Source organism: Bacillus sp. AY18-3, from assembly GCF_008042305.1.
GTDB lineage: Bacteria > Bacillota > Bacilli > Bacillales > Bacillaceae_G > Bacillus_A > Bacillus_A wiedmannii.
In genome coordinates this window covers 1-115,343 of the sequence record NZ_QKQR01000030.1, presented here as the reverse complement: position 1 = coordinate 115,343, position 115,343 = coordinate 1, and the positions used below count along the sequence as shown (strand labels likewise).

General features: G+C 33.7%; 123 protein-coding genes and 4 pseudogenes (1 of these 127 running past the window's edge). 95 read left to right on the top strand and 32 right to left on the bottom strand.

Annotated elements, in window-relative coordinates:
• Nucleotides 1-478, top strand: the 3' portion of a protein-coding gene (locus tag DM800_RS23250) for a DinB family protein (RefSeq protein WP_073515359.1). 20 nt of this gene lie to the left of the window's left edge; only the last 478 of its 498 coding nucleotides appear in the window; its start codon lies off the left edge, out of view; the stop codon is at nucleotides 476-478.
• 45 nt (nucleotides 479-523) lie between these two features.
• Here the strand turns inward: DM800_RS23250 and DM800_RS23245 are convergent, their stop codons facing one another.
• On the bottom strand, nucleotides 524-940 hold the full coding sequence (locus DM800_RS23245; RefSeq protein ID WP_046954155.1) for a hypothetical protein: 417 nt from the start codon (nucleotides 938-940) through the stop codon (nucleotides 524-526).
• 121 nt (nucleotides 941-1,061) lie between these two features.
• Between DM800_RS23245 and DM800_RS23240 the strand changes: the two genes are divergently transcribed.
• From DM800_RS23240 to DM800_RS23230, 3 genes are all read left to right on the top strand, one after another.
• Complete coding sequence (locus tag DM800_RS23240) at nucleotides 1,062-1,709, top strand: response regulator transcription factor (protein ID WP_046959692.1); 648 nt, start codon at nucleotides 1,062-1,064, stop codon at nucleotides 1,707-1,709.
• Nucleotides 1,702-3,078 (top strand): sensor histidine kinase, encoded by a 1,377-nt coding sequence (locus DM800_RS23235; protein ID WP_147787678.1) that lies wholly within the window; start codon nucleotides 1,702-1,704, stop codon nucleotides 3,076-3,078. Before DM800_RS23240 ends, DM800_RS23235 begins: the two co-directional genes overlap by 8 nt.
• 200 nt (nucleotides 3,079-3,278) lie before the next feature.
• Nucleotides 3,279-5,075, top strand: a complete 1,797-nt coding sequence (locus DM800_RS23230; RefSeq protein ID WP_147787677.1) for a Xaa-Pro dipeptidyl-peptidase — start codon at nucleotides 3,279-3,281, stop codon at nucleotides 5,073-5,075.
• 59 nt (nucleotides 5,076-5,134) lie between these two features.
• Here DM800_RS23230 and DM800_RS23225 read toward each other — a convergent pair.
• Nucleotides 5,135-5,400: pseudogene (locus tag DM800_RS23225) on the bottom strand (hypothetical protein).
• Nucleotides 5,401-5,597: 197 nt separating this feature from the next.
• Here DM800_RS23225 and DM800_RS23220 point away from each other — a divergent pair.
• From DM800_RS23220 to DM800_RS23210, 3 genes are all read left to right on the top strand, one after another.
• Nucleotides 5,598-6,362 (top strand): class I SAM-dependent methyltransferase, encoded by a 765-nt coding sequence (locus tag DM800_RS23220; RefSeq protein ID WP_087983824.1) that lies wholly within the window; start codon nucleotides 5,598-5,600, stop codon nucleotides 6,360-6,362.
• A gap of 201 nt (nucleotides 6,363-6,563) precedes the next feature.
• The gene (locus DM800_RS23215; protein WP_000432423.1) at nucleotides 6,564-6,827 is read left to right on the top strand and encodes a hypothetical protein; all 264 of its coding nucleotides are present in this window, start codon (nucleotides 6,564-6,566) and stop codon (nucleotides 6,825-6,827) included.
• A gap of 372 nt (nucleotides 6,828-7,199) precedes the next feature.
• On the top strand, nucleotides 7,200-7,430 hold the full coding sequence (locus DM800_RS23210) for a hypothetical protein (protein ID WP_000789031.1): 231 nt from the start codon (nucleotides 7,200-7,202) through the stop codon (nucleotides 7,428-7,430).
• A gap of 262 nt (nucleotides 7,431-7,692) precedes the next feature.
• Here the strand turns inward: DM800_RS23210 and DM800_RS23205 are convergent, their stop codons facing one another.
• Nucleotides 7,693-8,124 (bottom strand): cytidine deaminase, encoded by a 432-nt coding sequence (locus DM800_RS23205; RefSeq protein WP_087983825.1) that lies wholly within the window; start codon nucleotides 8,122-8,124, stop codon nucleotides 7,693-7,695.
• Between the two features lie 173 nt (nucleotides 8,125-8,297).
• Between DM800_RS23205 and DM800_RS23200 the strand changes: the two are divergent.
• Nucleotides 8,298-8,381 (top strand): annotated as a pseudogene (locus DM800_RS23200) (ankyrin repeat domain-containing protein); the annotation flags it as partial.
• Nucleotides 8,378-8,974, top strand: coding sequence for a DJ-1/PfpI family protein (locus DM800_RS23195; protein ID WP_087983826.1), 597 nt, complete (start codon nucleotides 8,378-8,380; stop codon nucleotides 8,972-8,974). The pseudogene DM800_RS23200 and the gene DM800_RS23195, both read left to right, overlap by 4 nt.
• Nucleotides 8,975-8,994: 20 nt before the next feature.
• On the opposite strand, the gene DM800_RS23190 is transcribed toward DM800_RS23195, so the two are convergent.
• Nucleotides 8,995-9,921, bottom strand: a complete 927-nt coding sequence (locus DM800_RS23190; RefSeq protein WP_048547451.1) for an aldo/keto reductase — start codon at nucleotides 9,919-9,921, stop codon at nucleotides 8,995-8,997.
• 287 nt (nucleotides 9,922-10,208) lie between these two features.
• On the opposite strand from DM800_RS23190, the gene DM800_RS23185 reads away from it, so the two are divergent.
• From DM800_RS23185 to dltD, 6 genes are all read left to right on the top strand, one after another.
• Nucleotides 10,209-10,565 carry an FtsB family cell division protein gene (locus tag DM800_RS23185; RefSeq protein ID WP_001228712.1) on the top strand — a complete coding sequence of 119 codons (357 nt, stop codon included), beginning with the start codon at nucleotides 10,209-10,211 and terminating at the stop codon, nucleotides 10,563-10,565.
• A 259-nt stretch (nucleotides 10,566-10,824) separates the two neighbouring features.
• A complete protein-coding gene (locus DM800_RS23180) occupies nucleotides 10,825-11,151 on the top strand; it encodes a DUF3870 domain-containing protein (protein ID WP_048547447.1) in 327 nt (108 codons plus the stop codon).
• A gap of 154 nt (nucleotides 11,152-11,305) precedes the next feature.
• Entirely contained in the window at nucleotides 11,306-12,367 is a 1,062-nt protein-coding gene (locus DM800_RS23175) for a dipeptide epimerase (RefSeq protein ID WP_141555007.1), read from the top strand.
• A gap of 39 nt (nucleotides 12,368-12,406) precedes the next feature.
• Nucleotides 12,407-13,408, top strand: a complete 1,002-nt coding sequence (locus DM800_RS23170; RefSeq protein WP_088122360.1) for a C40 family peptidase — start codon at nucleotides 12,407-12,409, stop codon at nucleotides 13,406-13,408.
• 20 nt (nucleotides 13,409-13,428) lie between these two features.
• Nucleotides 13,429-15,051 carry a peptide ABC transporter substrate-binding protein gene (locus DM800_RS23165; RefSeq protein ID WP_147787676.1) on the top strand — a complete coding sequence of 541 codons (1,623 nt, stop codon included), beginning with the start codon at nucleotides 13,429-13,431 and terminating at the stop codon, nucleotides 15,049-15,051.
• Nucleotides 15,052-15,384: 333 nt separating this feature from the next.
• On the top strand, nucleotides 15,385-16,566 hold the full coding sequence (dltD, locus tag DM800_RS23160; protein ID WP_147787675.1) for a D-alanyl-lipoteichoic acid biosynthesis protein DltD: 1,182 nt from the start codon (nucleotides 15,385-15,387) through the stop codon (nucleotides 16,564-16,566).
• A gap of 38 nt (nucleotides 16,567-16,604) precedes the next feature.
• Here the strand turns inward: dltD and DM800_RS23155 are convergent, their stop codons facing one another.
• A complete protein-coding gene (locus DM800_RS23155; RefSeq protein ID WP_000558704.1) occupies nucleotides 16,605-16,829 on the bottom strand; it encodes a hypothetical protein in 225 nt (74 codons plus the stop codon).
• 171 nt (nucleotides 16,830-17,000) lie between these two features.
• Entirely contained in the window at nucleotides 17,001-17,606 is a 606-nt protein-coding gene (gene uptA / locus DM800_RS23150; protein WP_064475528.1) for an undecaprenyl phosphate transporter UptA, read from the bottom strand.
• Between the two features lie 277 nt (nucleotides 17,607-17,883).
• Here uptA and DM800_RS23145 point away from each other — a divergent pair, with 277 nt between their 5' ends.
• On the top strand, nucleotides 17,884-19,284 hold the full coding sequence (locus tag DM800_RS23145) for an HD domain-containing protein (RefSeq protein WP_147787674.1): 1,401 nt from the start codon (nucleotides 17,884-17,886) through the stop codon (nucleotides 19,282-19,284).
• A 194-nt stretch (nucleotides 19,285-19,478) separates the two neighbouring features.
• On the opposite strand, the gene DM800_RS23140 is transcribed toward DM800_RS23145, so the two are convergent.
• Complete coding sequence (locus DM800_RS23140) at nucleotides 19,479-20,243, bottom strand: DUF1836 domain-containing protein (RefSeq protein WP_000447225.1); 765 nt, start codon at nucleotides 20,241-20,243, stop codon at nucleotides 19,479-19,481.
• Between the two features lie 259 nt (nucleotides 20,244-20,502).
• Here DM800_RS23140 and DM800_RS23135 point away from each other — a divergent pair, with 259 nt between their 5' ends.
• Together DM800_RS23135 and DM800_RS23130 are read left to right on the top strand one after the other, a co-directional pair.
• Nucleotides 20,503-20,952 (top strand): hypothetical protein, encoded by a 450-nt coding sequence (locus DM800_RS23135; protein WP_000914471.1) that lies wholly within the window; start codon nucleotides 20,503-20,505, stop codon nucleotides 20,950-20,952.
• Complete coding sequence (locus tag DM800_RS23130) at nucleotides 20,940-21,248, top strand: YxcD family protein (RefSeq protein WP_000447759.1); 309 nt, start codon at nucleotides 20,940-20,942, stop codon at nucleotides 21,246-21,248. Before DM800_RS23135 ends, DM800_RS23130 begins: the two co-directional genes overlap by 13 nt.
• Nucleotides 21,249-21,272: 24 nt before the next feature.
• On the opposite strand, the gene DM800_RS23125 is transcribed toward DM800_RS23130, so the two are convergent.
• From DM800_RS23125 to DM800_RS23110, 4 genes are all read right to left on the bottom strand, one after another.
• Nucleotides 21,273-22,508, bottom strand: a complete 1,236-nt coding sequence (locus DM800_RS23125) for an NAD(P)/FAD-dependent oxidoreductase (RefSeq protein ID WP_147787673.1) — start codon at nucleotides 22,506-22,508, stop codon at nucleotides 21,273-21,275.
• Nucleotides 22,505-22,837: a (2Fe-2S)-binding protein gene (locus DM800_RS23120; RefSeq protein ID WP_088063715.1), complete on the bottom strand. Its 333-nt coding sequence runs from the start codon at nucleotides 22,835-22,837 to the stop codon at nucleotides 22,505-22,507. Before DM800_RS23120 ends, DM800_RS23125 begins: the two co-directional genes overlap by 4 nt.
• Nucleotides 22,834-23,106, bottom strand: coding sequence for a (2Fe-2S)-binding protein (locus tag DM800_RS23115; protein ID WP_088063714.1), 273 nt, complete (start codon nucleotides 23,104-23,106; stop codon nucleotides 22,834-22,836). The genes DM800_RS23120 and DM800_RS23115 overlap by 4 nt, the downstream gene beginning before the upstream one ends.
• A gap of 75 nt (nucleotides 23,107-23,181) precedes the next feature.
• The gene (locus tag DM800_RS23110) at nucleotides 23,182-24,843 is read right to left on the bottom strand and encodes a sigma-54 interaction domain-containing protein (RefSeq protein ID WP_147787672.1); all 1,662 of its coding nucleotides are present in this window, start codon (nucleotides 24,841-24,843) and stop codon (nucleotides 23,182-23,184) included.
• Nucleotides 24,844-25,024: 181 nt separating this feature from the next.
• On the opposite strand from DM800_RS23110, the gene DM800_RS23105 reads away from it, so the two are divergent.
• From DM800_RS23105 to DM800_RS23075, 7 genes are all read left to right on the top strand, one after another.
• Nucleotides 25,025-26,200 (top strand): NAD(P)/FAD-dependent oxidoreductase, encoded by a 1,176-nt coding sequence (locus DM800_RS23105; RefSeq protein ID WP_088063712.1) that lies wholly within the window; start codon nucleotides 25,025-25,027, stop codon nucleotides 26,198-26,200.
• Nucleotides 26,197-27,234 carry a proline racemase family protein gene (locus tag DM800_RS23100; protein WP_060487075.1) on the top strand — a complete coding sequence of 346 codons (1,038 nt, stop codon included), beginning with the start codon at nucleotides 26,197-26,199 and terminating at the stop codon, nucleotides 27,232-27,234. Before DM800_RS23105 ends, DM800_RS23100 begins: the two co-directional genes overlap by 4 nt.
• Nucleotides 27,231-28,172 (top strand): proline racemase family protein, encoded by a 942-nt coding sequence (locus tag DM800_RS23095; RefSeq protein ID WP_147787671.1) that lies wholly within the window; start codon nucleotides 27,231-27,233, stop codon nucleotides 28,170-28,172. The genes DM800_RS23100 and DM800_RS23095 overlap by 4 nt, the downstream gene beginning before the upstream one ends.
• Nucleotides 28,173-28,189: 17 nt before the next feature.
• Nucleotides 28,190-29,086, top strand: coding sequence for a 4-hydroxy-tetrahydrodipicolinate synthase (gene dapA / locus DM800_RS23090; RefSeq protein ID WP_075307423.1), 897 nt, complete (start codon nucleotides 28,190-28,192; stop codon nucleotides 29,084-29,086).
• Nucleotides 29,087-29,104: 18 nt separating this feature from the next.
• A complete protein-coding gene (locus tag DM800_RS23085; protein WP_147787670.1) occupies nucleotides 29,105-30,589 on the top strand; it encodes an aldehyde dehydrogenase family protein in 1,485 nt (494 codons plus the stop codon).
• A gap of 130 nt (nucleotides 30,590-30,719) precedes the next feature.
• Nucleotides 30,720-32,210, top strand: coding sequence for an alanine/glycine:cation symporter family protein (locus DM800_RS23080; protein ID WP_147787669.1), 1,491 nt, complete (start codon nucleotides 30,720-30,722; stop codon nucleotides 32,208-32,210).
• Nucleotides 32,211-32,240: 30 nt separating this feature from the next.
• On the top strand, nucleotides 32,241-32,678 hold the full coding sequence (locus tag DM800_RS23075) for a carboxymuconolactone decarboxylase (protein ID WP_147787668.1): 438 nt from the start codon (nucleotides 32,241-32,243) through the stop codon (nucleotides 32,676-32,678).
• Nucleotides 32,679-32,824: 146 nt separating this feature from the next.
• On the opposite strand, the gene DM800_RS23070 is transcribed toward DM800_RS23075, so the two are convergent.
• Complete coding sequence (locus DM800_RS23070; protein WP_088063706.1) at nucleotides 32,825-33,121, bottom strand: hypothetical protein; 297 nt, start codon at nucleotides 33,119-33,121, stop codon at nucleotides 32,825-32,827.
• A 107-nt stretch (nucleotides 33,122-33,228) separates the two neighbouring features.
• Here DM800_RS23070 and DM800_RS23065 point away from each other — a divergent pair, with 107 nt between their 5' ends.
• The 5 genes from DM800_RS23065 to DM800_RS23040 all read left to right on the top strand — a co-directional run bounded on the left by DM800_RS23065 (nucleotide 33,229) and on the right by DM800_RS23040 (nucleotide 38,263).
• Nucleotides 33,229-33,732, top strand: a complete 504-nt coding sequence (locus DM800_RS23065; RefSeq protein WP_147787667.1) for a GNAT family N-acetyltransferase — start codon at nucleotides 33,229-33,231, stop codon at nucleotides 33,730-33,732.
• Between the two features lie 255 nt (nucleotides 33,733-33,987).
• Nucleotides 33,988-34,503 (top strand): DinB family protein, encoded by a 516-nt coding sequence (locus tag DM800_RS23060; protein ID WP_147787666.1) that lies wholly within the window; start codon nucleotides 33,988-33,990, stop codon nucleotides 34,501-34,503.
• A gap of 247 nt (nucleotides 34,504-34,750) precedes the next feature.
• Nucleotides 34,751-35,416 (top strand): lytic polysaccharide monooxygenase, encoded by a 666-nt coding sequence (locus tag DM800_RS23055; protein WP_048547409.1) that lies wholly within the window; start codon nucleotides 34,751-34,753, stop codon nucleotides 35,414-35,416.
• 162 nt (nucleotides 35,417-35,578) lie between these two features.
• Nucleotides 35,579-36,508 carry a manganese-dependent inorganic pyrophosphatase gene (gene ppaC, locus DM800_RS23050; RefSeq protein ID WP_000416840.1) on the top strand — a complete coding sequence of 310 codons (930 nt, stop codon included), beginning with the start codon at nucleotides 35,579-35,581 and terminating at the stop codon, nucleotides 36,506-36,508.
• 108 nt (nucleotides 36,509-36,616) lie between these two features.
• Entirely contained in the window at nucleotides 36,617-38,263 is a 1,647-nt protein-coding gene (locus tag DM800_RS23040) for a M3 family oligoendopeptidase (RefSeq protein ID WP_147787665.1), read from the top strand.
• Between the two features lie 18 nt (nucleotides 38,264-38,281).
• Here DM800_RS23040 and DM800_RS23035 read toward each other — a convergent pair whose 3' ends face one another.
• Entirely contained in the window at nucleotides 38,282-38,479 is a 198-nt protein-coding gene (locus DM800_RS23035) for a DUF4017 family protein (RefSeq protein ID WP_087983846.1), read from the bottom strand.
• Nucleotides 38,480-38,640: 161 nt separating this feature from the next.
• On the opposite strand from DM800_RS23035, the gene DM800_RS23030 reads away from it, so the two are divergent.
• Nucleotides 38,641-39,846, top strand: coding sequence for a peptide ABC transporter permease (locus tag DM800_RS23030; protein ID WP_147787664.1), 1,206 nt, complete (start codon nucleotides 38,641-38,643; stop codon nucleotides 39,844-39,846).
• A gap of 20 nt (nucleotides 39,847-39,866) precedes the next feature.
• Nucleotides 39,867-40,316, top strand: coding sequence for a DUF6884 domain-containing protein (locus DM800_RS23025; protein ID WP_147787663.1), 450 nt, complete (start codon nucleotides 39,867-39,869; stop codon nucleotides 40,314-40,316).
• 67 nt (nucleotides 40,317-40,383) lie between these two features.
• Here DM800_RS23025 and DM800_RS23020 read toward each other — a convergent pair whose 3' ends face one another.
• A complete protein-coding gene (locus DM800_RS23020; RefSeq protein WP_147787662.1) occupies nucleotides 40,384-41,214 on the bottom strand; it encodes a DUF4352 domain-containing protein in 831 nt (276 codons plus the stop codon).
• A 479-nt stretch (nucleotides 41,215-41,693) separates the two neighbouring features.
• Here DM800_RS23020 and DM800_RS23015 point away from each other — a divergent pair, with 479 nt between their 5' ends.
• A complete protein-coding gene (locus DM800_RS23015) occupies nucleotides 41,694-42,806 on the top strand; it encodes an RNA-guided endonuclease TnpB family protein (RefSeq protein ID WP_147787661.1) in 1,113 nt (370 codons plus the stop codon).
• A 79-nt stretch (nucleotides 42,807-42,885) separates the two neighbouring features.
• Complete coding sequence (locus DM800_RS23010) at nucleotides 42,886-43,158, top strand: hypothetical protein (RefSeq protein ID WP_227557878.1); 273 nt, start codon at nucleotides 42,886-42,888, stop codon at nucleotides 43,156-43,158.
• A 2-nt stretch (nucleotides 43,159-43,160) separates the two neighbouring features.
• On the opposite strand, the gene DM800_RS23005 is transcribed toward DM800_RS23010, so the two are convergent.
• From DM800_RS23005 to DM800_RS29370, 4 genes are all read right to left on the bottom strand, one after another.
• Entirely contained in the window at nucleotides 43,161-43,613 is a 453-nt protein-coding gene (locus DM800_RS23005) for a hypothetical protein (protein WP_000877594.1), read from the bottom strand.
• Nucleotides 43,614-43,751: 138 nt separating this feature from the next.
• A complete protein-coding gene (locus DM800_RS23000; protein ID WP_000606238.1) occupies nucleotides 43,752-44,108 on the bottom strand; it encodes a hypothetical protein in 357 nt (118 codons plus the stop codon).
• Between the two features lie 129 nt (nucleotides 44,109-44,237).
• A complete protein-coding gene (locus DM800_RS22995; RefSeq protein ID WP_048547385.1) occupies nucleotides 44,238-44,861 on the bottom strand; it encodes a hypothetical protein in 624 nt (207 codons plus the stop codon).
• 682 nt (nucleotides 44,862-45,543) lie between these two features.
• Nucleotides 45,544-45,705 (bottom strand): hypothetical protein, encoded by a 162-nt coding sequence (locus DM800_RS29370; RefSeq protein ID WP_000813318.1) that lies wholly within the window; start codon nucleotides 45,703-45,705, stop codon nucleotides 45,544-45,546.
• Nucleotides 45,706-45,989: 284 nt separating this feature from the next.
• On the opposite strand from DM800_RS29370, the gene recQ reads away from it, so the two are divergent.
• The 20 genes from recQ (at nucleotide 45,990) to DM800_RS22890 (ending at nucleotide 63,372) form a co-directional block, all read left to right on the top strand.
• On the top strand, nucleotides 45,990-48,107 hold the full coding sequence (gene recQ / locus DM800_RS22990; protein WP_147787660.1) for a DNA helicase RecQ: 2,118 nt from the start codon (nucleotides 45,990-45,992) through the stop codon (nucleotides 48,105-48,107).
• 26 nt (nucleotides 48,108-48,133) lie between these two features.
• Nucleotides 48,134-48,517, top strand: coding sequence for a gamma-glutamylcyclotransferase family protein (locus DM800_RS22985; protein ID WP_075307402.1), 384 nt, complete (start codon nucleotides 48,134-48,136; stop codon nucleotides 48,515-48,517).
• Between the two features lie 179 nt (nucleotides 48,518-48,696).
• The gene (locus DM800_RS22980; protein ID WP_147787659.1) at nucleotides 48,697-49,440 is read left to right on the top strand and encodes a class I SAM-dependent methyltransferase; all 744 of its coding nucleotides are present in this window, start codon (nucleotides 48,697-48,699) and stop codon (nucleotides 49,438-49,440) included.
• Between the two features lie 116 nt (nucleotides 49,441-49,556).
• Nucleotides 49,557-51,632, top strand: a complete 2,076-nt coding sequence (locus tag DM800_RS22975) for a HelD family protein (protein ID WP_147787658.1) — start codon at nucleotides 49,557-49,559, stop codon at nucleotides 51,630-51,632.
• Between the two features lie 82 nt (nucleotides 51,633-51,714).
• The gene (locus tag DM800_RS22970) at nucleotides 51,715-52,047 is read left to right on the top strand and encodes a DUF952 domain-containing protein (protein ID WP_147787657.1); all 333 of its coding nucleotides are present in this window, start codon (nucleotides 51,715-51,717) and stop codon (nucleotides 52,045-52,047) included.
• A 169-nt stretch (nucleotides 52,048-52,216) separates the two neighbouring features.
• Complete coding sequence (locus DM800_RS22965) at nucleotides 52,217-52,564, top strand: PadR family transcriptional regulator (RefSeq protein ID WP_048547374.1); 348 nt, start codon at nucleotides 52,217-52,219, stop codon at nucleotides 52,562-52,564.
• Entirely contained in the window at nucleotides 52,551-53,552 is a 1,002-nt protein-coding gene (locus tag DM800_RS22960) for an HAAS signaling domain-containing protein (RefSeq protein ID WP_147787656.1), read from the top strand. Before DM800_RS22965 ends, DM800_RS22960 begins: the two co-directional genes overlap by 14 nt.
• A gap of 29 nt (nucleotides 53,553-53,581) precedes the next feature.
• Nucleotides 53,582-54,094, top strand: coding sequence for a GNAT family N-acetyltransferase (locus tag DM800_RS22955; protein WP_147787655.1), 513 nt, complete (start codon nucleotides 53,582-53,584; stop codon nucleotides 54,092-54,094).
• A gap of 162 nt (nucleotides 54,095-54,256) precedes the next feature.
• The gene (locus tag DM800_RS22950; protein ID WP_147787654.1) at nucleotides 54,257-55,024 is read left to right on the top strand and encodes a serine hydrolase; all 768 of its coding nucleotides are present in this window, start codon (nucleotides 54,257-54,259) and stop codon (nucleotides 55,022-55,024) included.
• Nucleotides 55,025-55,402: a hypothetical protein gene (locus DM800_RS22945; RefSeq protein WP_147787653.1), complete on the top strand. Its 378-nt coding sequence runs from the start codon at nucleotides 55,025-55,027 to the stop codon at nucleotides 55,400-55,402. It begins immediately after the preceding gene.
• A 26-nt stretch (nucleotides 55,403-55,428) separates the two neighbouring features.
• Nucleotides 55,429-55,845 carry a GNAT family N-acetyltransferase gene (locus DM800_RS22940; RefSeq protein ID WP_147787652.1) on the top strand — a complete coding sequence of 139 codons (417 nt, stop codon included), beginning with the start codon at nucleotides 55,429-55,431 and terminating at the stop codon, nucleotides 55,843-55,845.
• Nucleotides 55,846-56,130: 285 nt separating this feature from the next.
• Nucleotides 56,131-56,937, top strand: a complete 807-nt coding sequence (locus DM800_RS22930; RefSeq protein ID WP_147787651.1) for a GH25 family lysozyme — start codon at nucleotides 56,131-56,133, stop codon at nucleotides 56,935-56,937.
• Between the two features lie 242 nt (nucleotides 56,938-57,179).
• A complete protein-coding gene (locus DM800_RS22925; RefSeq protein ID WP_147787650.1) occupies nucleotides 57,180-57,584 on the top strand; it encodes a GNAT family N-acetyltransferase in 405 nt (134 codons plus the stop codon).
• Nucleotides 57,585-57,599: 15 nt separating this feature from the next.
• The gene (locus DM800_RS22920) at nucleotides 57,600-57,953 is read left to right on the top strand and encodes an MmcQ/YjbR family DNA-binding protein (RefSeq protein WP_088063687.1); all 354 of its coding nucleotides are present in this window, start codon (nucleotides 57,600-57,602) and stop codon (nucleotides 57,951-57,953) included.
• 21 nt (nucleotides 57,954-57,974) lie between these two features.
• Complete coding sequence (locus tag DM800_RS22915) at nucleotides 57,975-58,682, top strand: class I SAM-dependent methyltransferase (RefSeq protein ID WP_137015553.1); 708 nt, start codon at nucleotides 57,975-57,977, stop codon at nucleotides 58,680-58,682.
• Between the two features lie 65 nt (nucleotides 58,683-58,747).
• Nucleotides 58,748-59,134 carry a ribosomal maturation YjgA family protein gene (locus DM800_RS22910; protein WP_147787649.1) on the top strand — a complete coding sequence of 129 codons (387 nt, stop codon included), beginning with the start codon at nucleotides 58,748-58,750 and terminating at the stop codon, nucleotides 59,132-59,134.
• 21 nt (nucleotides 59,135-59,155) lie between these two features.
• Complete coding sequence (locus tag DM800_RS22905; protein WP_147787648.1) at nucleotides 59,156-59,674, top strand: DNA topology modulation protein; 519 nt, start codon at nucleotides 59,156-59,158, stop codon at nucleotides 59,672-59,674.
• A gap of 65 nt (nucleotides 59,675-59,739) precedes the next feature.
• Nucleotides 59,740-60,384 carry a formylglycine-generating enzyme family protein gene (locus tag DM800_RS22900; protein WP_147787800.1) on the top strand — a complete coding sequence of 215 codons (645 nt, stop codon included), beginning with the start codon at nucleotides 59,740-59,742 and terminating at the stop codon, nucleotides 60,382-60,384.
• A 69-nt stretch (nucleotides 60,385-60,453) separates the two neighbouring features.
• On the top strand, nucleotides 60,454-61,647 hold the full coding sequence (locus tag DM800_RS22895) for a macrolide family glycosyltransferase (RefSeq protein ID WP_147787647.1): 1,194 nt from the start codon (nucleotides 60,454-60,456) through the stop codon (nucleotides 61,645-61,647).
• Between the two features lie 357 nt (nucleotides 61,648-62,004).
• The gene (locus tag DM800_RS22890) at nucleotides 62,005-63,372 is read left to right on the top strand and encodes a lytic polysaccharide monooxygenase (RefSeq protein WP_088063682.1); all 1,368 of its coding nucleotides are present in this window, start codon (nucleotides 62,005-62,007) and stop codon (nucleotides 63,370-63,372) included.
• Nucleotides 63,373-63,489: 117 nt separating this feature from the next.
• On the opposite strand, the gene DM800_RS22885 is transcribed toward DM800_RS22890, so the two are convergent.
• From DM800_RS22885 to DM800_RS22875, 3 genes are all read right to left on the bottom strand, one after another.
• A complete protein-coding gene (locus DM800_RS22885; RefSeq protein ID WP_060486723.1) occupies nucleotides 63,490-63,924 on the bottom strand; it encodes a GNAT family N-acetyltransferase in 435 nt (144 codons plus the stop codon).
• Between the two features lie 514 nt (nucleotides 63,925-64,438).
• Nucleotides 64,439-65,101, bottom strand: a complete 663-nt coding sequence (rpiA, locus tag DM800_RS22880; protein ID WP_088063930.1) for a ribose-5-phosphate isomerase RpiA — start codon at nucleotides 65,099-65,101, stop codon at nucleotides 64,439-64,441.
• A 4-nt stretch (nucleotides 65,102-65,105) separates the two neighbouring features.
• Nucleotides 65,106-65,426: a 2Fe-2S iron-sulfur cluster-binding protein gene (locus DM800_RS22875; protein ID WP_001125375.1), complete on the bottom strand. Its 321-nt coding sequence runs from the start codon at nucleotides 65,424-65,426 to the stop codon at nucleotides 65,106-65,108.
• A 143-nt stretch (nucleotides 65,427-65,569) separates the two neighbouring features.
• On the opposite strand from DM800_RS22875, the gene DM800_RS22870 reads away from it, so the two are divergent.
• Entirely contained in the window at nucleotides 65,570-66,256 is a 687-nt protein-coding gene (locus DM800_RS22870) for an RNA polymerase subunit sigma-70 (RefSeq protein WP_147787646.1), read from the top strand.
• A 21-nt stretch (nucleotides 66,257-66,277) separates the two neighbouring features.
• Nucleotides 66,278-66,859, top strand: coding sequence for an ATP-dependent Clp endopeptidase proteolytic subunit ClpP (gene clpP / locus DM800_RS22865; protein WP_000991621.1), 582 nt, complete (start codon nucleotides 66,278-66,280; stop codon nucleotides 66,857-66,859).
• Between the two features lie 44 nt (nucleotides 66,860-66,903).
• Here clpP and DM800_RS22860 read toward each other — a convergent pair whose 3' ends face one another.
• Nucleotides 66,904-67,761 carry a glycine betaine ABC transporter substrate-binding protein gene (locus DM800_RS22860; protein WP_048547352.1) on the bottom strand — a complete coding sequence of 286 codons (858 nt, stop codon included), beginning with the start codon at nucleotides 67,759-67,761 and terminating at the stop codon, nucleotides 66,904-66,906.
• A gap of 171 nt (nucleotides 67,762-67,932) precedes the next feature.
• Here DM800_RS22860 and DM800_RS22855 point away from each other — a divergent pair, with 171 nt between their 5' ends.
• Nucleotides 67,933-69,138 (top strand): quaternary amine ABC transporter ATP-binding protein, encoded by a 1,206-nt coding sequence (locus tag DM800_RS22855; protein WP_147787645.1) that lies wholly within the window; start codon nucleotides 67,933-67,935, stop codon nucleotides 69,136-69,138.
• Complete coding sequence (locus DM800_RS22850; RefSeq protein ID WP_000095064.1) at nucleotides 69,131-69,967, top strand: ABC transporter permease; 837 nt, start codon at nucleotides 69,131-69,133, stop codon at nucleotides 69,965-69,967. Before DM800_RS22855 ends, DM800_RS22850 begins: the two co-directional genes overlap by 8 nt.
• 48 nt (nucleotides 69,968-70,015) lie before the next feature.
• On the opposite strand, the gene DM800_RS22845 is transcribed toward DM800_RS22850, so the two are convergent.
• Nucleotides 70,016-70,252 (bottom strand): hypothetical protein, encoded by a 237-nt coding sequence (locus tag DM800_RS22845; protein WP_147787644.1) that lies wholly within the window; start codon nucleotides 70,250-70,252, stop codon nucleotides 70,016-70,018.
• 216 nt (nucleotides 70,253-70,468) lie between these two features.
• Between DM800_RS22845 and DM800_RS22840 the strand changes: the two genes are divergently transcribed.
• The 6 genes from DM800_RS22840 to DM800_RS22815 all read left to right on the top strand — a co-directional run bounded on the left by DM800_RS22840 (nucleotide 70,469) and on the right by DM800_RS22815 (nucleotide 73,334).
• Nucleotides 70,469-70,636, top strand: coding sequence for a glycine zipper domain-containing protein (locus DM800_RS22840; protein WP_048547350.1), 168 nt, complete (start codon nucleotides 70,469-70,471; stop codon nucleotides 70,634-70,636).
• Between the two features lie 40 nt (nucleotides 70,637-70,676).
• On the top strand, nucleotides 70,677-71,228 hold the full coding sequence (locus DM800_RS22835; protein ID WP_147787799.1) for an HIT family protein: 552 nt from the start codon (nucleotides 70,677-70,679) through the stop codon (nucleotides 71,226-71,228).
• Nucleotides 71,206-72,048: a PP2C family serine/threonine-protein phosphatase gene (locus DM800_RS22830; RefSeq protein ID WP_137035753.1), complete on the top strand. Its 843-nt coding sequence runs from the start codon at nucleotides 71,206-71,208 to the stop codon at nucleotides 72,046-72,048. The genes DM800_RS22835 and DM800_RS22830 overlap by 23 nt, the downstream gene beginning before the upstream one ends.
• A gap of 17 nt (nucleotides 72,049-72,065) precedes the next feature.
• The gene (locus DM800_RS22825) at nucleotides 72,066-72,428 is read left to right on the top strand and encodes a DUF4181 domain-containing protein (protein ID WP_000558206.1); all 363 of its coding nucleotides are present in this window, start codon (nucleotides 72,066-72,068) and stop codon (nucleotides 72,426-72,428) included.
• 61 nt (nucleotides 72,429-72,489) lie between these two features.
• Entirely contained in the window at nucleotides 72,490-72,930 is a 441-nt protein-coding gene (locus DM800_RS22820; RefSeq protein WP_147787643.1) for an NUDIX domain-containing protein, read from the top strand.
• Nucleotides 72,931-72,953: 23 nt separating this feature from the next.
• Nucleotides 72,954-73,334: a DUF4181 domain-containing protein gene (locus tag DM800_RS22815; protein ID WP_060486726.1), complete on the top strand. Its 381-nt coding sequence runs from the start codon at nucleotides 72,954-72,956 to the stop codon at nucleotides 73,332-73,334.
• 72 nt (nucleotides 73,335-73,406) lie between these two features.
• Here DM800_RS22815 and DM800_RS22810 read toward each other — a convergent pair whose 3' ends face one another.
• The gene (locus DM800_RS22810; protein WP_147787642.1) at nucleotides 73,407-73,925 is read right to left on the bottom strand and encodes a GrpB family protein; all 519 of its coding nucleotides are present in this window, start codon (nucleotides 73,923-73,925) and stop codon (nucleotides 73,407-73,409) included.
• A gap of 41 nt (nucleotides 73,926-73,966) precedes the next feature.
• The gene (locus DM800_RS22805) at nucleotides 73,967-74,812 is read right to left on the bottom strand and encodes an oxidoreductase (protein WP_218943203.1); all 846 of its coding nucleotides are present in this window, start codon (nucleotides 74,810-74,812) and stop codon (nucleotides 73,967-73,969) included.
• Between the two features lie 187 nt (nucleotides 74,813-74,999).
• On the opposite strand from DM800_RS22805, the gene DM800_RS22800 reads away from it, so the two are divergent.
• From DM800_RS22800 to lpdA, 5 genes are all read left to right on the top strand, one after another.
• Nucleotides 75,000-75,479: a DinB family protein gene (locus DM800_RS22800; protein ID WP_060486729.1), complete on the top strand. Its 480-nt coding sequence runs from the start codon at nucleotides 75,000-75,002 to the stop codon at nucleotides 75,477-75,479.
• 169 nt (nucleotides 75,480-75,648) lie between these two features.
• Complete coding sequence (gene acoA / locus DM800_RS22795; RefSeq protein WP_147787640.1) at nucleotides 75,649-76,647, top strand: acetoin:2,6-dichlorophenolindophenol oxidoreductase subunit alpha; 999 nt, start codon at nucleotides 75,649-75,651, stop codon at nucleotides 76,645-76,647.
• Between the two features lie 17 nt (nucleotides 76,648-76,664).
• Nucleotides 76,665-77,699 carry an acetoin:2,6-dichlorophenolindophenol oxidoreductase subunit beta gene (gene acoB / locus DM800_RS22790; RefSeq protein WP_147787639.1) on the top strand — a complete coding sequence of 345 codons (1,035 nt, stop codon included), beginning with the start codon at nucleotides 76,665-76,667 and terminating at the stop codon, nucleotides 77,697-77,699.
• A 27-nt stretch (nucleotides 77,700-77,726) separates the two neighbouring features.
• A complete protein-coding gene (locus DM800_RS22785; protein WP_147787638.1) occupies nucleotides 77,727-78,926 on the top strand; it encodes a dihydrolipoamide acetyltransferase family protein in 1,200 nt (399 codons plus the stop codon).
• Between the two features lie 15 nt (nucleotides 78,927-78,941).
• Nucleotides 78,942-80,321 carry a dihydrolipoyl dehydrogenase gene (gene lpdA, locus DM800_RS22780; RefSeq protein WP_147787637.1) on the top strand — a complete coding sequence of 460 codons (1,380 nt, stop codon included), beginning with the start codon at nucleotides 78,942-78,944 and terminating at the stop codon, nucleotides 80,319-80,321.
• Between the two features lie 82 nt (nucleotides 80,322-80,403).
• Here lpdA and DM800_RS22775 read toward each other — a convergent pair whose 3' ends face one another.
• Complete coding sequence (locus tag DM800_RS22775) at nucleotides 80,404-81,000, bottom strand: hypothetical protein (protein WP_088063671.1); 597 nt, start codon at nucleotides 80,998-81,000, stop codon at nucleotides 80,404-80,406.
• Nucleotides 81,001-81,220: 220 nt separating this feature from the next.
• On the opposite strand from DM800_RS22775, the pseudogene DM800_RS22770 reads away from it, so the two are divergent.
• From DM800_RS22770 to DM800_RS22740, 7 genes and pseudogenes are all read left to right on the top strand, one after another.
• Nucleotides 81,221-81,842 (top strand): annotated as a pseudogene (locus tag DM800_RS22770) (DUF4085 family protein).
• A gap of 292 nt (nucleotides 81,843-82,134) precedes the next feature.
• Entirely contained in the window at nucleotides 82,135-82,905 is a 771-nt protein-coding gene (locus DM800_RS22765) for a DeoR/GlpR family DNA-binding transcription regulator (RefSeq protein ID WP_147787636.1), read from the top strand.
• 12 nt (nucleotides 82,906-82,917) lie between these two features.
• Nucleotides 82,918-83,469, top strand: coding sequence for a GNAT family N-acetyltransferase (locus DM800_RS22760; protein ID WP_088063670.1), 552 nt, complete (start codon nucleotides 82,918-82,920; stop codon nucleotides 83,467-83,469).
• A gap of 4 nt (nucleotides 83,470-83,473) precedes the next feature.
• A complete protein-coding gene (locus DM800_RS22755) occupies nucleotides 83,474-83,812 on the top strand; it encodes an NIPSNAP family protein (RefSeq protein ID WP_088063669.1) in 339 nt (112 codons plus the stop codon).
• Nucleotides 83,813-84,126: 314 nt separating this feature from the next.
• Nucleotides 84,127-85,977, top strand: a complete 1,851-nt coding sequence (locus tag DM800_RS22750; protein ID WP_147787635.1) for a sigma-54-dependent Fis family transcriptional regulator — start codon at nucleotides 84,127-84,129, stop codon at nucleotides 85,975-85,977.
• Between the two features lie 112 nt (nucleotides 85,978-86,089).
• A complete protein-coding gene (locus DM800_RS22745; protein ID WP_087983891.1) occupies nucleotides 86,090-86,335 on the top strand; it encodes a DUF3977 family protein in 246 nt (81 codons plus the stop codon).
• Nucleotides 86,336-86,356: 21 nt separating this feature from the next.
• Entirely contained in the window at nucleotides 86,357-86,596 is a 240-nt protein-coding gene (locus tag DM800_RS22740; protein ID WP_073515272.1) for a DUF3953 domain-containing protein, read from the top strand.
• Between the two features lie 271 nt (nucleotides 86,597-86,867).
• On the opposite strand, the gene DM800_RS22735 is transcribed toward DM800_RS22740, so the two are convergent.
• Entirely contained in the window at nucleotides 86,868-87,479 is a 612-nt protein-coding gene (locus DM800_RS22735) for a TetR/AcrR family transcriptional regulator (RefSeq protein WP_147787634.1), read from the bottom strand.
• Nucleotides 87,480-87,638: 159 nt separating this feature from the next.
• On the opposite strand from DM800_RS22735, the gene kynU reads away from it, so the two are divergent.
• The 4 genes from kynU to DM800_RS22715 all read left to right on the top strand — a co-directional run bounded on the left by kynU (nucleotide 87,639) and on the right by DM800_RS22715 (nucleotide 91,464).
• Entirely contained in the window at nucleotides 87,639-88,925 is a 1,287-nt protein-coding gene (kynU, locus tag DM800_RS22730; protein WP_147787633.1) for a kynureninase, read from the top strand.
• A gap of 2 nt (nucleotides 88,926-88,927) precedes the next feature.
• A complete protein-coding gene (kynB, locus tag DM800_RS22725) occupies nucleotides 88,928-89,557 on the top strand; it encodes an arylformamidase (RefSeq protein WP_087983894.1) in 630 nt (209 codons plus the stop codon).
• A gap of 32 nt (nucleotides 89,558-89,589) precedes the next feature.
• Nucleotides 89,590-90,429: a tryptophan 2,3-dioxygenase gene (kynA, locus tag DM800_RS22720; RefSeq protein WP_087983895.1), complete on the top strand. Its 840-nt coding sequence runs from the start codon at nucleotides 89,590-89,592 to the stop codon at nucleotides 90,427-90,429.
• Between the two features lie 117 nt (nucleotides 90,430-90,546).
• A complete protein-coding gene (locus DM800_RS22715) occupies nucleotides 90,547-91,464 on the top strand; it encodes a serine hydrolase domain-containing protein (RefSeq protein ID WP_097890129.1) in 918 nt (305 codons plus the stop codon).
• Between the two features lie 85 nt (nucleotides 91,465-91,549).
• On the opposite strand, the gene DM800_RS22710 is transcribed toward DM800_RS22715, so the two are convergent.
• Nucleotides 91,550-91,882, bottom strand: coding sequence for a DUF3889 domain-containing protein (locus DM800_RS22710; RefSeq protein ID WP_048547304.1), 333 nt, complete (start codon nucleotides 91,880-91,882; stop codon nucleotides 91,550-91,552).
• 144 nt (nucleotides 91,883-92,026) lie between these two features.
• Between DM800_RS22710 and sleB the strand changes: the two genes are divergently transcribed.
• The 7 genes and pseudogenes from sleB to DM800_RS22675 all read left to right on the top strand — a co-directional run bounded on the left by sleB (nucleotide 92,027) and on the right by DM800_RS22675 (nucleotide 97,502).
• Nucleotides 92,027-92,806, top strand: a complete 780-nt coding sequence (gene sleB / locus DM800_RS22705; RefSeq protein ID WP_048547302.1) for a spore cortex-lytic enzyme — start codon at nucleotides 92,027-92,029, stop codon at nucleotides 92,804-92,806.
• 15 nt (nucleotides 92,807-92,821) lie between these two features.
• Nucleotides 92,822-94,162 carry a germination protein YpeB gene (gene ypeB, locus DM800_RS22700; RefSeq protein ID WP_147787632.1) on the top strand — a complete coding sequence of 447 codons (1,341 nt, stop codon included), beginning with the start codon at nucleotides 92,822-92,824 and terminating at the stop codon, nucleotides 94,160-94,162.
• Nucleotides 94,163-94,188: 26 nt separating this feature from the next.
• Complete coding sequence (locus DM800_RS22695; RefSeq protein ID WP_048547299.1) at nucleotides 94,189-94,785, top strand: YhcN/YlaJ family sporulation lipoprotein; 597 nt, start codon at nucleotides 94,189-94,191, stop codon at nucleotides 94,783-94,785.
• 107 nt (nucleotides 94,786-94,892) lie between these two features.
• Nucleotides 94,893-95,249: a hypothetical protein gene (locus DM800_RS22690; RefSeq protein ID WP_087983898.1), complete on the top strand. Its 357-nt coding sequence runs from the start codon at nucleotides 94,893-94,895 to the stop codon at nucleotides 95,247-95,249.
• Between the two features lie 26 nt (nucleotides 95,250-95,275).
• On the top strand, nucleotides 95,276-95,773 hold the full coding sequence (locus tag DM800_RS22685) for a GNAT family N-acetyltransferase (RefSeq protein ID WP_087983899.1): 498 nt from the start codon (nucleotides 95,276-95,278) through the stop codon (nucleotides 95,771-95,773).
• A 109-nt stretch (nucleotides 95,774-95,882) separates the two neighbouring features.
• Nucleotides 95,883-96,964 (top strand): annotated as a pseudogene (locus DM800_RS22680) (aromatic acid exporter family protein).
• A gap of 1 nt (nucleotide 96,965) precedes the next feature.
• Entirely contained in the window at nucleotides 96,966-97,502 is a 537-nt protein-coding gene (locus tag DM800_RS22675; protein WP_087983901.1) for a DUF1697 domain-containing protein, read from the top strand.
• A 44-nt stretch (nucleotides 97,503-97,546) separates the two neighbouring features.
• Here the strand turns inward: DM800_RS22675 and DM800_RS22670 are convergent, their stop codons facing one another.
• Nucleotides 97,547-97,948, bottom strand: coding sequence for a DUF2178 domain-containing protein (locus DM800_RS22670; RefSeq protein ID WP_097890132.1), 402 nt, complete (start codon nucleotides 97,946-97,948; stop codon nucleotides 97,547-97,549).
• A gap of 210 nt (nucleotides 97,949-98,158) precedes the next feature.
• Here DM800_RS22670 and DM800_RS22665 point away from each other — a divergent pair, with 210 nt between their 5' ends.
• Together DM800_RS22665 and DM800_RS22660 are read left to right on the top strand one after the other, a co-directional pair.
• Nucleotides 98,159-99,328, top strand: a complete 1,170-nt coding sequence (locus DM800_RS22665) for a ParM/StbA family protein (protein ID WP_000025617.1) — start codon at nucleotides 98,159-98,161, stop codon at nucleotides 99,326-99,328.
• A gap of 11 nt (nucleotides 99,329-99,339) precedes the next feature.
• Nucleotides 99,340-99,675 (top strand): hypothetical protein, encoded by a 336-nt coding sequence (locus DM800_RS22660; protein ID WP_147787630.1) that lies wholly within the window; start codon nucleotides 99,340-99,342, stop codon nucleotides 99,673-99,675.
• Nucleotides 99,676-99,793: 118 nt separating this feature from the next.
• Here the strand turns inward: DM800_RS22660 and mle are convergent, their stop codons facing one another.
• The gene (gene mle, locus DM800_RS22655) at nucleotides 99,794-100,648 is read right to left on the bottom strand and encodes a BCA family alpha/beta fold macrolide esterase (RefSeq protein ID WP_147787629.1); all 855 of its coding nucleotides are present in this window, start codon (nucleotides 100,646-100,648) and stop codon (nucleotides 99,794-99,796) included.
• Nucleotides 100,649-100,843: 195 nt separating this feature from the next.
• Here mle and DM800_RS22650 point away from each other — a divergent pair, with 195 nt between their 5' ends.
• Nucleotides 100,844-101,773, top strand: coding sequence for an NADP-dependent oxidoreductase (locus DM800_RS22650; protein ID WP_048547280.1), 930 nt, complete (start codon nucleotides 100,844-100,846; stop codon nucleotides 101,771-101,773).
• Between the two features lie 121 nt (nucleotides 101,774-101,894).
• Here the strand turns inward: DM800_RS22650 and pdxR are convergent, their stop codons facing one another.
• Nucleotides 101,895-103,328: a MocR-like pyridoxine biosynthesis transcription factor PdxR gene (gene pdxR, locus DM800_RS22640; protein ID WP_147787628.1), complete on the bottom strand. Its 1,434-nt coding sequence runs from the start codon at nucleotides 103,326-103,328 to the stop codon at nucleotides 101,895-101,897.
• 146 nt (nucleotides 103,329-103,474) lie between these two features.
• On the opposite strand from pdxR, the gene DM800_RS22635 reads away from it, so the two are divergent.
• The gene (locus DM800_RS22635; RefSeq protein WP_147787627.1) at nucleotides 103,475-104,392 is read left to right on the top strand and encodes a DMT family transporter; all 918 of its coding nucleotides are present in this window, start codon (nucleotides 103,475-103,477) and stop codon (nucleotides 104,390-104,392) included.
• A 46-nt stretch (nucleotides 104,393-104,438) separates the two neighbouring features.
• On the opposite strand, the gene secY is transcribed toward DM800_RS22635, so the two are convergent.
• Nucleotides 104,439-105,743, bottom strand: a complete 1,305-nt coding sequence (secY, locus tag DM800_RS22630; RefSeq protein WP_087983907.1) for a preprotein translocase subunit SecY — start codon at nucleotides 105,741-105,743, stop codon at nucleotides 104,439-104,441.
• Between the two features lie 505 nt (nucleotides 105,744-106,248).
• Here secY and DM800_RS22625 point away from each other — a divergent pair.
• From DM800_RS22625 to pulA, 4 genes are all read left to right on the top strand, one after another.
• Entirely contained in the window at nucleotides 106,249-106,764 is a 516-nt protein-coding gene (locus DM800_RS22625; protein ID WP_087983908.1) for a DinB family protein, read from the top strand.
• Nucleotides 106,765-107,316: 552 nt separating this feature from the next.
• Nucleotides 107,317-109,263, top strand: a complete 1,947-nt coding sequence (locus tag DM800_RS22620) for a bifunctional metallophosphatase/5'-nucleotidase (protein ID WP_147787626.1) — start codon at nucleotides 107,317-107,319, stop codon at nucleotides 109,261-109,263.
• Nucleotides 109,264-110,156: 893 nt separating this feature from the next.
• A complete protein-coding gene (locus DM800_RS22615) occupies nucleotides 110,157-111,860 on the top strand; it encodes a M4 family metallopeptidase (protein ID WP_147787625.1) in 1,704 nt (567 codons plus the stop codon).
• Between the two features lie 485 nt (nucleotides 111,861-112,345).
• Nucleotides 112,346-114,910: a type I pullulanase gene (gene pulA, locus DM800_RS22610; RefSeq protein WP_147787624.1), complete on the top strand. Its 2,565-nt coding sequence runs from the start codon at nucleotides 112,346-112,348 to the stop codon at nucleotides 114,908-114,910.
• Nucleotides 114,911-115,343: the final 433 nt, after the last annotated feature.

Here is a 115,343-nt window from a genome sequence, read left to right as displayed (position 1 = left end):
TAATGATTTTAATGAATATTCAATTTGGTTAAATACATTGAAAGGTATGAAAGAGGAATTGTGGGTGGCTCCAATATCAGAGGGGAAATGGACTATTAGCGAGATCATATCACATATTATGAACTGGGATGACTATCTTTTATGTGAGACATTATCATCAGTGAGAAACGGACAGGGAATGGAGTTCCCTGATTTTGATACATATAATAAACTAGCATCTAATTATGCTAAATCAGGTATATCTAAGGTGAAACTTCTTGAAGAAGCAAAAGCTAAAAGAGAATTACTCGTAAAAGAACTTAGATTACTGCCTGATGAAAATCTAAAGACACCTTTAACAGCCAATGGGGTATCACACTGTCCTCATACTGGAACGCCGTATTCTCTTATATATATTATTAAAGAATTTATAGATCATGATAATCATCATAAAAGACAGGTTATTCATTTTTTAAATGAAAATGTAGTTGCTAACTGATAAATAAAAGATCCCGCAAATGATATTTGTGGGATCTTTCTTACATTATAATTTAACATTCATTTGTTTCAATAATCCCTTCGGATCACCTTTCACATAATAAAAATGCGGATTGTTTTCATCATCGTAAAGCATAATATAAGGTTTTTGATTAAGCGGGAGGAGAATAAGTACTTCATCAATTGTTGTATGTAACCATTGATTTGTAATAGAAATTGGTTTAGATAATGGGATTTTTATCATGTGACCATCTTTTGGAACGACGTTTAAGTTTTTGAACGGGCCAGTAATGGATTTAGCGTATTGAACAGCTTCTTTTTGAATAGCTGGATCTAAAGATTGTTTTTGAACGACCATTTCTTTTTGACAATCAAACACTTCAATTTGTTGATTTGTATTTGCGAACACATTTGTTGATAATAAGAAACAAAGAAGAGTAATAACCCCGATTTTTTTAATCATAATACAACACCTCGTTTTTACTATACCCTTAAAACGTTCAAATATTTTTCTGTCACATTGATGTAACAAAGAAGTTGTATAATACAATTGGTTTTTGTTTAATAGCAATGGAGGATAATGTATGAGAGTATTAATAGCAGATGATGAACAAGATATGTTAAGGATTTTAAAGGCTTATTTCGAGAAAGAAGGCTTCGAAGTTTTATTAGCAAAAGATGGAGAAGAAGCACTTCAAATATTTTATGATGAAAAAGTTGATTTAGCTGTTTTAGATTGGATGATGCCGAAACATAGTGGTATTACTGTCTGTCAGGAAATAAAAAAGAATTCAAGCGTAAAAGTGTTAATGCTTACAGCGAAAAGTGAAAGTGAAGATGAATTAGCAGCACTTCAAAGTGGCGCAGATGAATATGTAAAAAAACCATTTCATCCAGGCGTATTAATAACTAGAGCGAAAAAACTTATACAGCATGATGATGTCATTCAAGTTCAAGATTTGAAAATAGATTTCACTAAAAATAAAGTTTATAAAAATGACAAAGAGTTAGATATTACAAAAACAGAGTTAGAATTGATAAAATGTTTTTTAAATCATAAAGGTATGATTTTAACTCGAAAAAAATTGTTAGATATCGTATGGGGATTTGACTATTTCGGAGAAGAGCGAACTGTTGATACACATGTAAGAAGATTACGTAAAAAAGTAGGAGAAAATATTATAAAGACGCATCGTGGTTTAGGATATAGTTTGGAGGAGCAGAGTGAATAAACTTGGAAAAAAGCTATTTCTCAGCATTTCTTTAACTGTTATTCTTATTTTTACAATCTCTTTATTATTAATTAACTATCTTTTACCGAAATATAATATTTACAAAACGCGAGAAAGTTTAGAAGGTATTACAGCACAAATACAGTCCATACCGAGCATACAACTGGATGAAGCAATTACTAGCATTGAAAATAAAGGAAATGTTACGATTGCGTATACATCAATTAACAATTCGGAAGATCGAATTAATGATGAGTTACGTATGCAACTTACAAGGAAAAGAGTTGCCCTTAATAAACTTTGGATTACAAAAGAAGAAGTAATGAAAGTAAAGAACTTCGGGCAAGCGAATAAAATATATGATCAAGAAAAGATTAAATCTAGTTTTTTTGTGAAATACATTGCGAAAGACGATATGTTAATTTTAGTAGGAGTTTCGATCGCACATTCTAATGAAATAATAAAAGCGTTAAATTCATTTTATTTTTACATTTTTGGCATTACGATTTTTCTCATTATCGTACTTGTATGGATACTTTCAACGACAATCACCAGACCATTGAAAGAATTAAGTAATGTTGCAGAAGATATTTCAAATTTGAAATTTGAACGAGCGAAAGTGAAAACAAATGATGAAATAGGGGACTTAGCTAATAGTATTAATATCATGAGTGAAAAACTAAATGAAGCGCATGAAGATTTAACAGATCGAAATGAACATTTAAAACGATTTATGGGTGATGTGACGCATGAATTAAAGACTCCAATCGCATTAGTGAAAGCATATTCTATGGGAATAAAAGATGGTTTAGATGATGGTACATACATAGATACAATCATTAAACAAACTGATCACATTTCAAACCTAATTGAAGAGTTATTACGATTTTCTAAACTAGAAAGAGATGTTTTACAAAAAGAAGAATTCGATATTAAATCACTAGTCCAAAGTATATTAGATAAGCATAAGATTGAACTGGAATCGAAAGAAATCAATTTGCAAGTGAACTATAATGTTAGCGATGCAGTTGTTAATGCTGATGTAAATAAAATGAAAATGGTCTTTCAAAATTTAATATCTAATGCGATAAAATATACAGCAAATCAAAATATAAAAATTACTTTAGAAGATCGAAATGAAAATATATATTTTCAAATTCAAAATGGGATGAATGCTGAACAAATGAAAGATATCGATAAAATTTGGGAACCTTTTTACGTCTTAGAATCTTCTCGTAGTAAAGACCATTCTGGTACAGGACTAGGTTTAGCGATAGTGAAAAGTATTTTAGAAAGACATGGTTTTGATTATGGAGTCTCTACAATAGAGGGAGATATAAGATTTTATATTAATATGAAGAATGACTAATTCGAAACTATAAAAAGCATCGTCTATTATTAGGCGATGTTTTTTTTGATTATATGAGAGTAGTAAATCAGAATGTATAACCTCGAAAGCTCGTTTGAAGAGTGTTCTACAAATTTTTCAAGTTGTTGCATGAAATATAAACTGAATTTTCTGTTATTTCGTTGTATAGTAAAAGGAGACATATATGGGGAGGAAAAAGTATGGGGAAAAAGAAAATAGCAATTACATTATCAACAATCTTATCTTTATCAGTCACATCAGGAGTTTCTAGTATGACTGCGTATGCAGACAAGAAAGAAACAAACTACATAAATGAGAATGGCGTGAAGTTAAATGGGAAAGGTGCAGAAGGACTACAATCAAATACGAAGATTGAATTAGAAAATGGGATGACAAAGCCGATCTACTCGCTTGATGAAGCAATTATCGAAAATTTATTTGTAGAGACGGAAGTTGATAGTGATCGAGATGGAAAAAAGGATCGTGTATCAGTAAAAGTTATGCGTCCAAAAACTGATTCAAATGTGAAAGTTCCCGTTATATATGAAATGAGTCCATATCGATCTGGCTTAAAAGATGTTCCTGTATATAATGTAGATGAAGAATTGTATGCGTATGAAGGGAAACCGTATGGAGCTGTTAATCTTGGTTCATACGGAAATTATTATGTGCCAAGAGGCTATGCAGTCATTTTAGGTGAAAGTATAGGAACTGGAAAATCAGACGGATGTCCAACTACTGGGGATGAGCAAGAAATATTAGGGACGAAATCTGTCATTGATTGGGTAAATGGGCGAGCGAAAGCATATACAGAAAATGGTGAGGAAGTTAGGGCTGATTGGTCAACAGGAAATGTAGGTATGACAGGCGTTTCTTATAATGGTACGTTACCAAATGCAGTTGCGACGACTGGCGTGGAAGGGTTAAAAACAATTATTCCAATCGCAGCGATTAGTAGTTGGTATGATTATTATCGTGCAAACGGTGCAGTCATTGCGCCTGGTGGATACCAAGGAGAAGATACAGATAACATGGCAGAAGCAGTTCTAACAAGAGAAAATCCTGAAGTTTGCGGACAAGTAATAAAAGAGCTAACAGCTGGACAGGACCGGAAAACTGGTAATTATAATGATTTTTGGGATAAACGTAATTATGTAAAAGATGCTAAAAACGTAAAAGCGAGTGTATTTGTTGTTCATGGTTTAAATGATTGGAATGTAAAGACGAAGCAGTTTGCGCAGTGGTGGGAAGCACTTGGAGAAAATGATGTCCCTCGTAAAATGTGGTTACATCAAGGTGGACACGGTGGAACATCAACAAATGATTGGCAAAGAACACAAAATAAATGGTTCGATTACTGGTTGTATGGAATTGAAAATGGGATTATGAATGAACCGATGGTGGATGTACAACGTGAAAATAAAACTTGGGATAAAATAAAAAATTGGCCGGATCCAGCAGCTGTACCGTCAAAAGTTCGTATGTATTTAAGTAACAAAGCAGTTAATTTGCCATTAAGTATGGGCTCAGCAAATAAAGTTTTCTCATTCGTGGATGATGCAAAAATGAAATCAAATCAATTAATAGCAAACCCAGAATTAGAAGTAGCCAATCGATTAGTGTATACAATGCCTGTACTTCAAAAAGATACGCGTATAAGCGGTACACCAAAGATTTCAATTACAGGAAATATTGATCGATCTGTATCAAATTTAACTGCTTTACTTGTTGATTATGGTGGAGCAAAGCCGGAAATTGTAACGAGAGGCTGGATGGATCCACAAAACTTAAAGAGTATAGAAAATTCAACAGCGATTCAACCGGGCAAAGATTATACATTCACATGGGATATGCAGCCTGATGATTATGTATTTAAAGCGGGGCATCAAATAGGGGTCATTTTAATCGCTAGTGACTATGATTATACGATTAGACCGAAAGCAGGCACGAAGCTTACAGTAAAATTAAGTGAAGTAATATTGCCGATTGTGAAATAAATAGTTATGAATAAAGAGCTTACTGCATAGTAAGCTCTTTAAACTTTGAAATGGGGAGTTTAATGTGAATGTTTATTAGTAGATACAAAAATGCTTACAACAAATAAAAAAATTGCATTCACGATCAATAGACCACTAAAGGTAAGCCCAGCAAAACCTCCAGCGAATCCATCTCCTACTTTTTCACCAATTACGTGCAAGGTGGCGAAGAAAGTATGAAAATACCACTGGCTATTTTCCATATTCGTTGATATTTCTTTGCTATAAAGAAAATGAGTGTATTAAAAGTGATAAGAAGAAAAATAAATCCAATTAATGAATTCATCATATCCTCCTTTCAATATAATTCTGAATTTTCATATGTTCATTTTGAATGGAATATTATACAATATAATTATATTGTATGGAAAGCGAGTGATATATTATGACAGTCAGCTCTTTCGAATTTTTATTAAAAATAAAGGTACAGGAAGATTAATTGAATGAAAATCTTCCGTACGTATAAAACGGAGGAGAAAATAAATGTTTAGTTTTTATAGTACACTTTGCACGGAACTTTATGATTTCACTAAGCCTGTCGGTTATTCTTTAAATGGTGATATTGAGTATTACGAAGAACGTTTAAAAAATGGTAGAGGAAGAATTCTTGAAGCGGCAGTAGGATCAGGGCGTGTTATCATCCCACTTCTTGAAGCTGGTTTTAAAGTGGATGGGATTGACTATTCACCTGAAATGCTAGAATCGTGCCGCGTGCGATGTAAAGAGAGAAACTTACATCCTAATTTATATCAAGGAAGCTTACAACAATTTTCACTGCCACATAAATACGAGGCAATAATCATTCCAACTGGATCTTTTTGTTTAATTGAAAATCGTACAGATTCTATAAACGCATTGAAATGTTTTTATGAACATCTTAATCCAGGCGGGCGATTAATCGTAGATATTATGCTTCCGCATGACTGGAAAACAGGAGAGATTCATACATCGACTTTTTCTTTGCCGAGTGGAGACGGAATTACATTAGAAAATAAATCAATTGAAATAGATTGGCTGAACCAAGTTACTCTATCATATTTAAAATATGAAAAATGGAGTAAAGGGCAGTTAGTACAAACAGAACTACAACGCTTTGCGATACGCTGGTATGGAATAGAAGAGTTTAAACTTCTGCTAGAAAGTATAGGTTTCTCTAACATTACTTACTCCGCTGACTATGTTTATGAAAAAGAACCGTCAAATGCAAGTCAAATGTTTACTTTTGAAGCTGTGCGAAACGAAAAATAAAGAACTATGTATGAAAATAAGGCAATCGATATAATATCGGCTGCCTTATTTCAATTGTATATTACTTACACGGTATTACGTTCCGGTTGTCCAAGCATTCTTCTACTAACTACATATACTACTTATATTAAAGGCAGTTACTATTTCAAATAGAAATGTTATTTTTCTATAAATGATATTTTAGAGAAGTAGGGGATAAATTTGGAAAACGTAGAACAAGACAGAATTGAAAATCAAGTGTATTCCAATCGTGTAGTAAGATCAGAATTTGATGCGAATTGGGAAACATGTATATCAAAAAGTGGCTATGTAATTTATGTAGCAACAAGTAATAATGCTGAAGTAATAGTACTTCTTGCAGATGGTTCAAGTAAACTATTAATTTTTGAAAAAGGCGGTAAAGTAGTAGTAGGCGGTGGTGGTACAAGTCATTACAGTAAGCCGCATATTGCAAGAAATATTTAAGGTAGTACATGTATTTGAGTAGAAGCTGGAAAACGGTTATTCATTTATGTTTAGAGTATGATAGACTAACCGTTTTTATTTGTTTATATTATTTTAGAAGAACTCGATTGATTACAAATACATCGGTATGACCAGCAAAAATTAGGAGGAAATTGTACGGATAAGAATTCGAAATATAATGTAAGTTTGGAAGAAACATATAAGCGATTTTAAAAAGTATTTCCTATTTCGGGAAATGCTTTTTCTATGTTATAGTATAATAGTGTTTCGAAACGATGTTATTTTAATATACTTCAAATCTTGTTGTGTATTATTTTTATATTAAATTAGTTGTGCAAGTATTTTTTTATATAAGGAGTAACAATTAGAGAAATGAAAAATATAGACTTTATACTAGAAAGTGATGAGGCATTAAAACCGTCGGAACGATTAGTACTATTATTATTAGAGAAGCATAGAATGTTATATACGAACGATCTATTAGCATTATCTAATTTATCATATAAAACATTAACAGATTCATTAACAGCGCTTGTTTTAAAATCATATGTGTTAAAGGAAACAGGTAAGGGAAGAAGACAGAATTGTTATAGATTGGTATGATAAGGTTGCTGATTTTAGAGAGTTCACATTAATGTTTTTCAAATGTAAGGAGAAATTTTATTTTTGTTTTCAAATGAAAAAACGAATCACAATGCGTACTTAAATATTTGGATTTCATTTTTGTTAATGCTGATTTTATAATTATTGAAAATAGAAAAATAAAAAAACTACTTAAAAAAAGAAATAAAAAAACAATCCGTTTTAAAAATGGATTGTTTTTTTATTGGAATAATATTATTTGATATGTTGAAAGTATGAATGATTATTCTACTTCACTTGTGTACTTTTCAGGTAATAATTCCATTACGTTACATTTTACAAGTTCACCATTATATGAAAGTATAACGTTCGTATTTATTCCGTAATCACTTATTAATTCTCGACACATACCACATGGAGCAACAACCCAACATTTTTCTATATCTTCATGAGGGTGTGGGTGAGCAACTGCGACAATGGTATCAAATTCATGATCACCTTCTGAAATAGATTTTCCGATCGCCATAGCTTCACCGCATACTGTTATTCTTCCAACATTCGCTTCAACATGCACTGCTGCATAAATATTACCTGTTTTAGTTCTTACAGCTGATCCGATATGATGACGACCATATTTATAGTTTTTTTCGATTACTTTTTCAGCAGCTGTAATTAAATCATAGTCTTCACTATTTAAAGGCATTACTTTTAACATAATTTCTCCTCCGTATTAAACATGATTAGTGTTATTTTAACGAAAAAATTCAATATTTAAAATAACAGATAATTATTGGAGAGATAATATTATTATGTAAACTGTAGTTTTAACAGGAAAATATCATAATCAATAGAACATATAGAAGAAGGGGAAACTTAAATATTTTGAAAGATGGGAGAACAGCATATTATATTGCATTAGAAAAAGAACATGATCACCTTTTACATTATTTAAAACAGGAAGTGAACGTATGATAAATAAATGGAGTGTGGGCATATTTTTATTTAACGAGGTAGAAGTGTTAGACTTTGCTGGGCCATTTGAAGTTTTTTCTGTAACCGAAGCGGATGAAGAAAAACCATTTACTGTGTATACAGTTAGCCAAAATGGAGAAATGATTACAGCAAGAAACGGATTAAAGGTAAAGCCAGATTATAGTATTGAAGATTTACCGCCAGTTGATATTTTAATCATTCCAGGTGGTAAAGGTGTTCGGGAAAATGAAGTGCAAAATGATATTATAATAAATTGGGTTCGTCAGCAAATAAAAGAAGTAAAGCTAATGACTTCAGTTTGTACGGGTGCGCTATTACTTGCGAAAGCCGGTTTACTGGAAGGCTTAAAAGCAACAACGCATTGGGCTAGTATTCAAACCTTCAAAAAAAATTTTCCGAATGTAGAAGTAATGGAGAATGTGAAATTTGTAGATGAAGGACACATTATTACATCTGCAGGTATTTCAGCTGGTATTAACATGTCATTTCATATTGTAAAAAATTTGTTAGGTGTGGAGATTGCTGAGGAAACAGCTAAAAGTATGGAATATGATATTGATTTACAAAATTAAAAAGCCCAGGCCGGGCTTTTTTATATTGATTGAATATAGCTAATCTCCTCATCACTCAAAATAGGGCGAACAGACGCATTTGCATTTTCTTGTGCTTGTTTTTCTGTTTTTGCACCTGGGATTACAACACTCACTGCTGGATGAGTGAGTATATAGCGAAGTGCAAGTTGCCCTAAGGTCTGATTTTTATTTGAGAGCAACCGAAGTTTCTCTACCTTTTGTAAGTCTTCTTGAAACCAATTTTCATTTGGCCAATCTTTGCGTAAATCTCCATTTGGAAAAGTTGTTTTATTTGTGAATTTTCCAGTTAAAATACCCATTTTTAACGGCCCACGAATAACAGCTCCTAGATTTTTTTCTTGTAAGAATGGCAAAATATCATTTTCTGGTTTTCGATTCAATATATTGTAATCAAGTTGTACGATGTCAATTTCATTGTTTTTATTGAAATGTCGAATGTATTGTAAATCATGTGTCGAAACACCGACTGCTCTTACTTTTCCATCACGTTTTAATACTTCAAATGCACGTAAAAATGCTTCTGTTTCTCTACGGTTATGCCACCAAATATGACAAAAATAAAGATCAATGTAATCTGTTTGAAGACGTTGTAAACTTGTTTCAAATACGGCGATGATTTTTTCGGGAGTATCATATACAGGTTCTCCATTCGGATCGTAGTGATGTCCGATTAAACCGCCTTTCGTTGATAGGATAATATCATTACGATATCCTTTAATTGCGGTAGACACTAACTTTTCACTATGTCCTAAACCATACACATCTGCAGTATCAATAAAATTCACACCACACTCAATTGCTTTTTTTATAGCGGTTATAGATTGTTTATCGTTAACAGGTCCCCATTCATCACCACCGATTGCCCATGCCCCAAAACCTATTTCAGAGACAGTTATTCCAGTTTTACCTAATGTACGGTAATGCATATTTTTCCTCCTTGTAAGCATGTTATAACATCGATATGTAGGGAAGGTATTTTGTGTGTAAAAAAACTCTTCTACAATAATAGAAAAAGAATAACAGAAACTACTATTTTATGGCAGCATACATAAAAAATTTCAAAGTAAATATGGAAATGTCGTCGAATGCTATCTTTAATTGGTTGATTTGTAAGATATTTTTGTGAAGGAGCTTATTTTATAAGAATAGAATTATAGTTAGTAAGGGATTATGCCGAGGGTAGTGAAAATATATGTGTTAGGGGGATTTCATAATGAGGAAACTCAAGCGAATAAATGTTCCTAATATAGAAGAGCAACTATCACAGCCTAATGAGAAGCGAGCAATTAATAAGAAAAAACTAAGACGATTTATATTCATGTTTATATTTATTGCGGCGGCTACTTTGTACCTTCAATTTATTTTAACGAAACAACAAGAAATAATCGTAGAAAAAAAAGATACAATAACGAATCAAAAAAAACAATTGGTCTCTTTAAAGAAAGACCAGGATTCTTTAAAGACTAACATAGAAAATTTAACAGACGATGAGGAAGAAATTTTGAAGTTTGCGAGAAAAGAATATCAATTTTCAAAGTCAAATGAAACTATATTTGTGTTGCCGAAGTAGTGTAATAGAACAGTTAGCGATTGCTAGCTGTTTTTTTATGTATGAATGGCATGGTACAAGTAACAATCACATATTGTAAAAATGAAGAGTTTGAGCTGTTTTTATACTTATGGAATATACACTGAAATAAATGTTGTTAAAATTCTGTCAATTGTATTATAATACAAGGTAAGCGGATACATTTCTTAATCAACGTTGAGTTTATCACTCATACGACTATTAAGAAAACCGTTATCCCGTATTAGAAAGGAAGATAGCTGTGTACGCTTCAAATACAATTTATATCGTAGGGGATGCGAAAGCACCTCAAAATAATCCTATTACCGAAAAGTTCAAAAGTTATTTTGTAGCGTTTGTACTTGTTAAGGAGACAGGGGAAATTGTAGATGCAGATTGCTCAGCGACAATTGCATTAACATCTCAATTCGTTAAATATTTGTTTCTACATAAAAATATTAATGATCCACTATTGGTAACAGAAATAAAAAATAGATACTTCGGTTCGTCTCAAAAGGCACTACTTGTAGCGTTAAAAGATGCGCAGAAAAAATATAATCAAATTGCTGCTTTGTCTACCTATTCCTAGACAAAATCCAGCCATAAGAATCTTCTTATGGCTGGATTTTTTTTATTTCACATTAATCTCCTATATGAAAAGTAAGCGAAAGAGGAGATTAATTGTCCGTAAAAAACTAATTTATTTTGTGGATTAAGGTTCCACTTTGTCAGACAATGAAAGGATGAACAATATGAAAATTACGGATGTAAAAGTAAAGCGTAGACGTGTAAATCTTCATACACCGTTTAAAACGGCGCTTCGTACCGTAACTGAAATAGAAAGTATAGATGTATATATTCATACAGACGAAGGAGTTATTGGCAAGGGGGCTGCAGCCGCAACACCAGTTATTACGGGTGATTTCGCTAACGGGATTGAAGAAGCAATTTTAGGACCGATGCGTTCCTGTTTAATTGGTCAAGATATCATTCAATTTCAGCAGTTACTGCAGCACATTCAAATGAGTTGTATTGGAAACCCAAGTGCGAAAGCCGCGGTAGATATTGCTTTATATGATGTGTATTGTCAACACCAAAACGTTCCACTTTACGCATTATTAGGCGGGAAGAAAGAAATTCATACAGATATTACGGTGAGTGTAGATGAGCCTTTTATTATGGCGAAAGAGGCAAAGCAACATGTAGAAAAAGGATTTCAAACTTTAAAAATTAAAGTGGGAAAATCTGCTCATTTAGATTTAGAACGTATTGAAGCAATTCGAAATAGTGTACCAAAAAATACGACGTTACGATTAGATGCAAATCAAGGGTGGAATCCAAAAGAAGCGGTTACGATCATTAAAGAGATGGAAAATCGTAATTTAAATATTGAATTTATTGAACAACCTGTTCATGCGAAAGATTGGGATGGGTTAAAGTATGTCAAAGATCATGTACAAACGCCCATTATGGCAGATGAAAGCATATTTTCAGCGAGTGATGCATTGAAAATTGTTCAAGGAGGATATGCAGACTTAATTAATATTAAATTAATGAAATGTGGCGGCATACGTGAAGCGTGGCGTATTGCCGATATTGCCGAAACAGCTGGTGTAAAATGTATGGTCGGAAGTATGATGGAATCTTCACTTTCTGTTAGCGCTGTAGCCCATTTAGCTGCTGCACATCCTAATATTCATTACTTCGATTTGGATGCACCGCTTTGGTTAATGGAAGAACCGGAAGGAATGACTTATTCTGGATCAAAGGTAAACCTTCAAACGACAGTGAATAGTAAATCTTAGGAGAAGAGACTAGTAAACTATCTTTTAAGGGGGATATTTATGAAAAAAGTAGGAACTGCATTTTTAACAACTTTATTTATATTTTCATCGTTTACATCAGCAAATGCTGAAGAGAAGAAAGATAGTAAAGCGTTTATCGATGTATCTGCCGCAACACTTTGGACTGCGCCTGATTCATTACGGCCAATTGATGCACCGAGCGCTACAAACCCAGTTGATTTGTGGAAGTGGACGAAATCAATGACGCTTGATGAGAAACTTTGGTTAACAAATGCAAATAAATTAGAAACGCAAGCGTTATTAGGTCAAGAAGTAACGGTTGTTGATAAAAAAGGGGACTGGGTTAAAGTGTTAGTCCATGGTCAGCCAACACCTCGAAATGAAGAGGGCTACCCAGGGTGGATGCCCGAAAAACAGTTAACATATAATCAAGAATTTGCTGATAAAACAAATGAACCTTTCGTATTAGTAACGAAACCGACAGCCATTTTATATATAAATCCTTCTGAACAACATAAATCACTTGAAGTGAGCTATAATACGCGACTGCCACTACTTAGTGAAGATACGATTTCGTACCGCGTGTTGTTACCAAACGGACAGAAAGCTTGGCTACGAAAAAATGATGGGACAGTTTACCGTTCGCAAAATGATATTCTAACTCCGACAGCTGATGATTTAATAAACACTGGAAAAATGTTTTTAGGATTACCGTATATATGGGCTGGAACAAGTGGTTTCGGATTTGATTGCTCTGGATTTACACATACGATTTATAAATCGCACGGTATTACAATTCCGCGCGATTCTGGTCCGCAATCGAGAAATGGAGTTGCGGTTGATAAAGAACATTTACAAAAAGGGGATTTAATCTTCTTTGCACATGATCAAGGAAAAGGTAGTGTTCATCATGTTGCTATGTATATTGGTGATGGAAATATGATTCACTCACCGAGAGCTGAAAGGTCAGTAGAGATTATACCGCTAAATACACCAGGATATATAGAAGAATACGCTGGTGCTCGTCGTTACTTACCTTGAAAAATAGAGGGGGTTTTCAAATGAAAAAAGTTGTTCGTTACTCATTAGTTAGTACACTATTAGTTTCTTCATTTTTAGTAGGATGCGCAAAAGAAAAAACAACGACAAAGCCGAAAGATGAGAAGAAAGTATTACAGTTACTAGAAACGGGTGAAATTCCGTCATTAAATTCAGGGAAAGTAACAGATGCGGTATCGTTTAACGTTTTAAATAACGTAATGGAAGGATTATTCCGTTTATCGAAAAATGATGAAGTGATTGAGGCTGGAGCACAAAAATATGAAGTAAGTAAAGATGGAAAAACATATACATTCCACTTGCGTGAAGCGAAATGGTCTAACGGAGATCCAGTAACAGCACAAGATTACGTATACGCTTGGAAGCAGCTGATTAATCCGGATACTGCTTCTCAATATGCATACATTGCTTACGATGTGAAAAATGCGGAGAAAATAAATAAGAAACAATTAGGTTTAGATGAATTAGGAGTAAAAGCGACGGATGATAAAACATTCGTTGTAGAACTAGAACATCCAGTGCCGTATTTTACGAAATTACTTATTTTACCGTCCTTCTATCCAATTAACGAAAAATATGCGAAAGAGCAGGGCGATAAGTACGGATTACAAGCAAATAAAGCGGTGTATAACGGGCCATTTACATTATCAGAGTGGAAGCATGAAGCTAGTTTTACACTGAAAAAAAACGATAAGTATTGGGATAAGAAAGAAGTGAAGCTAGATGAAGTAAACTATCAAATTGTTAAAGAAATTTCAACTGCGGTAAATTTATATGAAACAGATAAAGTTGATAGAGCTGTCATTTCTACAGAATTCGTCGATAAATATAAAAGTAATAAAGAGCTAAAACAATATACAGATCCGGTTATGTACTTCTTCCGATTCAATGAAAATGTACCGATTCTTAAAAATAAAAACGCAAGGCTTGCGCTAAGTACAGTGTTTGATAAGAAAGGACTTGCGACTTCATTTTTAAATGATGGTTCGGTTGCTGCTAACTATTACGTACCAAGAGGATTTTTAAAAGGTCCAGATAAAAAAGATTTTCGAAGTACAGCAGGTGAGTTTAATAAAACTGATGTAAAACAGGCGAAAGAATATTGGGAAAAGGCGAAGCAAGAGACCGGTACAAATGAAGTGACGCTTGAATTATTAAACTATGACTTAGAAAACTTCAAAAAAGTAGGAGAATACATTAAAGAAGAGCTAGAGAAAAACTTACCAGGCTTAAAGGTAAATGTAAAATTACAACCACACACGCAAAAACTAGCGTTAGAGAAGAAGAAAGAATATGAAATGTCATTATCACGCTGGTTACCGGATTATCCAGATCCAATGACTTACTTAGAAGTATTCCTTTCTGGAAGCAGTGTGAACAATACAGAATATGCAAACCCAGAATATGATGCGTTAATTAAGAAGATTAAAACAGAATTAGGTAATGATGAAAAAGCTCGTTGGAAAGCAATGCAAGATGCTGAGAAAATGTTACTGGATGATGCAGTAATTGCACCGGTATTCCAGCGCGGATTATCATACTTACAAAAGCCGCATGTGAAAGATTTATATGTACATCAATTCGGTCCAGCTACAAGTTTAAAATGGGCAGATGTACAAAAATAAAAGTATGGAGAAACAGACTTCACATGTGTGATAGTCTGTTTTTTTGTACAGTTTCAAATGTATAGACATTTTATATATTTTTTCATGTCTTAAAAATAAAATTATTAGTAAAATTCCAGTGTGAAATTTATGTAGAATCTTGTATAATTAACGTGTTTCTATGGAAACATTTTCTTGCGCTATTTGTATAGAACTTAATAGAACAAGGAAAGAAATACATACATGTATATAATAGATAAATAGAATGGAACATGTATAGAGAAAAAGGAGAGAAATGATGGCGTGTCAAAAACAAGGGTTACAATTTAATAGCGATAGAAAGAGGAAGAGACGATGAAAATGAAGCATGCTTTTGGTCCTATAATTTTAGCGTGTGTGCTTTTTTTCATTATCATATTAATCCCATCGAAAAGTTTAGTATCACTTATTAGTGATAAGAAGGTAGAAGATGCGGCAACTTCCTTACAAAAAGAAAAACTACAAAGTGTTTTCTTACAGCAAAAAATGTTAGAGAATTCGCAGTATTTACCGATGTATGGTTCATCTGAATTTTTACGAATGGATGCATATCATCCGTCTAATTACTTTAAAGTAAATCCTGCAGGTTTTACACCATATTTAATGGGGATTGGCGGTACACAAAGTTTAGCTCATATATTAAATATGACGTCTACAATGGATGAGTTAGAAGGTAAAAAAGTAGTCTTTGTTCTATCACCACAATGGTTTACTAAAACGGGTGTATCACAAGGGGATTTTACTAACAATTTCTCCAAACAACAAGCATATCATTTTATTTTTAATGATACAATAAATGTTGAAATGAAGAAGCAAATTGCGAAACGATTATTAGACTATAAAGTCGTTCAAAAAGATGATATATTAAAAAATTCATTAGAAGGTATTGTATATAATGATACGAAACATAACATAAAAGCAGGTTTAGTTAAACCACTTGCTTATATGCATCGAAATATTTTAGATCATAGAGATGTATTTAACTCCTTATTTAAGATTGAACCGATGAAAGAAAAAACAAATATGGGACTACGTTCAATTTCTTGGGTAGATGCACGTAAACATGCGGAGGAAGAAGGAAAAACGGAATCTACTACAAACACATTCGGAATTGAAAATCCGTATTATTATAAACATAATTTAAAGAAAAAATTAAAAGGTTTAAAAAACTTTAGAGCAAATGAATCATATGAAGAATCACCAGAATATGATGACTTACAAATTGTTTTAAATATATTTAAAGAGAAAAATGTTAAGCCACTCTTTATTTCTGTACCTGTAAATGGACCGTGGTATGATTACGCTGGTTTCCCTAAAGAACGTCGTGAATTGTATTATAAAAAAGTTCGGGAACAAGTTGAGAAAGCAGGATACCCAGTAGTTGATTTTTCTGCCCATGAATATGATAAGTATTTCTTAAAAGATACAATTCATTTAGGTTGGAAAGGCTGGATTTACTTTGATGAAGCAGTGCATAACTTTTATACTGAAAAATAAGTGTGGAGAAGAAGGAACGGCTATAAGCTGTTCCTTTTTTAGTATAGAGTATTTTGATGTGGGCAATTCGGAAAGGCATGTATATCTTGAATTTGTCTAAAATCATAATGCTTCATTGCGAACTGCGCTTGATAAAGGTATTCATACACATATAATTGACCATCATGTGCTGAACATAATACACCAGAAGTTCCCTGCCCATTTATGAAGGAAATACCGATAGGGCGTCCGATTAAGTATTGTATTTTTTGTTGCCAATGCATAGGGGAATCACTCCTTTTTGAGATAATATACGAAATGGACGAATGAATTGTTGCTTATCCATGTAAATGTTAAACTGAGGGGTTTTCTTGTAATTTCTACAGATTAGTCAATTTAAACATAAAAAACCGCTATAGTTCGTAATGAATGTATAGCGGTTTTTATTTATTATTTTAAGCAAGATTTTTACGTTTTTTTGTCCATTTTTTAATGATGAAGTATAAAAGAACGAGTATGACACCGCCAATTGCGAATGATTTCACATATGGCCCAGCAATATCATTAATATTCTCCCAATTTTGACCTAGTTTTTCACCTAAATAAATGAAAATGATAGACCAAGGGATGATTGCAAGTGCTGTTAATGTAGTGAAACGTAATAATGGCATTTTTGTAATACCAGCAGGAATTGAAATCGCATGACGTACTACTGGAATAAAGCGTGCAGTGAAAATTACACCAGTCCCGTAACGGTTAAACCAATCTTCAGCTGCATCTATATGTTTTTTATGAATGAAAATATATTTTCCGTATCGTTCTAATATAGGTCGTCCACCGTATCGTCCAAGCCAATAAATAAAGATTTGAGCAATAACGCCGCCAATTGTACCGAATACAACGGCGCCTACAAATGAGATACTCCCATTGAATACTAAGAATCCCGCATAAGCAAGGACGATTTCACTTGGAATAATCTCAATCATTAGACCAAGCATAATGCCCCAATAACCTAATCCTTCAAAAAACGTTAATACTGAATGAATAAAACTACTTACCATTGTTGCACCTTCTAGTTTATGTATTTTTGAATAAATGTCCCTTTATTTAACAATGTAAAAGGTTCACTATATGTATATTATACCTTATTTATATAGGGGATTGCTATTTCAATTCTTTTATGTCTTGCATTAGTAGTTTAGTAAAGGATATAAGCCCAGTTTTCATGAAGAGATAATAAATATTCTCTTATCACTTAGACAGGTACTTCACTTTCAAATAACGAATTATAATGTTAATAAAATTTTTATAGAAAATTAACATGATGAAGTTGAAAATATGAAAAAGGAATTATTAGAAAAGGCCTCATATCTACATAAAGCAGAATTAGAACAACTACATAAAGCTATATTAGTTTCCGAGAAAGCTCATGAAGGACAATTTCGCGTTTCAGGTGAGCCGTATATTACTCATCCATTTGCAGTTACAGAAATTTTGTTAGATTGTAAGGCAGATATAATAACTTTAGTTGCAGCATTACTACATGATGTGGTGGAGGATACAGATTATACAATTGAGTATATACGTGATATATTCGGTAAAAAAGTGGCTGATATTGTAGAAGGGTTAACTAAAATTGATAAAAAACAAATCTCTAATAAAGAAGAGTATGAAGCAATAAATTTAAAGAAATTATTGTTAGCTACGCAAGGAGATATAAGAGTAGCTATTATAAAAGTGATAGATCGTCTACATAATATGAGAACTTTACAGGTGAAAGCTGTAAAGAAACAAGTTCCTTATGCAAATGAAACACTCAAAATTTTTGCTCCGATTTGTAAAAGACTAGGGCTATTACATATTCAACACGAGTTAGAAGATTTAGGTTTTTATTATCTTAACCATTCTAAATATAAGGGAATGAGAATTCTTTTACAAAATTATGTTAAGTTATTAGAGGGTTTGTCTCAAAATATCATGCAAGATATAAAGAATTTTCTAAATCCATATCTAATATTTGAAGTTAACTATGAAGTAAGCCCTATTTATACAGCTTATGCTCGTCTCCAAGATATTCAAGACATTACAGCAGTGTCAAAAATAATTATCACGACCTCAAATAATTTAGACTGTTATAAAATATTAGGAGTTATACATCAACTATACCAACCAATTCCATATCAATTTGAAGATAATATAGCAATTGAAAGTGATGTATTAAACAGATACTTAAAGACCAAAGTGGTGATCAATAACCATGAAATAGTGATATGTATTGAAACAAAAATAAATCAGGAGATACGAGATAAAGGGGTATTTCATATTCTTACAAAAAGTATAACTGATAAGGAGATGCAAAATATAATTCATAAATTGATGAATCATTTTATTAAGACAAATGATTTAGTAACTCAAGATGCGATTGAATTTTATGATTTAGTATCATATGAACTATTCCAAGATAACATTGTTGCATTTACTCCTAAGTTAGATTCCGTGAACTTACCACAAGGTGCTACTGTAATTGATTTTGCTTTTGCATTAAACCCTGAGATCGCTAAGTATATGTCAGGTGCTAAAGTTAATGGTATAAATAAATCGATAATAACGAATGTTTCACATCTAGATATAGTTGAACTTTCGGTAACTGAAAACATTAGTAATGTGAGACAGGGTTGGTTAAGTTTTGCTAATAGCTCAAAAGCTCAAATCGAAATTTATAAAGAGTTACAAAGATGAGGGAATTAAATTTATCGAGAAAACTTGTTCGAAATATAATAGAATGAAATGATCATTTTTGAATTAATAATAGGCGAATATGGTTTTTTTATAATTAATACCTAGAGAAACAAGCATCAACCTGTTCTAAGTATGTAACAGATTGATGCTTGTTTTCGTTATAAAAAAATAGAAGCATTTCTGCTCCTATTTTTTTAAGGTTTCACTTCTAAATTTTGTAAAAATAAAGTTGCTGTTACGTAGCGTTTTGCTAACATTTGTACATAAGCGGTATGCACAGATAATGTGGCAATAATAATCGCATTACGAATTGCTTCACGTTGTTCGTTGTTAACCTGATCGAACTTGCTTGCAATTTTATCAGCTCTTTCTTTCACGATATTTTCAATTGTATGGATTGTATCTGTTGCATTTAGTTGTAAGCAGTTCCCTTGATTGAGTTCTTCAAATAGAGAAGAGTATGCCCCATATAAATGAACAGGATTGATTAAGTCATCACTTCGATCGGCTGGGTCATTTACAATAAGGCGTAATAGCTTACGAATGGATTCAAAATCAAGTGCTGTTTTTAAATCTTCAACAATGAATAGTAAGGCTGCTTGTTCAATTGAATATTTTTTTCCTTTTTGAGGAGAGCCAATCATTTCTTTTATATCTCGTTTCACCCAGTTTTGCATGGCTGTTACTGAGAAACTTGTATTTTCAATCTGATTTCCAAGCGCAACTATTTCATTTAATGAAAAACCGACGTCTGTATCATCAATTTTAATCAGTTTTTCAAAAATAGGTGAAAGTGCGGTAGTAATAAAAGCAGTTACGCTTTGTCCGCTTTCAATATCTTTTTTATGTGACTTCGCCCAAGCTTCTTGTAAAATACCGAGAGGCTTTTTCGTATTCCATCCTCTTAATGATAGAAGAAGGGTAGCCATTTCGTTTCGTGTGAGATGAAATGTTTCCATCTTTTCACCTCCAAAAATAATAAAAAGTTCTTATGAACCTATAATATGTTTTGTTTCATTTAAAGTCAATTCTGTTTTGCTTAATTTTTCCTTTGTCACCAAACTGTCGGAAGTAAATAATACTTGCATATTCCGACAAAAGTTCATACAATAAGTTCATAAGAACCTTTAAAATGTTTTTAAAAATAAATCTATCATTCTGAATTTACTAGAAAGGTAGATTTCACATATATCTATATAAAAGGAGAATGGATATAATATGTTGAAAAAACTTGTAGCAGTCATGACAGCATTCATGGTTATCTTTGGAGCTAGTAGCTTCATGTTTGTAGATCACGCAGCAGCGAAGGGTTACAAATCTGGTAAAAAATCATACACACCAAGTTCTGGTCAAAAGTCAAAAGTTGATTTGAACAAAAAAGATAATAACGTGAATTCACAAAAAACAACAACAGATTCAAAAACAAAGGCAACAAACACAGCACCAAAGAGTAATAAAGGAAGCTTTATGAAAGGTTTATTACTAGGTGGTCTTGGTGGTTTACTAATGGGTAGCCTATTTGCAAATATGGGAGCTCTTGGTTCTGTATTAGCGTTTATGGTAAATATGTTAGTAATGGCTGGTATCGTAATGTTAGCAGTTCGTGCATTTAAATACTTCAAAGATCAACGTAAGAAAAAGGAAGATGAAGTAGCATGGAAACAATAAAAATTTCTGAACAAGAACTTATCAATGCGCTTTGTGTGTATATCGCTGAAAAAAGACAAGTTGGTCCAGAAGAAGTTTTAGTTGAACTAATGTATGATGATGACTACGGTTTCTCTGCTGAAGTAGAGGTAAATGGTCGCCAGCAAATTTTAATTCAAGCGAACTTAATTGAAGCATTACGCTTATTACTTGACAGAGAATATAATGTCAATTCATTTGCAGCAAGATTACAACTTGAATTAGATGATGAAGAAGGCATTTACGCATTAGCAAAGTTTAATAACTCAGATGAGTAGAAAAAAGAGCTGTTGAGAGTAATCTCAGCAGCTCTTTTTAGTATGTGTATATGCCAGGGAATAATCACGCCAAATTTCATTCATTTTCCGTCTACCGAGATCAATCATCGGATTAAATTGAATGGCAGCTTGTTGTCGTACGGTATGTACATGTTGGATCGCCTGTTGCAAGTGTTGTTCAACCGAATGGGATTTATTATTTGCCTGTTTTACGATTGAATATCCAGCAACAGTTCCTTGTGCCATTGCAATTTTCCCGCTTTCAATACCTGTTATATTACCAGCTACAAATAAACCGGGAAGAGGGGTTTCCAACGTTTCGGAATGCAGTGGAACATGGCCGCCTAATTCCGGAATGTAACGGAAAGGACAGCCAGCTACAGCAGCAAGCTCAGCAAGAGGGTATAAGCCACCGGCAATACAAACGAAGTCTGCCTCATATATTTGTTCCGATCCAGTTATGATGTTTCCTTTCGTATCAATATTAGCAACGCGTACACCTTCAACTTGATCTGTACCGATAATTTCAAGAGCTGCTTTTCGAAGGTGAAGTGGTGTTCCGTTTATTTTCATACCTTTATTAGGATAGAAGTTTAATCCAACTTGTTTCGCCCAATTATATTTCATCAATCGACTACCTATACGTAATAAAGATGATGGGGCAAGGTGGGCAGCATGTAAGAGAGAGTTTAATACTTCTTCTGGTTCACCAGCCTTTTGACTTAATTCATTTTTTTCAGGAAGTACAATATGTTCCACTTTAATTCCCGCTAGTTGTAATTCATTCAAAATAGCGAATGACAAAATGTTAGCGCCAATAATTACTCCTTTTCGCCCAACTTGAACGCGATGTACATTTGTCATTACTTGGGCTGCACCAATCGACATGACTCCTGGAAGTGTCCAACCAGGAAGGGGGATGGAGTACTCAGCAGCGCCAGTAGCAAGTAAAACGAACGGCGCTTCTAGCGTACCGATATTCGTATGTACGAACCAAGAACTTTCATCTTTATCTAAATTATAGACGGAAATGCCGCATCGAATATCAACTGAAAGTGATTTTGCTTCTTCGTGAAGGCGTTTTGATTCTTCTATTCCGTTCCACCATTCTCCAGTAGGTTCTTGATGTAATTGTCCGAGCAACCTTCCGCCAGGCTTCATAAATTCATCAATAACAAGTACATTTAGTCCAAAACGAGCACAAGAGATGGAGGCTGACAAACCTGCTGGTCCAGCTCCGATAATAATGACATCATTCATCGCTTTTTCACCATCTCTCTCACGATATTTGGATGCTGTTTGCCGCTATTAACTACCATATCCTTTTCAACAACAGTTAAGCATGCTCGTACGTTCGTTTGATTGTTTACTGTCACGCGGCATTCAGAACAATGCCCGATATTACAGTAAATACCTCGCGGCGTCCCGCTATCTTCATGCACTCTTAAAGTTCTTATTCCGTTTGCAAGTAAAGCGGCCGCAATCGTTTCATGTTCATATGCTTCATATTGTTGCCCGTTAAATTGGAAAGTGATGCGATTACTACTATTTAAACTCCCTAAAACAGGATGATGGGTAATTCTATTCATTTATTTTCACCTACCGCTCCAAAGGTAACTGCGCGCACTGGTGGTTGATATTTTAATGGGATTTCATTAGTAGTTACTTCAGGATTTGCACTTTCAATCATTCGATCTATCATCATTCTACATGTGCGGCCACCGCAAAATCCCATGCCAGCACGTGTTCTTAGTTTTAATTCTCTCGCCGAGCAATTATATTCAGCAATTGTCGATTGAAGTTGACCGTATGTAACTTCTTCACATCGACAAACAATTACATGATCTTTATTCGTCATATGTATTCCTCCTCTAGTTCGGTTTGCACAAATTATATAATGCAAAAACTATGCCAATATAGAGGAGGGAAACGGTTATTGTAAACCAAGTTTTTTTAAACGGTTATATAAAGTGGCTCTCGTAACACCGAGTTGTTTCGCGCACTCTAATTTATTCCCATTTAAAATGCGTAAAGCCCTCTCAATAACTTTCTTCTCATGTTCATCCATTTCTTCTTGTAAAGAAAGGATTGTATGATTGTTGCTGAGTAATAGGGAATGAGCCGTATGATTCTCTAACGTTTCAGTTGTATGAAATGGTAAATATTCTTGTTTTATAATACCGTCAGTCGCAAATACGACAAGTCTTTCAACAACGTTACGAAGTTCGCGAATATTACCTGGCCAATTGTAATGAAGTAACTCATGCATAATGCTGGAAGGTAAGTCACGAATTGGTCTGTTATAGTTGATTGAAAAATCGTTTAAAAAAGAATAGGTTAATTCAATAATATCCTCGCGTCTTTCGCGCAGCGGTGGAATATGCAAGCTAACTACATTTAGGCGATAGTATAAATCTTCTCGGAACGTGCCTTTTCTCATTTCCTCTTGTAAATCACGATTTGTAGCAGCGATAATGCGGAAATTAATATGAATCTCTTTTTCTCCACCAACTCGGTAATATTTTCGTTCTTGTAGTACACGTAAAAGCTTTACTTGCATATCGAGCGGCATTTCTCCTATTTCATCTAGGAATAATGTACCGCCTTGCGCGAGCTCTATTTTACCCTTTTTCCCTTTACTATTTGCACCAGAAAACGCCCCGCGCTCATACCCGAATAATTCACTTTCAAATAACGCTTCTGGAATGGCGCCGCAGTTAATTGAAATGAAAGGTGCTTTAGTTGCTTCACTTGCTTCATGGATTGCTTTCGCAAATACTTCTTTTCCAACACCACTTTCTCCGAGTATTAAAACTGTTGATTTCACCGAACACACCTTTCTAGCTAATTGTATCGTTCTTTGTATAACAGGGCTCTTTCCATTCATCGCAAGGAAAGGGTCTAATTCATCTTTATATTTTGCGACCTCTTGTTCTAATCGGTGCATTTCATGTGACATATTAAATAGTTTTTCATTTAAAGCAACTTGATTCGTAACATCAGTTTCTGAAACGACTGCTCCAATAATTTCATCGTTACAATACACTGGGTTTGAGTTAATTAATACAAATAAATCTGGACGAGGCTGATGGAACTGAGCAATTATGCTTTTTCCGTCATGTAATGATTGTAAAATTTCCAAATCTTTATAGTCAAAAAAGTGAGTGATAGGTTGTCCAATAATTTCAGTATGGTTGACTGAAAAAATCTTTTCGGCGCCATCTGTCCAAGTACGAACACATTCTTTATCATCGATAACTGTAACAGAAGAATCAGTTGTTTGTATTACGGTGTTATAGAAAGATTGTAGTTCATTGTAAGACTTAACAAGAAACGGAATGATTTGCTGAGCCGTTATACAGCATATAGGCTCTTTATTTTCGTTTATTACGATAACGGTCATTTCATGAGAAAACGCGTCAATTAAAGTGTTGAATGAATCATCTTCATCTATAACTGCACAGTTGTATTTTTCTGTAGTAGAAGGGCTGTAATAAAACTTTTCGTTAACTTGCTCAATATGTTGCAAATTGTTTGTGTGATCAATTAATAAAGTTTTTAGAAATTCTTGTATTGTGGGAAATGAGAATGCCATATTGTCCTCCTATTATGTATAAAAATTTTGACAGTGATAAAAAAATAATACACCTATTTATGATAATTTCAAAATATTTTTACAAATAAAAATATTATTTGTAAAAAGTGTATATATGTAGAGTTGGCACGTCAATTGCATAAAAGAAAGTGAGGGATTAAAAAGAAGGGAGGGGTGCTACGTGAGGCACTGTGACGTTTTAATAATAGGTGGTGGAATTATAGGATGTTCAATCGCTTATTACACTTCAAAATACGGAAGAGACGTAACAATCATTGAAAAAGGAGAATTTGTCAGTGGGACGTCTTCACGGTGTGACGGGAATATTTTGGCTATTGATAAAGACCCAGGGTTTGATAGTCAAATGTCGTTAGTAAGTCAAAAGTTAGTAACTGATTTAAGTGAAGAGTTAGAGCACTCATTTGAATATAGAGCACCAGGAAGTATTCTCGTATGTGAGTCGGACGAAGAAATGGAAGCAGCCCAGCAATGGGTGAATCGTCAAAAGGAAGCTGGTTTACCGTTTCGAATGCTTGATAGACAAGATATAAGAGAAGAATCGCCATTTTTTGCAGAAGAGTTATTAGGCGGGTTAGAATGCGCAACGGATTCGACTGTAAATCCATATCTCCTTGCTTTTTCACTTCTTACAGAATCGAAGAAATTTGGTACGAAAGCTTTTAATCATACGGAAGTAAAAGAAATGAAAAGAGATATAGACGGTTCCTTTATTGTAGAAACGACTAACGGGACGTTTACTGCGAAACAAGTGGTAAACGCAGCCGGTGTGTGGGCTCCGAAAATCGGAGAAATGTTGGATGTAAATATCCCAATTGAACCGAGAAAAGGGCATATTATTGTAGCTTCAAGGCAACAACACGTTGGTTGCCGTAAAGTAATGGAATTTGGCTATTTAATTTCTAAATTTGGCGGAAAACGAAAAGTGGATGCTTTAACTGAGAAATATGGGGTAGCTCTTGTGTTTGAGCCGACAGAAAGCCAAAATTTTTTAATTGGTAGTAGTAGAGAGTTTGTAGGTTTTCATACGAAGATAAACAACGAGGTTATTAAATGTATTGCAAACAGAGCAATTCGTTTTTATCCGAAAATGGCGGATATGATGGTGATTCGTTCATATGCTGGATTACGCCCGTGGACAGAAGATCATTTGCCAATCATTTCACGCGTGCAACATATCCCGAACTACTTTATCGCAGCGGGGCATGAAGGGGATGGCATTAGCCTTGCAGCGGTTACTGGAAAAGTAATTGAAGAGTTATTAAATGAAAAAGAAACAATCATTCCTATTGAACCACTTCGTTTGAGTCGTTTTACAGAAAGGGTGTTAAATGGATGAGGTCACAAAGAGTCTTTACGACGATTGATACACATACGGGCGGGAATCCGACGAGGACATTGATAAGCGGACTTCCAAAGTTAATTGGAGAGACGATGGCAGAGAAGATGTTACATATGAAAAAGGAGTATGACTGGATTCGCAAATTGTTAATGAATGAACCGCGTGGTCATGATGTAATGTCAGGAGCACTATTAACAGATCCGTGTCATCCTGAAGCAGATATTGGTGTTATATACATAGAGACAGGTGGATATTTACCGATGTGTGGTCACGATACAATTGGTGTATGTACAGCTTTAATTGAATCAGGTTTAATTCCTGTAGTTGAACCGATTACTTCGTTAAAGTTAGACACGCCAGCCGGCTTAGTTGAAGTGGATATCTTTGTTCAAGATGGAAAAGCGAAAGAAGTCTCTTTCTGTAACATACCAGCTTTTTTACTGAAGCATATTACTGTACAAGTCGAGGGGATTGGAACTGTAGAAGCAGATATTGCGTATGGAGGAAATTTCTATGCCATTATTGATGCAAAGTCAGTAGGTTTAGAGTTAGTACCGGAACATGCATCTACAATCATCGATAAGGCAATTCATATTAGAAATATCATTAATGAGGAATTTGAAATCATTCATCCGCAGTATTCATTTATTAGAGGGTTAACCCATATTGAATTTTATACAGATCCTACTCATGAAAGTGCTCATGTGAAAAATACAGTTGTCGTTCCGCCAGGAGGAATTGATCGTTCTCCATGTGGTACAGGAACATCAGCGAAGTTAGCTGTATTATACGCAAATCAAAAAATTGAAGTGGATGAAGAGTTTATTCATGAGAGTATCGTTGGCTCTTTATTTAAAGGGTGCGTCATAAATACAACATCTGTAGAAAATATTGAAGCTGTCGTAACGAAAATTACAGGTTCAGCTTGGCTTATGGGGATGCATAGATTTTTTTATAATGAAAAGGACCCACTTAAAGAAGGCTTTTTGCTAATTCCGCCGATGGAACATGAAACGGAGGATGTAAAATGAACATTCAAAAAATGTATACAGCAGTAGACGTACATGTAAATGGTGAAGCATTTCGTGTAATGAAAGATGTACCATGCAAATACTACTACAGTTTAGAGCAATTAAACGAACAATTTTCAGGTGAATTAGCAGAAGAAATGAAGCTTTTATTAAATGAACCACGTGGTTTTATCGGATTAAATGGATGTATTGTCGTTCCTTCTATTCATATGGAAGTCGATGCAGCTGTATTATTTTTTAATCATGAAGGATCCATTCCGCTTCATTATGGGGGGATTGTCGCAGTCATAACGATGTTACTAGAAAGCGGGTATTTAAAAAAGAGAGAGACGAACCAATACAAAATTGAAACGCTATCTGGTATATTTTCAATCCATGCGTATGTAGAGAATGATGAAGTTGTATCTGTTTCGTTTGAAAGTAAACTATGTTATATGATTGAGAAAAATTTACAAGTTGGTAATATAAGTTACTCTCTCATTCAGGCAGATAAAGTATATGCAGTTGTAGAAAAGGATGCATATTCACCAGAAATCAGTATTGAAAATATCTCTAAATTAAAAAAATGGAGTGAAGTTACACTTCAAGCTATACAAAAACAGTCATTAATAAAAAGACTTATTTTAGTAGAATCTATGCAAACAGAAAAGAACCATATAAAGTCGATTACATTTCATGAAGATAACTTTATCGTACGTTCGCCTGGTTTTGTTTCTACTATTGTATCTTATGTTCATACATTATTTAAAAATGATTATATAGCGGATAAACCTTTTAAAAATGAAAGTATATTTAATAGCTTTATAACAGTGGAACAAGTGAAGAAAGAAGAACAAGGATACATTTTTCGCTTTGAAAGTAGAGCATTTATTACAGGAATGCAGACGTTTCTATTAGACTCTACAGATCCGTTTCCGACAGGATTTTTATTAAAATAGTAAAGGGAGAGAGAAATATGAAAAAAATTAAAGGGGCATTTCCAGTATTGATCACACCGATGGATGAGTTTCAAGAAATTAATTGGAACGGTGTAAAACAAAACGTAAACTATTTTATCGATCAAAAGGTAGCTGGCATTATTATTAATGGAAGTACAGGTGAGTTTGTTAGTTTATCAAAAGAAGAACGATTTAAAATGGTAGAAACAGTATTAAAAGAAGTTGATGGCCGTATTCCAGTTATTGTAGGAACTGCAGCAGAAACGACGAAAGAAACGATTGAATATACGAAACATGCAGAAGCACACGGAGCGGATTGCGCATTAATTATTAACTCGTACTATTGTAAGCCGAAAGAAGAGGAAATTTATTTTCATTTTAAAGAAATCTCAAACGCTGTAAATATACCAATTATGTTATACAATAATCCGTTTACATCTGGTGTTGATATGAGTACAGAGCTCATGCTACGTATTGGAAAAGAATGTGAAAATGTTACACATATTAAAGAATCTAGCGGAGATATTCGTAAAGCAAGAGATTTAGTACGACAAGGCGAAGGTGCTTTTCAAGTCTTCTGTGGATCTGAAGATTTAGTTATGGAATCTTATTTAGTAGGTGCAACGGGATGGGTTTCAGTAGCAGGAAATATCGTGCCGGGACTTGTTACGAAAATGTATGAGCATTTCCAAAATGGTGAATTAGAAAAAGCTTGGGAAATAAACGATGCTATTTTACCTCTTTGCGAGTTTCTTGAAGGATCAGGAAAATATGTACAAATTGTTAAACGCTCAATGGAATTACACGGGCAAGCAGGGGGACCTTCTCGTTATCCGAGACTCGGATTAACTGAAGAAGAAGATCAAAAACTTCAAACGATTATTTCAAAAATTGCAGCTCATGCAGCTGTTTAAATAAGGAGGAGAGCATATATGTTAACGACAAACATTGAGCTGAGACCAAAAGTGAAAGCGTTTTTAAATGAAGAAATTAAAATGTTTATTAATGGTGAATTTGTACCTTCCATTAGCGGGAAGACATTTGAGACATACAATCCAGCAACAGAAGATGTTTTAGCTGTCGTATGCGAAGCGCGAGAAGAGGATATTGATGTAGCGGTAAAAGCTGCAAGATCTGCATTTGAATCAGGACCTTGGGCAGAAATGACTACCGCTGAAAGAGCGCACCTAATTTATAAATTAGCAGACTTAATTGAAGAGCATGGAGAAGAATTAGCGCAGTTAGAAGCTTTAGATAATGGAAAACCATATCAAGTAGCACTGGATGATGATATTGCAGCGACTGTAGAAAATTATCGTTATTATGCGGGATGGGCTACGAAAATTATCGGGCAAACAATTCCGATTTCAAAAGATTACTTAAATTACACACGCCATGAACCTGTTGGCGTTGTAGGTCAAATTATTCCTTGGAATTTTCCACTCGTTATGTCTTCTTGGAAAATGGGAGCTGCACTAGCAACAGGTTGTACAATCGTATTAAAACCAGCAGAGCAAACGCCTTTATCGTTATTATATACAGCGAAGCTCTTTAAAGAAGCAGGTTTTCCAAACGGTGTTGTAAACTTTGTTCCAGGTTTTGGCCCTGAAGCAGGAGCTGCAATCGTAAACCATCATGATATTGATAAAGTAGCCTTCACAGGTTCAACAGTTACAGGGAAATATATTATGCGTCAATCTGCAGAAACAATTAAACATGTAACGTTAGAACTTGGTGGTAAATCACCAAATATCATTTTAGAAGACGCTGATTTAGAAGAAGCGATTAACGGCGCATTCCAAGGTATTATGTATAATCACGGCCAAAATTGTAGTGCTGGATCTCGCGTATTCGTTCACCGAAAACATTACGAAACAGTCGTAGCTGAATTAGTAAAAATGGCGAACAACGTAAAACTTGGAGCAGGTATGGAGAAGGAAACGGAAATGGGGCCACTCGTATCTAAAAAGCAACAAGAACGTGTGCTACATTACATTGAACAAGGAAAAGCAGAAGGAGCTACTGTTGCTGCTGGTGGTGAACGGGCATTTGAAAAAGGGTATTTTGTACAGCCAACAGTATTCACAAATGTTACTGATGATATGACAATTGTGAAAGAAGAAATTTTTGGACCAGTTGTCGTTGTACTTCCATTTGATTCAACAGAAGAGGTTATCGAAAGAGCAAATCGCTCTTCATACGGACTCGCTGCGGGCGTATGGACACAAAATATTAAAACAGGACATCAAGTTGCCAATAAATTAAAGGCAGGAACAGTATGGATTAATGATTATAACTTAGAAAATGCAGCTGCACCATTTGGTGGGTTTAAACAATCTGGTATCGGTCGTGAGTTAGGTTCATACGCGCTTGATAATTACACAGAAGTGAAAAGTGTTTGGGTAAATATAAAGTAATAGAGAATCTAACTGTTAATAAATAGAGGGATGGAATAATAAGAGATGCGGACAACTGGAAGGTTTAATAATAGTTGTCCGTTTTCTTATATATAAAATAGTTTTCAAAAGAATGTTAAGGGGGATTTGGATGGAGCAATTAGTAGAGTGGTTAGTTGGGCAAGTATGGAGTATTGGGTTAGTTGTTTTTGCATTAGGGGCAGGTGTGTATTTTACAATTGCAACTCGTTTTCTGCAAATTCGTTATTTTAAAGAGATGATTAAATTATTATTTGAAGGGAAGAGCTCGGAGACGGGAATTTCATCCTTTCAAGCATTTTGTTTAGCCTTATCAGGTAGGGTTGGAATAGGTAATATCGCAGGGGTCGCGACAGCTATCGCTTTTGGCGGACCAGGAGCTGTGTTTTGGATGTGGGTAATGGCTCTTTTAGGAGCAGCGAGTGCATTTGTTGAATCAACATTATCTCAAGTGTATAAAAGTAAAGTTGGGAATGAATACCGAGGTGGTACACCATATTTCATTGAAAAAGGCTTGAAAATGAAATGGTTTGCAGTCATTGTAGCGGTTGTTGTAACACTTTCATATGGCGTTTTATTACCAGGTATTCAGTCTAGTAGTATCGCAGTTGGATTTGAAAACTCTAATGGCATTAGCAAATATATAACTGGAATATTATTAGTTATATTATTAGCATCAATCATTTTTGGTGGCGTAAAGAGAATTGCGGGCGTTTCGCAAATGCTTGTTCCATTTATGGCAATAGGTTATGTAGTTGTTACATGTATCGTATTAATTGCGAATGTAACAGAAATTCCAAGTATGTTCGCTTTAATTTTCTCTAGTGCTTTTGGTGTAAATGAAATGTTTGGCGGAATCGTTGGTGCAGCAATCGCATGGGGCGTAAAGCGTGCTGTATTTTCAAATGTTGCTGGTGTTGGAGAAGCGACGTATAGCTCCGCTGCTGCTGAAGTATCCCATCCTGCAAAACAAGGGTTAGTTCAAGCGTTTTCTGTATATATCGATACAATTGTTGTATGTACAGCGACAGCTCTTATGATTTTAATAACAGGTATGTATAATGTTATACCTGAAGGGAAAAGCGCTATAGTAAAGAATATAGGGAATGTTGATGCAGGTCCAATCTATACACAACAAGCAGTTGAAACTGTTATGACAGGGTTTGGTCCATTATTTATTTCAATCGCAATATTTTTCTTCGCATTTACAACTTTACTCGCATACTACTATATCGCTGAAACGACACTTACTTATTTAGATCGTGAGCTTAAACATAGCTGGTTAAAACCAGTTTTAAAAATTGGATTTTTAATTATGGTTTACATCGGTAGCGTAGAATCAGCCTCGCTTTTATGGAATCTTGGAGATTTAGGAATCGGTAGTATGGCATGGTTAAACTTAATTGCGATTCTACTATTAAGTAAAATTGCAATAAAAGTGTTAAAAGATTATGAAGCACAGAAAAAAGAAGGGAAAGATCCAGTATTTGATCCTAAAAATGTGGGAATTGAAGGTTTAACGTTTTGGGAAGAAAGAAGTAAAGAAATTGAAAGGAAAAATTATAAAGAACAAACAGTAGAGGATGATAGTCTGAAATTTTAGTAATAATAAACTGAATATTCATTCTATTCAATGAGGTATATTGCCTTCTTTTCATCACATACTACAATAGGTACACATAATTTGAATGGGGGTAATAATAAGATGGAACACGAACAACATAGTACAGTAAATGACGTTCTACATCATTATAAAGAAGGTATCGGTAGTTTTACAAACCAAATTCCTGAAATTGCAGAAACATATAATGCATTCACGCAAGCTTGTTTTCAAGAGGGCGCTTTAACAAAAAGGGAAAAACAACTTATCGCATTAGGAATTAGTCTAGCAACGCAAGATGAATATTGTACCATTTATCATACAAAAGGTTGTCTTGATCAAGGATGTTCAGATAAAGAGATTCTGGAAGCATGTGGTGTATCAGCAGCATTTGCTGGCGGAGCTGCAATGAGTCAAGCGGTAACATTAGTACAAGAGTGTTTAAGTGAACTGAAAAATCAGAAGCATTGAATGTAAAAGAACGTTTTAAACTTTATGTTTAAAACGTTCTTTTACGTGAGATTAAATTTGAGTATAAAAATTATCTGGTATGTGATGTATTAAAGTAAGAATTTTAAATTTAGTCGGAATGAGAAATAACAACTATTTATTTAGTATTAAGATTTTCTAAAAAGTTTCAATTGTTTCATATAATCAATAGCTTTTGTTTTGTTCTTTTGTTTACATACATATTCGAATTCATTCTTATCTCGATAATAACAATTCATTATTTCTTCTGTAAGAAATCCATCGGAAATAGCTTTTTTAATTGCGCAATGTGGTTCATTTGTATGAGTGCAGTTAGAGAATTTACAGCTCATAGATATCTCTTCGATATCTTCATAGCCAAGATTAAAGTTGTCCTCATGTTTTATTAAGTCAAAACCTGTTTTACTAATGGTTAATCCCTCCACTTGCCATACATTATATAAGTATGTTTTATCTAAATATATATTTCCTTTTAGTAACCTGTTATTCCTTCCTTAAAACTTGGTACAATGAAACAAAAGGGGGATTAGTAATGCAAAATTTAGTAATTGAAGAGATTAAGCAAATAAATGATGATATGGAAGAGCTTTCTAAACTTTTGAAAACGGTTGTAGATGATGGGGCGTCAATTGGTTTTTTACCTCCACTGGAACAAATAGAATCAACAAAGTATTGGGAAACTGTTTTAGCACCAGAAGTGATCTTGTATGTTGCTGAAATAAATAATGAAGTGGCAGGGAGTATTCAATTACATTTAGTTACAAAGCCTAATGGGATTCATAGAGCTGAAATTTGCAAGTTAATGACTCACCCGAACTTTAGACGTAACGGTATTGGACGTTCGCTTATGCAAAAAGCAGAGGAAAGAGCAAAGCAAGAAAATAGGTCTCTTATAGTGCTAGATACGAGAGAAGGAGACCCTTCTAATAGATTGTATAAATCATTAGACTATAAAGAAGTTGGAAAAATACCAGAATACGCAATATCTCCAAATGGTAATTTAGATGCAACGGTTATTTATTATAAAATGATTTAGTATTTTTATTTGAAAAGAGGGATATTTTTAAACGAAAAATCTGTTATTAGGTCTGAGTATTGATTTGTAAAAAGATTGATAACCCCCTGTATAATAGGGGTTTTCTTTTCATTCATTAACTTCATATTGAATGTTCAATTTGAGGGCCAATTTGTATAAGGTTTTAACAGTTGTATAAGAGGTATTACTTAAATAGGAATTTTGAAGTCTTTTGGTGAATATTAAATGTTAATCTAAAAGATGGAGGTTGCTGTGATGTTGAAACTGTTTCAATATAACTGGCAAGTTCGTGATGATTGGTTTACATGGTGCGAAGACATATCGGCCGAAGAACTGGTAAAGAAACGGGTCGGTGGATTCGGCAGTATACTACATACCCTATTTCATATTGTAGATGTGGAATATATGTGGATCTTAGGGTTGCGTGGTGAATCAGTGCCTGAGGAGCCATTGTTTGAAGAGTATGCCAGCTTACAAAAAGTGAAAAATCTTACAGCTCAATACCACGGGAAAGTGAAGCCATTTGTGACCTCTTGGACAAATGAAATGGATTCTCGGAAACTTTCAAAAGCTGACTTCAATGAAGAGCCGATTAGCTCAAGAGACGCACCAATTAGGCGTCGAGTCATTGAATGTACACACGGAGAGTTAATACGTCATGTCATTGTCCACGAAATCCATCATATCGGCCAGTTATCTATATGGGCACGTGAAATCGGAAAGGAGCCAGTTTCCGCAAATCTGAGAGGGAGAGGGCTATTTGATAACTAGACTAACTTTGCCAATTTCGTAATTTATTTATAAACGAATAGTTTAATTGAGTATATTTAACACCGTCTATATTTCTCTAGCGGTGTTATTTGAATGTATCAATAAAATTTATATAATGTACTAAATGAATTTGAGAAAGTTTTTAGAGGGTTCTTTTCGTTATACTCCTTGACTTATAATGGATGTAGAGAAGATGACTAGCCGACTATAGTTATTTTCGCTTTATTATGGGAAAGGGGATGACGGGATGAGAACGAAAGGTTTACAGAAGGTGAAGAAAGTTATATTAAGTGGTGGTATATTACTTACGGGATTATTAACTTTCGGTTTTTCAGAAAAAGCTTCAGCTCATGGATATGTTGAATCACCAGCGAGCCGTTCTTATTTATGTAAGCAAGGGGTAAATGTAAATTGCGGACCGATTCAATACGAGCCGCAAAGTGTAGAAGGAATAGGTGGATTCCCGCAATTAGGACCTTCTGATGGACAAATCGCAGGAGCAGGCCATTTTCCTGCTTTAGACGTTCAATCAGTTGATAGGTGGAAGAAAGTTACGTTAAACGGCGGGACGAATACATTCAAGTGGAAACTAACCGCACCTCATAGTACGAAAGAATGGAAATACTATATTACGAAAAAAGATTGGAATCCAAATAAGCCGTTAACAAGGTCTGATTTAGATTTAGTGCCATTCTATGTGAAAAATGATGGGGGAACAAGACCAGGAACTTCAGTAACTCATGAAGCGAATGTACCTACTGATAGAAATGGATATCACCTTATTTTAGCTGTTTGGGAAATTGCAGATACTGGGAATGCATTTTATCAAGTTATAGATGTTAACCTTGTAAATAACGGTTTAGCATCAAATTTTCCGCTAAATCATGTAGTGCAAGCTCCTAGCTTATTTTAAATAAAATATACATTTTGATCATCTAATTCATTTTAGATGATCTTTTTTTACGAAAAACGATGAAAAATATAGAAGAAAGTGCAATTATTTATAAAAAATTATGCTTTAAATATTGTCATATTTGCTTCTTTAAGATATCCTTTTCATGAAGAGGTGGAAAACATGGAAAAAGTACTAGTTTTCGGGCATAAAAACCCAGATACAGATGCAATTTGTTCTGCAATTGCTTATGCAGAATTGAAAAAAGAATTAGGAATGAATGCTGAGCCTGTACGTTTAGGCGAAATCAGCGGTGAAACTCAATTTGCGTTAGACCATTTTAAAGTAGAAGGACCGCGTTTTGTTGAGACAGTTGCAAGCGAAGTGGACAACGTTATTTTAGTTGATCATAACGAGCGTCAACAAAGTGCTAACGATATCGAATCTGTTCGTGTGTTAGAAGTTATTGACCATCACCGTATTGCTAACTTTGAAACAAGCGATCCTATTTACTATCGTTGTGAGCCAGTTGGTTGTACAGCTACAATCTTAAACAAAATGTACAAAGAAAATGGCGTTACAATTCGTAAAGAAGTTGCAGGTTTAATGTTATCTGCAATCATTTCAGATTCTTTACTATTCAAATCTCCAACTTGCACAGAGCAAGACGTAGCAGCAGCTCGTGAATTAGCGGAAATCGCTGGTGTAGATGCTGATAACTACGGCTTAGAAATGTTAAAAGCTGGTGCTGACTTAAGCGGAAAAACAATGGAGCAATTAATCTCTCTTGACGCTAAAGAATTCCAAATGGGTAATGCGAAAGTTGAAATCGCACAAGTAAACGCTGTTGATACAAACGACGTTCTTGTACACCAAGCGGAACTTGAAAAAGTTATCTCTGCAGTAGTAGAAGAAAAAGGTTTAGACCTATTCTTATTCGTTGTAACTGATATCTTAACTAACGATTCTGTCGGTCTTGCGATCGGTAAAGCAGCAAACGTTGTTGAGAAAGCATACAACGTATCTCTAGAAAACAACACTGCTACTTTAAAAGGTGTTGTATCTCGTAAAAAACAAATCGTACCAGTATTAACAGAAGCATTTCAAGCTTAATTTTATTGAGTACAGATACACAGCAAGGACAAGTAGTCGGATTGGCTACTTGTCCTTTTCTATCTCTAAAAAACAGAAAATTAAAATTTTAAAACAGGAGGATTGTGTATGCTTAATGATTTGGAGAGTAAATTACAGTCACTTTTAGAGCGAAATATTACTTCTGTTTCAGAATTAGAGAGTTGGCTTTTGGATGAACTGCGTGTAACCGCTGAAATAGAAGAGGAGATAACAAGTAGTTTAATTGCCACGTATAGAGATACAAATGACAGAAATAAACGTAATTTACATATGTATAATCAAAATACAATTCAACCACTTTTAAAAAGATACAATGCGAAATTTGACCAGAAATTTAGAAAGTCTCCGTTTTCCGACTTATTAAATGAGCAGAAATACGGTTTTATGAAAAAAGCAAGATTGATAAAAAGTAAAATGTTTAATGACAAGAACATTGCTCTTTCCATTAAAGAGCAAAAGCTTATTACGAAATATAGAGAAATAATGTCTAACATATTTATTAATTGGGAAGGAGAGCAAAAGACGTATGCATACGTAAAAGCAAAACTAGATAACCCCAATAGAGCTATTCGCGAAAAAGCTTGGTACGCTTTATGTGAAGCAAGAAGTATAGTGAAAATAGAAATAGATTGTATTATGAATGAACTCATACAATTGCGGAATGAGATCGCTTTAAATGCAGGATTTAATAATTATAGTGAGTATGCTTTTAAACAAAAAAATAGAGATTATAGTATTAAAGAGTGTTATAAGCTTCATGAATCTATAGAAAAGTATGTTGTACCAATATGGGAACAGTTGGGGATTCTTTCTAAAAACAATCTCGGTGTAAAAAAATATCGCCCTTGGGACCTTACTCCATGTAAATTACCAAAAGCTCCATTCCAAAATGCTATTGATTTATTGAATGGGGTGGAAGAAATATTTCGGAAGACAGATTTATATTTTTATGAGAAATTTATTCATATACGAAAAACGGGATTAATTGACGTAGAAGAACATGAAAATAAAGCACCGGGAGCTGCTTGTTTTACCTTTCCTCATAGTAAAGAGGTTTTTGTGTATTCTAATTTTAGTCCATCATTTTATGCAATTAATGCGCTAATACATGAAGTGGGGCATGCATTTCATTTTTATAAACAATTTAACAATGATAGTAGCATGCAAGAAAGATATCTTCGTGAAGAGGTAGCTGAGCTTTATTCCATAGGTCTTGAGTTGCTAGTAATGGATAAGCTCAATATCTTTTATAAGCAAGAGGATGAATATAAAGAAGTGCAGCGCGTACAATTATATCGTGCTTTGTCTTTATTAATGGCGTCAATTGCAGGAGATGTATTCCAGCACTGGCTCTATACAAATCCAAACCATACACCAGAAGAACGTGATAAGAAATACGCTGAAGTATGTAAAAGGTATCAATATTCATCAGTCAATATTGCAGGATTAGAAGATGAAATCGGTGCAAGCTGGTTAGAGTCATTTCATTATGTTCAGTTTCCTTTTTATCAAATTGAATACGCAATTGCGCAAATAGGAGCAATGCAATTGTTTCAAATTTATCGAGAGGATCCAAAAAAAGCGATTGCTTTCTTTAAAGAGGGAGCGAATGCAGATTGGAATTTACCTATACAAGAAATATATGAAAAAACAGGTGTTACGTTTGACTTTTCGGAAGAAAGGATAGAAAGTACTGCAAGTGTAATTTTTGATCTAATAAATGAATTAAAATAAGGATAGCATTTGCTATCCTTATAACTGTTTGTTCGTAGATTTTTTCTTGTTTATATAAAATGTAATAATTGCAGTAATGAGGAAAATAGGTATAGCATATGCTTGCCCAACAAACAATTTCCAGCCAACATGATTATAGCCTTCAGATGCTGGAGCAATCATAGCGATTACGCAAACGATAATATAGAGTACTAGCGCAGGGATTATATTTTTCATTTGTTCACCTCCTTTTCATAAAATCATCACATGTATATTTGTATAATACATTATGGTTTGAGAAAAGATATATGTTTTTCTAACATTTATGTAAATAAAAGGGTTGTTATTAAGTGGAATAGAATAGGTGTATGTAGAATGATATAGGGGTGTTACATATAATGAACAATATATTAAATCGAATAAAGAAAGATGTAAGTATAGAATTATTGAATACGCTTTGGCCTGGTTTTAATAGGGCTGCATTTGCATTATATAATGATGAGCATGTGTATGTATTTCATCATCCATTATTTTTGAAAGATGATGGTGAGTATGCCGTTTTAAAGCGAGATGACCAATTTAAGGCTGATACATGTATCTTATTAAAAGATTATCCAACTGCCATCGTGAATATGGATAGGCATAAAGATTATGAAAGTTTACTTGCGATTGTGGTGCATGAACTTTTTCATTGCTATCAATATTTGAATAAAGAAAGTAGATTTCCAAATGAATCTCTAGGATTTCTATATCCTATATTAGAAGAAAATATACAATTGCGAAATAATGAACGAATGTGTTTATATGATGCTGTGCATTGTAAGTCACAAGCTGAGAAATATAATTATATTAAGCAATTTATTGAACTAAGAGAGCAAAGAACTAGTTTTATGAAAGAAGAGTTTATAACATATGAGTGTATGGTTGAAAGTATAGAGGGGCCTGCTTGGTATGTAGAAATGAACGCTTACAATGCAATATGTGAAAAGGATGAAAGCGAAACATTACGAAAATATAGCGGATTTATTTTAGATGCATATGAAGCTAATTATAACATTAGGAAGAGCTGCTATAGCTCAGGAATGCTTTTATGTTTATTATTAGATGAAATCCTTCCTAACTGGAAAACGAGCTTCTTTAATAGTGATAAATCGTTATATGCCTTTTTAAAACAAAATATAAATGTGGATTTGAGTTTTAATAATGAAATTGCAATAAGTAAAGAAACGAAGCAAATCCTTCATTTTGTTCAAAACGAAAGAGACAAGGATTTTAAACAATTCTATAAAGAAAAAGGGTATCATCTGTATATTGTAGGTAATATGAAATTAAACATGTTTAATCCAATGAATGTAAATTTAAACGGAAATAAAGCATTACATAAAACCTTTTTAAGTGTGAGTATACATAATAAAACATATATGATAGATCAACCTGTTTTAGCATCTTTTGAAGAAGATTTTAAAAATATGACACAAGTTCATATTATAATGAATGAAAAACCGATAAAAACAAATAATGGATGGAACGTAGTGGGGATTGGAGATATAGAAGGTGAGTATGAAGAAGTAGAGAATTCTATATTTTTATATTTAAAAAATTAGAAGTGAGGTAAGAAATAACAATGAAGAGGTTATGCATAATTCCATGCGGAAAAAAGAAAATTTGGGATAAGTATCCAGATTACGGACCGATGGAGGCAAAAGAAGTATATATTAGTCCATTCGGAAAAGCATGTCAGGCATATGCAACTATGTTTTTCGAGAATTGGGTTATCTTATCGGCGAAGCATGGATTTTTAAGACCAAATGATATTGTATTAGAAAACTATGATCTTGCTTTCGATTCAAAGAGCGATGAAATTATTAGTATGGAGCAATTAAAACAACAGATGATTGAAAAAGACTTGCTTCAGTTTGATGAAATAGTTTTACTTGCAGGGAAGAAGCATAAGAAAGTAGTGGCACAATTGTATCCAGAAGAAATTATTACGTATCCGTTAGAAGGATGTAAAGGGATTGGATATATGTTGCAGAGGTTGAAAGAGGCTGTTGGAGAAGGGAAGGAACTATAGTAGAAAAGTAATTGGTGTTTCAATGGTAAATAATAAAATCGACTCAAAAAAGAGTCGATTTTATTATTTACAACTTAATTTTATAGTTGAATGGTTCAAGAGTTATATCATAATTTTCACTCGAACCTTCTAGTATTAATTGTAATTCACCTTGCTCAATTGGGAGTTTAGGGAATGTTAAAACAGCATCACTAGTTACGCCAGGCATCATACCTTGTGGGATTTTAGGATATTTTGCTTCATAGTTGTCTTGGTATTCTAGTTGTTGACCATTTACGATTAATTTGGAGTTAAAATCGTAGAAATTAAACGCTGCAGTTGCATCATTTTTAGCCGTGAAATATACTCGTGTTTCTTTATCAGCAATTTCAATTTTTTTAACAATCATTTTATAACCATTATGGTCTTGCTCTTGATTTACTTCAATTGTTTTTTGGGCAGGATCAAAAGCAGTTGCATAATCTGTTTTTTCGATACTTGTTGCAACGATTGTAGGACCTTTTACTTTTCCACCAAAAGCATTTTCACCTTCAAAGACGTCTTTAATAGTACCCTTAACATGAATGTAATCTTCACGTTTAACATCTAATTTAGGATCTTTAAATGCAATAATAGTATTTTTACTGCGCTCTTTGTCAGCCCAAGCTTGAAGATATGTACCATCTTTATCACGTTCAGGTTCGACAAAGATTTGCGCATAGAAATCAACCTTTTTCCCTTTATGCTCTTTAGGATTAGAGTGCATTTTTTCAAATTCTTCTTTTGATAGCACCTGTGTCGATTCACTTGTCTCCTTAGTAGTTTTCTTTGATGTTGAATCTTTAGAGTCTGTATCTTTAGAACATGCTCCACCTAAAATAATAGCTCCACAAAGAACAGATAATAGAATTTTCTTCAAAATTTATCCTCCTACATATATAAAAATATATTTTCGGTTTATAGTATAACAGATTACAAGTAATTATTTTACAAAAACTTTTAAAAAGAGTTCTTTTTAGTAAGATTTACTATACTAAAGAGTCAAAACTAGACTAGCAAACAAACCTCTTTCTACTTTTCATCATAGACTATGATGAATTCTATTTAGGAGGAGGCATGTTTATGGGGAATCATTGTAATTGCAGGGGTTCATTTTGGGACGATTTAACATATTATCCGAAAGAAGTCTCCTTCCTCAGGCGTGTGAAAGACGATAGTCTAGCGGCAGGTGGGAGATGAATTTTGGTTTTCCTATTTATTTCGCCTCTGATATAATCAGTCTTATAAGAGGGGGATTTTGGTATAACAATGAAAGTAGATAATAATCTTGTAGTGTTCAGGTTGTGTGATCACCGTCATAGCTTATGGAATATGAAGCGGAAAATGAGGTGAATGGATATGCCAAAGCAGAATAAGGCGTATAAATTTCGTCTGTATCCGACAGAAGAACAAGCACATCTCATACGAAAAACCTTCGGGTGTGTACGTTTTGTGTATAACAAAATGCTGGCTGAACGAATAGAAGTATATGAAAAATATAAAGAGAACAAGGAAGAACTGAAGAAACAAAAATTCCCTACTCCTGCGAAATACAAGGCGCAGTATGAATGGTTGAAAGAAGTCGATTCCTTAGCATTGGCCAACGCGCAATTAAACTTGCAAACTGCGTATAAGAATTTTTTTAGTGGTCAAAGTGATTTTCCTACATTCAAAAGTAAAAAGAGTAGAAAATCCTATACAACGAATCGAGTAAACGGAAATATTATGTTATTTCATGGTTATATCAAATTACCAAAGTTGAAAATGGTGAAACTGAAGCAACATAGAGAAATCCCGCCAAAACATATCATCAAATCGTGTACGATTTCGATGACACCTACTGGTAAATACTATGTGTCCATCTTGACTGAATATGAAAAAGAGATTGTACAAAAAGAAGTACAAACTGTAGTTGGATTAGACTTCGCAATGGCTGAATTGTATGTGAGTAGCGAAGATGAGAAAGCCAATTATCCTCGCTTTTATCGTCAGATGTTAGAGAAATTAGCGAAGGCACAACGAGTATTAGCAAGACGTGTGAAAGGTTCAGAGCGCTGGAATAAACAACGCATTCGTGTAGCGAAATTGCATGAAAAGGTCGCCAATCAACGTAAAAATTTTCTTCATCATAAGTCTAAAGAATTAGCTACGAGTTTTGACGTTGTAGCAATTGAAGACTTACATATGAAAGGAATGTCACGAGCACTTAGATTTGGTAAGAGTGTAGCGGACAACGGTTGGAGGATGTTCACGACATTTTTAGCATATAAGCTACAAGAACAAGGAAAACAGCTTGTAAAAATAGATAAATGGTTTCCTTCTACAAAGATGTGTAGTAATTGTGGAAATAAAAAAGAAATGCCATTATGTGAACGCACCTATGCGTGTTCGTGTGGACTCACAATCAGTCGTGACTATAACGCAGCGATCAATATCAAAAAAGAAGCCATCCGCTTATTAGTGTTGGCATAAATAGTGACAAAATAACCTTTGGAACAAGGGAGTTAGCTCGGCTGTTCTAGGACAAATTCGTTAGCTATCAAAAGTAGCGATGAACCGAGAAGCCCCTACTTCAAGTAAGCTCGTAAGAGGTACTAAGTGGTGGGTAGTTCACTGTTCGGAAGATGTGGATGTAAATGCAGGAATTGTCACGAATGTCGTTGCAAAGAGAAACCAAACTGCGATTGTGATCAGTGTTGCTGTAAGGAAAAACCGAAGTGTGATTGTGAAAAATGTAATTGTAAAGAGAAACCGAAATGTCATTGTAAACATGAAGAGTATTAATAATAAAAAAGAGTACGTTACGTACTCTTTAACTTTCTAATGTTATATTCCGTCTTGAACAGATTTTTTTACGATTTCCCACGAGTCTTGTTTTTTGATTTTTAAAGCAACATTAGTTCCGGTAGACTCCTTATAAAAGATATATCCATCGTTTGAGTTTACATATGCCAATGGTTCACCTATGCAATCTCGTGAACAAGATGTATTGATAATCTCAATTAAAGATAGTTCGCTCGGATCGGTTTTACTTGCATCTATAATAGTATCAACGTCTGTTTTACGGTAACCTTGTAAGTTTACATGGAAACTTTGTTCAATTTCACCTGTAATACTAGTATTCATTACTTCAACTGAAAGTTTCTTTTCTTGAAGAAATCCGTTTTCATAAAGTAATTTTGTATATCCAAGCCATCCAATTAAAACTAGCATAATAAATATACTAGATATTTTAAGTGTTCGAAGCCGTTTACTAACAATCGTTTCTGAGTATTTCATTTAGTTTAATCCTCCAATGTTTTTAATTAAAAGTATGCCTAGATACATACTTTTAGAAGAAGGATAGAAGTTAATGAGTTCTGGATTCAAAAAAGAAAGCATCCGAAGTTAGATGCTTTCTTTTTTTAGTATTTTTTGCTATCTGTTCGTTACTTGTTTCATAAGTGGCCTAATTTCTTTAACGGGTGGTTTTTTATCATAGGCATCAACGTAAGAGAAATAGTAATTTAAGTTTCTGAGAAGACCTTTTCCTATTTTAGCGCTCAAGAACGGAAATACTTGTCCAGTATAATCATCGAGAGATTTACAGTAATATTTTTCATCTAGATAAATACTGTATTTACATGTTAGTTCTACTAGTGAGTTCCCTTCATCATCAATTACTTCTTTAGAATCAATAATGTCTATTAATGCGAATTTTTCATTCAGATAAACTTTCTTCTTTTTCTCGTGTTTATTTGTGAGGATAAATACGAGACCAATGGCGTTAATCAAAAGATTTCCTCCTATAAAAAACGGATATTAATAAAATATATCGATATACGTTAAATGTAAAGAGGAGAGGTGAAATTTCATTGATAGAAAGTTTTATAAGCCGATTTGTTTTTTCAAATCGGCTTATTATTATTGAAACACTTGTGGGAATTGTTTTACGATTGCATTTGTTAGCATATCAGCCATTTCTAATGCTTCTTTTTCAATTTTATCGTATAGTTTTACGCTTGCTTCAAAATCTTTATTTAGGAAGGCAAGCGCTTCTGCTTTCGTAAGTGCTAAATGTTCATAAAACATTTTTCTGAATTCTTCTTTTTCTATATATGGGTTGATGCTAGTAAGAAACGCCACAATTTCATCACCATTAGCGTACCATTTTTTCTCTATAGCGGCAGCTGCATTTTGATCACCTGCTTTTGCGGCTTTAACTAGATCCGCTGCAATGACTAAGTGATCTTTAATTAGTGCACTATATTTTTTTACAGCATCTTCACCATAGAATGGTTCAAGTGACAGTCCCATATGTGTTGCATTTTGAAGAAGTCGCCCAACTGTAACGTTTACGTCTGGTAAATTAAAGACAATACTAATAATAGCTAATCTCGTCCAAGCAACATGTTGTTCCCATAAAGAACGCATATAACCTTTTAAAAAGTTCTCGTTTTTACTAATTCGGTAATTACGTACAGATGTATCAAAGTGTACATAAGGGTTATGATAGGGGGAGTAATACGATTGCCAATAAGAATACATAAACGGTAACACTCCTTTGAACATGTATAACTCAAAGTATGATGGGAATTTATTTTTAGTTACGTGTCCTAAATTAATTTCAGAAATTGATATGGAAAAAGATGCAGAATTTTATTGTGGTATATACAAATAAAATGAATATAAAAATAAACAAGGCTCTGCAAGGGAAGTTGCAGAGCCTCAAAAGGGTATTGCCGAGATGTCGGACTCGACTAAGTAATGTTATCATAAAATTCTATTTAAAAAACCTGGTAAATGTGTCCAAATGAAAGTGGATCTTTAATAAAGTCAATGGGATCAGCTTCCCGCAGCAGATCCCGTTAACTAGATAATGTTGATGAGCAAAAACTCATCTGGAGTACTTTTATAGTAATAAGTGAAATTCGTTTTGTGTATTGAGAAAAAAAGAATTACTTCAATAAATGTTAAGAACTTATATTTTACATCTCGTTACTATTATCATTTGTTGTGAGTGGAGTATGGTTATAAAATAGAGAAAAGATATACAAGTGTATCTAAAAGTGTACTGAAATGTATAATAATCAAAAAAGACCTGCTTTTATAAGCAGGTCAACTTAAGGGGTTTATCCAACAGAATATTTCATATGATAACAGCTGTATTATAGTAAGTCTATAAGATATATATTGAGAAAATTATTATGGATAATATATCACATACACATTAACGTTTAAAAAGTTGAGAAAGAAAATGGAAAAGCTTTCTATAAGAAAATAATGGCTGGTATTTATAATACGATTCATATTTCCACGCATCATGATTCGAAAATTGGAGTTGGTTCGGTACTGTTTTCTGCTTGATGGAACTAATATTCTGCTGCTTCATATAGTAACCTCCTGAATTCATATGTATAAGATTAGTAGTATTCAAGGAAGGGTAATAAAATGTATATTTATTTTGTAATTCATTTTATATGTGCTTTATTTATGTTTTAAAATTTATAAACATAAATAGCCATTAAAACACCGTTGCTAAACAACCTTTAAAACGTAGAAAAGCATAAAAAATGAAAAAGCAAGCTGTTAGTCATGTATTCATCACTTTCATGACGCATAAGTGATGATATAATAGGAATAGATGAAAGATATAGAAAAGCAGGTGACTCTTTTTTGTTTACAAAAGCACAAGAACTTCTAGCGTCTTATTTCGGTTATTCGTCATTCCGAAGAGGACAAGATGAAACAATTAAAAATGTATTAGATGGGAAAGATACGGTTTGTATTATGCCTACGGGTGGTGGTAAGTCAATTTGTTATCAAATTCCCGCATTAGTATTCGAAGGAACGACATTAGTTATTTCACCTTTGATTTCACTTATGAAAGACCAAGTAGATACATTAGTACAAAACGGTATTTCAGCTACTTATATTAATAGTTCTATTTCAATTACAGAAGCGAATCAACGCATTCAATTAGCGAAACAAGGACATTATAAGTTACTTTATGTAGCGCCTGAGCGTCTTGATTCAATGGAGTTTGTTGACCAACTTATCGATATGAAAATCCCGATGATTGCAATTGATGAGGCGCACTGTATTTCGCAGTGGGGACATGATTTCCGTCCAAGTTATTTACATATACATCGCATATTAGATTATCTTCCAGAAAAGCCGCTTGTATTAGCTTTAACTGCGACGGCAACACCACAAGTTCGTGAAGATATTTGCAACACGCTTGGAATTAATCAAGAAAATACGATTATGACAACGTTTGAGCGCGAGAACTTATCATTTTCTGTTATTAAAGGACAAGATCGTAATGCATATTTAGCGGATTATATTCGTCAAAATCAAAAGGAATCTGGGATTATATATGCAGCTACTAGAAAAGTAGTTGATCAGTTGTATGAAGATTTAATGAAAGCGGGAGTTTCGGTATCAAAATACCATGCTGGTATGAGTGATACCGATCGAAATGAGCAGCAAGAACTCTTTTTACGTGATGAAGTGAGTGTAATGGTAGCGACATCTGCATTCGGGATGGGGATTGATAAATCGAATATTCGTTACGTTATCCATTATCAACTGCCAAAAAACATGGAAAGTTATTACCAAGAAGCAGGACGTGCTGGACGTGACGGATTAGATAGTGCGTGTATATTGCTATATTCTTCTCAGGATGTGCAAGTACAGCGCTTTTTAATTGATCAATCGACAGGTGAATCTCGATTTTCAAATGAACTTGAAAAACTGCAAAATATGACTGATTATTGTCATACAGAACAATGTTTACAATCATTTATTTTGCAATACTTTGGAGAAGAACCGAAAGAAGATTGTGGCCGCTGCGGAAATTGTACGGATGACCGGGAAAGTATCGATGTGACGAGAGAATCACAAATGGTTCTATCTTGCATGATTAGAACGAACCAACGATTTGGAAAACAAATGATTGCACAAGTTTTAACTGGTTCGAAAAATAAGAAAGTTATTGAATTTAATTTTCATACTTTACCAACATACGGGTTACTATCAAATCGTAGTGTAAAAGAAGTTAGTGAATTTATTGAGTTTCTAATTTCAGATGAGTTAATTGCAGTAGAACATGGTACGTATCCGACATTAAAAGTTACGGAAAAAGGGAAAGAAGTATTATTAGGTAAAGAGAATGTTTTACGTAAAGAACGAGTAGAGACAAGACAAATTGTTCAAGATCATCCTTTATTTGAAGTACTTCGCGAAGTACGTAAAGAAATTGCGCAAGGAGAAGGTGTACCTCCATTCGTTATTTTCTCTGATCAAACGTTGAAGGATATGTGTGCAAAAATGCCACAAAGTGACTCTGAACTTTTAACTGTGAAAGGGATCGGCGAACATAAACTTGTGAAGTATGGTTCTCACTTCTTACAAGTAGTTCAGCACTTTATTAAGGACAATCCAAACTATGCTGAAACAGTTAAAACAGAAGTGGTGACAGAGCGGAAAAAGTCAGGGAAAGCTTCAGCAAATTCTCATTTAGAAACGTATGAAATGTATAAACAAGGCATTGATCTAGATGAAATTGCGAAAGAACGTGGCTTATCAAGACAAACAATTGAAAATCATTTAATTCGCTCTTTTGAAGATGGAATGGAAATAGACTGGAACAGTTTTGTTCCTGCAGAATATGAATCACTGATTGAAACTGCCGTGCAAAATGCAGAAGGTGGTCTGAAATCAATTAAGGAACAACTTCCAAATGAAGTGAGTTACTTTATGATTCGTGCATATTTACAATTTAGAAAGTAGAGATATATAAAGGGGATAGGGGATATATGCATCACGTTTTCGTGTATGGCACATTAAGAAAAGAGCAAACGAATGCTCATTTTATGCAAGGTGCAATATGCATCGCAGACGGAGCATGGACGTATGGTAAATTATTTGATACAAACGAGGGGTATCCGGCAATGATTTGTTCAAATGAGGACAAAGTATACGGAGAAGTTTATGAAGTAAATGAGGTTGTTCTGCAAAAATTAGATGAACTTGAAGAATATACAGGTAATGCAGAAAGTGATTTATATGACCGAATCACCGAAACGATTTATTTAGGAGATAGAATAATACGTGCATTTGTGTATGTCGCTCAAGATAAAGAGATGCTAAAGAAAGTTATCATTTCTGGTGATTGGGTAGAGTATCAACAAGAAAAATAATAGCAGCCATAGAGCAGATAGTGGGATCATTCATTATCTGCTTTTTATATTGTTACTTTAAAAATTCTTATTATTTTGATAAAATTGTAAATATAGAGAATAATAACCTTTTTTCATGGGTGTCAGAAATTTAGTTTCTCACCTGTAGAAGAAAAATCTATTGCAGGAGGAGAATAATAATGAATGAATTAGATGTGAGAGAATTTTACGAAAAACAATTCGAACTATCCAATTACGATATTAATACAGAAAGCTGGTTAGAACAGGTTGCGAAAGAAGTTCAAGAACAAATTGGACATCCATTTCAGTCAATGTTAGAACTAGGAGCAGGAAATGGTGGATTTGCAAGGGCGATGTCTAAGTTACAAGTAAAAATGACTACTGTTGAGCTTGTACCAGAGTTAGTTATGTTTGCAAAAGAACATTCTACTAATGATATAGATATTCATTGCGCTGATTTTTATAAAATTAATTTTGAAGAAAAGTTTGATGTTGTTAGTTATTTAGACGGATTTGGTGTAGGATCAGATGATGAGCAATTGATTCTATTAAAACGGATTAAAAACTGGATGAAGGATGATGGATGTGCACTTATTGATATTTATCAACCACTTTATTGGAAAAAGGTAAGTGGACAAGAAATGTCTTTAAGCTCAGCTATGCGAAAATACGAATATGATCGTATAAATGAAAGAATGTTAGATCATTGGTGGCATCCTAATAATCAAAATGATATAGTTACACAGTCTTTACGATGTTATACGGTAGATGAGATTAGTAATCTATGTGCTGAAGCTGGTTTAAGTATTGTAGGATTCTTTCCAGGCGGAGCATATGATTTTGAAAAAGAGAAATATAAAGAATTAACAACTTTAAATGAATGTTTGGCGTACCGAATTAAAATAAAGAAGAGTAGGGATTAATCTCTACTCTTCTTTATTTTAGAAAATTCTTACTAAAACTATTGACTTTATAAATGGATTTTTAATACAATTGTATTTCGACTGAAAAATTAGAACGGACAGGAGGGAATCATCAAATGAACAACATTTTTGAAGAAGAGTTACAAAGGATGAAAGATACATTACGTACGATGGATGATCAATTAGAACAGCTCGAAAACATTCCGGTTTATTATGGAGATGATTTTAAAGAACAAATTCTAGAAAGTATGAGAGAATCTAATAGGCAAAATTTACGTATCGGTGTACAAGAACCGTACTTTGGAAGATTAGATTTTCAAGAGGGTGGCAAGGAAGATGTTATGCCGATCTACATCGGTAAAGTAGGTGTTTCACATAAAGACACAATGAAACCAATTGTAATAGATTGGCGGGCACCTGTTGCAAGTATGTTTTATTCATTTACCGGTGGAGATGAATTAGCATTTTATCAATCGCCAGACGGATTAGTAGAAGGTGATGTGTATTTAAAGCGAAACATCTCTATTCGAAAAAGAGAACTAGAACGTGTTGTTGATACATATGTAAAAGGAAATGAAGATGTCTCACATGCCGATGATTTTCTTCTATATCGATTAGGTGAGAATAAAGATAATAAACTAAAGGATATTGTTTCGACAATACAATCGGAGCAAAACGATATTATTCGTGCGGAAAGAAACTTACCATTATTAATTCAAGGGGTTGCAGGAAGCGGAAAAACAACGATCGCTTTACATCGCCTTGCTTTTTTAATTTATGAATATCGTGAACAATTAGAAGCTGAGAGAATGATTGTATTCGCTCCGAATAGTCTGTTTTTAGACTATATTTCGAGTGTGCTTCCTGAATTAGGTGTAGGGAATATTAGTCAAACAACATTTCCAGATTGGGCATTACGTACGTTAGATGATTCTGTGAAACTAAAGCAAACAGAAGAAAAGTTGAAAGAAGCCTTTTCTATTAATCGTGATGAAGAAAAGGTTATGCTCGGTAAATTGAAAGGCACGCTGGAATTTAAGTCCTTTATTGAAGAGAGAATGGTTCAATTTGAAAAAGAATTAATACCAACAAGTGATTTTGAGGCATGGGACAAAGCTATTATTCCAGTAGAAGACATAAAAAAATGGATGCAAGTTGAATATAAACATTATCCATTAAAGAAAAGAAGAGAAAGATTAGTCGGCCGAATGAAGCGCTGGATTGAAATTGAACTGAAAAAGTATGGAGAAACAAACGAGAAGAAATTATTAAAAAAAGAAGCGACAAAGAGATTGAACACATATATGAAGTTTTGGCCGAAAATGAGCCCACTTTCACTTTATAGTTCAATATTGAAAAGTAAAGAAATACTCGAAGTATTGCCTGAAGAACTTGTGAAAGAAACTGAAAAGAGTTGTCGTAAAAAAGAAGTGTATGTAGAAGATTTACCAGCTTTAATTTACTTACATCACCGCATAACAGGTATTGAAATCGGACAGAAATTCCATCACGTCGTTATTGATGAAGCGCAAGATTTCTCACCATTCCAAGTGTATGTATTAAAAGAAATTACACTAGGTAATTCTTTCACTATATTAGGTGATTTATCTCAAGCAATTTATGATTATCAAGGGATTGAAGAGTGGGGTGCTTTTAAGGAAGTATTCCAAGAAACAGGTTATTATGAACTGACGAGAAGTTATCGTTCTACAAAAGAAATTATAGAATTTGCGAACGAAATAATTAAAAACGCAGAGATTCCAGTTGGGCTCGCAACACCAGTTTTTCGCAGTGGTGAAAATGTTAAGGTAATCCATGCAGAAGATCAATTTAATGAGATTATGAAGACGTTAAAATATCTACAAAACGAAGATGTGAAAACAATTGCGGTAATAGGAAGAACAGAAGATGAATGCCGCGATATATATGAGAAATTAACAAAAGCAGGATTGGCCGTAAACGTCATTGAAGCAGATCAAAGTAAATATGAAGGTGGTATTTCAGTAGTACCTGTATACTTGGCAAAAGGGCTAGAATTTGATGCTGTTCTATTAATCGATGTTGATGAAGAACATTATAAAAATACGAAACATGATGCGAAGTTACTATATGTCGGATGTACAAGGTCACTTCATGATTTATGGATTTTCCATAGCGGGGAAGCATCGCCTTTAATTAAAGGAATAAAATAAATATGAAAAACAAGAGGCGTTTCTAGTAACAAAAAGAAAAACCTCTTGTTTTTCTATATAAAGACATGGAGAGAAAATAACTATGATTACAAAGGTAATAACAAAAAGAAATTGGGAAATCGCAAAGATAAATGGAGAAATTAATGAAGTTTCACTAAAAGAGGAGGGATTTATTCATTGTTCGTTTTTACAGCAAGCATTAAAAGTTGCTGAAAAACATTTTAGTCATGAAGAAGATGTTTTATTACTGACAATTGATCGATCCTTAATAAAAGCAGAAATAAAATATGAACTTGCTTTTAACGGTCAAGAATATCCGCATGTATACGGAGTAATTCATATTGGATCAGTTGTAAATGTTACCCCATTTATTAAAGAAAAAGGAGAGTTTATATTACAAGAGGTACAAAATTAAAATTGTTATAAGCATTTAAATTAGCCAGAAAAGCACAAAATATATAGTTTGTGCTTTTTTATTTTCTATTTTTTGTAAATATGTATTGTTTTTATCACATTAATACTGTACGATACATAGTATAAAACACATACTGTATGACATATAGTAATGAAAATGAGGTGAGTGAATGGATGCTTTATTAAATTCGTTAATTACTGAACTAAGAAGAGGTACATTAACATTAGCGGTTTTAAGCCAGTTAAGAACACCGCAGTATGGGTATTCACTTGTCCAATTATTGGAGCAATCAGGGATTACAATCGATCAAAGTACGTTATATCCACTACTTCGCCGATTAGAAAAGCAGGAGCTAGTGACGAGTAGTTGGGATAAAACGGAGAGTAGACCGCGTAAGTATTATATTTTAAGTGAATACGGATTAGAGATATTTTTGCAGTTGAAAAAGGAATGGATAAAGGATTCGAAAGAACTTTATAAATTATTAAAGGAGGAGGACAAGAATGAATTTGATTGATATTTACGTCGAGGAAGTAGCGAAGAGATTACCTGAAAAAAATCGTGAAGATATTATTCTTGAACTACGGTCAACAATCGAGGATATGTTACCTGATGATTATAATGAAGATGATGAAAAAAGAGTTCTTGAAAAATTGGGGAGTCCAGTTTCATTGGCAAATGGGTATTTAGATAGGCCGATGTATTTAATTGGACCACGTTATTTTGATGTATATACGACATTATTAAAAATGATCATACCGATTGCAGCTGTTATCGCACTCATTGCAATGGTTGCAGAAAATTTTGTAGGATATGATGGTGAGCAAGCGGTATTAAATGTTATTTTAAATCTGATAGGTAAAGGAATTGGGGAAATTATCGAAGTAGGCCTTCATGTATTTTTCTGGTTGACACTTGTATTTGCAATTTTAGAAAGAACAGATAAAGACAAAGGTACTCAACCGTTGACGACAAGTTTAAAAAAGTGGACGCCTGATGCTTTGAAAAATACTTCGTATATTCCAAAGAAAAAGTCGATCTCAAAGTTCGAAGTATTTGGGGGGTTAATGTGGACGGCAATATGGGCAACACTTTATTTTTATGCGAACCATCTTGTAGGTGTATATCATGGTACAGAAAGCGGATTGAAGTTTGTCGCGGCAACTTTTAATCAAGAGGTGTTACTTCAGTATTGGCCAATTGTTGTAATTGTGATTGTGTTTGAAATAGGTATATCTCTTTATAAGTTAGTACAAGGACAATGGACGAAAAAGCTGGCAATCGGGAATGCTATTCTTCAAATAGTTGGAACAATAGTATTCATTGTAATTATAGTAAATCCGCACTTATTTAATGAAGGATTTATTACGTATGTGGCAAATGTGTTTACTACTTCTCCAGAGGAAGTTAAAAAGTGGTTAATTGGTGGAGGTATTATCATTTACATTTTGTCTGCTGCGTTAAATATATTTGATGGTTTCCGAAAAGCTCGTATTCGTATATAGGAGTGAAATTAGAGGAAAGGAAGAAAGTGATGATAAGGGAAGCAAGGAAACAAGATGTCACATACATTTTAGATATTTATAATGATGCTATATTGAATACAACAGCCGTCTATACGTATAAACCTGTAACCCTTGAAAATAGAATAGATTGGTATGAACAAAAAAAGGCTAACGGCTATCCGATTTTAGTATGTGAATTAGATAATAAAATAGTAGGATTTGCGACATTTGGCCCGTTTAGAGCTTGGCCTGCCTATAAATATTCAATTGAGCATTCTGTGTACGTTCATAAGGAATATAGAAAAAATGGGATAGGAACTTCATTAATGAAAGCATTGATCACAGTTGCAAAAGAAAGGGAATATATGACCATAATTGCTGGAATTGATGCAGAAAATGAGAAAAGCATTGCCTTACATGAAAACTATGGATTTGTTCATGCGGGGACAATTAAGAAGGCTGGTTATAAGTTTAATAGATGGTTAGATTTAGCTTTTTATCAATTGGAGCTTAATGGTCCTAAAAAGCCTACGGAAGAGTAGATTATTGAGTTTTGCTTAATATTTAATTTAGAAAGATAGCATGGGAAAGTTTCATGCTATCTTTTTTATTGTATGCATACATATCAAGTAACAAAAAAGGTTTTATACATTCTATATCGAAATTTAAGAATGTAATAAAACAATATAAAAAGAGGTGCGAATATGCAAACTGTCATTGAAAGAATGAAAGAAATACAATCTGGTCAAGTTGGAGTGATTGTGTCTTCTACAAAATTTGAAGATATAATTGCCTCCTATAATAATGAACTATATGTTCCTTTAGCATCAGCAGCAAAAGTGGCAATTGGATTTGCAGTAGCAAACATGGTAAAAAACAAACAAATTAGTTGGAATGATATGCTTCACCAAATTAAATTTAATCCAAAAGAAGATAGTGCACAATTATATCCACATTTGCAAGGAAGAGATACAATATCACTCTGTAAAGCTGTTGAAGTAATGATAGCGTGTCATGATAGTTATATTGCAAAGACGATTGTATTGCACTGCGGAGGATGGGATACTATTAGAAAGTATGTTTCAACGTACTTCCCTAAGATACATGTTCAAGAAAACCCTAGGGATGAACAGAATATTGGAGAGTTAAATCAAGTGCATTCACTTTTAGTACATATTTTTAGAGGTTATAAAAGTGAGCCAGAATTATGGGAACCAGTTATTAATGGAATGGTAAGACAGCAAGGAGAATATGAAGGAATACCGTATTATCATATAGCTCATATGACAGGTGGATTGCCCACAGCAATAATAAATATTGGTATAATAGGGGTGTTTAATGAATTCCCAGTTCTTTACGTTATTGGGGGGAAAGATTTACCTATTCGAAGTGAAAATAAAGAAATAGATGAAGTTTTTGCAATATCTTTGAAATACATATATAAAGAATATAGTCATGCTAGGGGTGAGTGATTGAAACGAAACTTAAAAACTTCAACAATCATCATATTAATCTTAACAATTATCGCTTTGGAAGTTGGAATTGCGATGTACGATCATAATTTGTCATTACATACAATTTACTTTGCAGCGATTCTTATTTGTATTGTATTACTCTTTGGCACACGTGTTTCTGCAGAGAAAGAAAGTACATCGAAACAGAGACGAATAAAAACAGCTTTTATATTTTGGCTATCTATTTTATTGTCTATCGCTTGTTTTGCAGTTATAAGTTATATAAGAATAGGCTATGTTTCTGTGTCAGGGATAATTGGTTTTTCATGCTTTGTTACTTATGGTGGATTCGTATTTATTAGTATATTAAAAAGGAAAAGTAAAAATGAAAGATAGCTCACTAAGTTGAAAGGAAGAAATATATGAAACACATAGAGAATGGTACTCGTGCCGAAGGAGAATACATAAAAAATAAAGTAATTCAATATAACATGTCTATCTTAACAGATGAAGCAAAACAGCCGATGGAACAAGTAAGTTTCGTAGTGAAAGATGACGATGGGGAAATCTTAGGCGGGGTAACAGGAACGATGTATTTTTATCATCTTCATATAGATTTTTTATGGGTTGATGAAACAGTTCGTCATGATGGTTATGGCAGTCAACTGTTACATAAAATTGAAGACATCGCGAAGGAAAAAGGCTGTAGATTAATATTATTAGATTCATTTAGTTTTCAAGCACCAGACTTTTATAAAAAGCACGGCTACCGAGAATACGGTGTTGTTGAAGATCATCCTAAAGGACATAGTCAATACTTTTTAGAGAAGAGGTTATAGGAATCGTATGCGTGTTGTACAAGAAAATTGGATTTTAAAAGCATTACCAATAAGGTGATGCTTTTTTCTTTTGTTTATAGCAACTACTCAAACTGATGCAATTATGGGGACAAATAGTACGATTCGTATAGCTATGATTTTATTTTTTATTGGAAATGAGTTACTGTCTTTGTAGAAGACACTTGTCGTATAGGTTTTTTTCTAACAAATGCTGTTGAATTTTTAAGAGCAGAAGAGCAATAAGACGAGCTCTGAATATAATAATGATGAAGGAGGTGTTAAGCAATGGGTTACATTGTAGATATTTCAAAATGGAACGGTAACATTATCTGGGATTTAGCTGCTCCGCAATTAGATTTCGTAATCGCTAGGGTACAAGATGGATCAAATTATGTAGATCCTTTATATAAAAATTATGTCCAAGCAATGAAAACTAGAAATATTCCGTTTGGTAACTATGCATTTTGCCGATTTATTTCAATTGCTGATGCGAAGAAGGAAGCGCAAGATTTTTGGAATCGTGGTGATAAGACCGCTACAGTTTGGGCGGCTGATGTAGAAGTGAAAACAATGGATGACATGAGAGCAGGTACACAAGCTTTTATCGATGAATTACGCAGACTAGGTGCTAAAAAAGTTGGTTTATATGTTGGCCATCATGTATATGAGCCTTTCGCAATGGCGAACGTACAAAGTGATTTTGTATGGATTCCCCGATATGGGGGCAATAAACCAGCATATCCTTGTGATATTTGGCAATACACCGAGACAGGTAATGTACCAGGTATCGGCAAATGTGATTTAAATCAATTAATAGGAAATAAACCACTTTTCTGGTTTACTGAATCAGTACCAAAACAAGAGAATGTACAAGCACAAGTTTCTAAACAAAACATCATTCAATCAGGTGCTTTTTCACCATATGAGGCTCCTGAAGCTATGAAAGCTTTAACATCAGTTAAAATGACTGCTACCTTCATTTTACAATCGGATGGCTTAACGTATTTTATTTCGGATCCAACGAGTGATGCGCAATTAAACGGTATGAAAGGTTGGCTTGATCGAAAAGGTTGGTGGTATGAAGTTAAATGAAGATAAAAGTCGTCCTATTGGGCGGCTTTTATCATTAGTCAACTTAATATAGTATGTGCTATTTTTAATATAGAAGAAATAGGAAAGAATGAGAGAGGGACTGTTTATATTGCAAATGTGATATCTATATTATAAATTAATTTTACAATGGGTTTCATAACCGGTTGGATTCAATAGCTTATATTGAAGGAAGTAAAGTAAGACAAAATAAATATAATGAGTAATTTGATGGGAGAAAGAAAATGTACACGTATAAATTGCAACATGAACAACCAATCTGCGTAGGCAAAATAAAAAAACTTTATGACTCTGTCGGTTGGTGGCCAGAAAGAAAAGAAATCGATATTCAAAAAATGTTAAAGCATAGTATAGCAATTGGAGTATGGGAAGAAAATGAATTAATCGGATTTGCTAGAGTTGTTTCTGATGGTGTTTTTCGAGCGTACATAGAAGATGTTGTTGTGCATGAGATTGTAAGAAATAAAGGGATTGGGGAGAAGATGCTTACAATGTTATTTCAAGAAATATCTCATGTTCATATTGTTAGTCTATTTTGTGGAGAGAAGTTAATAAAGTTTTATGGTGAACACCAATTTCAAGCGACGAAACAAATTGTAATGCATCGTAATCAAATAGTGAAAGAATAAGAGGTGCAAAGGAAAATGAATGCAACAAGAACATATTGTTTATCAAAAAGAAAAGCGACTGAAGATTCTCCTGATGGTTGGAATGCAACATGTATGAGGCTTAATAATAAAATATTTGCGATAATAAACCATGAAGAAGGAGAAAAAGCTGCGATTACATTAAAATGTGATCCAGAACTTGCATTAAGATTAAGAGAAGAGTATCCAGAAGCAATCATTCCCGGGTATCATATGAATAAAAAACATTGGAATACAGTGTATATACATAAAGATGTAGAGCAAGAGCAAATTAATAAGATGATTGATTGGTCATATGATTTAGTTCTACAATCATTTTCAAAGAAAAAGCAGCAAGAGTTATTAGATTAATATGTATAAGGGGTGGAAGTAATGAAAGACACGATCAAAGATACATATGACAAATTAGCGAGTACATATAAAGAAAATCTAGACTTGGCAAATCCATATAACAGTTATTATGAAAGACCAGCGATGATGGAGATGATTCCAAAGAATTTAGAAGGGAAGAGTATATTAGATGCTGGATGTGCAGCTGGATGGTATACTACTCAATTTGTAGAAAGGGGAGCAAATGTTACTGCAATTGACGTAAGTTCTGAAATGGTAAAAGCTGCAAAGGAAAGTACGGGTAATAAAGCAACGTTTCTTTGTCATGATTTGCAAGAAGTATTACCATCTGAAGATAATACTTTTGATGTTATTGTAAGTTCGTTAACGCTTCATTACTTAGAAAATTGGGATAAAGTATTTCAGGAGTTTCATCGAGTATTGAAGCCAGGTGGCGAATTTATATACTCCATTCATCATCCTTTTATGGATTTTACAAAGTTTACTAGTGAAAATTATTTCGAAAAACAATTATTAGTAGATACTTGGGTTAAACCAAATATTACAATAGAAGTTAGCTTTTTTAGAAGATCACTCCAAGACATAATTAATGAAACAACAAATTATTTTGTGTTAGATAAAATGGTGGAACCGAGGCCGGTTGAAAAAATGAGAGAAGTAAATGAAACATCATATCATTATCTAAATACAAATCCACATTTTCTTATTATGAAAGCCATTAAAAAATAGGTAGTAAAATAATTATATTTTACTACCTATTTACAGTTTTTAATTACATATTAGGAGATTTTGAGATGAATAAGAAACGAAATAGATTATTATATGCGCTATTTACTATAGTTATAATTATTTTAGGTCTTAGCTCAAGAAAGTTAGCTTTTGCGTTACCTCATCTATTAAACGCGTACTTAGGCGATGCTTTATGGGCACTCATGATTTTTACAGGGCTCGGTTTTTTATTTCCTAAAATAGAAACGAAGAAATTGGCTTTTATAAGTTTACTGTTTTGCTACGGGATTGAAGTAAGCCAATTGTATCATGCTGAATGGATAGATAGCATTCGTGCAACGACTTTAGGTGGCCTCGTATTAGGTTACGGATTTTTGTGGAGTGATTTAGTTACTTATACAATTGGTGTTGGGATTGGAATGTTTTGTGAGTTTATGTTACAGAAGAAATAATAGATTTAAAAAGGGGTATGTATGAAAAAAATAATATTAATAGGTTCTGGTGGTTCAGGAAAATCTACATTAGCAAGGCAGTTAGGTAATAAATTAAATATTAAAGTACATCATCTTGATGCGTTATTTTGGAAACCGAATTGGGAAGGTGTACCGAAAGAGGAGCAAAGAAAGGTTCAAAATGAATTAGTTAAAGAAGATGAGTGGATTATTGATGGGAATTATGGCGGGACAATGGACATAAGAATTAACGCTGCTGATACAATTATCTTTCTTGATATTAATAGAACAATATGTGTTTATCGTGCTTTTAAAAGGGTTGTACAATATCGGAATAAAACAAGACCGGATATGGGTGCTGGATGTGAAGAAAGGTTTGATTTGCAATTTTTTAAATGGATATGGCAATATCCTAAAACGAAACGACCCTCAATTTTAAAAAGGCTAAATCAATTGAGTAAGGAAAAAGAGGTTATTATTTTAAAATCTTCAAATGAAGTAAGACTATTTTTAGAGAAATACGATACCATAGATAGTTAGACTATAAAAAGAAGTAACATGGGGGGATAGGATTGAATAGATTCATTAGCCCGGTTGATTCTAATATGGTGAAAATTCCAGCAGGAAAAGTAGAATTAAGAGATGATCGAATAAAAAAACAATGGCAAGTTCAAGTTAAACCGTTTCTTCTTGCAAAGTATGTTGTAACAGCGGAATTATATTATGCTATTATGAATCGTGCACTAAATGGTAATGAAAATAGTAACAAACCAGTTGTAAATATTTCATGGAATGATGCCATTATATTTTGTAATTTACTTTCAAAAAAAGCGGGATTAAAAGAATATTATTCTATTAATGATGGTGGTCAAATTGTTAGTTGTAATTTAGATTCAAATGGGTACCGATTACCTTTTGAAGCAGAGTGGCAATATGCGTGTAAGGCAGGAACTACCGGATACATATATGGAGAACTGAAAGAGATTGCTTGGTACAATGAAAATTCTAGTGGACATATTCATGAGGTCGGAAAAAAAGAACCGAATGCATGGGGACTTTACGATATGTTAGGAAACGTTTGGGAATGGTGCTATGATTTATATGATGAACAAGTGTACGGATCATACCGAATTTTCCGCGGCGGTAGCTGGGCTGAAGCAGCTAGAGGTTGCGGTGCGACTTGTCGTCGCCGTAGCCATCCTACATTTCATATAGATGACCTTGGATTTAGGCTTGCTAGGTCCATTTAGAAGAATAAGACAAAATACCTGTAATACTAATGACAACATAGAAAAGATTTTAATGAAGGAGTGTTTTAAGTGGCACGTGTTTTATTCATTAATACTGGATCAGAAGGACATATAAATCCTACATTGCAAGTTGTAGAAGAATTAGTCTCACGCGGGGAAGAGGTAGTTTATTTTTCAATAGAATCTTTTAGAGAGCTTATTGAGAAGACGGGTGCTACTGTACGAACAATTGACGATCAAAAATTTATAAATGCTTTTCTTTCCGGTGGTCGAAATTATTTACCAGAGAGAATAAATGGTCTTTTACATACGACAGATGTTATTATACCAAATGTTTTTGAACAAATTGAAGGGGAACAGTTTGATTACATCATTCATGATTCAATGTTTGGCTGTGGCCGTTTAATTGCTCAAATTCTAAATCTTCCAGCAATAAATTCTTGTACATCTTTTGCACAGAATGAAAAATCATTTGAACAAATGTTGGATTACTTGTCTAAAAGTATCCCAATGGAAGTTCAGGATAGGATACATAATGATTTTGAAAGATTAACTAAGGGGATTGCGGAAAAATATAGTGTTGAAATAAACTCACCATATGAAGTTTTCTGTAATCCAGCGCCACATACTATTGTGTATACAATAAAAGAGTTCCAACCTTTTGGAGATATGTTTAATGAAACATTTAAATTTGTAGGTCCATCCATCCCTGCACAAGTAAAAGATAAAGAGTTTGATTTTACTACAATTGAAGAAAAAAGCCCGATTTACATTTCACTAGGCACTGTTTTTAATGAAGCGCTTGATTTTTATAAACTTTGTATGAAGGCGTTCGAGAATAGTGATCATACTATTGTTATGTCTATTGGTAATAAAACAAAAATAAGTGATTTAGGTAACATTCCTAAAAACTTCATTGTAAAAAACTATGTACCACAAACTAAACTACTTGCATATACAAAGTTGTTTATTACACATGGCGGAATGAACAGTACACATGAAGGATTAAATAACGGGATTCCACTCATTGTAATCCCGCAAAGTGCAGATCAGCCAGTAATCGCAAAGCAAGTAGAGAATCTAGGAGCTGGGATTAAGTTATCTATAAATGAATTAACTGTGGAACAACTACGTGAAAGTGTAGAATTTGTATTAAATAATCCATCATATAAAGAAGCTGCATTGAATTTGAAGGAGTCTTTCCGAAAATCTGGTGGCTATAAGAAAGCTGCTGATGAGATTTTTACATTTATAGGCCAGTAATAAATGTAAGATTATACATGAGAAGAGTGTCTATATGAAATGGTATAGACACTCTTCTTTTATATGAAGCGGAGAATTCGTTGTTTTGAAAGGTTAAATATCCTGTTTTATAAATTCGGACCATAGTTTTACGTGTTACTAATGCTTTCATCATTTCTGCACAACTTCTGCACATACTTTGATGATTTTTATGTCATGATATATTCATCAAGTGAAATATTTCACAAGAAATGAAATATATTTTCACTGCGGTGTATGCATAATTAACACATACATCGATACAAAATTGTCTCTTGTTATTCTTTTACATCGAAGCCCACATTACACTACAAAGTATAACAAGAAGGGGACAGGAACATGAATAATCGATTATTAAAACAACTACAAAACATGAAAATGAACAAAAAAAGTCTAGGAGCTGTTGCATTAACAGCTGGAATTATTGGCACGACACTTATTCCTCAAAACGCATACGCGCACGGTTTTGTTGAAAAGCCTAGCAGCCGATCTGCTTTATGTAGTCCAACCTATGGTGCACTAAATGCAAACTGTGGAAGTGTTATGTATGAACCACAAAGTTTGGAAGCTCCAAAAGGGTTCCCGCAAGCTGGCCCAGTTGATGGCCAAATCGCTTCTGCAGGTGGTAAATTTGGTGGTGTTTTAGATCAACAAACAGCTGATCGTTGGTTTAAAAATACAATCACAGGCGGGGAAAATACTTTTACTTGGAAATATACAGCGCCTCACTTAACAAGTAAATGGCATTACTATATTACAAAAAAAGAATGGAACCCAAATAAAGCGCTCACAAGAGCAGATTTAGAACCAATTGGAACTGTACAACATGATGGTTCTGCAGCCTCAAATCATTTAACTCACAAAATCAATGTGCCTACTGATCGTAGTGGATATCATGTGATTTTAGCAGTATGGGATGTAGCTGATACAGCAAATGCATTTTATAATGTAATTGATGTTAATCTTATTAATGATGTGAAACCGGACATAGAAGCTCCAAGTAGTCCAAATGGAATTCAGACACAAAACGTAACAGCGAATAGTATAGAACTAACGTGGAACGCTTCTACGGATAATGTAGGGGTAAAAGGGTATCAAATCTTCCGTAACGGAGAGATGATTGATACAGTACCAGGAACTCATTTTATTGATAAAAAATTACAACCAAGTACAGAATACTCTTATACTGTAAAAGCAATTGACTCAGCTGGAAATGTATCGAAAGAAAGTGCAGCGCTTACAGTAAAAACAACAGTTGAGGCGCCTGATACAGAAGTACCAACACAACCAAAAGGATTACATAGTATGGGAACGACAGCGTCAAGTGTGGATCTAATGTGGAGTCCCTCTGACGATAATATTGGTGTAGACCATTACGATATTTATAGAGAAACAGAAGGATCATTGAAAAAAATTGCAACATCCAATACGACTTCTTATATGGATAAAAATTTACTTCCTAATACTACTTATAAATATGTAGTGAAAGCTGTTGATGTAGCTGGAAATGAATCTGTACAGAGTGATATATTCACAATTACTACAAAAACTGAAAGCGCTTCATATGAAGAGTGGAATGCAAAGAAAGCATATGAAAAGGGAGATAGAGTTCTACACGAGGGAAAAGTATATGAAGCTGTCCAGAGTTATCAAGGAAATGGGGATCCAAACTGGATTTATGCCTTATCATTATGGAAAACAGTGTAAGCTTTACCTAGATATGAACTAAGAGATGATGGGCTTTGATGCAAAAGAAAATCTTGAGAATTCACTTTTCTATTTATAAAAAAGGGTAGTATATAAATTCATATACTACCCTTTTTATTATGATAGTACTTTCGTCATAATAACGTGCGGAATACCATCTTCAATAAATACATCAGAAGAAGTTTGATAATCTAATTTTTTATAAAATCCTTCAGCTTGTGTTTGACCGTGTAGTTTTACTTTTGTTGCTTCTTTGTCACGAGCAATTTCTTCTAGCGCTTTGATTATTACTTTTCCTAATCCGTATTTACGATAGTCTTTTAAAATACAGATGCGTTCTAATTTTCCTGCACCGTCAACAAATCGTATACGACCTGTACCTACAGGAAGATCGTTATAATAAACTAAAATATGTTTGCATTTCTCACCAATTTTATCGAATGTATCGAATTCATCTTCAAGAGGGACATTTTGTTCTTTTACAAATACTTCTTTTCGAATATGAAAGGCAGTTTCTAAATCTGTAAGTTCTGTTATGATTTTGGAGTGCAAATTGTTCAGCCCTTTCTAGAGTGATGTTCTTTTGTTTTCATAGTATATCATACTTCAACATTATTTTATTTTTTGTGCTTGAACAATAAAAAAGATGGAAGTTAAATTTTTCATAAAATAAATGATTTTGAGTTTCTGACGTCAAAAAGAATATATTATGAACTAACGCCTGCAATCAATATGGAAAAGGAGAGGTTGTATAATGTCATTATTAATAACTACATTATTTCTTATTTTCCTTTCTAATTTCATTATTCATATTCTGTTAAAAAGCAAAATAAATAAAATTACCCTCAATTTTGTTAGTGGTGTAGTAATGTTACCTGGTATACTTATATTTTGGTTCATTATATATAGCCGTAAAACAACATCTAATGATTTTTACTTTCCGTTAATTGTTACAGTAATTTTTATTATAATGTTTGTAATTCATACAATTAGATTCGTTACTAATGACATGAAAAAAGGATGAGGAAGCACCTCATCCTTTTTAACTACACGGAATAAAGCGGATTTATAATTCCTCTATTCCGTTTTCAGTTCCAATAATCGCCTTGCTAGTCATATTAACAAACAACCCTGTTTCAACTACACCTGTAATCATTTTTAATTGCGTGTGTAAATTGGCTGGATTAGATATGTTATGAGGGAATATACAATCGATAATCATGTTTTTGTTATCGGTAATAAACGTTTCGTTATTTTTTAAACGTAACGTTGTTTGACAACCTAAAGATTGAATTTTCCTTTCGGTTTGTTTCCATGAAAAAGGTATAATTTCAACAGGTACTGGGAAAGTACCTAAATGTGTTACAAGTTTCGATTCGTCAGCAATAATAATTAGTTCTTTGGAGGAAGTGGCAACAATTTTCTCGCGAAGTAATGCGCCACCACCACCTTTTATAAGTTGTAAATTAGCATCAATTTCATCCGCTCCATCAATTGTAAGATCAAGGCTTTGTACGTCGTTTAACGAAATTAGAGAGATATTTAGTTGTTTAGCTAATACTTCCGTTTCTTTTGACGTTGGTACAGCTTGAAATGCTAAGCCTTCTTTTACACGCTCACCTAATTTTTGTATCGTCCAATATACAGTAGAACCTGTGCCAAGTCCAACTTTCATCCCATATTTTACAAAGTTTGCAGCATATTCACCAGCGAGCTGTTTTAAATTCAGCATATTATTCTGCTGGACGTGGGCCTGCATCTAGACCTGAATTTTCCACTGTAAGTATAGGACGAACGACTATATCTTTATGTACGTGCATTTGGCATGATAAACGTAAGTGATCTTCAATTCCTTTTTCCGTAATTGCATTTTTTTCATTAGAACTTGCTTCACAAAACTCACCTGCTATAATTTCTACTCTACAAGTTGTGCAGCGTGCTTTCCCACCGCAGCGATGGAGAATGTGTACACCGTTATCTTCGATCGCTAATACTAACTTTGTGCCTTCTTTTACATCAAAAGTTCCCGCACCTTCAATTGTTAATTTTGGCAAATTTGTTCCTCCTCACGTAAAATTGTACATAACATATTTATGACCGCGAATTATTGAACATAAACATAATTTTTTTATATGACCCGTAACTTTTTTATTTGTTTAATCGTTAATTAAGTAAGCGCTGAAAAGGAGTGGTTATTTTGTGCACAAAAGTAACTCATATTTTAAAGAATCATATCGATATGAATCATTCAAATATAAACTTTTTAATTGAGCAATATGGAGAATTGAAAAGGTACTGTACATTTTTAACGAAAAACAAATGGGACGGCGAAGATCTTGCTCAAGAAACAGTTTGTAAAGTTCTTCAAAAATATAGTAATAAAGATATTTGTATGACGCTTGTATATAAAATAGCTAGAAATCGCTGGATAGACCAGATGAAATCAAAATCAGTCCATGAAAAAATAAAGGAACAAATTATTTTTGATGCCCCACAAGAGAACATTGCAGATTTGCATGAAATGGTAGGGAAAGTATTATCGTCATTAAATGTACAACAATCCACAATTTTATTATTAAAAGATGTTTTTCAATATAGTATCGCTGATATTGCTAAAGTATGTTCCGTATCAGAAGGTGCAGTAAAAGCCTCTTTATTTCGGAGTAGAAATAGGCTGAAAACTGTAAGCGAAGAAGGGATAGAGATTGTCGAATTCACAGATGATATTGAAGTTGTAGTAACGTCTATTCGTGAGAATAGACCAGAATTATTAACGAAACTCCTTCCGACAATAGATTTTACTAAGTTACCATCTATACAGCCAGTCTTATTGTTTTATGCGAAAAACCCTTCTTCCTACAGTTGTATGCTTTGCGTTGCATAACAATTATTGGAGGGATTTAAAATGAATGCAATTCCATATGTAGTAGAACAAACGAAATTAGGAGAACGTTCCTATGATATATATTCAAGGTTATTAAAAGATCGTATTATTATTATCGGTTCAGAAATAAATGATCAAGTAGCGAGTAGTGTCGTAGCTCAATTATTATTTTTAGAAGCGGAAGATGCAGAGAAAGATATATATTTATACATCAATAGCCCAGGTGGTTCAACAACAGCGGGTTTTGCCATATTAGATACGATGAATCTCATTAAACCAGATGTACAAACGCTATGCATGGGATTTGCAGCATCATTTGGTGCATTGTTATTATTATCAGGTGCAAAAGGAAAACGGTTTGCGCTCCCTAACAGTGAAATTATGATTCATCAGCCACTTGGTGGTGCGCAAGGCCAGGCAACAGAAATTGAAATAACAGCGAAAAGAATACTAAAGTTAAAGCGTGATATTAATAAAATGATTGCAGAAAAAACGGGGCAATCGATTGAAAGAGTAGCACATGATACAGAAAGAGATTATTTTATGACTGCTGAAGAAGCGAAAGAATATGGGATTGTAGATGATGTTGTTACGAAAAAATAAGATAAAACAGGCTAGAGGAATAGCATATCCTCTAGCCTGTTTTATTAATCTTTTACCCATTCATCAACTAGCGCTTGATTCTTTTCAATCCATTTGCGCGCCGCTTCTTCAGGGTCTTTCGTTTTATTTAACATGACCATTAATGTACCAAGTTGTTCATCGTTCATTTTCCATTTGTCAAAGTATTTCACGATATCTGGATAATCTTTTTCGAAACCTTTACGAACAGAGTAATAAATATCATCTTTTTCACCATATACTTTCTTAGGGTCTTTTAAATATTTTAAGTCAAATTCTGAAAAGCCCCAATGCGGATTCCAAAGCGTAACAGCGATTGGTTTCTTTTTCGTATATGCTTTCTTTAATTCACTCATCATCGCAGCTTCAGAAGATTGGACAAGTTTTAGTTTAATATCATATTCCTTCATCGCTTTATTTGTTAAATTCATAAGACTACTACCGGGTTCGATACCGACAATTTTGTTATCTAGTTCATCTTTATGAGCATTTAAATCCTCAATACTGTTAATGTTTTTCATATAAGAAGGGACGACAAGGCCAAGTCCAGTACCTTCATACCATTTTGATTTTAAGACTATATCATCTTTATAACGAGCATTTAGCGGTTTATCCGTAACAGGTAGCCATACTTCTAAATTAGCATCAACATCACCGCGAGCAACGCCAGTCCAAATTGCAGCTTTTTCTAAGTACATGAGCTCAACTTTGTAACCTTTTTGTTCTAATAAAACTTTCCACATGTTTGCCGTTGCAATGTTTTCTTTCCAACTTGTTACACCAAGTTTAATTTTTCCTTTCGAATTTGCATTTGTTGCATTACATGAAGAGAATATCATAGTAATAAATAATGCAAGGCATATAAGCCATATTTTCTTTTTCATCGAAACCCTCCTAAGAAATGTTTGCCTTTTTAAATAAATGTATAAGTAAGCATTCTTATTATGAACGGAAACGCGAATTTTAAAGAAATCTTATGAATGTCATTTTTATGTAATATTTCTTTGTAAAATCGCAACACTATATGAATAGATGGGTAGAAAAGGAGTAGTGACATGGATAATACAAAGGTGCGTGTTGAAAACGTAACAAAAGTATTTGGGAAACACCCGCAAAGAGCGCTGTCTTTATTAAAAGAAGGAAAAAGCAAATCGGAAATTTTGAAAGAGACAGGAATGAACGTTGGTGTAAAAAAGGCAACCTTTGAAGTATATACTGGAGAGATTTTCGTTATTATGGGTTTGTCTGGTAGCGGGAAATCTACGTTAGTTCGGATGTTAAACCAATTAATTAAACCAACAGCGGGGCATATATACATAGATGGTGAAGATATCGCAACGATGGGAAAAGAAGAGTTGCGAAGAGTGAGAAGAACGAAGATGAGTATGGTGTTTCAAAAGTTCGCTTTATTTCCACATCGTACAGTGATACAAAATGTTGCGTACGGGTTAGAAATTCAAGGAGTTCCAGTAGAGGAACGAGAGAATAAAGCGTTAGAATCGCTACAGTTAGTAGGACTTGATCATCATAAAGATAATTATCCAAGTCAACTTAGTGGCGGTATGCAGCAACGTGTTGGAATCGCAAGGGCATTAACAAATAATCCAGATGTATTGTTAATGGATGAGTCATTTAGTGCACTAGACCCACTGATTCGAAAAGAAATGCAAGATGAGCTGTTAGAATTACAAGATAAAATGGAGAAAACAATTATTTTTATTACACATGATTTAGATGAAGCTCTTCGAATTGGAGATCGTATCGCATTAATGAAAGATGGAGAGATTGTCCAAATTGGAACACCGGAAGAAATTATGATGAGTCCTGCCAATGAATTTGTAGAGAAATTCGTAGCGGATGTAAATTTAGGAAAAGTAATCACGGCGGAATCTATATTAAAACGACCGGAGACTTTATTAATTGATCGTGGACCGCGTGTAGCACTTCAAATTATGAGGAACGCTGGCGTTTCTACTGTGTATGTTGTTAACAAAAAGTATGAGTTTTTAGGGATATTAACGGCAGATGATGCGAGTAAAGCCGTTCAAAAACAGTGGACAATTGCTGATTTATTACTTACCGATATCCCGCATGTGTATTTAGATACTTTACTTGAAGAAACGTATGCGAAAATGGCGGAGATGAAATATCCGTTACCAGTAATTGATGAGAAGAAAAGGCTTAGAGGAATTATTAAACGCGAAAGTGTCATTCAAGCTCTTGCAGGTAATATTGAGGAAGAGGTGAAAGACGATGAGTAGTATACCACGTATTCCATTAGGGGAATGGGTCGATTCATTTGTTGCAAGTTTATATGAGCATCTTGAAGGCTTATTCCGAGGATTCTCTTATATTATCGGTGGATTCGTTGATTTACTCACTAATTTTTTAACAATAATACCGGCCATATTGATGATTATTATCCTTTGTTTCCTCATTTGGTACACAACGAGAAAGGTATCTTTAATTATTTTTACACTGATCGGTTTATTATTTATTTTAAATATTAACTACTGGGCACAGACGATGCAAACATTAGCACTTGTACTTACGTCTGTTATTATTTCAATTATTGTAGGAATCCCAATCGGAATTTTAGCTTCTCAAAATGAACGATTCTCAAAATTTTTAAAACCGACATTAGACTTTATGCAAACAATGCCGGCTTTCGTATATCTTATTCCTGCAATTACATTTTTCGGAGTAGGTGTAGTGCCTGGGATTATCGCATCCGTAATCTTTGCAATGCCACCGACAATTCGTTTTACTGACTTAGGAATTAGACAAGTTCCAGAAGATTTAATTGAAGCAGCGAATGCATTTGGCTCTACCGCATCACAAAAATTATTTAAAGTACAATTACCACTCGCAACTGGAACAATCATGGCTGGTGTGAACCAAAGTATAATGCTTTCTTTATCGATGGTAGTAACAGCATCTCTTGTAGGAGCACCAGGTCTTGGAGTTGATGTATACCGTTCTGTAACACAAGTTAATATTGGAATGGGATTTGAAGCCGGACTAGCTATTGTTGTCATTGCGATTATATTAGACCGCATCACACAAGGATTTCATCAAAAAAGAAGATAACAAAAAAACACACTTTATTATACAAAGTGTGTTTTTTGTTTGAATAGATTACATACGAACAATGACAGAACCACCAGGTGGTGCACAAACTTGTTTTTGGTGTTGTTCCATTGATTTAATTAATTGATTATTTTCGTCGATTAATGAGATTAGTTTCGCCAATTGACTTTCAAGACTTGCAATACGCTGCATCATATATTGTGAATCTTGATGCAATGTATTCCTTACGGGATGGGGGGAATATACATATTGTTGATTTATATTTGGATTCCAACGAGGATGCATTTGAATCGTTCCTCCTTAAATGACTTACTGATATTTCTTATAGTAAATGCCTATATATATTTAATGGTTACTTGAAATTTTTCATTATAAAAGGAGTATGTACAGAAAATGGAAAATATTATATGTGAAGTTATAGTGCATTTTTTGGAAATATTCAAGTGAGATAGTGAATATATTAATACATTCAAGTAAATGTATGTTATTTAGGGAGAAATGATGGGAGGAGATGCAATTTTGGCTAAAAATAATAAAAGGAATGATGCCTTGGCAATAGGTGTCGGTATAGGGGTTGTAATCGGTGTATTTCAAGGTTTTTTTACTAATAATTTAGTAATCGGAATTGTGATTGGAATCGTAATTGGGATTGCGTTTTTGAAGAAATAATAAGGTGCAAATTTATTTCAAAAATTGCCGAATTGAAAGAATGAATTTTCGGAATATAAATCCTATTTTTCCTTTTTTTATGATATTATTAATAAAAAGGATGGTGATGGATATGTCAACAAATAATCAAGTAGAACGAAAATGCTTTATTTGCGAGAAACATAATGGAAATATTACAGTTCCAGGTGGAGCTATTTATGAAGATGAACTCGTTTATGTTGGACATGTCCACTGGGATAGTGAAGAAACATACCTTGGTTATGTAATGATAGATATAAAAAGACATATACCTGGTCTTGCTGAACTAACAGATGAGGAAGCGAAAACGTTCGGACTTATAACAAGTAGAGTAAGTAAAGCGTTAAAAGAAAGCGAAGGTGCAGAGCATATTTACACTTTTGTTTCAGGAAATGGTGTACCACATATGCACATGCACATCATACCGCGTTATCCAAATACACCCAAAGAATTTTGGTCACCAACTGAAGTAGCGAAATGGACTGATGCGCCATATGGTGACGAAGAGAAAATTAAAAAAATATGTGAAAGAATACGAAAGTATATGGTAAATGAGTATGCATACAACAAATAATAGACAATATTCATGGGTTGGAAATACAGAAATGTGTTTAGGAGAAATTTCAGTTAAACAATATGGTGACGTTGTACTTGGAAAATACGGTGGGAATATAAGCGCCGGAGCAAAAAAGAACGAAGATGGTGCGTTAGTTTGGTCAAATGGTGATTGGGAATTTGCAGCTATTTTAGATGGACATAATAGTGCGGAAAGTGTTGATTTAGTAGTAAATACAATCCAAAAAGAATATGAAAATATAAAAGTAATGATGAATGAATCGATTGATACAGTATTTCGATCTGTTGAAAATCATCTACTTACAATCTTTCAATCCCTCTCATTTAAAGAAAAGTGCAAAAGAGTAAAAGGGGAAACAGCGTGCTTAATATGTGTAAGAAAAGAAAACTACATATGGTGGTTATCTATTGGTGATTGTTTAGTTTATGTATTTCATGAAGAGTTACATAAGTTAGGACAATATGCATTAAATCAACGTCATTTTTACGAATGGATTGGAAATATAAACACATTTAATTTACCAGTCCCTTGCTATTCAACAGGAATTCGTGAATTACGTGCTGGAAAGAATCGAATTGTAATAGTCACAGATGGGGTATTAGAATGCGGGGAACGTCATTATGAAACACCATTGAATCTGTATAATGATATGAACGGAAGTAATGTAGAACTAAAAGAAAATGTTCATAATGTTTTAGAACACGTTCATCAGCAATTAGGGAGAGATAGTGCGACTATTATTAGTTGGGACGTAGAGAACAAAATGAGTACTACGTATCCGAGTGATCAGCCGGAGAAAATCCAGACGATAAGATAAAGGAGGTGATCTCTCTAATGCATGTGAAAGTAATTGTATTAGTTTTATGGATCATATTCTTATTTGTTTTAGAAAATATAGTGAGAAAAAGGCTAAATATACCGAAACAAAAAGGATGGAATAATAAATATGTAAATAAGCTGCATAAATGGGGAAACAGGATTATTATTTTTTCGTATATAGTAGTTATAATTATATGTTCTTCTCTTTCGAACCCTCTATACATGGGCTTCCTACCCTTTCTGTTTTTAATTACGTTGTATAGTTTCGAATCATATATGGAATGGAAATATGATAGAGAATCAAGGGAGTTTTTGATGTCCTTAGGCGGAGTTGTATCACTATTGATAACGGGGATAATTCTATATTTCCTTATTTAATACGTATTGATTAAGACACTATGGCAATATCACAAAATGAGCAATTATAGGGAGAGAAGAAATGAAAAGTCCTCGATTACGTGCTGAAGTAATGATTTTAAATGAAGATCATTCTAACGTACTTGTACAATGTGATTTAAGAGAAACATTTTATCGTTTTCCAGGAGGTTACATTGAATTTGGTGAAACAGCAAAAGAAGCAATAGTAAGAGAATTAATAGAAGAATACAATTTGAAGATTGATGTTCAAGAATTGGCCGTAGTAAATGAACATATTTTCGAGTGGGACAACGAAAAAGGACATCATTGTACATTGATACATAGGGGAATTGTTAAAGACAGGGTAATAAATGAAATTAGACATAAGGAATATGAGGATATTATATTAATTTGGAAAGGTATAAATGAATTAAAGGAGAGGTCCACATATCCTGAAGGAATTGTAAGTTATTCAGAAGAGAATAAACGTAATATAGTCCACTCTATTTCTAAAAATAAATAAAGTAATAAGAGGGGGGGATAACAATGGGTATTTCTACAATCTTGATTATTATTATTGGACTGGCTATAGGTGGTTACTTTTTAGAACAGTGTTTAAGAATAAAATTAAATATGGAGAAAAGAGGCTTCTTCGGATATAAGCATGTGAATAGTTTACATGTAAAAATAGAAATAGGACTTATTATTATTTATATAATAGGTAGTTGTTATTATATGTTTAAATTTGAAAACTCTAAAATGGCTTATGTCATGTTCATTTATTTAGGGATATCATCGACTTTAAGAGCATGGATGGAATGGAAGTATGATAGAGAATCAAAAGAATATATACTCTCGATAACGGGAATGGTTGCATTTATATTGATGCTCTCAATACTAGTTTATTTCGTTCCACCTGCTGCATAATAAGGTGATTATTGATGGTACAAATCAAGAGTTAACTAATAAATAAGAAACCATTGAGTAGTAAATGGTTTCTTATTTAAATTTATCATTTATTTTAGCTATAATAGATGTAACGAAATTTGTTTTATCCTCAGCATATTTATGTTTATCATTAGGATTAGCTTGTGAAAGTTGAATCTTTAACTGTTCATACTGTATACGAGAAGTCTTATTGTTTATTAAGTAATCTCTGAATTGTAATTGTTCTATTAAATATGTATTTCCTTGTTCATACATATGAATTTGATGAGTTCGTGGTTCTCCTTTATTAAAATAATATCGTTCAGGTAGTACATCTTTTCTATATTTATAGTTTAGCAGTTCTAACTTTTTAATACATGTTAAACCGTCCGTATAATCTTCTAATTCGATTGCAATATCAATAATTGGCTTTGCACTTAAATGTGGAATAGAGGTACTACCAATATGGTGTATTGCTAAAATATGTTCGTCAATTTGTTCCTCAATGAATTGTTTCTCTTTCATAAATTCAATTTCCCATTGTTCAGTCCACGGAACTAAAAACACTTTTCCATACGGTAAACCTAACATTTAATTAGCACCTCTTTCAAAATGTTTATCAAAAAAGTTAACTACATTTTCTTAAAGGTTCTCAATACAAGGTATTCCCACAATCTCCAAGGAAGAATCCTCTTCGCAAAGATCATAAATTTTACACCTTTTCCAATTGGATATCGTAAATTCGTACGCTTAGATTCAGCAATTTCTACAATTTTATTAGAAACATCTATCGGATTACCAAATGTATCGCTGCCGCTATTAATATGTTTTTGTATTTTATCCATATATTCTTTGTAAGGAGAAGTAGTTTCAGATTGGTTTGTAGCTAGTTGTTTACCCACTTCCCATATATTTGTGTTATAAGAACCTGGTTCCACTAATACAACATCTATTCCGAACGGTTTTACTTCTAAACGAAGTGATTCACTCCAGCCTTCTAACGCATATTTTGAAGAAACGTAAGGAGATAGACCAGGGAATCCAACTTGACCACTAATGCTGCTTATATTTATGATTTTTCCACTTTTTTGTTCTCTCATATAAGGTAATACAAGTTGAGTAATTGATATAGCTCCAAAAAGGTTCGTTTCAAATTGTTTACGGTATTCCTCTACTGGAATTTCTTCTACAAAGCCCCCATTTGCATATCCTGCGTTATTAATAAGTAGATCTACTCTATTTATTTCTTTTATATATAATTGAAAGTTATGTATAGAGTTTTGATCGGTTACATCTAATTGTTGAACTGTTATGTTTTGTTGTAAGTTCAGTTTAGTAGCTTGAGACATTAAATCTTCTTGTTTATTAAGGTTTCGCATTGTAGCTATGACTAAATAGTCTTTTTTCGCAAGCTCAAGTGTTGTTAAAAGACCGAAACCACGTGAAGCCCCGGTTATAACTGCGATTTTTTTATCCATTTTCGGCCAGCTTTCTTTTTCTTTTATCATAACGAGTTATGATAAGAAAATCTATTATTCTTACATTCGTATTGAGAGCAATACCCGTTAATTCTATATTCTATGGGATTTTTAAAAAAGGGAATTATAAAGACTCAGCGTATATAGAGAAGTGAGTATGAATATGTTAATGAAATGAGGGAAAAAAATGGCCCATGTGAAAGATGTTTTAGCAGATCAATTATTAGCAAATGCAAACGATCCTAGTTGGTATATTCCATTTTCAGATGCAGTGAAAGATCTACCTGAGAGAGAAGCTTTCTGGAAACCGAATGAAGAGAGTAATAGTATAGCTGAAATTGTACAACATTTACTGTATTGGAATTCAACGTGGCAAACTAGGTACAAAGAATCGAATGTGGATGCCGTGCCCGCTATTGGTGATAATAACAAAAGTTTTATGCTTTCAAATAATCAAACCTTCGATGAGTTAAGAGAAAAACTACTAGAGAAACTGTTACAATGGCAAAAGCTTATAAATGAAGAGAAGGTTGAAAGTGATGTAGTTGGATTTCCTGTTTCTGCAAAGTGGTGGGAAATATTAGCAAATGTAACAACTCATAACGCTTATCATATTGGTCAAATTATTTACATCCGGAAGTTACAGAAGAGTTTTGATAATGAATAAGATAATCATTCTAACATTAAGTGAACAAAAGTGGACAAAACGAGACATATGTCTCATTTTGTCCACTTTTTTATTTCTAAAGGAAAGAGAAAACCGATGAAATCAATGATTAGAATTTGGCACAGTACTTGCAATATAAAAGATGAACAAGAAAATAGGAGGGCTGGACATGTTAAAAACAACTGAAAGTAAAGGGAATGAAATTACGAAAGAACAAGCTCGTTGGATGTATGGAAAAATGTTAGAGATTCGTAAGTTTGAAGATAAGGTGCATGAATTATTCGCCCAAGGCGTTCTGCCAGGTTTCGTTCATTTATACGCAGGTGAAGAAGCGGTAGCAGTTGGTGTATGTGCCCACTTAACGGATCGTGACAGTATTACAAGTACGCATAGAGGACATGGACATTGTATCGCAAAAGGCTGTGATTTAAACGGGATGATGGCTGAACTTTTTGGGAAAGTGACAGGGTTATGTAAAGGTAAAGGCGGTTCCATGCATATTGCCGATTTAAATAAAGGAATGCTTGGTGCAAATGGGATTGTAGGCGGAGGTTTTCCACTTGCTTGCGGCTCAGCATTAACAGCTAAATATAAAGGAACGAAAGATGTGAGTGTTTGCTTCTTCGGTGACGGAGCAAATAATGAAGGGACATTTCACGAAGGGGTTAACTTAGCAGCGATTTGGAAGTTACCAGTTATTTTTATCGCTGAAAATAACGGTTACGGTGAAGCAACGACATTTGAATATGCGTCAAGTTGTGATTCCATTGCAGATCGAGCAAAAGCTTACAATATTCCAGGTGTTCAAGTGGATGGAAAAGATTTACTTGCAGTATATAAAGCCGCGGAAGAAGCAGTAGAACGTGCGCGTAATGGTGGTGGTCCAACAATAATTGAATGTATGACATATCGCAATTACGGTCATTTCGAAGGTGAAGCACAAACGTATAAAACTTCAGAAGAAAAAGAAGAACATTTAAATGAAAAAGATGCGATTGTGAATTTCCGTAAGCATTTAATTCATGAAGCGCTATTAACTGAATCTGAACTTGTCGATATGGAAAAGGCAGTAGATGAAGCAGTGCAAAGATCAATTGAATTTAGTGAAAATAGTCCATATCCAGAGGATGAAGAATTATTAAAAGATGTATACGTTTCTTACAAATAAGAGGAGGGTGAAAAATAATGACTAGAACAGTAAGTATGTCAACTGCAATTAATGAAGCGATGAAAATATCAATGCGTCGTGATGAAAATGTAATTTTAATCGGAGAAGATGTTGCAGGCGGTGCACAAGTTGATCACTTGCAAGACGATGAAGCATGGGGCGGTGTGCTTGGTGTTACGAAAGGCCTTGTACAAGAATTTGGTCGAAATCGTATTTTAGATACACCTATTTCAGAAGCGGGTTATATGGGAGCGGCGATGGCAGCTGCTGCAACAGGATTACGTCCGATTGCTGAATTAATGTTTAATGATTTTATCGGTAGTTGTCTTGATCAAGTATTAAACCAAGGCGCAAAGTTCCGCTACATGTTCGGTGGTAAAGCGAAAGTGCCAGTTACAGTACGTACGATGCATGGTGCTGGTTTTAGCGCAGCGGCACAGCATTCACAAAGTTTATATGCGTTATTTACGAGCATTCCAGGTATAAAAGTTGTCGTTCCTTCTACTCCGTATGACGCAAAAGGCTTATTATTAGCAGCAATTGAAGATGACGATCCAGTTATCTTCTTTGAAGATAAAACACTTTACAATATGAAAGGCGAAGTACCAGAAGAATACTATACAATTCCATTAGGGAAAGCAGATATTAAACGTGAAGGTTCTGATGTAACAATCGTCGCAATTGGAAAACAAGTTCATACAGCACTTGCAGCTGCTGAGCAATTATCGAAAAAGGGACTTGAAGTAGAAGTAATTGATCCACGTTCTTTATCACCACTGGATGAAGATACGATTTTAGCATCTGTTGAAAAAACGAATCGCCTAATTGTTATTGACGAAGCAAATCCAAGATGTAGTATCGCAACGGATATTGCAGCAATTGTAGCGGATAAAGGATTCGATTTGTTAGATGCACCTATTAAACGAATTACAGCACCACATACACCAGTTCCGTTCTCACCACCACTTGAAAAGTTATATTTACCAACGCCGGAGAAAGTAATTGAAACTGTATCAGAAATGATCGGAGACCAATCTTTATTACATGTGTAATGAAACGATGAGAAGGGAGAGAGAAACATGGCTGTAGAAGTTGTAATGCCAAAGTTAGGTATGGCGATGAAAGAAGGTATTATTACGAGCTGGAATATTAAAGCAGGTGATAATGTAGAAAAAGGTGAACTAATTGCTAGCATTAACTCGGAAAAAATCGAAACTGAAATAGAAGCACCGGCTGATGGAACTGTTCTTGATATAGCTGTAAGTGAAGATGAGGGAGTGCCGCCGGGTACTGTAATTTGCTATATCGGTAAGCCGAACGAAATAGTAGAAGTCTATGAAAATACAAATGTTGTAGAAGAAAAAACACCTAATGCAGAACCTAAAAATATACAACATCCAGAACCATATGCGAAAGAAGTAGCGAAGCAAAGAATCAAAATATCTCCGGTTGCGAAAAAGATTGCAAAAACTGAAAATCTTGATATTAGATCATTAATTGGTACAGGACCTGGAGGAAGAATTACAAAGGTAGATGTTTTAAAGGCACTTGAGGAAAGAGTTGCAATTCCAGAAGTACTTGAACAAGAAGAAAGTAAAGTCATTCCTGTGACTGGTATGAGGAAAGCAATCGCAAACCGTATGCATGCAAGCCTACAAAATAGTGCGCAATTAACATTAACGATGAAAGTAGATGTGACAGATTTAGTAGCTTTACATAAAGACATAGTGGAAGTTGTACAAAAACGATACGATAACAAACTAACCATTACGGATTTCGTTTCTCGCGCTGTTGTATTAGCACTTGCGGAGCATAAAGAAATGAACAGCGCTTATATAGATGATGCAATTCATCAATTTGAACATGTTCATTTAGGCATGGCAGTCGCGTTAGAAAAAGGATTAGTCGTTCCAGCTATTCGCTTTGCTAATAATTTATCTTTAGTAGAGTTATCTAAAGAAATTAAAATTGTGGCACAAAAAGCAAGAGAAGGTAGTTTAAGTAGTGATGATATGCAAGGGACAACCTTTACAATTAGTAATTTAGGTAGCTTTGGGATTGAATATTTCACACCAGTATTAAATACACCTGAAACTGGTATTTTAGGTATTGGTGCAATTGAACACGTTCCAGTATATAAAGGGAAAAAATTTAAAAAAGGAAGTATATTACCTTTAAGTTTAACTTTCGATCATCGTGTACTAGACGGCGCACCAGCAGCTGCATTTTTACGTACAATTAAACGTTATTTAGAAGAACCTGTAACAATTCTTTTATAAAGAGAAGGTGAGAGAATGAATAAATTAGTCGTTATTGGAGGCGGACCTGCTGGCTATGTAGCGGCAATTACCGCGGCTCAAAATGGGAAAGATGTCACTCTTATTGATGAAGCTGATCTTGGCGGGACTTGTTTAAATGTTGGTTGCATGCCTACAAAATCATTGTTAGAAAGTGCGGAAGTGCATGACATTGTGAGAAAAGCGAATAATTACGGAGTTACGCTTAACAAAGGAAGTATATCAATTGATTGGAAGCAAATACAGGCGAGGAAATCACAGATCGTAACGCAGCTTGTCCAAGGAATTCAATATTTAATGAAGAAAAATAAAATAAAAGTTATACAAGGTAAAGCGAAATTTGAAACGGATCACCGTGTACGAGTTACACACGGTGATAAAGTAGATGTAGTAGATGGAGACCAGTTCATTATAGCAACAGGTTCAGAACCGACTGAATTACCTTTTGCTCCATTTGATGGGAAGTGGATTTTAAATAGTAGCCATGCAATGTCCCTAGAAAATATACCGAGATCATTATTAATCGTTGGCGGTGGTGTAATAGGTTGCGAGTTTGCAAGTATTTATAGTCGTCTTGGAACAAAAGTTACGATTGTTGAAATGGCACCGCAATTATTACATGGTGAAGATGAAGATATCGCACATATTTTAAGAGATAAACTAGAAAATGATGGCGTAGAAATATTTACAGGAGCTGCTTTAAAAGGATTAAATAATTATAAGAAGCAAGCTTCATTTGAATATGAAGGAAGTATCCAAGAAGCCAATCCGGAATATGTTCTCGTTTCTGTCGGCCGAAAACCACGTGTACAAAAATTAGATTTAGAAAAAGCAGGTGTTCAATTTTCAAATAAAGGAATTTCTGTGAATGAACATATGCAAACAAATGTATCACATATTTACGCAGCAGGTGATGTGATTGGTGGAATACAACTTGCTCACGTTGCTTTCCATGAAGGAACGACAGCAGCGTTACATATGAGTGGAGAAGATGTGAAAGTTAACTATCATGCAGTACCTCGATGTATATACACATCCCCAGAAATCGCAAGTGTTGGTTTAAACGAAAAAGATGCAAGAGAACAATACGGTGATATTCTTATAGGAGAATTTCCTTTTACAGCGAACGGAAAAGCGCTTATTATTGGAGAACAAACGGGTAAAGTAAAAGTTATCGTGGAACCTAAATATCAAGAAATTGTTGGGATTTCTATTATCGGTCCTCGTGCAACCGAACTAATCGGACAAGGAACTGTAATGATTCATACAGAAGTTACCGCTGATATTATGAGAGATTATATTGCAGCGCATCCAACTTTATCTGAAGCGATTCATGAAGCATTATTACAAGCTGTAGGGCATGCTGTACATGCTTAAATAGAAAATTAATAAACCACTATTCTCTAAATGAATAAGAGAATAGTGGTTTGAATTTTTACAGGGAAAATTGAATATCTTATTATTTTTTTACGTCAATCGCTGAAGTAATATCGTTCCAATCAGCAGCTAAATTAGCAGTTTTACCGTACCAATCAGCATGTTTGAATACAACACCTTTTCCATAGCCTTGTGTTGAAGTATGCTCCCAAAGTGTCGTTGAATAACTTGCTGAAGGCGATGCTGTACTTACAGAAGAAATTCTGTCATTCCAGCTAGAAGGTAAGTTTTTAAAACCGCTGCTCCAGTAAATATATTGGCCACCTTTATCTTTATGTTCATAAAAATCAGTACTACCAGCACCGCTACCTAAAGGATTAATTTTATTTTTAAGTACTTTTTTATCCTTTTCAATATAAGCATCTAATGTTTCGCGGCTAGTAAAACCGTAAGCTAACCAATCTCCATTTTCATTTTGCTCTGGTAATACCATAGTAATTTGGATATCTTTCTTGTCCTGATCACTTAATTTTGTAAGTGAATTAACATCCTGTTCATCCACTTTTAAATAATCAAAAGACTTAATTGTGTTAGCTTTTTCTTCAGCACTTGCTACTCCAAGTCCTCCAGTGAATGCAAATCCCGCTACTAGTGTACCTGCTACTAATTTCTTCAACATATAACCATCCCTTTTTGTTTAGATTTTGTACAGGTGAAACTTTGTACTAGTAAAATGTATTCTAATTATAAACTATTGTAAATATTCTGAAGTTTTAGAAATAAAAGGCGGAATATTTATAGTTTTGCATTTTTTCTTTAGAAAAAATAGTTATTGGAATGATATAATAAATAGATGTATTGCTTTTGTGGGATGTTAAAATGTTTTAGGGGTGGTGCGATTGAAGAATTTCACTGGAGATTGGTATAAAGAAATGCAAATTATAGAATTTGTAAGTTTTATAGAGTCTATAAAAGAATGGTCAGAAATGGATATACAAAGTTTAATAGAGGAAATAAAGGAAAACAGATTTATTAAAATTCCTTCCTGAATCCATACACCCATTTATTCATAACACCATAATTAATTCAGAATATCCTTCTAGTGAATTGAAAAAACTTATGAAAGAATGGATAGAGGATTGTGAGAAAAGAAGGGCTCATTTAGATCGATTCTACTTAGAGCAATTCCATTCGATTAAGAAAAAACTCCCAACAAATGTTATTCAGTTACATGATTACTCACTACATGACAGTGTAGTCAAATCAGTAGAGAGAATATCAAAAGATACGCTAATTATTATATTAGATTGCAGTGGTACTTGCAGTGAATTTGATAAACTGGAAGTAACTTTTACAGGCGTAACGAAATGTTCTATTCCGGAAGATTTTGAAGGTGCTTGGTGGTTATGTCATGAAATAGATCTTACTAATGAAGGGTTCGAATTAGGTGTATTATTTGATGGCCCATTTGAAGAAGTGACAATTTGTGCAAAAGACGTATTGCTTGAGATAGGTAACTAGTAAACTTTATAACTTTACAAACAAAAAAACAGTCTTATAAGACTGTTTTTTATTTAGATGCTAAATTATCAAGTTTCCAATATATATTTGTTAAAGGGCAGCTTTGCTATATATATATATATATATTATTTAATTATTTTGGTGAAGTTTTCAAGTTAAAAAGGATAGAAAGAGGGAGAATACTGTATAAAACGGAATAAATAAGAATTGAAAATATTGTAAAACGGAAGAGGCGTGCATATAATTAAAATAAAGATTAAATTTCTGAATCTTCAATAATGGTGGTGGGAACATGTTTACTGAAGAGCGTAGAGAAAAAATTTTAGAGTTACTGAAGAAAGATGGAAGGGTAATTGCTAAAGATCTTGCGGAAAGTTTCGATATGTCTATTGATTCTATAAGAAGAGATTTATCTATTATGGAGAAGGATGGCTTGTTAAAAAGAACACATGGAGGTGCAATCGAACTTACTAGAGTAAGGAATTTAACTGCTGAACCATTGAAACGTTGTCGTGATAGTTCACTAGGTGAAGAAGCGATTGCGAAAGTTGCTGCATCCTACATACAAGAAGGAGATTCCGTTTTTATTGGCGGGGCTTCTATTCATTATGCCATGTTAAAATACTTACCTGAAATGTCATTTACAGTGATTACGAATGCTTTAGAAATTGCTAGTACCTTACGGGAATATAAGAACATTGATACATACTTAATTGGTGGAAAGGTGAAACCATCAGGGAATATGACAGATACACTTGCCTCTGAAATGATAAGTAGATTATCTATTGATCTTTATTTCTCTACAGGTGGTGGCATTTCATTGAACGGTATAAGTACTGCAACTCCGGAAGTTGCTTATTTTGGAAAAAGAGTAAGTAAAATTGCTAGAAGAAATATTTGTTTAGCTCCTCATAAGAAACTTGGAAGAGACTGCTTTATAAAAGGAGAGTCACTGATAGAAATTGACCTTATAATAACAGATGAAGAAGCTAGTAAAGAAACGATTCAACAATTTGAGAAACAGGGTAAAGAAATTATAATCGCATCAATAGACTGCATTTAAAAGGAGTTTGTAATGATTATAAAAGGACAAGAGTTTCATATAAATGGATTAACTTATACAATTCGTTCTGCATCTGAAACGGATGCTGAGCAGTTATCAGAAATTAGAGTTCAGATCGATGGCGAAACTGAAAATATGGATAGAGAAGCTGGAGAGGGATTTATAAATAAGATAGGGTTTCAAAAAATAATAAAAACAGATAGTGAAGAGATAAAGAATCTGTTTTTAGTTGCAGAAGTGCACAACCAAATCGTAGGATTTTCAAGATGTGAAGGATCAAATTTGAAGAGATTATCCCATAAGGTAGAATTTGGTGTTTGTATTTTAAGAGAGTTTTGGGGATATAGAATCGGTAAGAGTCTCTTGCAACAATCTATTCAGTGGGCTGATGAAAATGAAGTGAAAAAGATATCATTACAAGTGCTAGAGACAAATGAAAAAGCTATTCAACTTTATAAAAAATTAGGTTTTGAAGTAGAAGGTATTTTGAAAAATGACAAAAAGCTGTCGGATGGGAAGTATTATAATACGGTTGTAATGGGAAGATTCATAAAAGAGGTGTAGTGGGATGTTTTACAGAAGAAAGTACTATATAGTAAAAAATGAATTTGTAGAAATATTTAATGAGCATTTTACTAACACAAACTTACCTAACCAGTTAAAGCATGGTTCCAGGCTAATAGGACGCTGGATGAAAGATAATAATGATGGTACAACAGAAATATTCGCCATATGGGAATATGACAGTTATGAACAGTATAAAGACATTGAATCAAAAATTAGAAGTGACGAGATGCATGTTAAAAGAATACAGGATTGGTATGAAAAACATGGTGGAAGAGAATATGTTTTACAAAAGTACATATTAGAGTTAAAACATGAAGAGTTAATATGTACTGTAAAGTGATAGAGGAGTGAGGGATAGTGGGAATTAAAACAAAATTATATTTTAGTTTAGCATCCACTACTTTATTTGCAATAGCGTTGATAGTTTTCTTTATAAACGGCAATCCACAAAAGTGGTTTTGGTTATGTATTTTCTTTGCGTCTATTATACAAAATATAGTTTTACTAAAAAAGAATAAAGAAGTGCATTAAGATATTCAAATTATTAACATATTTGTATCGTCTTTCTAGTTTTATTGAAAACGCTTTTATTCGGTTTTATAATAAAAGTATGTTTTTACAGATCTCCAAAATAATGAATAGGGAGATGATACAATGTTAGCTTCACCGTTTTACTTACATACATGGAAAAAGTTTATTGATGAAGGAGTCCTTGATTCGAACCGTATGAACGAAAGAATTTCAGAGTCATGGCATCGATGTAAACAAGCAAATGTGAATCCTCATATGAATAAAGGTCAGAAAATTTTGTCTTCTAATATTTTTCAAGATCAAAAGAAAAAGAGTGAAATCTTCCTTGATATAGCAATACCTCAATTACAAAATATGAGGAAAACCATTGATGAACTGCAAATGATGGCATTATTAATTGATCCAGACGGTTACGTTCTATCGTTAAGCGGAAATCAAAAAACGTTAAAACGAGCAAAACATATTAACTTCATTGAGGGTGTGAAATGGACGGAAGCAGCTGTTGGTACAAATGCGATAGGAACCGCGTTACAGATTGAAGAGGCTATTATGATAAGTGGTACAGAGCATTATTCTGTCGCATCTCATAGCTGGAGTTGTGCGGCCGCTCCGATTCATAACGATGATGGGAAATTAATTGGTGTTCTAGATTTCTCCTGTCCAATTGAATTTTCACATCCGTATATGCTAGGGATGGTAACTTCAATTGCACATGCGATTGAACGTGAATGTAGTATTCGAGTGCATCAAAATGAACTACATTTAATCCATCGTTTTTTAGATGTAATTGACAGTGATGAACAAGTTGTCATTTGTAATCATCGTGATGTTATCGTTTCTGCAAGCAAGAAGGTTCGAGAACAAGTTTCTAATTGGTCACGAATGAAACTTGAAGATTTAATACAAAATGGATTGAAACCTAAATTAGAAGTACCAGTATATAGTAATGATAGAATGATCGGGAAATGTATTTATGTAAAAGAAAATAAACGAGAGAATTTATTTTCTACTTCCAAATTTATTAACGGAATTACTTTCCATGGAGTTATTGGGACAAGCAATGCATTTCAACATACGTTAGAAGAAATTAAGCTTGTATCTCCAACTGACGCTAGTGTATATGTTTGTGGTGAAACAGGTGTAGGGAAAGAATATGTAGCGAGAGCGATTCATGAAAATAGTCCAAGAAAAAATGGTCCTTTTATAGCTGTTAACTGCGGTTCGTTGCCGAAAGAATTAATGGAAAGTGAATTATTCGGTTATGCTGAAGGTGCGTTTACAGGTGCGCGACGTCAAGGATATAAAGGGAAATTCGAACAAGCAGACAGTGGAACAATATTTTTAGATGAAATTGGTGAAGTGCCACCAGAGATGCAAGTCGCATTATTGCGTGTTTTACAAGAACGAACAGTAACCCCAATTGGCAGTTCAAAAGAGGTACCGCTAAATATTCGTATTATTACTGCGACACATAAAGATTTACTGCGATTAGTAGAAGAAGGGAAATTCCGTCAAGATTTATATTATCGTTTACATGTTTATCCACTTTATGTTCCATCGTTAATAGAAAGAAAAGAGGATATTCCGTACTTCATACAAGATTTTTGTAGACGAAAGAATTGGAATGTTGTATTTCCAAAGAGTATTTGTAATCAATTTTCACAGCATACATGGCCCGGAAATATTCGGGAATTATTAAATGCATTAGAACGTATTTACATTTTGTCGCAAGGACGGGAAATATGCGAAAAACAAATCTCTTTTTTATTACAAACAATGATGGGAAATCAACATCAACTTGAATTGCAAGCAGAAAATAAAACGGAGCATACATTAAATTTCCGTGAAAAAATACAGCGTGATAGTATGATTGAAGCGCTAGAAAAGACGAATGGAAATGTTTCTTTAGCTGCAAAACTGTTAGATGTACCTCGAAGTACATTTTATAAACGAATGCAAAAATATAAGTTATAAAGTAGATTTTTGTAATCTACTTTTTCTTTATGGGCTCATGTTCTGTCGGAATGTGCGCTTGCCGGGGAAATAATAGAATAGTTAAAAATTAATTTCCGAAAGGTGGACTTATGTGAAGTATATTGAAATTGGTATTGGAAATAGGTGGTTCGTTCGAACAGAAATAGAAAATAAAGATGGAACTGAATTTGAGGAACGAGGAATTATAAAACCTATTTATTTTGAGTCTTTATATGTACGAATTTGGTTTTGGAAAACGTGTTTTATTTTTGATACGAAAGAAGGGTTTAAGAAAGTAAGAAAAAGTAGAGCTGAGTATAAGTTTATTGTTGGAATTGTGAGTAGGTTAACACAATAGAATCAAATAGGGGGTGTTTTTATGATTAGAATTACCACATTTATACTCGCTATTATTGTAATGGGCTATTCTATTTACAGTTGGAATGATGATTCGAAGCAAAGTATGCTTATTTTGCAATTATTGTTAGGTTTTATGCTTGCTGGAATGGGGATACAAAATGTTAAGAAGGATGAAAAAGAGAATAAGAATATGGGACTGTTGCTTTTACTTACATCGCTAATTTGTATTATTGTATCGGTAATAAAATATTTAAAATAACCTGGTACTTAATTTGTTGAGTAACAGGTTATTTTTTTGAAGTTTGCTCATTAAAAATTTTAATAGCTGTTTGGTACATCTCTTTATCAATACAAAATCTTTCTGTTATCCAATAAGTAAGTTCAGAAGAGGTAAGGTTATGTTCTCTTTTCTTACCTTGGAAATATTGCTAAGACATTCCCGTTATTAAAAAAAACACTTTTAGCATCACCATAACCAGATAAAATATTTTTATAGACCATACAATAGCACACCTATATAAATGAGTGTGCTATTTATATAGCCCAGTCGTATACATTTCCGTCAATGTATGCACAATTTCTCCTAACTCTAATTTTTTATCATTTTTTACAATCGTCCAAAGAAACATCTCATTCATTGCGAACCAAGCACGTGCTACAATTTCTTTATTTAATTCAGGCTGTGCTAATCCACCTTCTTGAGAGTATGTAATATCCTGCGTAATACTGTTTATAAAGCGTTCCCGTATCTCGTCCCATTTTTGACGTATCTCTTTTGATAATCCAATTGCTTCCTGCACAACTTGTAATATAGCTCGTTCTTTTTCTGCTAGTTGTAGGAATGCTCTAACTTGATTTTGAATCATTTTATGTGCTTCTTCTTTCGTTTGAGGGGAAAAGGAGCGCTCAGCAATATCATAAAATTGATTCATGACATCTTCCATTAAAACGATAAGGAGATCATCTTTGTTTTTAAAGTATACATATGCCGTTCCATAACCAGTTTCTGCATGTTTAATAATTTCTGTAATAGTCGTTTTTTGAAATCCGTTACGTATAAAAATAGTGTAACCAGCGTGTAATAGTTTCTTCTTTGTTTCTAAGGAGCGGTGTTTTCTTGATGAAAGAGTACTGTTTTTCAAAGAACCACCTCTTTATACTGAAATATCTGAAAATATAACTGTATTGTAAAAGGAATTCATATATAAAGTCAACTGACATAATATCATTGACGTTATATCAACTAAGGTGATATATTCCAATTAGTTAGAATAAAAAGAAAATTAAAAGAAGGTGACACCATGTATAAAGAACCATTTCAACCGAATTATGAATATGCGCTTGAATGTGATAAACATGATGAACTGAAAGATTTTCAAACTGAATTCTATAAAAAAGAAGGAACGATATATTTAGATGGAAACTCATTAGGGCTACTTTCAAAAAGAGCAGAGAAATCATTACTTACGTTGCTCGATTCATGGAAGGAGTATGGAATTGACGGCTGGACTGAAGGAGAGCATCCGTGGTTTTTCCTTTCGGAGAAATTAGGTGAATTGACTGCGCCTCTTATTGGAGCTTTACCGGAAGAAACAATTGTAACCGGTTCCACAACGACGAATATTCACCAAGTAATTGCGACGTTTTATGAGCCGAAAGGAATACGTACAAAAATTCTTGCTGATGAATTAACATTTCCGTCAGATATATATGCACTTCAAAGTCAAATTCGTTTAAAGGGTCTAGATCCAAATGAGCATTTAGTACGAGTGAAGAGCCGAGACGGTAGAACACTTTCTGAAGATGATATTATTCAAGCAATGACAGATGATATCGCGTTAATTTTATTGCCTTCTATACTATATAGAAGTGGACAAATTCTTGATATGAAACGTTTAACAGCGGAAGCTCATGAGCGTGGTATTCATATTGGATTTGATTTATGTCATTCAATCGGTTCTATTCCGCATCATTTCAAAGAATGGGATGTTGATTTCGCCATTTGGTGTAATTATAAATATTTAAATGCAGGACCTGGTGGAGTTGCGGGCCTTTATGTAAATAAAAAGCATTTTAATAGACTTCCAGGATTATCAGGTTGGTTTAGTTCTAGAAAAGATAAGCAGTTTGATATGGAACATACATTAACAGCTTCTGATCATGCAGGTGCTTATCAAATTGGTACACCGCACGTATTAAGTACTGCACCTTTAATTGGTTCTCTTGAAATATTTAAAGATGCTGGTATAGAACGTTTACGTGAAAAATCGCTACATATTACAAGATACATGCTGGATTTAATTGATTATGAATTAAAAGATTACGGATTTACAATTGGAAATCCATTAGAGGATGAAAAACGAGGCGGGCACATTTATTTAGAACATGCAGAAGCAGCACGCATATGTAAAGCGTTAAAGGCAAATGGAGTTATCCCTGATTTCCGTGCACCTAATGGAGTAAGACTTGCGCCGGTCGCTTTATATAACACATACGAAGAAGTGTGGAAATCTGTACAAATATTAAAGAAAATTATGAAAGATGAAGCGTATAAGCAGTTTGAAAATAAGCGAGAGGTTGTGGCATAAGTATGAAAGCTTCAGAGTGGATTGATATTTCACAACCGCTAAATAATGATATTGCTACTTGGCCAGGTGATACACCGTTCTCGTATGAAGTTTCATGGTCAAAAGAAGAAAGTGGCTCAGTAAATGTCGGAAAGCTAACGATGAGTATTCATACAGGTACTCATATTGACGCACCGTTTCATTTTGATAATGATGGAAAGAAAGTAATAGATTTAGATGTTCAAGTTTATGTCGGTCCAGCGCGGATCATTGATGTTTCTAATCTTGAAAGCATTGGGAAAAAGGAATTAGAAACCTTTCATTTAGAAGGTATAGAACGCTTGTTGTTACGCACATCTTCACATGGTAAAGCGAATGAATTCCCGGATGTAATTCCGCATTTACGTGCTGATATCGCACCATTTCTTTCTGAAAAGGGAATTCGTTTAATTGGGGTAGATGTACCATCAGTAGATCCATTAGACGATAAAGAATTAGCAGCGCATCACCAATTGTTTAAACATGGTATACACATTTTAGAAAATGTCGTACTAGAACATGTAGCAGACGGCGATTATGAATTAATCGCATTACCACTTGCCTTAACAGATGCAGATGGAAGTCCAGTTCGAGCAGTTATTAGACCAATATAAGTAGAATTACATAAAAGGGGCGTTTGGCTAATATGAAAGAAAACGAAAAGGTAATTATGGAAAAAGGAATTCATACGGATTTTAAAGAGAATATGACGTACGGGGAGTATTTACAATTAGATAGTTTACTATCTTCTCAAAAGAGATTATCAGATCATCATGATGAAATGTTATTCATCGTGATTCACCAAGCAAGTGAACTTTGGATGAAGCTTATTTTACATGAGTTAAACGCAGCGATTGAATCTATTAAACAAGATAAATTACAACCAGCTTTTAAAATGTTAGCACGTGTATCAAAAATTCAGTCGCAAATTATTCAATCTTGGGATATTCTTGCGACATTAACACCATCAGAGTACATTGAGTTTCGTGACTCACTCGGTCAAGCTTCAGGTTTTCAATCGTATCAATATCGTATGATTGAGTATGCGCTTGGCTATAAAACGCCGCACGCATTAAAAATTTATGAAAAAGATCCAGAATTACACGCTCGACTTCATACAGCACTACATGCACCAAGTTTGTATGATGTGGCAATTCAAGCTCTTGTAAAAGAAGGATTCCCTATTCATAAAGATGTGTTAAATCGTGATATTACGCAGCCTTATGAAGAAGACGCAACAGTAGAAGCAGCATGGATAGAAGTGTATGCAGATGTGAAGAAGTATTGGAACTTATATCAGCTTGCTGAAAAATTAATCGATATTGAAGACTGGCTACAACAATGGCGTTTCCGTCATATGAAAACGGTAGAACGTATTATTGGTCATAAAATGGGAACAGGTGGATCTTCTGGTGTATCTTATCTGAAAAGGGTACTTGATCAATGTTTCTTCCCAGAGCTTTGGAATGTTCGTACGAAATTATAAAAAACAAACCTGTCAGTTTATTACTGGCAGGTTTGTTTTTTATTTGAACATAAGTATGTTTTAATGAAAACTACAAGATATAATAAATTAGGTAATGATTTAATTGGAGGTAAAGTTTTGGATTTCAAGCAACTAGAAAATAAATTTGAAAAGAAAAAAGTAAATACATTTCTTGTTTATCAAAAAGGTGAGTTAACAACTGCATATTATAAAACGTTAGAGTGTGAAAATAATTTATATAAAATAAATTCAATTACAAAAAGTATTGTATCTATATTAATTGGTATCGCAATCGATAAAGGATATATAAATGATATACATACACCGATTATAGAGTGGATTGAAAATGTATCTAATGAAAAGCGGGATTTGACTCTTTATCATTTATTAACGATGACTACAGGTGAGGATTGGAAAGAGTTCGGAAATGGAGTAGTGTTTCCAAATGATTTTGTAGAATCGGAAAACTGGGTGCAATACATATTAGAAAAACCAATTATTGAAGAACCCGCTACAAAAATGAATTATAACTCAGGTTCTTCGCATTTGCTTAGCTACATTATTCAAAAAGCTACTGGAATGTCGACAGAGCAGTTTGCGAAAAGGTACTTATTTGATCCGTTAGAAATTACCGAATATGAGTGGCAACAAGATCCGCAAGGCATACATGTCGGCGGTTTCGGTATGAAAATGAAATCTAAAGATTTATTAAAGCTCGGAATATTATGTTTGCAGAATGGATATTGGCAAGGGAATGAAATTGTATCATCGAAATGGTTAGAAGAATCTAGTAAAGCTCTATTTGAAACGTATGAACATGTGGGGGCTTATGGATATCACTGGTGGGTTTTGAATAACGAAAGATTTCACATACCGTATTGTATGTATTTTGCTATGGGATATGGCGGACAATACATCGTTATCATTCCACAGTTAGAACTTGTTGCTGTAATAAGTAGTCATATGCCAAAACGTGGACTTGTTCCATTGAAATTGTTTATTGAGCATGTACAGGAGCATTATAAGTTTATATAAGAAGAGAGAATGTTTGAAAGGTGTAAATTTAGGGATGGATTATAGAAATGAAAGAACCCGCATAAACAGTGCGGGTTCTTTCATTTTATCTACTCGTCTTCTGAAATGTCATCTTTATAAATTTATCTGTCTTCGTTTCAAATTCTACATCAACAAAAACACCATATTCTTTTCCATCTTCACGTAGCCACAATTTAAATTTTTCAACCGTTATTTGAACGGTTTTCGGTTTTCTACCTATATGAAGGTAATCAATAATCTCCGCTTTTGGGTATTGTTCTTTCGTCTTTTCTACAGCAAGTTTCCCCCATTTGGCATACGGAGGCTGCGCATGAACAATTGATGGGACAGTATATATATTTGAACATGTAGTTATGAACAAAATGACGAGTGCGATACGCTTTAACAATTTTTTCATGATGAACTCCTTTTATATTTTTTTATATTGTTTACATATTTTTTCAACGATATGAGTTTGGATTTTTTTGTCTTCTTTACATAAAAGCGAGGCTTTTACAAAACATAACCAAGAAATCATTTCCGTAATTAAGGAGGGAAAATCATGCGTCAAAAAGCTATTTTTAAAATAGCAATTTTACTTGCATTCATAGGACTATCTTTGATGGTAAGTAGTATACAACTAAAAAATGTTGAAGCTTTTTCTAATCAAGTCATTCAAAGAGGAGCATCTGGCGAAGATGTCATTGAACTGCAATCTCGTTTGAAATATAACGGATTTTATACGGGAAAAGTGGATGGTGTTTTCGGATGGGGTACATACTGGGCACTTCGAAATTTTCAAGAGAAATTCGGATTACCTGTTGATGGTTTAGCTGGAGCTAAAACGAAGCAAATGCTAGTAAAAGCAACGAAGTATGACAAGTCAACAGCGAATAAAGGAACGACAACGAATAAAGGAAATAGTGGTGGTACTGCACAAGAAAATAAACCATCTCAAAATAAAGGGACAAATGTTCCAAATGGTTATTCTCAAAATGACATTCAGCTTATGGCAAACGCAGTATATGGAGAATCTCGTGGTGAACCGTACTTAGGGCAAGTTGCAGTAGCTGCGGTTATTTTAAATCGAGTTACAAGTGCATCATTCCCAAATACCGTTTCGGGTGTAATCTTTGAGCCAAGAGCATTTACAGCGGTAGCAGACGGACAAATATATTTAACGCCAAATGAAACAGCGAAAAAAGCTGTATTAGATGCAGTTAATGGATGGGATCCAACAGGAAATGCATTGTACTATTTCAATCCAGATACCGCAACAAGTAAATGGATTTGGACTCGTCCACAAATTAAAAAGATCGGGAAACATATTTTCTGTAAATAGAGCGGAGGTGGAACTATGTTACGAGGTATTATAATCGTATTATTAACAGTCGGTGTAGTTGGAATAGGATATTGGGGCTACAAAGAACATCAAGAGAAGAATGCAGTATTAATTCGAGCAGAAAATAGCTATCAACGTGCGTTTCATGATTTAGCATATGAGGTTGATTTATTGCACGACAAAATTGGAACAACACTCGCGATGAATTCACGTGCATCTTTATCACCTGCATTAGCAGACGTATGGAGAATAACATCTGTAGCTCGTTCGGATGTAGGACAACTGCCTTTAACATTAATGCCTTTTAATAAAACGGAAGAATTTTTAGCAAATATCGGTGATTTTAGTTACCGTGCAGCCATTCGTGATTTAGAAAAAGAGCCGTTAAATGATCAAGAATACAAAACGTTGGAAACTTTATATTCAAATGCAGGCAATATACAAGATGAACTAAGAAAAGTACAACATCTTGTTTTGAAAAATAATTTACGCTGGATGGATGTTGAGATGGCACTCGCATCAAATCGTGATCCTGCAGACAATACAATTATTGATGGATTAAAAACAGTAGAGAAAAACGTAACATCGTATTCATCTACAAACTTCGGACCGACCTTTACAAGTGCACAAAAAAATAAAAAAGGTGGATTTGAAGCGGAAGGAAAGGCAATTTCTAAAGATGAAGCGGCGAAAATCGCAAAATCATTTTTGAATTTAAAAGGAAATGAAAAAGTAGAAGTTGAGAAAAGCGGAAAAGGTGCGAAAGAATCTTTCTATAGTGTGAAAATAAAAGATCCAGCAACGAATAATGAGTTTTATATGGATATTACCGGAAAAGGCGGATATCCAATTTGGGTTATGAATAACCGAGAAATTAAAGAACAGAAAATTAGTTTAAACGATGCAGGAAGTAAAGGTTTGAAATTTTTAAAGGACCACAAGTTTAATAATATGGAGCTTTTTGATAGCTCACAATATGATAACGTTGGTGTATTTACGTATGTAGTAAATGAGAATGGCGTACGAATTTATCCAGAAGCAATTCAAATGAAAATTGCTTTAGATGATGGTTCTATCGTTGGTTTTTCTGCAAAAGAATATTTAGCATCACACCAAAAACGAACAGTTCCCTCAGCAAAGCTAACTGCAGCAGAAGCAAGAAAGAAAATCAATCCAGATGTTAAAGTTATGGAAGAACGTAAAGCCGTAGTTGTAAATGATTTGCATAATGAAGTACTTTGCTATGAATTTGTAGGTACTTTAGGGAAAGATACGTACCAAATTTTCATTAATGCAAATAGCGGAGCAGAGGAAAAAGTGAAGAAAATGCAAGCTGTTGAAAAAATTTATGATTAAACTTTAATAGTAAAGTGGTGAGAATAATGAAGATCTTAATATATATGTTGATGCTTTGCTTTTTTATAACAGGATGTAGTATTGGAAAAAAGGACAATCCAAACGAAAAACCAGAGCAAAAAAATGTTTCGACGAAAAATGTTAATTATACAAACAAACCAAATAAGCCAAATGAAAAAGCGGCGGACCATTTAGCATCTTTAGCCGCAAGTGTGCCAGGTGTGAATGATGCAACAGCGGTAGTTGTGGGGAAATATGCTATTGTAGGTATTGATGTAAAAGCGAAACTCGATCGAACTCGCGTGGAGTCCATTAAATACTCTGTAGCAGAAAGTTTAAAAAACGATCCGGATGGTGCTAATGCAGTCGTTGTAGCGGATGTTGATACGTATGAACGACTCAAACAAATTGGAAAGCAAATTAAAAAAGGAAAAACAGGTGAAGGTATACTTGATGAGTTAGCAGCAATTGTTGGCCGAGTAATGCCACAAGTTCCAAATGACATGATTGAAAATCGAGAAACGAATCCAATTAAAGATAATGATAAACAATTACCAAAAGATGAAGAACAAGAACTAAGAAAAGAACAGAATGACCAATCAAATAATCATTTGAATAAATAAAGTTAACCCCGTACTTAATTGTACGGGGATTTTTCAATATAATATTTAATATTCAGTTTATTTTTAAGGGAATATATGGTTTAATTATGGTGGGAGGGACAACTGTTATGATGAAAAAAAGCGCATTAATAGTATGTAGTTTATGCTTAGGTTTCAGTATGACAGCGTGTGAACAGAAGAAAGAAGTAAAAAAACAAACAGCGACTTCTTCTACTGTGTTGGAAATTGAGAAGAAAGAGTCTATCAATATAAAACATTTCTCGAATATAAATGAAGGAATGACTTATATTGAAGTGAAAGATGTAATTGGTTTTGAAGGTAATTTACTTATAGAAGAAGGTGTAGAAGATTCTACACAAATTAAACAAATTTTTTCATGGAAGGGAAGCGATCCAACTTCATTAGTTGAAATTACCTTTTTAGATGGAAAAGTGCATTCAAAAGCGCAGCAAGGTTTAAGTTAATAAGTTGAAAAATGGGAGAGTTTAGCATGAACATACATACAGGGGAAATTCAATTAGTTCCGTATAAGGAGAAGTATAAAGAAGTTATACAAACATTTACTTTACCAAGTGAACAAGTTCAATTCACATCAGATCCAGGTGAATTATTGGAGAAAGCAAAAAGTGATCGAACAAAAAATGTGATTGTTATTTTAGATTACAATGGGGTACCTGTTGGTCTTTTCGCATTGCAAACAGGGGATAGAGTACAGGAGTTCACAGACAATCAAGATGCTTTACTTTTAACTTCGTTTTCTATAAATCACAATAGACAAAGAAGAGGATACGCTAAAAAATCATTGGCATTATTACAAGAGTTTGTAAAACGTTATTTCCCGATAAAAAATGAGGTTGTACTTGCTGTGAATGAAAAAAATATTCCTGCACAAAATTTATATGAAAAAGTCGGCTTCCAAGATAAAGGCTTTAGAAGAATGGGACCAATCGGTCAACAAATTATAATGCATTTACCTATCATGAAATAACGAGAAGAAAAACTTACTCTTGCATAACAAAGTAGTAAGTTTTTTTATTTAGTACGATATATAATGTAGATTATATATATAAATGAAATAGAAATGAAGGAAATACAAAATGAATCAAGTTAGAAAATGGAATATTGTTGGAGGAAGGTGATAAAAAACGGAATAGCAGTTTTTCTTACAGTTCTAGTTTGTGAATTTTTCAATATACCCACTATTTTTGCTGTCATCACGGCTATTGTAACGATTGAGCCAACTGCAACGGATTCTATAAAAAAAGGGCTAATTCGTTTTCCAGCTTCAACAATTGGATCGGCGTATGCAATGACTTTCACATTTTCCCTAGGTCATCAGGCTCTTTCTTATGCGTTAGCAGCGATGTTTACAATCGTTACATGTCAAAAACTAAAGTTACATGCGGGAACGTTAGTCGCAACATTAACTGCTGTTGCAATGATCCCTATTACGGCAGATCATTATTTCACTTCATTTTTAATTCGATTAGCTACTACATCTACTGGTATTATAGTATCTACTTTAGTGAATTTTTTCATTTTGCCACCACACTACCTTAAAACCATTTCGGGATGTACAGAGGAGCTATTTGTTAAAACAGCAAATATTATGGAGGAATGGCTTAATGCATTAATTGAAGGGAAAGTTATAACGAAAGAGACAACTCATAATCTATCTAGTTTAAATTTATCATTACATAAAGCGGTACAATTTGTTCAATATGAGCAAAAAGATTGGAAATATCATCGACATACAAAGAAGGAAATGAGAAGCTTTTTAGCCATGCAGAAGCAACTCCATATATTGCAGCAAATTATTTACCATATAGATAATTTAGCTCGAGCACCAATTGAAACATGGGACTGGTCACAAAATAAAAAAGAGATATTACAGCGAACGGTTCATTCTGTAATTTCTATATTAAGAAATAATTGTAATGAAATAGATGAAGAACATTTTAAACTGATTGATGAATTAGACAAAAAATTTTGGGATTATAAAAATGATTTAGGACATTGTAAACCAAATCAATATCATCATCACTTTTCAAGCGAATCTATCATTTTGTTTGAGGTATTATCTATACATGATATGTTAGAGGAATTAAAACAAATATCCGAGAAATATGAGAGTGAAAATCAACTCAATTGTTCGGCTCATTTAAATGGGGAGGATTGATATGACAATTTATATTACATTACTAAGAGGAATCAATGTAGGCGGGCATAAGGTAATCAAAATGGCGGATTTAAAACAAATGTTTGAATCAATAGAGTTAAAACAAGTTAAAACATATATTCAAAGCGGTAATATCGTGTTCGAATCTGAAAATGATGTTGATTTTTTAAATAAACGAATACAATCGGAAATTAAAAACGTTTTTGGTTTTGATGTTCCAGTCATGTTAAGAACACATGAGGAATTTATAAATATGATAAAAAGATGCCCCTATGAAGCCGATTCATTGCTAGAAGGTGAAAGTATACATGTTGCTTTCTTAGCAAACGAACTTTCTGAAAAAGAAAAAGATCAGCTGCTTATGCAAAAAAATGAGACTGAAGATTGCTATATTCATGAAAAAGTTGTGTATTTATTTTTCAAAAATAGCATTCGAAATTCTAAATTAATGAACCAGTTTCAGAAGTTACATACACCAGCTACAGTAAGAAATTGGCGGACTGTGAATAAATTAAAAGCGATAGTTGAGGGTATATAAATATAAAAAGGTGAGATTTTCTGTATATAGAAAATCTCACCTTTTTATTTATATTGTTTTGCGACTATAAGTTCGACGATAGGATAAATAAAGAATGAAGAACAAAGGGCGATAAAAAGAGGAAGATTCTTTATTTCATCGAGTAATAGGAATTCAAATCCTTCTGATAATAGTAAAACAAAAAACATAAGACATATAAGTACAAAATAAGCAATTTTAAAACTTTTATATTGTATTTGCTGTCCCATTTCATCTTGGCTTTCTTCCGATACTCCGTTTGGATCTCCCCACGTAATATGATTGATGAGGTAGCTAATTATTATTGCACTTGCGAAGATTGTTCCACCTAAAATCGCACCTTCAGAGATGTATTTATAGACTCCATGTATAAGTACTCCAAGTAACGATAAAACGATTGTTAGTAAAATGTAATTTTTGCGATTCATATTAGAAATGACACCTCCATAGTTGTAAAAAACTATTTACATCTATAGTATAAAATTGGAAAAATTTTATGTCAAATACTTTTTACACAAATGGTGCAAGAACATGATATTTTGTTTTTATGATTAATAAAAAATTACATTACATTTGAATGTAAAAGAATGGGCTCGCATATATTTGGAAGGGATGTCAGATTAATTTAGGGGGTAGTTATGTCTATTCTATTAAAAGCTGGTGCTGATGCAGGAAATAACGGTTTGAAGTTAATGGTGAAAGGGCAAGACCCTATTTTTATTCCGAGTATATATTCTTTATATATAGGAGAGCCTACAGGATTGTTAGATGAGAGTGATGTGTCATTATCTGAATTAGAAAATCACATTGACGTGACCATTAGTTCTCCATCGCTAATGTTAAATAACGTGCGGTATATCGTTGGGGAAAAAGTCATTCAAGACCAATTAAAAGGCACTGAGGTTGAGAAGAAATCAAATAAGTCAACTGATGAGTTAATGGTTATTACAATTCTATCTGGTTTAGCAGTAAGTGCTATGCGTCAAAGTCCAACTTCTAGTCATATTAATATTCGTTATGATTTATCTGTTGCTCTTCCTATGCAGCTTATTACACAAGAAATAGCTGCGGAAAATGCGAAACGTTATATGGGCAATCATAAGGTTGTGTTCCATTATCCAAACGGACGTGATGTGACAATTAATATTTCAATCGAATATTGTAAATGCCTACCTGAGGGCGCTTCTGGTACGTGGGGCATTGTATATGATGAAGAAGGAAATGTAGTGAAACATAAAATAGAATGTGAACAAAATCAAGTTTCAGAAATTGATTTTGTTGATAAAACTTTATTGTCTTTTGATATTGGTGCAGGGACGACAGAAGAAGTAGTTTCACTAGGTGTGAACTTTAGACCACAACTAAGTAAGGGCTTATCATACGGTGTGAAAGAAACGTTACTACAAATTATTACAAGATGGAATCGGAAGTATCCAACAAAGACGATTGATAGTATTACAGAGTTTAACCAAATTTATTTAAATGAAAAGCACCCAAGAAATGCGTTACTAGTTGAAGAATCACAACCAGCATTATTAGGTTTAGCAGCGCGTGTCGCAACAGATATCATAAACAAAATTGATGACATGAAAGACGATCCATACGTATTTATTTATGGCGGGGGCGCAGTAATTATTAAAAACAGTTTAAAAATGATTTTAAAACAAAAAGGACGACTAACAAATGTAATCTTTGTAGATAATCCATTATTTACAAATGCACGTGGATTATTAGTCTACACTTGTTCGCCAAAATATAGAGAGCATAAGCAAAAAGAGTTAGGATTTACAAACTTAACGATAAGTTAGTTGGTGGAAGTATGCGATCTAGGCGATATAAACGTGGTGATCGAGTAAAAATCAATATTCATAAATCAGTATCACCTGAAATGATTGCATGGCTGAATAAACAATCAAACCCAACCAATTTCTTTTTCTTTGCAGCGCAGCAACTCTTTAAACAAGTAGGAGATATTGATGTGTCAAAAGCTATACCAAGTAGCCATGTTTTCTCATTATACGTGGAGCCATCATCTTTATTAAAGATCGAAGTAAATCCCTTTAAAAACGTGCCACTAGAAGCTAATAAATCCACCGATAATATAAAAAAAAAATCATGGGAATCTGTTGATCAATTAGATTGTCCGTTTTTTTAAACATAGAAAAAATAAGTATTGCCCACCACTATACATACGGATACAGTGATGGGCTTTTTTACATGTAACGAATAGAAGGGGCACAAATTATGGTGTGCCCCTTCTATTCGTTATTTATCTATATTTTAGATGTATGTTCAATAACTGCATGAATGATGTCTTCCCAGTCATCAGGATGATTTTCATGTCCTGCGCCTTCAAGGGTTAGTAGGACTGAGTTAGGAATTTCATCAATAAGTGCGAGACCATGTTCAAAAGGGAGTGCAGTATCGTCTGTTCCGTGAATAACTAATGTAGGTGCTTGTATGGAGTGAAGCACACCTTCATAAGCATCATCACCTTGAAGTAAAGCGTGATTAAACATACTTAATAGATTGTTTGCGCGTTCTATTTCTTGTTTTACTTGATTATAGACTCTTTTTTCATCAAATGTTCGTTTGGACCCACATAATAGGCGAGATCCGGAAACTAAATATTTTGCTACAACATTTTTATTTGTCCAATCTAAATGCGTGCCATTTGCGTGATGTGTTAAAATTCTTTCGTCCATCGGAGGTAAATCGCGCGTGTTATCGTCAGAGCCTATCACACTTGTAGCCAGTAATGTTAACGTTAAAATTCTTTCGGGATGTTTTACAGCAGCAATTTGAGTGATCATTCCACCTAATGACATACCGAATAGATGTGCTTTATCAATATGATAAGCATCGAGGACCCCAATTGCATCTTCAGCCATATCTGTAACTGTATAATTGGAAGTTCCAGGCTCATATGTAACAGAGCATCCCACATCACGGTTATCAAAACGAATAACAAATTTCCCCGTGTTAGCTAACTGTTCACAAAACTCTTCATCCCAATAAACCATTGAACACGTAGCACCCATAATTAATAAAATAGCTGGGTTTTTAGGGTTCCCAAAGCTTTCTGTACATATATCAATCCCGTTTATTTTAAATATCTTTTCAGTCATAGAGTTCTCCCCATTTCTTTTGAATGTAATTGAAAATACAGTTTTGAACGATTCTAAGGTGAGTGTACGTTTTTTTACGGAATTCATAACGCTTCTTACGTAATTACCCCCAAAAATAAGTTTATGATAATTCAAGGCAAAAAATTTTGAGAAATATTTGTATGTTATTAAAATAAATAGCAAGGAGGAATGGAAATGAAAGCAATTGTTATAGATCAATATGGTAATGTTGAAGAATTAAAAGAAAGAGAAGTTATAAAACCAATTGTTAAAGGTAACGAGGTATTGATACGTATTCTCGCGACATCTGTTAATCCTGTTGATTGGAAAATAAGAAAAGGAGACTTACAAGAACAGTTGCGATTTTCATTTCCAATTATTTTAGGATTGGATGTAGCTGGGGTTATTGAAGAAGTTGGGGAAGAGGTAGAGTGCTTCAAAGTAGGAGATAAAGTATTTACGAAACCTGAAAATATAGGGAAGGGCTCTTATGCTGAATTCATTACAGTAAAATCGGATTTAGTATCTTATATGCCTACTAATCTAAGTTTCGAAGAGGCAGCTTCTATTCCTCTTGCAGGACTTACAGCGTGGCAAAGTCTTGTAGATTACGCAAAAATAAAAGAACATGACCGAGTACTCATTCATGCTGGAGCTGGTGGAGTTGGAAGTTTAGCAATCCAAATCGCAAAATCATTTGGAGCTTTTGTTGCGACAACTGCAAGTAGTAAGAATGAAGAGTTTTTAAAGTCTTTAGGAGCAGATCTCGTTATTGATTATAAAAAAGATAAATTTGAAGAGTTACTATCAGATTTCGATATTGTATTAGATACAATAGGTGGCGAAGTACAAGAAAAAAGCTTTCAAATTATAAAATCTGGTGGTGTGTTAGTTTCGATTGTTCATGAGCCAATTCAAAAAGTAAAAGGGATAAAATCAGGGTTTTTATGGCTAAAACCAAACGGAAAGCAATTAGAAGCATTATCAAAATTAATTGTACACGGAAAAATAAAACCAATTATAAGTAAAGTTGTGCCGTTTAATGAAGAGGGGGTTAGAGAAGCTCATATTTTGAGTGAAGGTCAACATATTAGAGGTAAAATTGTAATGAAAGTCGGAGGATAATGAAAATAGTGGCTTGTAGAGAAAGTGAAGTTGAACTACAAAAAACGCGGAAAAAAATACTATCCAAAAAGTCACATTTTCATTTTGGATAGTATTTCTTATTGGATATGTAATGTTATTTCTATAATATACAGTTTCGTATTGTATCATGTAATTTCTCTAAACCAATCAACATATCTTTTTCATTTAACATCGAGTAGCTAATCCGTAATTGGTTATTACTTATATCTGTATTTAATAGACAAGCTGTTCCTGGTAAAAAAGAGACATCTACTTCATTTGCTTTTTGTAATAAGGTAAAGGGATCTATCGAATCAGGAAGTGTAATCCATAAATTAAAGCCACCATTTGGTATTTCAAATCGTAATTCTTTAAGTGGTGATAACATATCAATCGTTATATCACGTCTAATTTGTAAAGCCGTACGTAATTTTTCTAAATGATTTTTCATACGTTCTGCACGTAAAAAAGGAAGGAGTGCTTTTTGCGTTAATAAAGGACTACCGATATCCATTGAACCTTTTACAGCATATAACCATTCAAAAATAGGCCCATCGGCAATAAGAGATGCGATACGCAATCCTGGTGCTAACGTTTTACTAAATCCTTTTATATATATTACATGACCATTCGTATCAAAATTTTTGATAGGAGAGGAAATAGTAGCACCCTCAAAATATATTTCCCCGAAAGAATCATCTTCAATTATAAAAAACTCATATAGCTCTGCTAGTTCTATAAGTTCCATTCGCCGTTCATTACTCATTACTGTACCTGTCGGGTTCTGGAAAGTTGGATTCGTATACAATAATACGGGATTTTTACTTTGACAAATATCATCGATTAAGTCGGAGCGAACTCCATGATTATCAAGAGAAACTGGTATAATTTTAGCACCTTTATTGATGAAAATATCAAGCGCAGCACTGTAACAAGGACTTTCCACTAATACAATATCACCAGGTTTTAATAATGTTTGAGCAATTAAATCAATTCCTTGTTGTGCTCCGCTTGTAATTAATAATTTAGATGGATCGGTCACTAAATTCTGGTGTTCACTTAAGTAATTTGCTATTTCAACTCGCAGTTCATAATCACCCTGTACTGGCCCATAAGTTGCTAGGATCATCTGGTCTTTATGAAGTATTTTATGCATTTCGTCTGCTAAGAATGGATTTGGCAATAAACGAGGATACAAAATCGCTTGTGAAAAATCGTAATATTTTCGGTGCTGATTCATTGCATATTGAGATCTCATAACATTAATCGTTTTCGTTTGTTGCCATTTGTACGGAATTGGTTTGGAATCTTTCTTTACATGTTTATGTATATAAGCACCTTTTCCTTGCTCAATGCGTATATATTCTTTCTTTTCTAATTGCTTGTATGCTTTACGAACAGTTAATAGGCTAATCTGCAAATCTTCGGCCATAGAGCGTAAAGATGGAAGGAGGTCACCATGTGCAAGCATGCCACTTTGTACTCTTTCAACGATTTGCATATATATTTGTTGGTAATACGGTATGTTGGATTCTTTACGAAGGACAATCTTCATGGTTTCACCTTTTTCGTTTTTATTTTATTAAAGCGAAAAATATAAAGAGAATCAACTACAATTTTAAGTAACTGTTATATACATAGATACACTGTTATACACCATACCTTCTATACTCATGTTAAGAGTAAAAAGGAGGAAGAAAAATGGTCATTTTCAATTATATTTTAGTATGTATTATTTTCGGAACAACATTTTTAACGATAAAAATCGGAATTGAAGCAGGAGCGCCCCCATTATTTTCAGCAGGAATTCGTTTCTTTTTAGCAGGCGTCATTCTGATGATTATATTTAAGTTAAAGCGAAAGGAAATTATGCCAAATGTATTTTCAAAACGTATTATATATGCTGGTTTTTGCTTAACGTTTATGACATTTGCTACATTGTACTGGGCGGAACAATATATTTCTTCAGGGTTAGCTGCTGTACTTTCTGCTACGGGGCCGATGATGATTTTATTATTACAGGCAAAGAGAAATAAGGGAAAATTACAAAAAGAGCAACTTTTTGCTTTAATTATCGCACTAATAGGTGTTGTTTTTGTTTCTTTACCAGGAACGCACCAAGAAGTAAGTCTCATATGGAGTATCGCTTGTTTTGTTTTAATAATAGGAGAGTTATTTTACGGAATAGGCTCTATTCGCTCAAAAGAAATACTTTCGGATTTACAAAGTGTATCACCATTTCTCATTAATGGTATTCAAATGTTTTACGGAGGGGTATTATTACTAATCGCATCCGTCATAGTAGAACAACCGAATGTATCTGTATTAGCTTCATGGAGTGTACAGTGGCCTATTTTATATCTTATCTTTATCGGCTCAATTGGTGGGCACGGATTATATTATTGGCTCTTATCAAAAACAAATCCTGTATTCCCGTCAACGTGGTTATATGTATCACCGTTAATTGCTATTATTGTAGGATATATCATATTAGGAGAACCTTTAAACCCTACAATGGGAATAGGTGCTTGTTTTATTTTGGTTGGTGTATTTTTAGCTAATCGATCCACACTCCGGAGTTATTTCAAACAAGGGAAATTATTTGAGAAGGAAATGTAGTAGAATCAAAAACACAGTTGGAAAAATAACCAACTGTGTTTTTTACTTAATTTACTTTTTTTATAAACCCTTTATAATGACGTTTCACAAGCTGACTTTCTAACGTCTTCATTGTTTCAAGTGCTACACCGACGATGATAAGTAAGCTTGTACCACCAATTTGTGCAGAAGGTGGTAATGTAGCAATTTTTGTGAATACGAGCGGTAAAATTGAAATGGCACCTAAGAAAATTGCACCGATAAATGTTAAACGATATAAAATTTTCGTTACATATTGTTCTGTTGATTTACCAGGACGAATACCAGGCACATAGCCATTTTGCTTTTTCAAATTCTCAGCCATTTGTTCAGGGTTTACTTGAATAAATGCGTAGAAGTATGTGAAAGCAACGATCAGACCGACATAAAGCGTCATTCCAAGTGGATGTGCGAAATCAAGATTTGCAACTAACCATTGTGATACGCTTGAATCTGGGAAGAGCTGCGCAATTGTACGCGGCGTCATTAAAAATGCGGAAGCAAAGATAACTGGAATTACACCAGCACTATTTACTTTAAGAGGTAAATGAGTGTTTTTTGCTCCTTGATATTGATTGTTTCCTGAAACAGCTTTTGCATATTGAATCGGTATTTTACGCACAGCTTGTTGAATGTAAATAACACCAACAACTATCGCTAAAATTACGAGACCAATTAAGATCATCTTTATAATGTGCATGAATAATTGATCGCCTGCATTTTGAAATTGTTGCAAATAAATTTGATTCGCAACATTTGGAATCGCCGCAACAAGTCCTGCGAAGATAATCATCGAAATACCGTTACCAACGCCATTAGCGGTAATTTGTTCACCTAACCAAAGTAAAAATGCAGTACCTGCAGTTAAAACTGTCGCAATAAATAAGTATGTAGTCCAGCTTTGATCTGTAATTAATTGTCCACCTGCTATATTATTAAAACCATAAGACATCCCAATGGCTTGTATGAATGCGAGAATGATTGTAAAGTATCGAGTGAATTGAGCTGATTTCTTTCGGCCCATTTCTCCTTGCTTTGCCCATTCCGAAAATTTAGGTATAACGTCCATTTGTAGTAATTGTACTATGATGGAAGCTGTAATATATGGTGTAATACCTACAGCAAAGATTGAGAAGTGTTGCAGTGCTCCTCCGCCAAATACGTTTAGCATACCTAAAACGTTAGCTTGATCTTGTACTTTTAATACCTCTGCGTTAGTATGAGGAACTGGAATAAACGTGCCAATTCGAAAAACAATTAGCATCGCTAGTGTAAAAAGAATTTTGTTTCTTATCTCAGCTACTCTCATGAAATTTGAAATCGTACGAAACATTATGTCGCCTCCTATATTTTTATCAGTTCAAAACTGATGGTTATATCCCGATGAAGTAACCACAAACCTCCTTCCGCATTAAATTCATTTGACAAATGGAATTTTATACACTTTGTAGTTTTCTCGGATATAAAAATATAAGGTGTTTTTTAGCGACCAATAAGCTTTTCGTAATCATTCAATACACATAATATATCGAATAAATTAACAAATGTACATACATACGCATGAAAAATGAATGAATAGGGGCATTTTTTACATTTATTTAATGCTAGATTGATAATTAGGAACGTTTTATGTAGTTGTATTGAAAGGATTCGGTGGAAAGTATTATGGTGTAGCTGCAGCACATGATAACCTCAAGGAAATCTTCAAGGATGTTGAGAAAACTCATATATTTAGTCGTGAATTAGAGAAACAGTAGTGAAGGAAAATCTTTCTTCTATAGAGAATATTTCTAACGCAGGAATCTAAGTATATAGGTTCTAATGAAAGGAGAATTCACATGAATACATTTGTAAAGGACAAATTTTATGAAACGAGAAATCAATTATTTGAGGAAATTACTTTGTTAAGTGATACTCAATTTAATAGAAAACCAGATAAGGATAAATGGAGTATAGCACAAGTTTGTCATCACTTAGTTTTATTAGATGAGAGAGTTATAACGGTTATTTTGTCAGGATTAAAAAAGATGGATAGTTTCCAAAATGAGCGTAAAGAAATTCATACTATTGTATTAGATAGATCAATAAAATTTATAGCACCAGAAATGATTGAACCAAGTATAGAACCATTTGAAGTGCTGCAAATGGTTGATTTGTTAAACGACTCTAGAAAAGCATTGATGCGTTTTCTGAGTACAATAGAAGATGAATCTAAATTGGCAAAAAAATCAGTGATGCATCCAGCTCTTGGAGAATTACTTCTTGATCAGTGGATAGAATTAATCTATTTGCATGAACAACGTCATATAGAACAAATCAAAGAGGTAAAATTGCTTTGTGAAGTTGAAAAGTAAAAATTATTATCTATTTATTGAGCGATTTAGGAAAGCATCAAGGGTTCGAGTGATAAAATATAAGTCCTGATAAGCAGAAGAAAATACGAAACTAGCAGATCTTACTCTTGAATAGGAAACGAATATTCGAAAAAAACTGAATCCGAATTGTTGTATAAGTGGAACCCCGTCTTAAATGAAGAACGGGGTTATTATTTTTGGAAGTGATCTCAGCATTTTCATTTAGAAGGAAATAAATTAGCAATGAAATCCGAAAATGTAATCAGCATTACACACTATATCTTTAAGTTATAATGATTTCCGGAAATGAGTTATATGTCCATAATTTTGACAGTACATATACATCTACCGTTGGTTTAGCGCTCTTCACACGTTGGAGTAAGAAGTAAATACTATTCTGCTAGGGGGTATATGCATTTTATTCTCTATATTTTCACAGCAGAACCACCTCCAAAATTTTCTTTTGCAGTTGAAGTTTTCCGAATAATAAGTTACATTTTTAAAGTTCAAGCAACTTTATGAAAGTACAAAAAGGGGAGAAATATTGTTATTATGCAAAAAATGAAATGGAAGAACTATTTATGTTATTTTGTTATTTTTATACTTCTTGGAACAGCAGTAACAGTCAAACCATCTATCTCAAAAGCTGAGGAATCTGATGTTAATATTACACTGTTAGGTACTGCCGATATTCATGGTAGATTTATGCCTTGGGATTATGCGCTTGATGGTGCAAATACGAGTGGAAGTTTAACGCAGCTTTATACGGTTATAAAGAAGGTGCGTCAAGAAAATCCCAATACCATATTAGTAGATGCTGGGGATACAATTCAAGGAAATTCAGTAGAGTTATTCAATGATCAGCCACAATCGCCAATGATGGTAGCGATGAATGCAATGGAATATGACGCCTGGGCATTTGGAAATCATGAATTTAACTTTGGATTAGATACATTGAAAAAAGTTAGTGAGCAATATAAGGGCAAGACACTAGCAGGAAATATTTATAAGGAAAATGGAGAGCGTTTTCTGCCTGCATATACGATTGTTGAAAAAGGTGGAATTAAAGTCGGGATTATTGGTATGAATACACCAATGATTAGTGATTTTGAAAAAGGGACAGATCATTTGGATGGTTTAGTTGTGAAAAATCCAGTAGAAGAGACAAAAAAGGCAATTAAAGAATTAGAAGGTAAAGTAGATGTAATGGTAGGCGTTATGCATATGGGACTAGAAAATGAGAATGGAATCCCTGGTACTGGTGTTCAAGATATTGCGAATGCTTGTCCGGAACTAAGTGCTATTTTTGCAGCTCATATGCATAAACTTGTTAAAAAAGAAGTTGTAAATGGCGTTATTATTACAGAACCAGATAAATATGGAACACATATCTCACGTATTGACCTTACTTTTACAAAGCAAGATGGAAAGCTGGTTCTAAAAAATAAAACTGCTACAGCTATACCTGTAAAAAATATTGATGGAACAACAATATTATCTGATCCTACACTTGAAGACACATTGACACCTTTTCACGAGTATGCGAGAGGAGATGCAAATGTTGTTGTCGCTCAATTAAAGGGTAGAAACCTTGTTCCTGAAAATGAAATAAAGGGTATTCCAAGTGTGCAGATTCAAGAGACACCTTTATCAGATTTCTTTCATGAAGTCATGCTCTACTACAGCAAAGCAGATGTAGTCGCCCATCAAATTGATAACGATAATGCCCGTTTGGATGTAGGTCCTATTAAGAAGAAAGATATTGCGTATAACTATCAATATGCTTTGGGAGAAATTACAGTATATAAGGTAACTGGGAAAGACTTAAAAGACTATATGGAATGGGCGGCAGGGTACTTTAATTCATCTCGTGCCGGAGATGTAACAGTTAGCTTTGATAAAACCCGTCGTGCTTCTAAATACAGTACGAACGATTTCTTTGGAGGCGTAAAATACGAAATTGACTTAACAAAACCCTATGGAAGTAGAATTACAAATTTACGCTCTATTCGTACAAATAAACCAATCAAAACGAAAGATGTTATGACGCTGGGAATGAATGCTTATAGAATGGAGGCTCTTCAGGCGAAAGGTGGAGCTTTAGAGGGGCGTAAGTTTGAACAAATATGGTCATCTAAACAAGAGAATGCATTTGGGGAAACTGGTGGCACCATTCGTAACCTTGCTATTACATATTTAAAAGAGGTAAAGAATGGTATATACACACCAAAAGTTATGCATAATTGGAAAATTACTGGGGTGAATACACATTCTTCAGAGCACAAGGCTGTAGTGGATCTTGTGAATAAAGGGATTTTAGAAATTCCAAAAACAGAAGATGGAAAATATACAAATATAGCATCTATAAATACTAAAGATTCAATTACAAAAGAAGAGATTGTAGCACTCTCACAAAAAGTTAATATTAATCCAAATCAGTTTAATCATGTAAAAAGAAAAGGTGAATTTTACAAAAAACTTAGTAGGATAATTAAATAAATATAAAATAGATAGCTCTCGTGCAAAGAACTATTAAACTTGGACATACCATTATCCTAAAAAAGTCTGTGATCGGTATGGAAATATAAAGAATCAACAATAAAAAGTCCCCTGGATCATTAAACAAATCCGGGGGATTTTTTATTTGAATAATTATGGTTTTATTTCTTACTATGCATATTTATAATATGCTTTAAAAGAACATACCTTGAGCTAATAACATGCAATAGATGTGTCCTTTACTATATTTAAATGGGAGACAAATTAAAGATATTTTTGACAAAATAAAAAAGCCTGAAACTCATATGAGACTTCAGCTATCTCATAACGTTACAATCCATCTTTGCAGCTATAGACATACATAACAACATTATATTAAAAAATCTAAATTGTAGATGCGCTGCTTCACTACAGCATTTATATACTATATACATCATAAAACAAAACACGCACTTTCTTTTTCTTGTTTATCAAGGTCGTTAGTATTCATTTGATCCATCTTTATCCTAAATCAACTTCATGTCCGAAATATAAGTTTAAATAAGTAATATAAATTATAAGATGTCCTATAACAATTTTTATTTTAATAGCATTAAACCTACTCTTAAAATAGTAAAGAGTGGGTTTTTATGGTGTTATTTAGATGTAAGGGCACTTTGATTAGAATGAATATAGATAATTAACAACTAACCAATTGGATGAGCGCCTAAAAGAGCTCTTTTTTATTGAAATTAATATACATATATGTGTCGTTCTTTATTTATATCATCGACCACATATATGTAATTTTGCATAATGTTACATAAATTGTGTATTTTCCCTTTTTTTCGACAGAAACAGGAAGTATACTTTGTACAAGCTTTCTATTTCAAAAATTATACGAGGTGAACAAAATGAAAAACAAAAAGACATTAACTAAGGTAGCATTAACAACAGGTTTAGCTTTAACAGCTGTTGCACCATACGGAGTAGGTTATGCAGAGGAAACAGATCAACTTCAAGTTCAAATTCAGGAAGAATCGTTCCGTTCGGGTGAACTTACACAACCGTCACAAAAGACACCAGAGAATGTAGTAAAAGATGCTCTTAAGGAGAAAACAGAACAAGCTCTTTCTCCAAAGCAAGTCAATGGAGAAACAGGAGTAGATTATAAAGTTCTTCAAAAACGTGGTTCATATGATGGGACTACACTTGTACGTATACAGCAAACATACGAAGGAAAAGAAGTATACGGCCATCAATTAACTGCACACGTAGATAATAACGGTGTTATTAAAAGTATTTCAGGCGATAGTGCGCAAAATTTAAAACAAGAAGAATTGAAAAAAACTATTAATCTATCAAAAGATGAAGCAAAACAATATATTTATACGAAGTACGGGAACGATATCAATTTTATTTCTGAGCCTGAAGTTAAAGAAGTTATTTTTGTTGATGAAAATAATGGACAAGCTAGCAATGCATACCAAGTTACATTTGAAGCTGCAACACCAAAATATGTTTCCGGAACTTATTTAGTAAATGCACAAAATGGTGATATGTTAAAAAATATGGTACAAGAATCTAACTTAAAAGCAAGTGAAAAACTAGTTGGAGCATTAAAGAAAAGTAAAAAAAGCAATCTTACATCATTAACTGGAACAGGAAAAGATGATTTAGGTATATCACGTACATTTGGAATCTCTCAACAAAGTAATGGCAAATATGCTCTTGCTGATTATACAAGAGGGCAAGGAATCGAAACATATGATGTGAATTATAGAGACATTACTAAAGAAGAAAGCTATTATCCTGGTACATTAGCAACTAGTACTTCGACAACATTTAACGATCCAAAAGCAGTAAGTGCTCATTACTTAGCAACAAAAGTATTTGATTTTTATAAAGATAAATACAAGCGTAATAGCTTTGATAATAAGGGACAAAAGGTAGTTTCAGTTGTACACGCTTGGGATTCTGGAGATACGAATGATCCGAAAAATTGGCAGAATGCATTAAGTGCGAATAATGGAAGTATGCTTGTATATGGAGATCCTATCGTCAAGGCATATGACGTAGCTGGCCATGAATTTACACATGCTGTTACTTCTAGCGAATCTAATCTTGAATATTACGGTGAATCTGGTGCGATTAATGAGGCACTATCTGATATTATGGGAACATCTATTGAGAAATACGTAAATAATGGAAGCTTTAACTGGACGATGGGAGAACAAACTGGATCTGTTTTCCGTGATATGGAAAACCCGGCTTCTGTTCCATCTTCACTTGGAGTACCTTATCCAGATGATTACAGTGAATTTAACGATTTTAACGGATGGGATCAAGGTGGCGTTCATTTTAATTCAAGCATTATTAATAAAGTTGCGTATCTCATTGCAAAAGGTGGAACTCATAACGGAGTAACTGTTAAAGGAATTGGTGAAGATAAAATGTTTGATATCTTCTATTATGCAAATACAGATGAGTTAAATATGACTTCTAATTTCAAAGAATTGAGATCAGCATGTATTCGAGTGGCAACGAATAAATATGGAGCAAATACTGCTGAAGTTCAAGCAGTTCAAAAGGCATTTGATGCAGCAAAAATTAAGTAAGTTAGAAATATAGTTTCCATTCATATATTATTACGTTATGAAAAACAGCTACTGTCATTTTAAAGATGGTAGCTGTTTTTTTATACAGCAATGTATGATTGAAAATACACTTACTAAGCAATAATTAAGTTGTATATCTTTATGAAGTTACGACACATATATAAGGTTTAAAGTATATAAAAACAGAAAATTAATAATATATTGACCTCTTAATAGAAAGTGCTATAGAATGAAAGCGATAACAAACGATTGCTTTAAAATGATTTCCTTGATCTTTTAGTATTTACAAATATATGCAGACATAAATAAATCTATTTTTTTAAACATTAATGCAAACGTTTTCGTATTAAAAGATCATTGAAATACATATGTGAAAATAGCCAATATGGGGGTGAAGTAAAAGAGAGTTCTAGATTAATTTAAGTAGTGTAATTTAGTACGAGCATAATAAATTGTACGTACTATTTAAAGAAAGGGTGTATGTGGTGCAAATGATAAAAAGATTAATTAACAAATCAGTTTTATTACTTACTATAATCGTTATGTTATCATCTGTTTTCTCTTTTCAAAGTGTAAAAGCAGTTTCAAATTCGAAAACAACTGAAGTTATCATTCATTACAAAGAACAGTCTGGAAATACAAAGGATTGGAACCTTTGGTTATGGGGAGAAAATGCGAATGGTAAATCATATGAATTTACTGGTGAAGATGAATTTGGAAAGTACGCTAAAATTAATTTAGATGGTGACTATGATCGTGTAGGATTTATCATTCGTACAAATGATTGGGAAAAAGATGGTGGCGATCGTTGGATTGAAAATATAAAGGACGGTCGTGCTGAAGTATGGATTCTTTCTGGTGATGATAAAGTATATACTTCTAAGCCTTCTTCGGATCTATCAATTCAAAAAGCAACTATTGATAGTTTCAATGAAATTACTGTAACGACTAATGTGCCGTTTCATATTAAGGAACGGAAAATTGAAATTGAAGGCATTAGAATTAAGGATATTAGTCCTTATGATAGAAACAGTGGGAATGTTACGAATAAGTTTAAAATAATTACGGAGCAGAAAATTGATTTAAAACAATCATACAAAGTTAAAATCGAAAACGTAGCTGATACGTATACCGAAATCGGTAAAGTCATTCGTAGTGCGGAGTTTGATCATTCATTTTATTATGGTGGTAACGATTTAGGTAATATATATACACCACAACATACAAAGTTCCGTGTATGGGCTCCTACTGCGAGTGAAGCGAAGTTAGTTACATATAAAAAATGGAACGATAAAATAGGTACTGAAATAAACATGCAACAAAGTGAAAAAGGCACTTGGAAAGCAGAACTTACAGGGAATCAAAAAGGTCTCTTTTATACGTATAAGGTGAAAATTGGTGATAGGTGGACAGAAGCAGTTGATCCGTATGTGCGTGCTGCTTCTGTAAATGGAGATAAAGGTGCAGTTGTCGATTTAGAAGAAACAACTCCTGAAAAATGGAAAACAAACAAAAAGCCAAAATTTAAAAATCCGGAAGATGCAATTATTTATGAATTGCATGTACGTGATCTTTCTATTCAGCCCGAAAGCGGTATTAAACTGAAAGGAAAATATTTAGGGGTAACAGAAAAAGGAACAAGAGGGCCTAAAGATGTGAAAACAGGACTTGATCATATGAAAGATCTTGGTGTTACGCACGTACAGCTTTTACCGATATTTGATTATGCTTCAGTAAATGAAGAGAATTTAAACGAACCACAATATAACTGGGGATATGACCCGAAAAACTTCAACGTTCCAGAAGGATCCTATTCTACAAATCCATATGAACCAACTGTTCGAATAACCGAATTAAAGCAAATGATTCAAACACTGCATGATAATAATCTTCGTGTAGTAATGGATGTAGTATATAACCATATGTATAACGCTGCTGAATCTAATTTTCATAAGTTAGTTCCAGGTTATTATTATCGTTACAATGAAGACGGAACATTTGCAAATGGAACTGGAGTAGGAAATGATACAGCTTCAGAACGGAAAATGATGAGGAAATTTATGGTTGACTCCGTCACATATTGGGCAAAAGAATATAATTTAGACGGATTCCGTTTTGATTTAATGGGTATTCATGATTATGAAACGATGAATGAAATACGTAAAGCTGTTAATCAAATTGACCCTTCTATTATACTTCATGGGGAAGGTTGGGATTTAAATACACCTCTTGCTGCTGAATTGAAAGCAAATCAAAAAAATGCAGTAAAAATGAAAGGGATTGCTCATTTTAACGATAATATACGTGATGGATTAAAAGGTAGTGTATTTGAGGAAAAGGAAAATGGATTTGTAAATGGAAAGGAAAACATGGAAGACCGTATTAAAAAAGGGATTACGGCAGGCATTGACTACGATATAAATTCGTCTACGTATAAAGATCCGGAGCAGGTGCTAACTTATGTGGAAGCACATGATAATCATACATTATGGGACAAACTTGAGTTGACTAATTCGAGTGATAGTGAAGAAGTGCGAAAACAAATGCACAAATTGTCTTCTTCGATTTTATTAACATCACAAGGTATCCCATTCTTACATGCAGGACAAGAGTTTATGCGTACGAAATATGGTGATCATAACAGTTACAAATCTCCTGATTCAATTAACCAAATGGACTGGTTGCGCCGTGCAGCATTTAATAATGAGGTAGAATATATGAAGGGCTTAATAGATTTACGCAAAAAGTACTCAGCTTTTCGAATGACATCTGCAGAACAAATAAAAAAACATATAGCTTTTATGGATACTCCTAAAAATGTTGTGGCTTATTCAATAAAGGGAAATGGGAATAAAAATGAATACTTTATGGTGACTCACAATGCAAATAGGGAAGCCGTTGACATAACACTTCCATCGAAAGGTCCGTGGAAAGTACTAGTAGACGGAAAACAGGCAGGTAGTAAAACACTTTACGTTGTCCATGATAATAAAATTAAAGTTCCTGCATTAAGTTCACTAGTCTTAAAAACGGAGAAACCAATTAAATAAAAGCAAATAATGTGGAAGTATATATAGAATTGAGTAATTTAAATACGGATTATAAATGCAAAAAGCGAAGTGACGGTTATTTTCACTTCGCTTTTAAAGTTCATGTAATATAATTTCACATACTGTAATTATATTATAAATTAATAAAAGAGATAGGCAAGGAAACATTGCTATTATGATAGGAGGAGGCGAAGATACCTTGATGTTTATCAATAAAATCATCTAAAATACATTCTTAATTTATATAATTTTTATTACATATTCGAACATATAACGGGCTAGATGTTCGAGTTGTATTAATTTCTACAAATTGTTTAAAGATAAAAAAGGCTTAAAAAGTATATGGCATAAAAAAGAGAAAAGACACCTTAAATGGTGTCTTTTCTCTTTTTTAAATACGATATGTTAGTAACTCACTTGTATGTAATAGTAC

Coding starts and splice junctions, on each gene's coding strand:
- DM800_RS23245 (WP_046954155.1), bottom strand. CDS start 940: ATGATTAAAAAAATCGGGGTTATTACTCTTCTTTGTTTCTTATTATCA.
- DM800_RS23240 (WP_046959692.1), top strand. CDS start 1,062: ATGAGAGTATTAATAGCAGATGATGAACAAGATATGTTAAGGATTTTA.
- DM800_RS23230 (WP_147787677.1), top strand. CDS start 3,279: ATGGGGAAAAAGAAAATAGCAATTACATTATCAACAATCTTATCTTTA.
- DM800_RS23220 (WP_087983824.1), top strand. CDS start 5,598: ATGTTTAGTTTTTATAGTACACTTTGCACGGAACTTTATGATTTCACT.
- DM800_RS23210 (WP_000789031.1), top strand. CDS start 7,200: ATGAAAAATATAGACTTTATACTAGAAAGTGATGAGGCATTAAAACCG.
- DM800_RS23205 (WP_087983825.1), bottom strand. CDS start 8,124: ATGTTAAAAGTAATGCCTTTAAATAGTGAAGACTATGATTTAATTACA.
- DM800_RS23195 (WP_087983826.1), top strand. CDS start 8,378: ATGATAAATAAATGGAGTGTGGGCATATTTTTATTTAACGAGGTAGAA.
- DM800_RS23190 (WP_048547451.1), bottom strand. CDS start 9,921: ATGCATTACCGTACATTAGGTAAAACTGGAATAACTGTCTCTGAAATA.
- DM800_RS23185 (WP_001228712.1), top strand. CDS start 10,209: ATGAGGAAACTCAAGCGAATAAATGTTCCTAATATAGAAGAGCAACTA.
- DM800_RS23175 (WP_141555007.1), top strand. CDS start 11,306: ATGAACAATATGAAAATTACGGATGTAAAAGTAAAGCGTAGACGTGTA.
- DM800_RS23170 (WP_088122360.1), top strand. CDS start 12,407: ATGAAAAAAGTAGGAACTGCATTTTTAACAACTTTATTTATATTTTCA.
- DM800_RS23165 (WP_147787676.1), top strand. CDS start 13,429: ATGAAAAAAGTTGTTCGTTACTCATTAGTTAGTACACTATTAGTTTCT.
- dltD (WP_147787675.1), top strand. CDS start 15,385: ATGAAAATGAAGCATGCTTTTGGTCCTATAATTTTAGCGTGTGTGCTT.
- DM800_RS23155 (WP_000558704.1), bottom strand. CDS start 16,829: ATGCATTGGCAACAAAAAATACAATACTTAATCGGACGCCCTATCGGT.
- uptA (WP_064475528.1), bottom strand. CDS start 17,606: ATGGTAAGTAGTTTTATTCATTCAGTATTAACGTTTTTTGAAGGATTA.
- DM800_RS23145 (WP_147787674.1), top strand. CDS start 17,884: ATGAAAAAGGAATTATTAGAAAAGGCCTCATATCTACATAAAGCAGAA.
- DM800_RS23140 (WP_000447225.1), bottom strand. CDS start 20,243: ATGGAAACATTTCATCTCACACGAAACGAAATGGCTACCCTTCTTCTA.
- DM800_RS23135 (WP_000914471.1), top strand. CDS start 20,503: ATGTTGAAAAAACTTGTAGCAGTCATGACAGCATTCATGGTTATCTTT.
- DM800_RS23130 (WP_000447759.1), top strand. CDS start 20,940: ATGGAAACAATAAAAATTTCTGAACAAGAACTTATCAATGCGCTTTGT.
- DM800_RS23125 (WP_147787673.1), bottom strand. CDS start 22,508: ATGAATGATGTCATTATTATCGGAGCTGGACCAGCAGGTTTGTCAGCC.
- DM800_RS23120 (WP_088063715.1), bottom strand. CDS start 22,837: ATGAATAGAATTACCCATCATCCTGTTTTAGGGAGTTTAAATAGTAGT.
- DM800_RS23115 (WP_088063714.1), bottom strand. CDS start 23,106: ATGACGAATAAAGATCATGTAATTGTTTGTCGATGTGAAGAAGTTACA.
- DM800_RS23110 (WP_147787672.1), bottom strand. CDS start 24,843: ATGGCATTCTCATTTCCCACAATACAAGAATTTCTAAAAACTTTATTA.
- DM800_RS23100 (WP_060487075.1), top strand. CDS start 26,197: ATGAGGTCACAAAGAGTCTTTACGACGATTGATACACATACGGGCGGG.
- DM800_RS23095 (WP_147787671.1), top strand. CDS start 27,231: ATGAACATTCAAAAAATGTATACAGCAGTAGACGTACATGTAAATGGT.
- dapA (WP_075307423.1), top strand. CDS start 28,190: ATGAAAAAAATTAAAGGGGCATTTCCAGTATTGATCACACCGATGGAT.
- DM800_RS23085 (WP_147787670.1), top strand. CDS start 29,105: ATGTTAACGACAAACATTGAGCTGAGACCAAAAGTGAAAGCGTTTTTA.
- DM800_RS23080 (WP_147787669.1), top strand. CDS start 30,720: ATGGAGCAATTAGTAGAGTGGTTAGTTGGGCAAGTATGGAGTATTGGG.
- DM800_RS23075 (WP_147787668.1), top strand. CDS start 32,241: ATGAGGTATATTGCCTTCTTTTCATCACATACTACAATAGGTACACAT.
- DM800_RS23065 (WP_147787667.1), top strand. CDS start 33,229: ATGCAAAATTTAGTAATTGAAGAGATTAAGCAAATAAATGATGATATG.
- DM800_RS23060 (WP_147787666.1), top strand. CDS start 33,988: ATGTTGAAACTGTTTCAATATAACTGGCAAGTTCGTGATGATTGGTTT.
- DM800_RS23055 (WP_048547409.1), top strand. CDS start 34,751: ATGAGAACGAAAGGTTTACAGAAGGTGAAGAAAGTTATATTAAGTGGT.
- ppaC (WP_000416840.1), top strand. CDS start 35,579: ATGGAAAAAGTACTAGTTTTCGGGCATAAAAACCCAGATACAGATGCA.
- DM800_RS23040 (WP_147787665.1), top strand. CDS start 36,617: ATGCTTAATGATTTGGAGAGTAAATTACAGTCACTTTTAGAGCGAAAT.
- DM800_RS23035 (WP_087983846.1), bottom strand. CDS start 38,479: ATGAAAAATATAATCCCTGCGCTAGTACTCTATATTATCGTTTGCGTA.
- DM800_RS23030 (WP_147787664.1), top strand. CDS start 38,641: ATGAACAATATATTAAATCGAATAAAGAAAGATGTAAGTATAGAATTA.
- DM800_RS23025 (WP_147787663.1), top strand. CDS start 39,867: ATGAAGAGGTTATGCATAATTCCATGCGGAAAAAAGAAAATTTGGGAT.
- DM800_RS23015 (WP_147787661.1), top strand. CDS start 41,694: ATGCCAAAGCAGAATAAGGCGTATAAATTTCGTCTGTATCCGACAGAA.
- DM800_RS23010 (WP_227557878.1), top strand. CDS start 42,886: ATGAACCGAGAAGCCCCTACTTCAAGTAAGCTCGTAAGAGGTACTAAG.
- DM800_RS23005 (WP_000877594.1), bottom strand. CDS start 43,613: ATGAAATACTCAGAAACGATTGTTAGTAAACGGCTTCGAACACTTAAA.
- DM800_RS22995 (WP_048547385.1), bottom strand. CDS start 44,861: ATGTATTCTTATTGGCAATCGTATTACTCCCCCTATCATAACCCTTAT.
- DM800_RS29370 (WP_000813318.1), bottom strand. CDS start 45,705: ATGAAGCAGCAGAATATTAGTTCCATCAAGCAGAAAACAGTACCGAAC.
- DM800_RS22985 (WP_075307402.1), top strand. CDS start 48,134: ATGCATCACGTTTTCGTGTATGGCACATTAAGAAAAGAGCAAACGAAT.
- DM800_RS22980 (WP_147787659.1), top strand. CDS start 48,697: ATGAATGAATTAGATGTGAGAGAATTTTACGAAAAACAATTCGAACTA.
- DM800_RS22975 (WP_147787658.1), top strand. CDS start 49,557: ATGAACAACATTTTTGAAGAAGAGTTACAAAGGATGAAAGATACATTA.
- DM800_RS22970 (WP_147787657.1), top strand. CDS start 51,715: ATGATTACAAAGGTAATAACAAAAAGAAATTGGGAAATCGCAAAGATA.
- DM800_RS22965 (WP_048547374.1), top strand. CDS start 52,217: ATGGATGCTTTATTAAATTCGTTAATTACTGAACTAAGAAGAGGTACA.
- DM800_RS22960 (WP_147787656.1), top strand. CDS start 52,551: ATGAATTTGATTGATATTTACGTCGAGGAAGTAGCGAAGAGATTACCT.
- DM800_RS22955 (WP_147787655.1), top strand. CDS start 53,582: ATGATAAGGGAAGCAAGGAAACAAGATGTCACATACATTTTAGATATT.
- DM800_RS22950 (WP_147787654.1), top strand. CDS start 54,257: ATGCAAACTGTCATTGAAAGAATGAAAGAAATACAATCTGGTCAAGTT.
- DM800_RS22940 (WP_147787652.1), top strand. CDS start 55,429: ATGAAACACATAGAGAATGGTACTCGTGCCGAAGGAGAATACATAAAA.
- DM800_RS22930 (WP_147787651.1), top strand. CDS start 56,131: ATGGGTTACATTGTAGATATTTCAAAATGGAACGGTAACATTATCTGG.
- DM800_RS22925 (WP_147787650.1), top strand. CDS start 57,180: ATGTACACGTATAAATTGCAACATGAACAACCAATCTGCGTAGGCAAA.
- DM800_RS22920 (WP_088063687.1), top strand. CDS start 57,600: ATGAATGCAACAAGAACATATTGTTTATCAAAAAGAAAAGCGACTGAA.
- DM800_RS22915 (WP_137015553.1), top strand. CDS start 57,975: ATGAAAGACACGATCAAAGATACATATGACAAATTAGCGAGTACATAT.
- DM800_RS22910 (WP_147787649.1), top strand. CDS start 58,748: ATGAATAAGAAACGAAATAGATTATTATATGCGCTATTTACTATAGTT.
- DM800_RS22905 (WP_147787648.1), top strand. CDS start 59,156: ATGAAAAAAATAATATTAATAGGTTCTGGTGGTTCAGGAAAATCTACA.
- DM800_RS22900 (WP_147787800.1), top strand. CDS start 59,740: ATGGTGAAAATTCCAGCAGGAAAAGTAGAATTAAGAGATGATCGAATA.
- DM800_RS22890 (WP_088063682.1), top strand. CDS start 62,005: ATGAATAATCGATTATTAAAACAACTACAAAACATGAAAATGAACAAA.
- clpP (WP_000991621.1), top strand. CDS start 66,278: ATGAATGCAATTCCATATGTAGTAGAACAAACGAAATTAGGAGAACGT.
- DM800_RS22860 (WP_048547352.1), bottom strand. CDS start 67,761: ATGAAAAAGAAAATATGGCTTATATGCCTTGCATTATTTATTACTATG.
- DM800_RS22855 (WP_147787645.1), top strand. CDS start 67,933: ATGGATAATACAAAGGTGCGTGTTGAAAACGTAACAAAAGTATTTGGG.
- DM800_RS22850 (WP_000095064.1), top strand. CDS start 69,131: ATGAGTAGTATACCACGTATTCCATTAGGGGAATGGGTCGATTCATTT.
- DM800_RS22845 (WP_147787644.1), bottom strand. CDS start 70,252: ATGCATCCTCGTTGGAATCCAAATATAAATCAACAATATGTATATTCC.
- DM800_RS22840 (WP_048547350.1), top strand. CDS start 70,469: ATGGGAGGAGATGCAATTTTGGCTAAAAATAATAAAAGGAATGATGCC.
- DM800_RS22835 (WP_147787799.1), top strand. CDS start 70,677: ATGAATTTTCGGAATATAAATCCTATTTTTCCTTTTTTTATGATATTA.
- DM800_RS22830 (WP_137035753.1), top strand. CDS start 71,206: ATGAGTATGCATACAACAAATAATAGACAATATTCATGGGTTGGAAAT.
- DM800_RS22825 (WP_000558206.1), top strand. CDS start 72,066: ATGCATGTGAAAGTAATTGTATTAGTTTTATGGATCATATTCTTATTT.
- DM800_RS22820 (WP_147787643.1), top strand. CDS start 72,490: ATGAAAAGTCCTCGATTACGTGCTGAAGTAATGATTTTAAATGAAGAT.
- DM800_RS22815 (WP_060486726.1), top strand. CDS start 72,954: ATGGGTATTTCTACAATCTTGATTATTATTATTGGACTGGCTATAGGT.
- DM800_RS22810 (WP_147787642.1), bottom strand. CDS start 73,925: ATGTTAGGTTTACCGTATGGAAAAGTGTTTTTAGTTCCGTGGACTGAA.
- DM800_RS22805 (WP_218943203.1), bottom strand. CDS start 74,812: ATGGATAAAAAAATCGCAGTTATAACCGGGGCTTCACGTGGTTTCGGT.
- DM800_RS22800 (WP_060486729.1), top strand. CDS start 75,000: ATGGCCCATGTGAAAGATGTTTTAGCAGATCAATTATTAGCAAATGCA.
- acoA (WP_147787640.1), top strand. CDS start 75,649: ATGTTAAAAACAACTGAAAGTAAAGGGAATGAAATTACGAAAGAACAA.
- acoB (WP_147787639.1), top strand. CDS start 76,665: ATGACTAGAACAGTAAGTATGTCAACTGCAATTAATGAAGCGATGAAA.
- DM800_RS22785 (WP_147787638.1), top strand. CDS start 77,727: ATGGCTGTAGAAGTTGTAATGCCAAAGTTAGGTATGGCGATGAAAGAA.
- lpdA (WP_147787637.1), top strand. CDS start 78,942: ATGAATAAATTAGTCGTTATTGGAGGCGGACCTGCTGGCTATGTAGCG.
- DM800_RS22775 (WP_088063671.1), bottom strand. CDS start 81,000: ATGTTGAAGAAATTAGTAGCAGGTACACTAGTAGCGGGATTTGCATTC.
- DM800_RS22765 (WP_147787636.1), top strand. CDS start 82,135: ATGTTTACTGAAGAGCGTAGAGAAAAAATTTTAGAGTTACTGAAGAAA.
- DM800_RS22760 (WP_088063670.1), top strand. CDS start 82,918: ATGATTATAAAAGGACAAGAGTTTCATATAAATGGATTAACTTATACA.
- DM800_RS22755 (WP_088063669.1), top strand. CDS start 83,474: ATGTTTTACAGAAGAAAGTACTATATAGTAAAAAATGAATTTGTAGAA.
- DM800_RS22750 (WP_147787635.1), top strand. CDS start 84,127: ATGTTAGCTTCACCGTTTTACTTACATACATGGAAAAAGTTTATTGAT.
- DM800_RS22740 (WP_073515272.1), top strand. CDS start 86,357: ATGATTAGAATTACCACATTTATACTCGCTATTATTGTAATGGGCTAT.
- kynU (WP_147787633.1), top strand. CDS start 87,639: ATGTATAAAGAACCATTTCAACCGAATTATGAATATGCGCTTGAATGT.
- kynB (WP_087983894.1), top strand. CDS start 88,928: ATGAAAGCTTCAGAGTGGATTGATATTTCACAACCGCTAAATAATGAT.
- kynA (WP_087983895.1), top strand. CDS start 89,590: ATGAAAGAAAACGAAAAGGTAATTATGGAAAAAGGAATTCATACGGAT.
- DM800_RS22710 (WP_048547304.1), bottom strand. CDS start 91,882: ATGAAAAAATTGTTAAAGCGTATCGCACTCGTCATTTTGTTCATAACT.
- sleB (WP_048547302.1), top strand. CDS start 92,027: ATGCGTCAAAAAGCTATTTTTAAAATAGCAATTTTACTTGCATTCATA.
- ypeB (WP_147787632.1), top strand. CDS start 92,822: ATGTTACGAGGTATTATAATCGTATTATTAACAGTCGGTGTAGTTGGA.
- DM800_RS22695 (WP_048547299.1), top strand. CDS start 94,189: ATGAAGATCTTAATATATATGTTGATGCTTTGCTTTTTTATAACAGGA.
- DM800_RS22690 (WP_087983898.1), top strand. CDS start 94,893: ATGATGAAAAAAAGCGCATTAATAGTATGTAGTTTATGCTTAGGTTTC.
- DM800_RS22685 (WP_087983899.1), top strand. CDS start 95,276: ATGAACATACATACAGGGGAAATTCAATTAGTTCCGTATAAGGAGAAG.
- DM800_RS22675 (WP_087983901.1), top strand. CDS start 96,966: ATGACAATTTATATTACATTACTAAGAGGAATCAATGTAGGCGGGCAT.
- DM800_RS22670 (WP_097890132.1), bottom strand. CDS start 97,948: ATGAATCGCAAAAATTACATTTTACTAACAATCGTTTTATCGTTACTT.
- DM800_RS22665 (WP_000025617.1), top strand. CDS start 98,159: ATGTCTATTCTATTAAAAGCTGGTGCTGATGCAGGAAATAACGGTTTG.
- DM800_RS22660 (WP_147787630.1), top strand. CDS start 99,340: ATGCGATCTAGGCGATATAAACGTGGTGATCGAGTAAAAATCAATATT.
- mle (WP_147787629.1), bottom strand. CDS start 100,648: ATGACTGAAAAGATATTTAAAATAAACGGGATTGATATATGTACAGAA.
- DM800_RS22650 (WP_048547280.1), top strand. CDS start 100,844: ATGAAAGCAATTGTTATAGATCAATATGGTAATGTTGAAGAATTAAAA.
- pdxR (WP_147787628.1), bottom strand. CDS start 103,328: ATGAAGATTGTCCTTCGTAAAGAATCCAACATACCGTATTACCAACAA.
- DM800_RS22635 (WP_147787627.1), top strand. CDS start 103,475: ATGGTCATTTTCAATTATATTTTAGTATGTATTATTTTCGGAACAACA.
- secY (WP_087983907.1), bottom strand. CDS start 105,743: ATGTTTCGTACGATTTCAAATTTCATGAGAGTAGCTGAGATAAGAAAC.
- DM800_RS22625 (WP_087983908.1), top strand. CDS start 106,249: ATGAATACATTTGTAAAGGACAAATTTTATGAAACGAGAAATCAATTA.
- DM800_RS22620 (WP_147787626.1), top strand. CDS start 107,317: ATGCAAAAAATGAAATGGAAGAACTATTTATGTTATTTTGTTATTTTT.
- DM800_RS22615 (WP_147787625.1), top strand. CDS start 110,157: ATGAAAAACAAAAAGACATTAACTAAGGTAGCATTAACAACAGGTTTA.